The organism is Wansuia hejianensis, from assembly GCF_014337215.1.
In the GTDB taxonomy this organism is placed as follows: domain Bacteria; phylum Bacillota; class Clostridia; order Lachnospirales; family Lachnospiraceae; genus Scatomonas; species Scatomonas hejianensis.
In genome coordinates this window covers 2,497,433-2,612,775 of the sequence record NZ_CP060635.1, presented here as the reverse complement: position 1 = coordinate 2,612,775, position 115,343 = coordinate 2,497,433, and the positions used below count along the sequence as shown (strand labels likewise).

The 115,343-nt window shown below is 49.4% G+C and carries 114 protein-coding genes, 1 tRNA gene, 3 pseudogenes and 1 other annotated feature (2 of these 119 running past the window's edge); of the genes and pseudogenes, 96 read left to right on the top strand and 22 right to left on the bottom strand.

Features of this window, described 5'->3' with window-relative positions; all coding sequences use genetic code 11:
- The 5 genes from H9Q79_RS12185 to H9Q79_RS12165 form a co-directional block, all read left to right on the top strand.
- Positions 1-670: the 3' portion of an ABC transporter permease gene (locus H9Q79_RS12185; RefSeq protein WP_249328381.1), read on the top strand. Its footprint begins 281 nt before the window's first position; 670 of the gene's 951 nt are visible here — the last part of the coding sequence; its start codon lies beyond the left edge, outside the window; its stop codon occupies positions 668-670.
- Positions 671-760: 90 nt separating this feature from the next.
- The gene (locus H9Q79_RS12180) at positions 761-1,999 is read left to right on the top strand and encodes a sugar ABC transporter substrate-binding protein (RefSeq protein WP_249328380.1); all 1,239 of its coding nucleotides are present in this window, start codon (positions 761-763) and stop codon (positions 1,997-1,999) included.
- 30 nt (positions 2,000-2,029) lie between these two features.
- Complete coding sequence (locus tag H9Q79_RS12175; protein WP_118645040.1) at positions 2,030-3,010, top strand: ABC transporter permease; 981 nt, start codon at positions 2,030-2,032, stop codon at positions 3,008-3,010.
- A gap of 48 nt (positions 3,011-3,058) precedes the next feature.
- Positions 3,059-4,018, top strand: coding sequence for a nucleoside hydrolase (locus tag H9Q79_RS12170; RefSeq protein WP_118645043.1), 960 nt, complete (start codon positions 3,059-3,061; stop codon positions 4,016-4,018).
- A 133-nt stretch (positions 4,019-4,151) separates the two neighbouring features.
- The gene (locus tag H9Q79_RS12165; RefSeq protein WP_118645046.1) at positions 4,152-4,643 is read left to right on the top strand and encodes a nucleotidyltransferase domain-containing protein; all 492 of its coding nucleotides are present in this window, start codon (positions 4,152-4,154) and stop codon (positions 4,641-4,643) included.
- A 142-nt stretch (positions 4,644-4,785) separates the two neighbouring features.
- Here the strand turns inward: H9Q79_RS12165 and H9Q79_RS12160 are convergent, their stop codons facing one another.
- Complete coding sequence (locus tag H9Q79_RS12160) at positions 4,786-5,796, bottom strand: LacI family DNA-binding transcriptional regulator (protein WP_147371444.1); 1,011 nt, start codon at positions 5,794-5,796, stop codon at positions 4,786-4,788.
- 454 nt (positions 5,797-6,250) lie between these two features.
- Between H9Q79_RS12160 and H9Q79_RS12155 the strand changes: the two genes are divergently transcribed.
- From H9Q79_RS12155 to H9Q79_RS12050, 21 genes are all read left to right on the top strand, one after another.
- Positions 6,251-7,282 carry a zinc-binding dehydrogenase gene (locus H9Q79_RS12155; RefSeq protein ID WP_118645287.1) on the top strand — a complete coding sequence of 344 codons (1,032 nt, stop codon included), beginning with the start codon at positions 6,251-6,253 and terminating at the stop codon, positions 7,280-7,282.
- 53 nt (positions 7,283-7,335) lie between these two features.
- Positions 7,336-8,565 (top strand): substrate-binding domain-containing protein, encoded by a 1,230-nt coding sequence (locus H9Q79_RS12150; protein ID WP_118645052.1) that lies wholly within the window; start codon positions 7,336-7,338, stop codon positions 8,563-8,565.
- A gap of 13 nt (positions 8,566-8,578) precedes the next feature.
- Positions 8,579-10,075 carry a sugar ABC transporter ATP-binding protein gene (locus tag H9Q79_RS12145; protein WP_118645055.1) on the top strand — a complete coding sequence of 499 codons (1,497 nt, stop codon included), beginning with the start codon at positions 8,579-8,581 and terminating at the stop codon, positions 10,073-10,075.
- A complete protein-coding gene (locus tag H9Q79_RS12140; RefSeq protein ID WP_118645058.1) occupies positions 10,059-11,021 on the top strand; it encodes an ABC transporter permease in 963 nt (320 codons plus the stop codon). Before H9Q79_RS12145 ends, H9Q79_RS12140 begins: the two co-directional genes overlap by 17 nt.
- A 6-nt stretch (positions 11,022-11,027) precedes the next feature.
- Positions 11,028-11,471: a VOC family protein gene (locus H9Q79_RS12135; RefSeq protein WP_118645061.1), complete on the top strand. Its 444-nt coding sequence runs from the start codon at positions 11,028-11,030 to the stop codon at positions 11,469-11,471.
- Positions 11,472-11,489: 18 nt separating this feature from the next.
- The gene (locus H9Q79_RS12130; RefSeq protein WP_118645064.1) at positions 11,490-12,329 is read left to right on the top strand and encodes a sugar phosphate isomerase/epimerase family protein; all 840 of its coding nucleotides are present in this window, start codon (positions 11,490-11,492) and stop codon (positions 12,327-12,329) included.
- Between the two features lie 17 nt (positions 12,330-12,346).
- On the top strand, positions 12,347-13,378 hold the full coding sequence (locus tag H9Q79_RS12125) for a Gfo/Idh/MocA family protein (RefSeq protein ID WP_118645067.1): 1,032 nt from the start codon (positions 12,347-12,349) through the stop codon (positions 13,376-13,378).
- A 12-nt stretch (positions 13,379-13,390) separates the two neighbouring features.
- Positions 13,391-14,305 (top strand): sugar phosphate isomerase/epimerase family protein, encoded by a 915-nt coding sequence (locus H9Q79_RS12120; RefSeq protein ID WP_249328379.1) that lies wholly within the window; start codon positions 13,391-13,393, stop codon positions 14,303-14,305.
- A 131-nt stretch (positions 14,306-14,436) separates the two neighbouring features.
- Positions 14,437-16,401 carry an oxidoreductase gene (locus H9Q79_RS12115; RefSeq protein ID WP_249328378.1) on the top strand — a complete coding sequence of 655 codons (1,965 nt, stop codon included), beginning with the start codon at positions 14,437-14,439 and terminating at the stop codon, positions 16,399-16,401.
- 13 nt (positions 16,402-16,414) lie between these two features.
- Entirely contained in the window at positions 16,415-17,254 is an 840-nt protein-coding gene (locus H9Q79_RS12110; RefSeq protein ID WP_118645076.1) for an electron transfer flavoprotein subunit beta/FixA family protein, read from the top strand.
- The gene (locus tag H9Q79_RS12105; protein WP_249328377.1) at positions 17,241-18,413 is read left to right on the top strand and encodes an electron transfer flavoprotein subunit alpha/FixB family protein; all 1,173 of its coding nucleotides are present in this window, start codon (positions 17,241-17,243) and stop codon (positions 18,411-18,413) included. Before H9Q79_RS12110 ends, H9Q79_RS12105 begins: the two co-directional genes overlap by 14 nt.
- A 294-nt stretch (positions 18,414-18,707) precedes the next feature.
- Positions 18,708-18,779 (top strand) — tRNA-Glu (locus H9Q79_RS12100).
- A 490-nt stretch (positions 18,780-19,269) separates the two neighbouring features.
- A complete protein-coding gene (locus tag H9Q79_RS12095) occupies positions 19,270-20,202 on the top strand; it encodes a transketolase family protein (RefSeq protein WP_118645272.1) in 933 nt (310 codons plus the stop codon).
- Between the two features lie 5 nt (positions 20,203-20,207).
- Positions 20,208-21,260, top strand: a complete 1,053-nt coding sequence (gene buk, locus H9Q79_RS12090; protein WP_118645293.1) for a butyrate kinase — start codon at positions 20,208-20,210, stop codon at positions 21,258-21,260.
- Between the two features lie 13 nt (positions 21,261-21,273).
- The gene (locus tag H9Q79_RS12085) at positions 21,274-22,206 is read left to right on the top strand and encodes a phosphate acyltransferase (RefSeq protein WP_118645275.1); all 933 of its coding nucleotides are present in this window, start codon (positions 21,274-21,276) and stop codon (positions 22,204-22,206) included.
- Positions 22,187-22,990 (top strand): fumarylacetoacetate hydrolase family protein, encoded by an 804-nt coding sequence (locus H9Q79_RS12080; protein ID WP_249328376.1) that lies wholly within the window; start codon positions 22,187-22,189, stop codon positions 22,988-22,990. Before H9Q79_RS12085 ends, H9Q79_RS12080 begins: the two co-directional genes overlap by 20 nt.
- A gap of 90 nt (positions 22,991-23,080) precedes the next feature.
- Complete coding sequence (locus tag H9Q79_RS12075) at positions 23,081-24,385, top strand: transaldolase family protein (RefSeq protein WP_249328375.1); 1,305 nt, start codon at positions 23,081-23,083, stop codon at positions 24,383-24,385.
- 36 nt (positions 24,386-24,421) lie between these two features.
- On the top strand, positions 24,422-24,862 hold the full coding sequence (locus tag H9Q79_RS12070; RefSeq protein WP_118648557.1) for an RpiB/LacA/LacB family sugar-phosphate isomerase: 441 nt from the start codon (positions 24,422-24,424) through the stop codon (positions 24,860-24,862).
- Positions 24,863-25,251: 389 nt separating this feature from the next.
- Positions 25,252-26,004 carry a GntR family transcriptional regulator gene (locus tag H9Q79_RS18290; RefSeq protein WP_118648555.1) on the top strand — a complete coding sequence of 251 codons (753 nt, stop codon included), beginning with the start codon at positions 25,252-25,254 and terminating at the stop codon, positions 26,002-26,004.
- Positions 26,005-26,038: 34 nt separating this feature from the next.
- Positions 26,039-26,404: a nucleotidyltransferase domain-containing protein gene (locus H9Q79_RS12055; protein WP_249328374.1), complete on the top strand. Its 366-nt coding sequence runs from the start codon at positions 26,039-26,041 to the stop codon at positions 26,402-26,404.
- Positions 26,401-26,787, top strand: coding sequence for a HEPN domain-containing protein (locus tag H9Q79_RS12050; protein WP_118648553.1), 387 nt, complete (start codon positions 26,401-26,403; stop codon positions 26,785-26,787). The genes H9Q79_RS12055 and H9Q79_RS12050 overlap by 4 nt, the downstream gene beginning before the upstream one ends.
- Positions 26,788-26,869: 82 nt before the next feature.
- On the opposite strand, the gene H9Q79_RS12045 is transcribed toward H9Q79_RS12050, so the two are convergent.
- Entirely contained in the window at positions 26,870-27,664 is a 795-nt protein-coding gene (locus H9Q79_RS12045) for a DeoR/GlpR family DNA-binding transcription regulator (RefSeq protein ID WP_118648551.1), read from the bottom strand.
- 323 nt (positions 27,665-27,987) lie between these two features.
- Here H9Q79_RS12045 and H9Q79_RS12040 point away from each other — a divergent pair, with 323 nt between their 5' ends.
- The 11 genes from H9Q79_RS12040 (at position 27,988) to H9Q79_RS11990 (ending at position 41,939) form a co-directional block, all read left to right on the top strand.
- Positions 27,988-29,016 (top strand): zinc-dependent alcohol dehydrogenase, encoded by a 1,029-nt coding sequence (locus tag H9Q79_RS12040; protein WP_249328373.1) that lies wholly within the window; start codon positions 27,988-27,990, stop codon positions 29,014-29,016.
- A gap of 13 nt (positions 29,017-29,029) precedes the next feature.
- On the top strand, positions 29,030-29,731 hold the full coding sequence (locus H9Q79_RS12035) for a cyclase family protein (RefSeq protein WP_118648547.1): 702 nt from the start codon (positions 29,030-29,032) through the stop codon (positions 29,729-29,731).
- 34 nt (positions 29,732-29,765) lie between these two features.
- Positions 29,766-30,944: a uroporphyrinogen decarboxylase family protein gene (locus tag H9Q79_RS12030; RefSeq protein WP_249328372.1), complete on the top strand. Its 1,179-nt coding sequence runs from the start codon at positions 29,766-29,768 to the stop codon at positions 30,942-30,944.
- 41 nt (positions 30,945-30,985) lie between these two features.
- A complete protein-coding gene (locus tag H9Q79_RS12025; protein ID WP_118648541.1) occupies positions 30,986-32,155 on the top strand; it encodes a substrate-binding domain-containing protein in 1,170 nt (389 codons plus the stop codon).
- 24 nt (positions 32,156-32,179) lie between these two features.
- Positions 32,180-34,666 carry an ATP-binding cassette domain-containing protein gene (locus H9Q79_RS12020; RefSeq protein WP_249328371.1) on the top strand — a complete coding sequence of 829 codons (2,487 nt, stop codon included), beginning with the start codon at positions 32,180-32,182 and terminating at the stop codon, positions 34,664-34,666.
- A gap of 19 nt (positions 34,667-34,685) precedes the next feature.
- Entirely contained in the window at positions 34,686-35,648 is a 963-nt protein-coding gene (locus H9Q79_RS12015) for an ABC transporter permease (protein ID WP_249328370.1), read from the top strand.
- 38 nt (positions 35,649-35,686) lie between these two features.
- Positions 35,687-36,553 carry a ketose-bisphosphate aldolase gene (locus H9Q79_RS12010; RefSeq protein WP_249328369.1) on the top strand — a complete coding sequence of 289 codons (867 nt, stop codon included), beginning with the start codon at positions 35,687-35,689 and terminating at the stop codon, positions 36,551-36,553.
- 108 nt (positions 36,554-36,661) lie between these two features.
- On the top strand, positions 36,662-38,179 hold the full coding sequence (locus tag H9Q79_RS12005) for a CoA-acylating methylmalonate-semialdehyde dehydrogenase (protein ID WP_249328368.1): 1,518 nt from the start codon (positions 36,662-36,664) through the stop codon (positions 38,177-38,179).
- On the top strand, positions 38,179-39,213 hold the full coding sequence (gene iolC / locus H9Q79_RS12000) for a 5-dehydro-2-deoxygluconokinase (RefSeq protein WP_249328367.1): 1,035 nt from the start codon (positions 38,179-38,181) through the stop codon (positions 39,211-39,213). Before H9Q79_RS12005 ends, iolC begins: the two co-directional genes overlap by 1 nt.
- 5 nt (positions 39,214-39,218) lie before the next feature.
- Positions 39,219-40,298, top strand: a complete 1,080-nt coding sequence (uxuA, locus tag H9Q79_RS11995) for a mannonate dehydratase (RefSeq protein ID WP_118648527.1) — start codon at positions 39,219-39,221, stop codon at positions 40,296-40,298.
- Between the two features lie 18 nt (positions 40,299-40,316).
- Positions 40,317-41,939 (top strand): mannitol dehydrogenase family protein, encoded by a 1,623-nt coding sequence (locus H9Q79_RS11990; protein ID WP_249328366.1) that lies wholly within the window; start codon positions 40,317-40,319, stop codon positions 41,937-41,939.
- Between the two features lie 107 nt (positions 41,940-42,046).
- Here the strand turns inward: H9Q79_RS11990 and H9Q79_RS11985 are convergent, their stop codons facing one another.
- Positions 42,047-42,232 carry a hypothetical protein gene (locus tag H9Q79_RS11985; RefSeq protein WP_249328365.1) on the bottom strand — a complete coding sequence of 62 codons (186 nt, stop codon included), beginning with the start codon at positions 42,230-42,232 and terminating at the stop codon, positions 42,047-42,049.
- A gap of 42 nt (positions 42,233-42,274) precedes the next feature.
- Positions 42,275-42,939: pseudogene (locus tag H9Q79_RS18725) on the bottom strand (transposase); the annotation flags it as partial.
- 105 nt (positions 42,940-43,044) lie between these two features.
- Between H9Q79_RS18725 and H9Q79_RS11975 the strand changes: the two are divergent.
- The 23 genes and pseudogenes from H9Q79_RS11975 to H9Q79_RS11865 form a co-directional block, all read left to right on the top strand.
- A complete protein-coding gene (locus tag H9Q79_RS11975) occupies positions 43,045-43,566 on the top strand; it encodes a GntP family permease (RefSeq protein WP_147371516.1) in 522 nt (173 codons plus the stop codon).
- Positions 43,567-43,647: 81 nt separating this feature from the next.
- Entirely contained in the window at positions 43,648-44,034 is a 387-nt protein-coding gene (locus H9Q79_RS11970; protein ID WP_118648369.1) for a desulfoferrodoxin family protein, read from the top strand.
- A gap of 185 nt (positions 44,035-44,219) precedes the next feature.
- Complete coding sequence (locus H9Q79_RS11965) at positions 44,220-44,672, top strand: hypothetical protein (protein WP_249328363.1); 453 nt, start codon at positions 44,220-44,222, stop codon at positions 44,670-44,672.
- Between the two features lie 2 nt (positions 44,673-44,674).
- Positions 44,675-45,772, top strand: a complete 1,098-nt coding sequence (locus H9Q79_RS11960) for a hybrid sensor histidine kinase/response regulator (RefSeq protein ID WP_249328362.1) — start codon at positions 44,675-44,677, stop codon at positions 45,770-45,772.
- 219 nt (positions 45,773-45,991) lie between these two features.
- The gene (gene pfkB, locus H9Q79_RS11955; protein ID WP_118648367.1) at positions 45,992-46,906 is read left to right on the top strand and encodes a 1-phosphofructokinase; all 915 of its coding nucleotides are present in this window, start codon (positions 45,992-45,994) and stop codon (positions 46,904-46,906) included.
- Positions 46,907-47,398: 492 nt separating this feature from the next.
- A complete protein-coding gene (locus H9Q79_RS11950; RefSeq protein WP_118648363.1) occupies positions 47,399-47,839 on the top strand; it encodes an acetate and sugar kinases/Hsc70/actin family protein in 441 nt (146 codons plus the stop codon).
- Positions 47,840-47,849: 10 nt separating this feature from the next.
- A complete protein-coding gene (locus H9Q79_RS11945) occupies positions 47,850-48,620 on the top strand; it encodes a DeoR/GlpR family DNA-binding transcription regulator (RefSeq protein WP_249328361.1) in 771 nt (256 codons plus the stop codon).
- A 250-nt stretch (positions 48,621-48,870) separates the two neighbouring features.
- Positions 48,871-52,440, top strand: coding sequence for an ABC transporter ATP-binding protein/permease (locus H9Q79_RS11940; RefSeq protein WP_249328360.1), 3,570 nt, complete (start codon positions 48,871-48,873; stop codon positions 52,438-52,440).
- Positions 52,441-52,518: 78 nt separating this feature from the next.
- Positions 52,519-54,810: an extracellular solute-binding protein gene (locus H9Q79_RS11935; protein WP_118648359.1), complete on the top strand. Its 2,292-nt coding sequence runs from the start codon at positions 52,519-52,521 to the stop codon at positions 54,808-54,810.
- Positions 54,811-55,002: 192 nt separating this feature from the next.
- The gene (locus H9Q79_RS11930) at positions 55,003-55,845 is read left to right on the top strand and encodes an alpha/beta hydrolase family protein (RefSeq protein ID WP_249328359.1); all 843 of its coding nucleotides are present in this window, start codon (positions 55,003-55,005) and stop codon (positions 55,843-55,845) included.
- Positions 55,846-55,896: 51 nt separating this feature from the next.
- A complete protein-coding gene (locus tag H9Q79_RS11925; RefSeq protein WP_001129922.1) occupies positions 55,897-56,271 on the top strand; it encodes a TnpV protein in 375 nt (124 codons plus the stop codon).
- Positions 56,272-56,637: 366 nt separating this feature from the next.
- Positions 56,638-58,557: a tetracycline resistance ribosomal protection protein Tet(O) gene (tet(O), locus tag H9Q79_RS11920; protein ID WP_002596250.1), complete on the top strand. Its 1,920-nt coding sequence runs from the start codon at positions 56,638-56,640 to the stop codon at positions 58,555-58,557.
- 51 nt (positions 58,558-58,608) lie between these two features.
- Entirely contained in the window at positions 58,609-58,782 is a 174-nt protein-coding gene (locus tag H9Q79_RS11915; protein WP_008724758.1) for a cysteine-rich KTR domain-containing protein, read from the top strand.
- Positions 58,783-59,272: 490 nt separating this feature from the next.
- Entirely contained in the window at positions 59,273-59,782 is a 510-nt protein-coding gene (locus tag H9Q79_RS11910; RefSeq protein WP_002596252.1) for a sigma-70 family RNA polymerase sigma factor, read from the top strand.
- A 95-nt stretch (positions 59,783-59,877) separates the two neighbouring features.
- Complete coding sequence (locus H9Q79_RS11905) at positions 59,878-60,309, top strand: RNA polymerase sigma factor (RefSeq protein ID WP_002596253.1); 432 nt, start codon at positions 59,878-59,880, stop codon at positions 60,307-60,309.
- 76 nt (positions 60,310-60,385) lie between these two features.
- Positions 60,386-60,859 (top strand): RNA polymerase sigma factor, encoded by a 474-nt coding sequence (locus tag H9Q79_RS11900; RefSeq protein WP_002596254.1) that lies wholly within the window; start codon positions 60,386-60,388, stop codon positions 60,857-60,859.
- A 155-nt stretch (positions 60,860-61,014) separates the two neighbouring features.
- Complete coding sequence (locus H9Q79_RS11895) at positions 61,015-62,046, top strand: AAA family ATPase (RefSeq protein WP_002596255.1); 1,032 nt, start codon at positions 61,015-61,017, stop codon at positions 62,044-62,046.
- 330 nt (positions 62,047-62,376) lie between these two features.
- Positions 62,377-62,556 (top strand): hypothetical protein, encoded by a 180-nt coding sequence (locus tag H9Q79_RS11890; RefSeq protein WP_004613323.1) that lies wholly within the window; start codon positions 62,377-62,379, stop codon positions 62,554-62,556.
- Between the two features lie 6 nt (positions 62,557-62,562).
- Positions 62,563-63,528: a MobV family relaxase gene (gene mobV, locus H9Q79_RS11885; protein WP_002596256.1), complete on the top strand. Its 966-nt coding sequence runs from the start codon at positions 62,563-62,565 to the stop codon at positions 63,526-63,528.
- A gap of 8 nt (positions 63,529-63,536) precedes the next feature.
- On the top strand, positions 63,537-64,391 hold the full coding sequence (locus H9Q79_RS11880; protein WP_002596257.1) for a ParB/RepB/Spo0J family partition protein: 855 nt from the start codon (positions 63,537-63,539) through the stop codon (positions 64,389-64,391).
- 45 nt (positions 64,392-64,436) lie between these two features.
- Positions 64,437-64,667 carry a YdbC family protein gene (locus H9Q79_RS11875; RefSeq protein WP_002596258.1) on the top strand — a complete coding sequence of 77 codons (231 nt, stop codon included), beginning with the start codon at positions 64,437-64,439 and terminating at the stop codon, positions 64,665-64,667.
- Positions 64,668-64,737: 70 nt separating this feature from the next.
- Positions 64,738-64,929, top strand: a complete 192-nt coding sequence (locus H9Q79_RS11870) for a hypothetical protein (RefSeq protein WP_002596259.1) — start codon at positions 64,738-64,740, stop codon at positions 64,927-64,929.
- A 54-nt stretch (positions 64,930-64,983) separates the two neighbouring features.
- A pseudogene (locus tag H9Q79_RS11865) lies at positions 64,984-65,175 on the top strand (recombinase family protein); the annotation flags it as partial.
- A 63-nt stretch (positions 65,176-65,238) separates the two neighbouring features.
- Here H9Q79_RS11865 and H9Q79_RS11860 read toward each other — a convergent pair.
- From H9Q79_RS11860 to H9Q79_RS11830, 7 genes are all read right to left on the bottom strand, one after another.
- Positions 65,239-66,915 carry a recombinase family protein gene (locus H9Q79_RS11860; protein WP_002569190.1) on the bottom strand — a complete coding sequence of 559 codons (1,677 nt, stop codon included), beginning with the start codon at positions 66,913-66,915 and terminating at the stop codon, positions 65,239-65,241.
- Between the two features lie 100 nt (positions 66,916-67,015).
- A complete protein-coding gene (locus H9Q79_RS11855) occupies positions 67,016-67,243 on the bottom strand; it encodes a TnpW family protein (protein WP_004613661.1) in 228 nt (75 codons plus the stop codon).
- A gap of 417 nt (positions 67,244-67,660) precedes the next feature.
- Complete coding sequence (locus H9Q79_RS11850; RefSeq protein WP_002569189.1) at positions 67,661-67,921, bottom strand: helix-turn-helix domain-containing protein; 261 nt, start codon at positions 67,919-67,921, stop codon at positions 67,661-67,663.
- A complete protein-coding gene (locus H9Q79_RS11845) occupies positions 67,902-68,342 on the bottom strand; it encodes an RNA polymerase sigma factor (protein WP_002569188.1) in 441 nt (146 codons plus the stop codon). Before H9Q79_RS11845 ends, H9Q79_RS11850 begins: the two co-directional genes overlap by 20 nt.
- A gap of 101 nt (positions 68,343-68,443) precedes the next feature.
- Positions 68,444-68,629, bottom strand: coding sequence for a hypothetical protein (locus H9Q79_RS11840; protein WP_009243795.1), 186 nt, complete (start codon positions 68,627-68,629; stop codon positions 68,444-68,446).
- A 250-nt stretch (positions 68,630-68,879) separates the two neighbouring features.
- On the bottom strand, positions 68,880-69,869 hold the full coding sequence (gene rlmN, locus H9Q79_RS11835; RefSeq protein ID WP_002569187.1) for a 23S rRNA (adenine(2503)-C(2))-methyltransferase RlmN: 990 nt from the start codon (positions 69,867-69,869) through the stop codon (positions 68,880-68,882).
- Positions 69,870-69,892: 23 nt separating this feature from the next.
- Complete coding sequence (locus H9Q79_RS11830) at positions 69,893-70,072, bottom strand: cysteine-rich KTR domain-containing protein (RefSeq protein WP_002588768.1); 180 nt, start codon at positions 70,070-70,072, stop codon at positions 69,893-69,895.
- A 384-nt stretch (positions 70,073-70,456) separates the two neighbouring features.
- On the opposite strand from H9Q79_RS11830, the gene H9Q79_RS11825 reads away from it, so the two are divergent.
- The 4 genes from H9Q79_RS11825 to H9Q79_RS11810 all read left to right on the top strand — a co-directional run bounded on the left by H9Q79_RS11825 (position 70,457) and on the right by H9Q79_RS11810 (position 73,029).
- The gene (locus tag H9Q79_RS11825; protein ID WP_002569186.1) at positions 70,457-70,810 is read left to right on the top strand and encodes a helix-turn-helix transcriptional regulator; all 354 of its coding nucleotides are present in this window, start codon (positions 70,457-70,459) and stop codon (positions 70,808-70,810) included.
- A gap of 267 nt (positions 70,811-71,077) precedes the next feature.
- Positions 71,078-71,407, top strand: coding sequence for a plasmid mobilization protein (locus H9Q79_RS11820; RefSeq protein WP_002585086.1), 330 nt, complete (start codon positions 71,078-71,080; stop codon positions 71,405-71,407).
- On the top strand, positions 71,368-72,714 hold the full coding sequence (locus H9Q79_RS11815) for a relaxase/mobilization nuclease domain-containing protein (protein ID WP_002585087.1): 1,347 nt from the start codon (positions 71,368-71,370) through the stop codon (positions 72,712-72,714). The genes H9Q79_RS11820 and H9Q79_RS11815 overlap by 40 nt, the downstream gene beginning before the upstream one ends.
- 63 nt (positions 72,715-72,777) lie before the next feature.
- Positions 72,778-73,029, top strand: coding sequence for a helix-turn-helix domain-containing protein (locus tag H9Q79_RS11810; RefSeq protein WP_002585088.1), 252 nt, complete (start codon positions 72,778-72,780; stop codon positions 73,027-73,029).
- A gap of 177 nt (positions 73,030-73,206) precedes the next feature.
- On the opposite strand, the gene H9Q79_RS11805 is transcribed toward H9Q79_RS11810, so the two are convergent.
- Genes H9Q79_RS11805 through H9Q79_RS11785 form a run of 5 tightly spaced genes read right to left on the bottom strand, consistent with a single transcriptional unit; the run spans position 73,207 to position 75,224 of the window.
- Positions 73,207-73,572, bottom strand: a complete 366-nt coding sequence (locus H9Q79_RS11805) for a cysteine-rich VLP domain-containing protein (protein WP_002585089.1) — start codon at positions 73,570-73,572, stop codon at positions 73,207-73,209.
- Positions 73,569-73,781: a transposon-transfer assisting family protein gene (locus H9Q79_RS11800; protein ID WP_004607965.1), complete on the bottom strand. Its 213-nt coding sequence runs from the start codon at positions 73,779-73,781 to the stop codon at positions 73,569-73,571. The genes H9Q79_RS11805 and H9Q79_RS11800 overlap by 4 nt, the downstream gene beginning before the upstream one ends.
- Positions 73,778-73,954, bottom strand: a complete 177-nt coding sequence (locus tag H9Q79_RS11795) for a hypothetical protein (protein WP_249329748.1) — start codon at positions 73,952-73,954, stop codon at positions 73,778-73,780. Before H9Q79_RS11795 ends, H9Q79_RS11800 begins: the two co-directional genes overlap by 4 nt.
- A gap of 23 nt (positions 73,955-73,977) precedes the next feature.
- A complete protein-coding gene (locus H9Q79_RS11790; protein WP_118648884.1) occupies positions 73,978-74,886 on the bottom strand; it encodes an IS3 family transposase in 909 nt (302 codons plus the stop codon).
- Positions 74,883-75,224: a transposase gene (locus H9Q79_RS11785; RefSeq protein WP_118648886.1), complete on the bottom strand. Its 342-nt coding sequence runs from the start codon at positions 75,222-75,224 to the stop codon at positions 74,883-74,885. The genes H9Q79_RS11790 and H9Q79_RS11785 overlap by 4 nt, the downstream gene beginning before the upstream one ends.
- A gap of 31 nt (positions 75,225-75,255) precedes the next feature.
- Here H9Q79_RS11785 and H9Q79_RS11780 point away from each other — a divergent pair, with 31 nt between their 5' ends.
- From H9Q79_RS11780 to H9Q79_RS11705, 15 genes are all read left to right on the top strand, one after another.
- A complete protein-coding gene (locus tag H9Q79_RS11780) occupies positions 75,256-76,779 on the top strand; it encodes a recombinase family protein (RefSeq protein WP_249328358.1) in 1,524 nt (507 codons plus the stop codon).
- Positions 76,780-77,611: 832 nt separating this feature from the next.
- Positions 77,612-78,232: a flavodoxin family protein gene (locus tag H9Q79_RS11770; RefSeq protein WP_118644069.1), complete on the top strand. Its 621-nt coding sequence runs from the start codon at positions 77,612-77,614 to the stop codon at positions 78,230-78,232.
- 5 nt (positions 78,233-78,237) lie between these two features.
- Positions 78,238-78,927, top strand: coding sequence for an alpha/beta fold hydrolase (locus tag H9Q79_RS11765; RefSeq protein WP_118644071.1), 690 nt, complete (start codon positions 78,238-78,240; stop codon positions 78,925-78,927).
- Positions 78,928-78,967: 40 nt separating this feature from the next.
- Positions 78,968-79,199: a binding site (T-box leader), on the top strand.
- Between the two features lie 137 nt (positions 79,200-79,336).
- A complete protein-coding gene (locus H9Q79_RS11760) occupies positions 79,337-81,988 on the top strand; it encodes a valine--tRNA ligase (RefSeq protein WP_249328357.1) in 2,652 nt (883 codons plus the stop codon).
- A gap of 1 nt (position 81,989) precedes the next feature.
- Positions 81,990-83,990, top strand: a complete 2,001-nt coding sequence (locus H9Q79_RS11755) for an LTA synthase family protein (protein ID WP_118644073.1) — start codon at positions 81,990-81,992, stop codon at positions 83,988-83,990.
- 124 nt (positions 83,991-84,114) lie between these two features.
- Positions 84,115-85,425: a bifunctional folylpolyglutamate synthase/dihydrofolate synthase gene (locus tag H9Q79_RS11750; protein WP_249328356.1), complete on the top strand. Its 1,311-nt coding sequence runs from the start codon at positions 84,115-84,117 to the stop codon at positions 85,423-85,425.
- Entirely contained in the window at positions 85,419-85,568 is a 150-nt protein-coding gene (locus tag H9Q79_RS11745) for a hypothetical protein (RefSeq protein WP_249328355.1), read from the top strand. Before H9Q79_RS11750 ends, H9Q79_RS11745 begins: the two co-directional genes overlap by 7 nt.
- Before the next feature lie 4 nt (positions 85,569-85,572).
- Entirely contained in the window at positions 85,573-87,138 is a 1,566-nt protein-coding gene (locus H9Q79_RS11740; RefSeq protein WP_118644075.1) for a tetratricopeptide repeat protein, read from the top strand.
- A gap of 57 nt (positions 87,139-87,195) precedes the next feature.
- A complete protein-coding gene (locus H9Q79_RS11735) occupies positions 87,196-87,606 on the top strand; it encodes a hypothetical protein (RefSeq protein WP_249328354.1) in 411 nt (136 codons plus the stop codon).
- A 201-nt stretch (positions 87,607-87,807) separates the two neighbouring features.
- Positions 87,808-88,125 (top strand): STAS domain-containing protein, encoded by a 318-nt coding sequence (locus H9Q79_RS11730; protein ID WP_118644077.1) that lies wholly within the window; start codon positions 87,808-87,810, stop codon positions 88,123-88,125.
- Between the two features lie 33 nt (positions 88,126-88,158).
- Positions 88,159-88,602: an anti-sigma F factor gene (gene spoIIAB / locus H9Q79_RS11725; protein WP_118644079.1), complete on the top strand. Its 444-nt coding sequence runs from the start codon at positions 88,159-88,161 to the stop codon at positions 88,600-88,602.
- Positions 88,603-88,612: 10 nt separating this feature from the next.
- On the top strand, positions 88,613-89,329 hold the full coding sequence (locus H9Q79_RS11720) for a SigF/SigG family RNA polymerase sporulation sigma factor (RefSeq protein ID WP_118644081.1): 717 nt from the start codon (positions 88,613-88,615) through the stop codon (positions 89,327-89,329).
- Between the two features lie 75 nt (positions 89,330-89,404).
- The gene (locus H9Q79_RS11715; protein ID WP_249328353.1) at positions 89,405-89,554 is read left to right on the top strand and encodes a hypothetical protein; all 150 of its coding nucleotides are present in this window, start codon (positions 89,405-89,407) and stop codon (positions 89,552-89,554) included.
- 1 nt (position 89,555) lies between these two features.
- Positions 89,556-90,170, top strand: coding sequence for a stage V sporulation protein AA (locus H9Q79_RS11710; protein ID WP_118644083.1), 615 nt, complete (start codon positions 89,556-89,558; stop codon positions 90,168-90,170).
- Positions 90,170-90,586, top strand: a complete 417-nt coding sequence (locus H9Q79_RS11705) for a stage V sporulation protein AB (protein WP_118644085.1) — start codon at positions 90,170-90,172, stop codon at positions 90,584-90,586. Before H9Q79_RS11710 ends, H9Q79_RS11705 begins: the two co-directional genes overlap by 1 nt.
- A 2-nt stretch (positions 90,587-90,588) precedes the next feature.
- Here the strand turns inward: H9Q79_RS11705 and H9Q79_RS11700 are convergent, their stop codons facing one another.
- Together H9Q79_RS11700 and H9Q79_RS11695 are read right to left on the bottom strand one after the other, a co-directional pair.
- A complete protein-coding gene (locus H9Q79_RS11700) occupies positions 90,589-92,091 on the bottom strand; it encodes a PucR family transcriptional regulator (RefSeq protein ID WP_249328352.1) in 1,503 nt (500 codons plus the stop codon).
- A 2-nt stretch (positions 92,092-92,093) separates the two neighbouring features.
- Positions 92,094-93,641 carry a PucR family transcriptional regulator gene (locus tag H9Q79_RS11695; RefSeq protein WP_118644089.1) on the bottom strand — a complete coding sequence of 516 codons (1,548 nt, stop codon included), beginning with the start codon at positions 93,639-93,641 and terminating at the stop codon, positions 92,094-92,096.
- Positions 93,642-94,024: 383 nt separating this feature from the next.
- Between H9Q79_RS11695 and H9Q79_RS11690 the strand changes: the two genes are divergently transcribed.
- From H9Q79_RS11690 to H9Q79_RS11675, 4 genes are all read left to right on the top strand, one after another.
- Complete coding sequence (locus H9Q79_RS11690) at positions 94,025-95,224, top strand: MFS transporter (protein WP_249328351.1); 1,200 nt, start codon at positions 94,025-94,027, stop codon at positions 95,222-95,224.
- 78 nt (positions 95,225-95,302) lie between these two features.
- On the top strand, positions 95,303-96,301 hold the full coding sequence (locus H9Q79_RS11685) for a uroporphyrinogen decarboxylase family protein (RefSeq protein WP_118644095.1): 999 nt from the start codon (positions 95,303-95,305) through the stop codon (positions 96,299-96,301).
- Between the two features lie 341 nt (positions 96,302-96,642).
- Entirely contained in the window at positions 96,643-97,116 is a 474-nt protein-coding gene (gene spoVAC / locus H9Q79_RS11680) for a stage V sporulation protein AC (RefSeq protein WP_118644097.1), read from the top strand.
- A 251-nt stretch (positions 97,117-97,367) separates the two neighbouring features.
- Entirely contained in the window at positions 97,368-97,982 is a 615-nt protein-coding gene (locus H9Q79_RS11675; RefSeq protein WP_118644099.1) for a glycerol-3-phosphate acyltransferase, read from the top strand.
- 1 nt (position 97,983) lies between these two features.
- Here H9Q79_RS11675 and H9Q79_RS11670 read toward each other — a convergent pair whose 3' ends face one another.
- Positions 97,984-99,012, bottom strand: a complete 1,029-nt coding sequence (locus tag H9Q79_RS11670; protein WP_249328350.1) for an XdhC family protein — start codon at positions 99,010-99,012, stop codon at positions 97,984-97,986.
- Between the two features lie 236 nt (positions 99,013-99,248).
- On the opposite strand from H9Q79_RS11670, the gene modA reads away from it, so the two are divergent.
- The 8 genes and pseudogenes from modA to H9Q79_RS18520 all read left to right on the top strand — a co-directional run bounded on the left by modA (position 99,249) and on the right by H9Q79_RS18520 (position 105,414).
- On the top strand, positions 99,249-100,091 hold the full coding sequence (gene modA / locus H9Q79_RS11665) for a molybdate ABC transporter substrate-binding protein (protein ID WP_249328349.1): 843 nt from the start codon (positions 99,249-99,251) through the stop codon (positions 100,089-100,091).
- A gap of 33 nt (positions 100,092-100,124) precedes the next feature.
- A complete protein-coding gene (modB, locus tag H9Q79_RS11660; RefSeq protein ID WP_118644101.1) occupies positions 100,125-100,793 on the top strand; it encodes a molybdate ABC transporter permease subunit in 669 nt (222 codons plus the stop codon).
- A complete protein-coding gene (locus tag H9Q79_RS11655; protein ID WP_249328348.1) occupies positions 100,790-101,836 on the top strand; it encodes a sulfate/molybdate ABC transporter ATP-binding protein in 1,047 nt (348 codons plus the stop codon). The genes modB and H9Q79_RS11655 overlap by 4 nt, the downstream gene beginning before the upstream one ends.
- A gap of 29 nt (positions 101,837-101,865) precedes the next feature.
- Positions 101,866-102,888 (top strand): molybdopterin-binding protein, encoded by a 1,023-nt coding sequence (locus H9Q79_RS11650; protein ID WP_249328347.1) that lies wholly within the window; start codon positions 101,866-101,868, stop codon positions 102,886-102,888.
- A 150-nt stretch (positions 102,889-103,038) separates the two neighbouring features.
- Positions 103,039-103,518 (top strand): cyclic pyranopterin monophosphate synthase MoaC, encoded by a 480-nt coding sequence (gene moaC, locus H9Q79_RS11645; RefSeq protein ID WP_118644107.1) that lies wholly within the window; start codon positions 103,039-103,041, stop codon positions 103,516-103,518.
- Positions 103,511-104,485, top strand: a complete 975-nt coding sequence (gene moaA, locus H9Q79_RS11640; RefSeq protein WP_249328346.1) for a GTP 3',8-cyclase MoaA — start codon at positions 103,511-103,513, stop codon at positions 104,483-104,485. The genes moaC and moaA overlap by 8 nt, the downstream gene beginning before the upstream one ends.
- A pseudogene (locus tag H9Q79_RS18525) lies at positions 104,416-104,919 on the top strand (MogA/MoaB family molybdenum cofactor biosynthesis protein); the annotation flags it as partial. The gene moaA and the pseudogene H9Q79_RS18525, both read left to right, overlap by 70 nt.
- Before the next feature lie 27 nt (positions 104,920-104,946).
- Positions 104,947-105,414, top strand: a complete 468-nt coding sequence (locus tag H9Q79_RS18520) for an MOSC domain-containing protein (protein WP_249329719.1) — start codon at positions 104,947-104,949, stop codon at positions 105,412-105,414.
- A gap of 76 nt (positions 105,415-105,490) precedes the next feature.
- Here the strand turns inward: H9Q79_RS18520 and H9Q79_RS11625 are convergent, their stop codons facing one another.
- From H9Q79_RS11625 to H9Q79_RS11615, 3 genes are all read right to left on the bottom strand, one after another.
- A complete protein-coding gene (locus tag H9Q79_RS11625; protein ID WP_249328345.1) occupies positions 105,491-106,546 on the bottom strand; it encodes a uroporphyrinogen decarboxylase family protein in 1,056 nt (351 codons plus the stop codon).
- Positions 106,547-106,589: 43 nt separating this feature from the next.
- Complete coding sequence (locus H9Q79_RS11620) at positions 106,590-107,825, bottom strand: TIM barrel protein (protein ID WP_118644113.1); 1,236 nt, start codon at positions 107,823-107,825, stop codon at positions 106,590-106,592.
- Between the two features lie 310 nt (positions 107,826-108,135).
- Positions 108,136-109,146, bottom strand: a complete 1,011-nt coding sequence (locus tag H9Q79_RS11615) for a LacI family DNA-binding transcriptional regulator (protein ID WP_249328344.1) — start codon at positions 109,144-109,146, stop codon at positions 108,136-108,138.
- 392 nt (positions 109,147-109,538) lie between these two features.
- On the opposite strand from H9Q79_RS11615, the gene H9Q79_RS11610 reads away from it, so the two are divergent.
- The 5 genes from H9Q79_RS11610 to H9Q79_RS11590 all read left to right on the top strand — a co-directional run.
- The gene (locus tag H9Q79_RS11610; RefSeq protein ID WP_249328343.1) at positions 109,539-111,044 is read left to right on the top strand and encodes a sugar ABC transporter ATP-binding protein; all 1,506 of its coding nucleotides are present in this window, start codon (positions 109,539-109,541) and stop codon (positions 111,042-111,044) included.
- Between the two features lie 4 nt (positions 111,045-111,048).
- Complete coding sequence (locus H9Q79_RS11605; RefSeq protein WP_118644121.1) at positions 111,049-112,044, top strand: ABC transporter permease; 996 nt, start codon at positions 111,049-111,051, stop codon at positions 112,042-112,044.
- Entirely contained in the window at positions 112,044-113,015 is a 972-nt protein-coding gene (locus tag H9Q79_RS11600) for an ABC transporter permease (RefSeq protein WP_118644123.1), read from the top strand. The genes H9Q79_RS11605 and H9Q79_RS11600 overlap by 1 nt, the downstream gene beginning before the upstream one ends.
- Positions 113,016-113,046: 31 nt before the next feature.
- Positions 113,047-114,144 (top strand): substrate-binding domain-containing protein, encoded by a 1,098-nt coding sequence (locus H9Q79_RS11595; RefSeq protein WP_118644125.1) that lies wholly within the window; start codon positions 113,047-113,049, stop codon positions 114,142-114,144.
- Between the two features lie 122 nt (positions 114,145-114,266).
- Positions 114,267-115,343, top strand: partial view of a rhamnulokinase gene (locus tag H9Q79_RS11590; protein WP_249328342.1) — the 5' portion only. Its footprint extends 411 nt past the window's final position; 1,077 of the gene's 1,488 nt are visible here — the first part of the coding sequence; its start codon is at positions 114,267-114,269; its stop codon lies off the right edge, out of view.

Sequence of the window (115,343 nt, the reverse complement as noted above, 5' to 3'; positions counted from 1 at the left end):
TTTGCTTGCCGCCCTGGGAGTCGGCCTTCTGATAGGAGCGGTTAACGGCTTTTTGCACGGCGTGCTGGGAATTAATGCAATGATTGCGACGCTCGCCATGCAATTTATTCTGAGAGGTCTGCTTTTGATTGTCTGTAAGTCAGGTACCCTTGGAATTGCTGCGGGTATGTACGACCTGGATCATATCGGCCTGAAGGCCGGCGTCTGTATTGCCTTTCTTTTCACGGCCTGGCTGTTCTTCCGGTTTCACAGCTATGGAAAAAAGTGTAAGGCGGCGGGAGCCGGGGAAGCGTCAGCCATTCAGTCAGGAGTGAATATTGCGGAAGTAAAGATAATTGGATATGTGTTTATGGGAATAACGGCAGGACTGGCAGGCTTCTTCACTGTTATACGCACCGGAGCGGCCATGTACAATACGGGAAATATGGTGGAATTTGATACGGTTATTGCTTTGATTCTGGGAGGAATGTCCATCAATGGGGGTGCGGATTCCAAATTCAGAAGTTCTGTGATCGGGGTGCTGATTCTGGGGATATTGAATAATGGGATGGTTTTGCTGGGGCTGGGCACTTATCCTCAGCTGATTACCAAAGGAGTTATTTTCATTTTTGTTCTGGCGACGACTTTTACCATAAGAAATAAACTGAATTCCGGAAAGAAGCTGGCGTAGCAAAACTATAAAATAGCCGGGTTCACAGTTACTGGAAGGCCCGAAGCTATAAATAACCACATGTTTCATTCATTAAGGAGGAAAAAAGAAATGAGAAGAAAAGGAGCAAAAGCAGCAGCGGCTATTTTGGTGGCCGCATCAATGGTACTCGGAATGGCTGGCTGCGGCGGATCATCCGCAGGTTCATCTGATTCAGGAAACGCAGGCTCATCGGCCGGCACTTCTTCGGCCGCGGGCGGCACGGAATCCGGAGCATCCGGCGCGGATTCCGGCGGCAGTTCCGCGTCGTCGGAAACAGCCGGAGATATTAAACTGGGACTGAGCATTTATTCTACGACAGATGCGACCGCCGGCCCAATGGTGAATAATATGCAGGCGGCCTGTGACGGCATGGGCGCGGAGCTGGTAGTGGCTACCGATGATCAGGATTTGGAAAAGGAAATCACAAATATTGAGAATCTGATTGCAAACGGATGTCAGGCGGTATTCTGTCTGCCCTATTCGGATGATTCAATTCCCCGGATTGCGAAAATCTGTGAAGAAGCAGAAGTGTATTTTGGATTTTACTGGTATGATCTGACCAACGAGGAGACCCATGACGTGTGCTACAGATCAGATTATTTCCTCGGAAACATCTACGAGGATGATGTATGGAGCGCGTACACCGCAATGAAAACCTTAAGTGAAGCCGGGGCTTCTCATATCGGTATGTTTGGGCTTCCCACCGGACGTACTACCACTACAAAACGTGATAATGGTATTCAGAAGGCCTGTGAAGAGTTTGGAATGGAGATTCTTGTGGAAGACCGTGTAAACACCAATACATCTGATGATGCGGCTTCTTCCGTGGAATCCATGGTCTCTTCCTATTCGGAGCTGGATGGCATTGTTATTGCCGGCATGACACAGACCTGTCTGCCGGGCGTTATTCAGGCGCTGCAGAATCTGGGACTGACTGATAAGGTCAAAGTGTCCTGTATTGATTTCAATGAGAATCAGACGGAGTATTTTGAAAAGGGTTATGTAAATGGGGTGATCGGCGGACATTTCACGGGCTGCGCATGGCTGGCGGTTCTGGCAGTTAATAAGCTTCAGGGAACTCCGCTGACGGATGAGGCGGTTTCTGTTAAAGACGAATTCCTGGTTCTTCAGTCCGCTGATGATGCCAAGAATTATGATGCGTATCTGTATGCTGAGCTTCCTTATACGGCTGATGAGTATGCGCAGATGTCCAGAAAGATCAACGGTGAATTTACCTATGACGATCTGCTGGAGATCATCGCTTCTTACAGCGTTGAGGATGTCATGACGCGCCACAACGCGGGATGATAGAAATCCGGCTGCCGGGGAGAAGATTTTATGAGCAAAAAAATTATTAATTCAATAGTGGTAGTTATGGTGCCGGTGGCCCTGTACCTGTTTTTTCTGATACTGAGGCCCGGATCATTTGGGAAAGTAAATACGGTTTATATCATATTTACTCAGTCGTTTATTACCTGTATGATCGCATGGGGCATGCAGTATCTGGCAAAGATGGGAGAGTTTGATCTGGCGCTCGGAGCGGAAATGATTCTGGACAGCATAGTTGCGGCATTGCTGTGCGCGAAAATCGGGTTTGCCGGAATTATTGCCGGCTGTCTGCTGTCGGCATTTGTATGCGGAATTGTGAAAGGAGTTCTCTACCGCATTATGCGGATTCCGATTATGATTCTCACCATTGCCCTGGTGTATCTGCTGGGCGCCTGCGGCGGACTGATTACCAATTCGGCTGCCCTGACGATCCCCTATGAATATACGTTCCTGGGCCGTGCACCCGGCAATATTATTGTTTTTCTGCTGACTGGAGCGGTCATGTACATTCTGTCTGACAGGAGCGTGTACGGAGCGAATGTCAACGCGGTGGCCGGCTCCGAGAGTATATCCCATAATAATGGCATCAGTGTGGAAAAAACCAAGATCAGATCGCTGTTTCTGAGCAGCATGTTCGCGGGGGTTACGGCTATTGTGCAGCTGAGCCATGGCAGCGGTGTTACGCCGTCTGTGGGGCTGGACAGCATTCAGAACATCATGCAGCCGATCATGAGCGTCTTCATTGGCTTTGTGATGGCCCAGTATATAAATATAGTGTTCAGTATTTTTGTGGGGTCTGTTCTGATGTCCATTATCAGCAATGGCATCACGGCTCTGAACTGGTCCTCCGCTATTTATAATGTGGTGGTAGGCGCAATTCTGCTGCTGATCATGGCTTATATGAATGTGGCAAAAATATATTCCAGAAAGCATGAGGAAAAAATTGGAGCCCTGAAAAACATGAAAGAAATGGGCGCCCGGGAAACCTGAGTGTTATAATGATATTCTGATATCAGTCTGACTTATGGAGGTAATTACATGAAATTTAAGAAAGCACCATACGAAGTGCCGGAGTGCAAGAAAATTAAGGTGATCTGTGATACGGATGCCTACTGTGAAGGAGATGACCAGTACGCAATCGCCCACCTTCTTATGACGGAAAAGCTGGAGGTTCTCGGCTTTACGGCGGAACATTTTGATACTCTTCTGCTGGATTCCAAAACCGGCGGGAATGATTCCATGCAGCAGAGCTATGATGAAATCTGTAATGTGCTGGAGCTGATGGGCCTCAGGGAAGACTATCCGGTCTTTAAAGGCGTGGTGGATCATCTGCGGGATGAAAAAACGCCGGAGAACACCGATGCCGGCAAATTTATAGCTGAACAGGCTTCCGGGATGAAAGAAGGAGAGAAGCTGGCAGTGGTTGCGCAGGGCGCGATTTCCAATGTCGCGGATGCGCTTCTGATCAACCCGGAGATCGCTGATAAGATGTTCGTGATCTGGATTGGCGGCGGCGCATATCCGGAAGGCTCCTGGGAATTCAATCTGAACGGCGACGTCAATGCGGTCAACGTGGTGCTTGATTCCAATGTGGAGCTGTGGCAGGTACCGTGCAACGTATATTCCATGATGAAGGTATCTTTCCAGGAGCTGTATGAAAAAGTCAGCCACTGCGGAAAAATAGGAAAATATCTGTATGAAAATCTGCTGCGGGTTAATACCAAGCTTTGCGAAATTCCGCTGTTCGGCGGAATGTCCACCTACCCGGGGGGCGAAAGCTGGCAGCTGGGCGATTCTCCGGTTGTGGGTCTTCTGATGACCGACCATTGTTACGATTACGAATTAATGCCGGCTCCCCGTGTTGATGAGGAGGGACATTACCTGCTGCGGCCGGCTAATGAAAGAAAGATCCGTGTTTATAATTATGTGGATCACAGAATGATTCTGGAAAACATGTTTGCAAAACTGAAATATTATTACGGCGATGCAGAAAGATAATTGAATGGTTTGGCGGTAAAGGCAATGCTCTGAGCTTTGTGTAAAGTCTTAGAGCATTGCTTTTTGTTTTGGCTGAATGCTATAATTGTTCTGTAAGAAGCGGATAAATTATGAGTTGCAAAGGAGAAACCGGATGGGCAGAAAAGAAATAACAACAGAAGAAGATTTGAAGGCAGTCATCAATCTGCTGGACAATTCAGGAATACTATATTGGGTGGACGGCGGATGGGGAGTTGATATACTGGCTGGCAGGCAAACGAGAATTCACAGAGATATTGACATAGATTTTGACGCTCAGCACACAGAAAAATTATTAGGTATACTTCTGAACTATGGATATGAAACAGATACGGACTGGAGGCCCGTCAGAATAGAGTTATATAGTGATGATTATGGCTATTTAGACATCCACCCGTTTGTTCTGAATGAGGACGGTACTTCAAAACAGGCTGATTTGGAAGGCGGATGGTATGAATTTGAAAGAGATTATTTTGATCAGGTTGTTTTTGATGGAAAGGCAATCCCGTGCATATCTTTAAAAGGGCAGAAAATTTTTCACTCAGGTTATGAGTTAAGAGATAAAGACAGGCATGATATTTCTGTCCTTGAAAGCATATCAGAGTAGGGAATATCGGTACGGATTGATTCCGGAAACGGGTTTCCATACAGGGGCTGTCACAAAGTATATTTTTCATACAGGACATTGACGTTGAAGTCATTCACTGAATGTATGTCTTGTGGGAATTATATACTTTGTGACAGCCTCTTTATTTGCCCCCGTAAACGCCGGAAGATTCCCGCTCAATCAGGCGGTGGGGCAGGATCGTATGAGTTTCAAAGGAGGCGTTGCCGGTCATGCTCTGGTGCAGGTGGAGCATGGCGGTTTTGCCGATCTCATAACAGGGCTGCGAAACCGTGGACAGATGCGGGTGAAACATATGAACGAACTCCAGATCATCAAATCCCCAGACAGAAAGCTGCTCAGGAATGGAGATGCCCAGTTCGCTGGCTGCCGACAGCGCGCCCAAAGCCAGACGGTCGGAAATGCAGAATATGGCCGTTGGGGGATCGGGTAAAGTTAAAAGCTTCTTGGCCGCCTCTGTTCCGCTCTCAAAGGAGTAATCGGTGGAGGCGTAGACAATATAATCCCTGCGGAATAACAGGTTGTTGTCATTTAAAGCCTGACAGAAGCCCTGATAACGCTGCGTTGTTGATATAAAACCATTCTGGTTGGTGATCATGCCGATCTTCTGGTGACCGTCCGCGATCAGGTGCTGGACGGCGTCATAAGCGGCCTGAAAATTATTGATGCCCACATAGGGGGCATCCAGAGACTCTACATATTCAGAACAGAAAATCATGGGAAAGGTTCCAATATATTTTTTCAGCCAGATATCGTCCTGATTGCAGAAAAGGAATATAATGCCGTCCGCCCGCCTGTTCTGAATTGTGTGCAGCAAAATCTCTTCCTGCTGTGGATCGTGCTCCAGATTGCAGATGTACGCGCTGTAATCCAGCTGTCTGGCCGTGCCGCTGATCCCTTCCAGAATGCTGTAATAATAGGGATTGCTCAGACGCGGAATAAAGACCAGAATCGAACGGCTTTCGTTGCGCCGCAGGTTTCTGGCAGTCAGATTGGGGGCATAATTTAATTTATGAATCGCGTTAATAACCTTCGCTGTGGACTTGGGACTGACGGAAGGGGAGCCATTCAGCACTCTGGATACAGTGGCAACAGACACATGTGCCAGTTCTGCAACTTCTTTAATTGTAGCCAACTGCTTCTCTCCTTTATGTTTATTTGAATCGCTGCACAACGGTATACAAAAGACAATGCGTTTGAAGAAGGCAAATGCCTGAAATATGTGTATATCGATGCTGTCGAATCAGAAGATGAAATTTAACTTAACTATAGAAGAAAAAATGGAGAATGTCAATAAAATGCTTAAAAATTAGATACAAAATAGCTAAATTAGCAACGATTACATTTTTAAACTCTGGTAATTAGATACAAAAAAAGAGAAAAATATTGTATAATCCGCTGAAATACTTGTAAAAAGAGGAGATTTTATTGACAAAACGAGAAAACAAATTATAATAAAATGTAATCGATTACATTTTGCAATTGAAATGTGAACCGAAAGGGATTACCTGCGGGGGATCCCGTAACTTATGCCCCTGACGGGGCGGGGGAACAGCTTTCACTGTTCCATAAGGCAGAAAGGAGAGAAAATGTTAGCTGCAAAATTACCAAAATTAGAAACGGTAGAGGTTGTGGAAGAACCGATTCCTGAACCGGGGAAAGGCGAAGTATTGATCCGAATGAAGGCGTCAGCCCTTTGCAGAAGTGATTTGCACCGCTATCACGGAACTCAGATTTTTGACGAAGATGAATCAGCCTGTTATATTACGCCGGGACATGAGCCCTGCGGAATTGTGGAAAAGCTCGGAGAGGGAGTCACCAGGGTAAAAGAAGGGGACCGCGTCGCGATTTATCTCGGACTTGGCTGCGGTACGTGTCCGGACTGTCTGAAGGGCGACGTCATGGTGTGCAGGGACTTTAGATGTATCGGATTTGCCGTTAACGGAGCGCATGCCGATTACATGACGATACCGGAAGAGAATTGTCTGCTGATGCCTGATGAGATGGATTTTATTACGGGCGCTTTGGCTACGGATGTCGGGGGAACATTATATACAGCCTGTAAGAAACTGGAACTGAACGGAACGAAGACCGTCGCGATTTTTGGCTGCGGCCCCATGGGAAGCGGCGGCATATTGATGGCCAAAGGGTTTGGCGCCAGAGTTATCGCTGTCGATACGGATGAAAAGCGGCTGGCCCTGGCTTCGGAAATCGGCGCGGACTATGTGTTAAACCCTGCCAAGGGAGACGCCGTGGCGCAGATCCGTTCCATTACCAATGGATTGGGAGCTGACGCTTCAATCGTGACGGCGGGCAATAACGCAGCGCTGAATTCCGCGCTGGACTGTGTAAAGGCAAAAGGCATTGTCGGCCAGATTGCCGAGTGCAACAGTGCCACGATAGACCCGAGCAATCAATTCCTGCGTAAGATGATAGATCTGAAAGGCTGCTGGTATTTTAACCGCAGCGACTGGGAAGAGCTGGCTGAATTTATCGTGAATAAGCCGATTGAACTGAAGAAAATCTGTTCCAATACATATCCCATTTCAGAAGCGGAGACGGCCTTCCGGCTGTTTGATTCCGGCAAGGTTCAGAAAGTCGTTTTTGTCTGGGACGATTGAGAGTGATTACAGGGTGAACAATAAATTTATATAATATTTTAAGGAGGGATCTTATGAAAAAGAAACTGATCGCATTACTGTTATGTCTGGCCATGCCGGCGGCGCTGGCAGCCTGTGGGGACACAGCTACATCGGGAAGCACGTCCGGAGGAGGTACCTCATCGTCTGCGGCTTCTTCTGCCTCGAAATCAACTGAGTCAAAGAGCGAATCCACAGCCTCTTCCTCCGCTTCGTCAGCGGCCGGGGAGTATGAGAAAATTGACCTGAATAATGATGTTGTTTGGGGTGATGTAGGTCCGGATGGCAGCGTTCCGGCCGGTTTGGATGATGTTATGCTCACAGATGAAGAGGTTGAACAGGTGAAAGCAGGAAATTATAAAGTCGCAATCTGCTATCATCAGCTGGACAACCAGGTGAATCAGAGCAAGCTTCAGGCAACGCTGGACGTATTTAAAGAACTGAATATTGAAGCTGTCTGTACAACCGACGCGCAGTCAGACGCCAATAAAGAGGTGAACGACCTGGAAAATGCTTTATCTCTGAATCCGGACCTTCTGCTCAGCATGCCCTATGATGTAGAAGTGACCAAGGCCGCATATCAGCAGTATATTGACGCGGGAATTCCCATCGTATTCATGGAAAACGCGTCTTCTGATTTCGAAGCCGGTAAAGATTATGTCTGCGTCACCAACTCCGATTCCTATGGAAATGGAAAATACGCGGCGATGCTTCTGGCAGAAGCTTTGAACTATGAGGGAAAAGTCGCGATGGTATATTATGACGCGGATTTCTTTACCACAAATGAGAGAGACAGAGCGTTCCGCGAGACAATTGCAAATTATCCCAATATTGAAATTGTAGCAGAGGCCGGCTTTACCAGCATTGACGAAGTGGGCACGGTAGCGGACGGTCTGTTCGCGGCAAATCCGGATGTGGATGGCGTCTATGCTTCCTGGGATATCCCGGCTTCCGACGTGATTACATCTGCCAGGGCTATTGGACGCAACGATCTGGTTGTTACCGGCGTAGATCTCGGTGACGAATCCGCATATATGATCGCCAGCCGTGACATGTATGTGGGAACCGGCTGCCCGAAAGCGGTAGAAACCGGAAAGATTGAAGCATATGCCTGTGCGCGGGCGCTCCTGGGCCTGGATGTTCCCACCTATCTGGTTTCATCCTCTCAGCCGGTATGTTATGAGAACGTGCTGGACGCCTATAAAATCTGCTTTAATATTGAGGCACCTGACGACATCAAGGCGGCGTGGGAAGAGAACAAATAAGAGGTAAATGTTTATGGATGCTAATTGTGTTGTCTCAATGGAAAATATATGCAAAGCCTTTGGGGGCAGCCCAGTTCTGAAAAATGTAAATTTCCTTTTGAAAAGAGGGGAAGTGCACGCCCTTGTGGGAGGCAATGGCGCCGGCAAATCGACTCTGATGAAGATTATGAACGGAGTCTACAGTAAAGACAGCGGCATTGTGCGCGTAGAGGGACAGGAAGTAGAATACCAGAGTATCCGGGATGCCTGGAAATACGGGATCCGGATGATTTTCCAGGAATTGAGCCTGTGCTCTACGCTTAGTGTGATGGAAAACATATTTTTGACCAACGAGTTGAAAAAAGGAGGTCTTCTGGACAAGAAGACCATGCGGGCAAAAACGGCAGAAATTTTAGAAGAGCTTCAGATAGAAGCCAGGCCTGACGATTTGATAGCAAATCTGCCGGTTGGAACCTGCCAGCTGATCGAAATCGCGAAGGCGTTATCGAGCGACGCCTCGGTTTTGATTTTGGATGAGCCTACAGCATCACTGACAGACCGGGAAACGAAAGTACTGTTTCAGCGTGTGAATGAACTGAAGAAAAAGGGAATTTCATTTATCTACATTTCTCACCGTATGAAAGAAATCTTCCAGATCGCCGACCGGATCTCCGTCCTCAGGGACGGAGAGATGGTCCTGACAACAGAAATTGGGTCTATAACGATGAATGAAGTGATCGCTCAGATTACCTCAGGGGAAAGCGGGGACCTGGTCTATCGTCCCCACAAGACCCCGATTACAGACAACCCGGAATTGTTCCGGGTGGAAAATCTTACTGTTGGAGAACTGGTGAAGGGTGTGAATTTTTCCATCAAACAGGGAGAAGTGCTGGGAATTGCCGGGCTGCTGGGCAGTGGAAGAACGGAAACGGCGGAAGCGATTTTTGGAATACGGAAATACCATTCCGGCCGGTTTTTTATGAATGGAAAGGAGATCCATATTCATTCCATTCACGACGCGGTAAAGAACAAAATTGCATTAATTCCGGAAGACCGAAGAAGAGAAGGGTTGGTGCTGTCTCATTCCCTGGAACAGAATCTGTGCCTGACCAACCTGGAAAAAATAAAAAGAAGGTGGCTTTCCAGCAACAGGAAGGCCAGAAAATTCTCGGAGGAATGTGTGCGGGATTTCAGCGTGAAAACGGCCGGCGTGAATGTGCCGATGGTCAGCCTTTCCGGCGGCAATCAGCAGAAAATTGTCATTGCCAAGTGGCTGAAAACAGTTCCCAGACTGTTGATCATGGACGAGCCTACGGCCGGCGTCGACATAGGGGCTAAGGGCGAAGTGATTGAAATTGTCCGCGAATACGCGTCCAACGGCAATGGAGTCTTGTTCATTTCGTCAGAGATGTCAGAGCTTCTGGCAGTATGTGACCGGATTATTGTGTATTGCGACGGCACGCTGACGGAAGAATATACACGGGAAAGTATTACAGGTGAGGAGATATTGGAATATGCAATCCAGCAGTGAGAAAAAAATAAAATTTGATATCAGCAAATATGTGGTTTATATCATATTTGTTCTCTGTATTGTGATTTTTGGTATTTGGCTTGGAGGGTCATTCTTTTCTGTGACAAACCTGCTGAATGTAGTGCGCCAGTCCGGCGCGATTGCTGTGATGGCCATAGGAATGGTATTTATTATCGGCCTGGGACATATTGATTTGTCTATCAGCTCCGTGGTAGCCGTATCGTCTCTGATGATCGGGCTGGTTTTAAGGAGCACAGGAAATATTCTCCTTGCGCTTGTCGCGGCTCTGGCCTTTGGGGCGGTAGTGGGAATCTGCAACGGGTTCTGCGTTACCCGCCTCCACATGCCGGCATTTCTGACGACGCTGGGCACGCAGAGCGTGCTGACAGGTATTGCCATGTGGATGACAGGAACCAAGGCGATCCCTATCACGAATAAGACGTTCCTGTACTGGTTCGGATCCGGACAGGTGGGCGGTGTGATCCCCATTCTGCTGTTCTGGGCCGTGGCTGCCATGATCCTTGGGCACATAGTGCTGAGCTATACTTCCTTCGGGAGGAAGGTGCTGGCTTCCGGCGGAAATACAACGGCGGCCAGATATGCAGGCGTGAATGTAAAGCGCGTCACCATGACAGCGTTTATATCACAGGGAATGCTGGCCGCTCTGGCCGGAGCGCTGTATGCTGGGAGAACCCAGGCGGCCAGATGGGACTTTGGAAGCGGTGTGGAAATGAACGTCATTGCCGCGGTTGTGCTGGGAGGTACCGCGATGAGCGGAGGAACCGGTTCAGCGATTGGTGCCGTGGTTGGTTCCGTGCTGATCATGATGATCAACAACGGACTCGTAATAGGAGGTCTGGGCGTCGCCCAGCAGACACTGATGCAGGGCGTGATCATTATTATTGCCGTCGCGTTGAGTGAGCTGGGAAGAAAGAGAAGGGAATAGAGAAATATGATAAAGGCAACGAATCATATCGGTATCTGTGTCACGGATATGGAAAAGTGTGCGGCCTTTTATGAAGAGGTCCTTGGACTGCAGAAGGTCTATGATGATGAGATGGAAGGAAAGTTCCTGGATACGGTACAGGGGAGAGACGACATGCATTACCGGATTGTGAAGTATGTCTCCCCGGAAGGCTTTATGATTGAACTGCTGCAGGACTTTAATCACGAAGTAAAGCCGCAGAAAAATAACTGCCTTCAGAACGCGGGCCTGAGACATTTTGCCTATGAGGTAGACGATGTGGACGAAGCATACCGCCGGGTGAAAGCAAAAGGATGTGAAACTGTCAGTGAACCGTGTACCAGCGAGGATGGTTCCATGAGGCTGTTTTTTGTCAGGGATCCGGAAGAGAATCTGATAGAGCTGATGGAGTTTCCGCTGAAAAATAAATAAAGAAAAGGAGAACAAGTTATGAAATATGCGTTTAATACATGGGCATACAGCCATTTTCCCTGCTGGGTTCCCTCATACCCCCTTGAGGAAGTGATCAGGCGCCTGGCCAGAATCGGCTATGACGGACTGGAGCTGGGCTGCGCGCAGCCGCAGGCATGGCCGTATTTTACCGGGAAAGAGGAAAGAAAAAGAGTCAGAGAGCTGTTAAAAGAGTATGGCATCCGGATTTCATCCATTCTGCCGGCGCCGGGAGGCGGCCCGGGAGGAAACATCGCGTCTGCAAACCCGGCAGAACGGGAATGGACCAAACAGTATTGGAAAGACTGTATGGATATGGGGCTGGAAATGGATGACTGCAGGACTTTGCTGTGCGTCTGCGGCTGGTATATTTACGGAACGAGAGAAAGAGATGCCTGGAAATGGGCGATGGAAGGCCTGAGTGAAGTGGCGGACTACGCCGCCAAAAGCGGAGTGACACTGATGCTGGAGCCGACGGCCACGGACAGCAACCTGGTTGAGAGCTGTGAAGATGCGATCAATATGATGGAAGATATCGGAAAAGAAAATGTGAAACTGATGTTTGATACAACACACGCTTTATACCGGAATGAAGTGCCTTCAGACTATGTATACCAGATGGGAAAAAATCTGAAACACATCCACATGGCTGACTACGACAGAAAAGCCCCGGGCACCAACGGCTGCGATTTCCTGGATATCATGCAGGCCCTGAAGGATATCGGCTATGACGGATATGTGACCATGGAGAACGGATTCCCCACCAGGGATTGTCATCCGGATGTTGTGGCGCGTCAGTCTCTGGAAAATCTGAAAGCGATAGAAGCGCAACTGAAATAACCGGCGGGGAGGAAAACATGATTCATGTAGGTGTAATTGGATGCGGAAAAATTGCCCAGGTTCGCCATTTGCCTGAATATGCGGATAATGAGGAAGCTCAGATTGACGGAGTTTATGACCTGAATCCGGAGAGGGCGAAAGAAATTGCAGAGAAATATGGGGCCAGGTCCTATTCTTCGTACGAAGAATTGCTGGAAAATCCCGAAATTGAAGCGGTTAGCGTATGTGTGGCGAATGACGCTCACGCGGAGATTACCATTGCGGCTTTGAAAGCGGGTAAACATGTTCTGTGCGAAAAGCCAATGGCTGTGACTCTGGACCAGTGCAACGCGATGGTGGAAACGGCCAGAGCCTGTGGAAAGTATCTGATGATAGGGCATAATCAACGGCTGGCAAAAGCGCACCGCATGGCAAAAAAACTGCTCGAAAAAGGAGAAATAGGAAATATTCTGACTTTTAAGACCAGCTTTGCCCACAGCGGGCCGGAAAACTGGGCAATCGACCGGAATAATATGTGGTTTTTTGATAAAAACAAATCAGCCTTTGGCGCCATGGCTGATCTGGGCATTCACAAAACAGACCTGATTCAGTTCCTGACCGGGCAAAAGGTGTCGGAGGTATCGGCGGTGATAACCACTCTGGATAAGAGAGACAGCAGCGGACAGCTGATCGGGGTGGATGATAACGCGATCTGTATCTATAAGATGGATCGCGGAACGGTTGGCACAATGACTGCCAGCTGGACCTGTTACGGGCCGGAGGACAATTCTACGATCCTGTATGGTACTGATGGAGTCATGCGTATTTATGATGACCCGAAATACTCCATAGTGGTAGAAAAGCGGGATGGTGACAGAGTGTATTATGAGGTGGATCAGATTCAGACGAACGAAAATCAGACGAAATCAGGAATCATTGATCTGTGGGTCGAGTGTCTGGTCAGAAAACAGGAACCGGAGATTTCGGGGGAAGATGCCCTGAGCGCCATGAAAGCTGTATTCGCGGCGCTGGAATCCTCGAAATCAGGGCAGTGTGTGCGGGTCAGGTAGGGAGGAATAAGAGTGAAACTCGGAGTAATAAGTGCGATTCTGGGAGAGCTGTCATTTGAGGAAATGATTGATTTTATCGCTGAGCTTGGCCTGGAATGTGTTGAGGTCGCATGCTGGCCGACCGGGAAAGCGGAACGCAGGTACGCCGGCGTGAGCCACATAGACGTGGCAAATTTAGATCGGGAAAAAGCAGATTATATACAAACATACTGCGCAGAGCGGGGAATTGAAATATCAGCCCTGGCTTATTATCCCAATACTCTCGAACCGGATCAGGAAAAGAGAAAAATATATATCGATCATCTGCTGAAGGTGATCGACGGGGCCGCCATGCTGGGAGTGCAAACAGTGACCAGTTTCATCGGAAGAATTCCATATAAAAATGTGGAAGAGAATCTGAAAGAAGCGGAAAGTGTGTGGAAACCGATTCTGGAGCACGCGGAGAGCAAAAATGTCCGGATTGCCATTGAAAACTGTCCGATGCTGTTTACCGATGACGAATGGCCGGGCGGGCAGAATGTCATGACGTCGCCGTCCAACTGGCGTAAAATATTTAAATTAATTGACAGCAAAAATCTGGGTCTGAATTACGATCCTTCGCATTTTGTATGGCAGCAGATTGATTATATCAAACCGCTCTATGAGTTCAAAGATAAAATTTTTCATGTGCATTTTAAGGATATTAAGGTATACCCGGAGAAATTAAAAGATGTGGGCATTATGGCGACGCCGCTGGAATATATGAGTCCCAAAATTCCCGGGCTTGGGGATGTGGAATGGGGAAAATATGTATCCGCGCTGACAGATATCGGCTATGACGGCTGCGCCTGTATGGAAATAGAAGATAAAGCCTTTGAGGGGTCGGTGGAAGACGCCAAAAACGCGGTCCGCCTGACCACGAGATATCTCAGGAATTTTGTGATCTGACAGAAAATAAAAGGATTTTAATGAAGAGAATAGAATGAAACAGGGCACCTGGAAGATCAGACTTAGTATAAGCTGTCGCTTTTCAGGTGCCTCATCCATAAAGAACAGAAAAAAACAGGGAGGTCGGAACGATGCAAAGCGAACAATTCACCCATTTGTTTTCACCGATACAATTGGGAGATGTCACATTAAAAAACAGAATCATCTTTTTGGCACATTGGACAAATTACGGCAACAATCACGGATATCAGGAAGACGGCCTCGCTTCGGAGCGGCTGGCCATGCATTACATAGAGCGTGCCAGAGGCGGGGCCGGCCTGGTGTGCGTCACACAGAGCGTTTCGCCGACCGGTCAGATGGGACGGACGATGGTGAATGCCCATGACGCCAGAAATGAAAAGGTCTTTCGCTGGATGTGCGATGAAATCCACAGATATGGAGGTAAAGTTTTCGGTCAGTTTAACCACTGCGGCCATACTTCCTGCATGCAGCGGCCTCCGCTGCTGTACGCCCCGACGCAGATGCCGGGGCCGCACTGCTATGTAAACACGAAGGAACTGGAAATTGAGGAGATGGAGGAAATAAAAAAATATTACGTGCAGGCGGCGGTTTATGAAAAGGAGTGGGGATTTGACGGTATGGAGCTGAAAATTGCCCATGACGGACTGCTGAGGACGTTTATTTCTCCCTATCTGAACCGGCGGACAGACCAGTATGGAGGAAGCTTTGAAAACCGGATGCGTTTTCCGCTGGAGATCATCGACGCCATCCGACGTGAGGCAGGGCCGGGATATCCCATCGGGATCAGGCTGTGCATGGATGAATTTACAGAGTGGGGCTATAGCTGGGATTATGGAATCCAGGTGGCCAGAGCGCTGGAAGAGGCTGGCGTTACTTACATTAACAGCGATGCGGGGTGTTTCAGCAATTACAACTTTGAAATTCCGAACAATTATATTCCCATGGGATTTGGAGTATATATGGCTGCAGAGCTGAAAAAAGCCGTGAAAATTCCGGTGGTGGCCTTCGGAAGGATTAATGACCCTGTGCAGGCAGAAGGGATTCTGGCAGATCGAAATGCGGATATGATCGGGATGTGCAGGCAGCTGATCTGCGATCCTGAAACCCCCAATAAAGCCCTGGAGGGACGACTGGATGATATCCGCCATTGTGTGGCCTGTTCGGAGGGCTGCGGGATGGTTACCACACAGGAAGGCGTGGTGTGCGTACATAATCCTGCGGCGGGAAGAGAGAAAAGGCTGGGGATCGGCACTTTGACAAAAACCGGTCAGAAAAAGAAGATACTGGTGGCAGGCGCCGGCATCGCCGGTCTGAAAACGGCTGAAATTGCGGCCAGAAGAGGCCATCAGGTCAGCGTTTATGAGAAAGGGCCGCAGGCCGGAGGCCAGATGCTGCTGGCGGAAAAGATCCCGATGAGGGCGGAGATGGGGGAAATATACCGCTATCTGCGGGTGCAGCTGCAGAGAATGGGAGTTCCCGTTTATTATAACTGCCCAGTCGGGATGGATCTGATCCGGGAGAAACAGCCGGACGTCGTGGTGACCGCTACCGGATCTGTCCCCACCCTGCCGGATCTAGGTTCCGGCTGCGGGGCAGCGCTGCTGAACCCGAGGGAGGTGATAGAGCATCCGGAAAGAGTCGGTGAAAAGGCTGTGGTAATCGATGATATCGGATACTGGCAGGCCATGGGGGTTGCGGACTATATTTCAGTGATGGGAGCGCAGGTCAGCATCGTAACCTCGCGTTTGTTTGCGGGATCAGATATAGAGGAAACCTGCAGAGAGAACCTGAACCGCCGTCTGGCGAGAAGGGGTGCGAAAACTTATACCAGCAGCCGTCTCGTGCGTGTGGAAGGCAGGACGGCGGTGTTTGAAAATATTTTTAACGGTGAAGAATTCTCGCTGAAGGATCTGGATACTCTGGTCGTGGCTCAGGCCAGCCGATCGGATAATGAGCTGTATAAGGAACTGAAAAAAAGCGGAGAATTTGAAACTTACTGTGTAGGAGATGCGGCGGCTCCGGGTACGGTCCTGCGGATTATTTTTGAGGCAGAGGAATTGGGACGGAAACTTTGAAAGGAGAAGGAAGATGAAAATTGTCGTATGTATCAAACAGGTTCCGGATACCACAGAGGTAAAAATTGATCCTGTAACAAATAATCTTGTTCGGGAGGGGATTCCAAGCATTATGAATCCATTTGACGAGTCTGCCCTGGCCACGGCGCTGCGTCTGAGAGAAAAAGCGGGGGGAACCGTGACACTGGTTTCCATGGGACCGCTTCAGGTCCGGAAGGAGCTGGAGAAAGGGCTCAGGATGGGAGCCGACCGGGCTGTGCTGGTGAGTGACCGGAGGCTGGGAGGGGCGGATACCCTGGCGACCGGTTATGCTCTGGCCCAGACCATTGAAAGACTGGGGTTTGATCTGGTGCTGTGCGGAAATGAGGCGATTGACGGCTGTACCGGACAGGTAGGGCCGATGATCGGGGAATTCCTGCATATTCCGGCGTTTACCTATGTATCATCCATTGAGACGGATGGCAGGGGGATACGGGTATGCCGCAGAACAGAGAAATGGGAGGAAACTTACAGGGCAGAGGTGCCGGCCGTAGCCTGTCTGCTGAAAAGCCGCCCGGATGCTGAGGCGGTAGAAAAGGATTCAGAGAAAGAAATTGAAATCTGGAACGCGGATTATATGGACGAGTCCAGAATCGGTACGGTGGGCTCCCCCACGAAGGTGGCGGCAATATCAGTTTCCGAAAGGGCCAGAAATTACCTGGAGGTCGATTATTCCTGGGATCTGGATAAACGCATGGAATATATTTTTAATGGCGGGCTGGAAGTGAAGCATCAGCCGCTCAGAAGAGGAACGAAAGAAAAATTAGCACATGAATTGCTGCGGGAAGGATGGGCTGAGTATGATTCACTTTGAAATAGAAAAATGTACCGGCTGCGGCTGCTGTGAATCAGCCTGCAATTTCGGAGCGCTGCGGATGGAGGACGGTTATCCTGTGATAGGAGAAGGCTGTGTGGCCTGCGGCCGCTGTGTGGAGGAGTGTCCGGCTGGCGTTCTGACGGAAGAAGCACAGGAATGCCGGATCAGCAAAGAAAATTATGAGGGATTTTGGGTGATCGGGCTGGAAGAGGATCGGCAGCGGCTGAGCAAGGTTTCTCTGGAACTGCTGAGCCAGGCACGCAGGCTTGCAGATAAAAAGGGAGGCAGGGTAACGTTTGGAGTCTTTGCGGACGAGGTGAGCGATGCCTGGAAAACGGCCGCTGAGAGCGTAGGCTGTGATGAGATCCTGGCCTTTCAGGGACAGGCGGGGCAGGATGATGATATGGATTTCCGGACAGGCGCGGTCGTGCAGGCCATACAGTCCGGAAAGCCTGAGGTGGTTTTATTTCCGGCAACCGCTGACGGGCGTGATCTGGCGCCGAAAGCGGCCTGCCGTCTGGAGACCGGGCTGACCGCGGACTGTACTGGCCTTGACATGGATGAAAACGGAAATCTGGTGCAGATACGTCCAACGTATGGAGGCAGTATTATGGCGTCCATCATCACGCCGAATCACAGGCCGCAGATGGCGTCTATCCGTCCCAATGTTCTGGAGGTAGTAAAGGCGGAGCGCCCGGGCAGCGTTCGCACAGAAAAGTTCCGTGTGAGAAATGAGGAAACTTTTGGGCGCATAATAAAGGAAAAGATTCAGGAAATCAATCATGCTTTTGGGGACCTTGGGGAAGCGAAAGTCATTATCGCAGGCGGTTATGGACTGGGAAACAAAGAGAATTTTTCCAAAATGTGTGAGTTATGTAAAAGGCTGCATGCCGCGGCGGCCGTCACCAGAAAAGTGGTGGATGAAGGCTGGGCGCCTTCGGAAATCCAGGTGGGACAGACCGGAAAAACAGTGGCGCCGGAACTGTACATCGCTTTTGGCATTTCCGGCGCGCTGCAGCATACGCTGGGGATGAATCATTCCGGAAAGGTTATCGCGGTGAATAACGATCCGGCCGCCCCGATTTTCGGAATCAGCGATGTGGCCATACTGGGAGACGCCGGAGCAATCATCGGCGAGCTGCTGAAAATAGTATAAAGGGGCAGGGGCCAGGGCGGTTTATAATTTTAAAGCCTCAGACTAGCATTTTCTGTGCCGGTCAGGAGGCCGGTACAGAAGGGAGAGAGATTATTTTCGGGTTTGAGACACCGCAGGCAATCTATAAGTGGCAGCGCGGAACGGCATTGCCGTCCGTGGATAATCTTGTCATATTGTCGATCATTTTCAGGGTTAAGATAGAGGATATACTGGTCCTGTCAGATTATGATGAGATAAAAATGTGCGGATAGGGACTGAAATTTTATCAGGCAGCCCCGGCGGGCTGCCGCACCTGGCTCCGTGGTCAAACGGCTAAGACACTACCCTTTCACGGTAGTAACGCGGGTTCGATTCCCGCCGGAGTCATTGATCAGACAACAGTCTGATGAAGCTGGAATATATTGTAATTGTAAAGGCATCTGTACAGTTGACGACATTATTATGGAGAGATACTAGGATGTTTTGAGTTTTTATATGCGGTGTGCCATTCGTATTGAATGAATTCGCGTTTCGCGGAGAAAAAGTTAATATAAATGTTGAAGTCAGAGATAAACGGTCTTTTTTGTTCGTGGATGTCTGACGGGACTGAAGAAAGTCTGTCTTTCGGACAGCCGCGCCCGCGGGAGTGCGCAGCAGCATGTATGATACGGCCGGAAGCGGGAAGAGTTTTATAACTGAATTGATATAAAAGATATAGTGCGGGTGATGAACAGCGCGTGCAATGGATGTGAGCATTGCAGCGCTGTTTTTTTGCTTTGATGTGGTATAAAAAAAGTTGACAGTTTATTCTCTTGGTTTTATTATGAAATCCTTGAGAATAAACTGTCAACTTTTTTTATACCACATCAGCTGAGATATGACAGGAGCATTGACAGATCCCAGGAAAGAGTTTGGAAAGGCCGTGACGGAGCTGGCGCAGAAGGACGAACGGATTGTGGTTTTTTCTGCCGACAGCGGAAAAAGCTCCGGGTTCGGCGGGTTTATAGAACAGTATCCGGACCGCTATTATGAATGCGGAATCATGGAACAGGGCGTAATCGGGATGGCGGCAGGAATGGCTGCGTCCGGAAAAATACCGGTATTCTGCGCGATCGCGCCTTTTGTCACCTGCAGGCCCTATGAAATGGTTCGGAACGACCTGGGGTATATGAGACAGAATGTGAAGATCGTAGGGCGGAACTGTGGATTTACATATTCGGATCTGGGAGCGACCCATCAGAGCCTGGATGATTTCGCACTCATGCGGATGATACCGGGAATAGCTGTCCTGGCCCCCCAGGATCCGGGAGAAATCCGGCAGGCGGTGAAAGCCATGATTGACTATGAGGGTCCGGTCTACATGCGGATCGGCAATCCGGGCATCCCGGATCTGTTTGAAGAAACGCCGTTTGAAATCGGCAGAGGAAAGGTGCTCAGAGAGGGACGGGATCTGACGGTCGTCACCACCGGTTCCACGACCGCCGCGGCTATGGAGGCGGCAGAACGCCTGGAACAGGAGGGGATTTCCTCCGAACTGATCGGTATGCCCACGGTATGCCCTGTAGATGAAGAGCTGATACGTGAATCTGCTGTGAAGACCGGGAAGGTGCTGACCGTGGAGGAACATTACGCGGACGGGGGGCTCGGAACTCTGATCACTGAGGCGCTGAGTGAAATCCCTGGCGTCAGGGTATGCAGGCACGGGGTTCCGAAGCTCTACGCCACCACGGGAAGTTATGAGCAGCTATTACACTATTACCGGCTGGATGCGGACGGGATCGCTGAGGCTGTGAGGAAGGTATTGGCGTGACGCTTATGAGACTTTTAATTATCAATCCGGGTTCCACTTCCACAAAGATTTCTGTGTTCGAGGAAGATGCGGAGATCTGCCGGAAAACGGTCGTACATCATTCGGAAGAGCTGAAAGCTTTCCCGAAAATCATGGATCAGCTGGACTACCGCAGAGAGCTGATCCTGAGAGAACTGAAGCAGGCGGGATTTACCATGGAGGATTTTGACGCAGTCTGCAGCAGAGGCGGACTGGTGCGCCATATCCCGTCGGGCACCTACAGGATCAATGACCGGGTGATCGAGGATTTGAGGCGCTGCATAAACGGAGAACATGCCAGTAATCTGGGCCCTGTGCTGGCGAAGGAGCTGGGCGACAGGGTGGGAATCCCCTCCTATTTCGCAGACCCCATTGTGGTGGACGAGCTGCAGGAGCTGGCCAGATATTCAGGCTTTGCCGGAATGGAAAGGGAAAGTATCTTTCATGCACTGAATCATAAAAGCGTCGCCAGAAAGGCGGCGGCGGGACTGGGAAAGCGCTATGAAGAATTAAATCTGATCGTTGCCCATCTGGGCGGCGGCGTCTCTGTGGGAGCACATAGAAAGGGAAAAGTGATCGACGTGTTTAACACCAGGGAAGAAGGCGCCATGTGCATGGACCGCGGCGGCAGTGTGCCCACGTCAAAGGTCATCGAATTCTGCTTTTCCGGGGTGAGCAAGGGAGAGGCCAGGCGGGTTCTCTGCCGGGAATCGGGCATTTATTCTTATCTGAAGACCAGAGAATTCCGGGAAGTAGAAGAAAAGGCCTTTGCTGGGGATTCGGAGGCAATGACGGTCTTCCGGGTGTTCGCCTATCAGCTTGCGAAGGATATCGGGGCTATGGGAGCTGTTCTGGAGTTTCAAGTGGACGGCATCATACTCACGGGGGGAATTGCTCATTCTGACCGGCTGTGTGCGGAGATTACCCGGTATGTCAGAGAACTGGCGCAGGTGCTCCGGATGCCCGGCGAGGAAGAAATGAGCGCCCTGGCGGAGAGTGCCCTGCGGGTGCTGCACGGTGAAGAGGCGAGTACCTATTAAGGAGGATTGGAGTATGATTACACATCTCTCAGAGCTGGCCGGGATGGCAAAGAAAAAGGCAAGAAAGACGATCGCGGTTGCGGCGGCCCACGACAGGGAGGTGCTGCAGGCGGTTGTTCAGGCATACCGGCAGGGGATTGCCGATGCCATACTGACCGGAGAAGAAGAAAAGATCAGGGAGCTGCTTCGGGAGGAAGACTGTGATCCCGGGCAGTTCCGGATCATCCCCGCGGACACAGACCAGGAATGCGCCAGAAAGACAGTTGAGGCAGTCCGGCGGGGCAGCGCTCAGTTTTTAATGAAGGGGTTTTTGGGAACCGCGGATCTGATGCGGGAAGTCGTAAACCACGACACAGGCATCAGTGGGGGAGGGTTCCTTTCTCATGTGATGTTTTTCGAGCAGCGGAATTATCCGAAGCTGCTGTGCCTGACCGACGGCGGCATGTGCACGTTTCCGACGCTGGAGCAGAAGGTTCAGATCCTGAAGAATGCCGCCGCAGTTATGAAGCGCCTGGGCTATAACCGGATTCAGGCGGCCTGCGTCTGCGGGGCGGAGAATGTGAACCCGAAGATCACGGCCACGACAGATGCGGACCGGCTTACAAAAATGAAGGATCAGTGGGAGCCGATAAACATGAATGTATACGGCCCGGTGGGGCTGGACATGGCCGTTTCCAGAGAGTCCTGCGCCCATAAGCATTATGAGGCGGAAGGGGCCGGCGAAGCGGATATCCTGCTGGTCCCGACTTATGAGGTGGGAAATGGAATAGGGAAGGCGATGCTTTATTTCGGCGGCGCGAAGAATGCCGGAATGATCGTTGGGGCGCAGGCGCCGGTCATACTGGTATCACGCTCCGACACGGCGGAAAGCAAGCTGGCTTCCATCGCGCTGGCGGCGATAACGGCAGAAGCCCCGGGAGGTGAAAATGAAACTGGTACGGTTTAGAAGCACTGAGGAAGAAAAATATGGGATCTTGAAAGGCTCCAGGGTTTTTGGGCTCAGGAATTCTCCTTTTTCAGAGGGGTGGGACCAGGAAGCCCCGGAACTGGATGAGACGGAATATGCCCTGGAAGACGTGAAGCTGCTGGTTCCCTGTCAGCCGACGAAATACCTGGGGGTGGGCCTTAACTTCGCCGGCGCCGCCAGGGCTATGGGCCGGCCGGCGCCGGAATATCCGGTCACATTTCTGAAGCCGTCGGGCGCATGCATCGCTACGGGCGAGGCGGTTGAGATCCGGACCTTCGAGGGGTGTGATTATCTGTATGAAGGGGAGTTGGCGGTTATCATCGGGAAAAGGGCAAAAAATGTCCCGCGGGATGAGGCCCTTTCCTATGTGCTGGGCTATACCTGTTCCGATGATATTACAGACCGGCGGCAGTTTCAAAAGGATGATCTGCGTCTGAAGGGGGCCGATACCTTCGGGCCGGTGGGTCCCTGTATAGAGACGGAGCTGGACCCTTCTGATGTGAGAATCCGCAGCTGGGTAAACGGCCAGCTGCGGCAGGATGGGAATACGGGGGAGATGATCTTTGGCGTTCCCTACATGATAGAATTTTTTTCCAGCTATATGACACTGTACCCGGGGGATGTGATCTCCATGGGCACGCCCGCCGGGGCAGGGCAGATTCATCCGGGAGATGTGCTGAGAGTGGAAATAGACGGGATCGGCGTACTGGAAAACCCTGTGAGAGAGATTTATTATGAAAGTCCCGGGCGGCAGCCGGGCTGAGGTCATTGCTGGCGTGCGCCGGAGTACGGATATCGGACGGCAGATTCAAAAATATGCAGAAGAATGTTATATGGGAGGAAAAAAGAGAAAATGGTTATTAAATCATCAATCCGCAATCTCGGTTTAAAGGCAGTCAGAGGAGAAGAAGATTATGCGGCGCGCATATTGGACCTGCCGCTGGCCGCTGGCGAGTTTAAAGCGCTGGAGGGAACGGCGGAATATATCGGGGTTACGGAAGAGTTTAAAAAGGTTATAGATTGTTTCAAAACTCCGGCCGGTGAGACTCCGGCCGGCTTTCAAATTGAACTGGAACTGAGCAGCGACCGGGTTCTGCGCGCTAACCTGAAGAGAAATATCTCTTATGACAGGAATGGGATCAAAAGGCCCACTAACCTGCTGTTTTCAGCCGACAGCGCGAATCCCTATGAAGTAGCGCCCATATCGGGCCTGCTGGCAAATCTGACCTGCAATCCGGGAATCATTTACGACCTGTTTATTAATAATCCTGAGGCAAATGTGGGTAATAAGTTTCAGACGCGCGATGAAGTCATGGTAGAGCTGGGCCGCATCCTTGGGCCGGGATGTGATATCAGTGTGGAGCTGAATGACCCCTTCAAAAAAAGCGATGCCGAAATCCTGGAAGAAGCAGCCAGGTTTAAAGAGCTGCTTTCTGAGTACCGGGTGGTGATCAAGGTGCCCCATACCGGTCCGGTTAACCGGAAGAATGTGGACGAGCTGCTCACAGGGGATAAAAGGTTATCCCGCAGGTATAACGAAGTCACGACAGAAGACGCCTTTCGTGGGCACAATCTGGCTCTAATGCTCCATGAGCACGGATACCGGGTGAACTTCACCCTGATGTTTGAACCGGCTCAGACTGCTCTGGCTCTCCAGGCCCGCCCGTATTTCATCAACAGCTTTATCCGCCACCGCCTCATGCAGTCTCAGGAGATTAAAAACTATCTGGACATCTACAGTCTGACCGGACAGAAAAAGTATCTGGAAGACCTGCGCAGCTATATGGTTGCCAAAGATTATTTCGCGGCCGGAGAAGAAGGGGTGGATTTGCTCACTGTTAAGGAAAAAGCGGAAATTCTCATTGACCAGCGAAATATTAACAATCCGGAGGGGTCAGACGGCCTTGACGGAATCCGCCAGAACCTGCGGCTTCTCCGGCAGACCAATCTGGAGGATACGCGTCTGATCATCTGCAGCATGGAAGGGGATTATAATTATTACGATATCGACAGGCTGCTTTCCTCCGAAGAGTACGGCGACATGGCAGGCAGGGTAGTCCTGACTGCGGAACCAAATTATCTGGCCAGATTTTCCAGCGCAAACCAGGTCGTATCCTATCAGAGAAGATTTATGAACGCAGCGAACGGCGCGAAATGATGCAAGCTTCAGAGTATAGATACAGGAGGCATATAAATGAAAATAGCAATTGGCTGTGACCCGAATGCCCAGTCTGCTAAAGAAGAATTGATCCGCTTTATAGAAAGCAGGAAACTGGGTGAAGTAACTGACTTTGGCAGTGATGATCCTATCTACGCGAACGTGGCGATCCGCGTCGCAGAGGCGGTAGCCGCCGGAAAACACGATAGGGGAATTCTGATCTGCGGCACTGGAATAGGAGTTTCTTTGGCGGCAAACAAAGTAAAAGGAGCCTACGCGGCACTGCTGTCGGATATCTATTCCGCAAAAAGGGCACGTCTCAGCAACGATGCGAATATTGCCTGTATGGGAGCGTTCACAATAGGCAATAAATTGCGAGAGGAATTGACAGAAGCGTTTCTTACCAGTGAATTCGTGCCGGGGTGTGCGTCACAGGCGAAGGTTGATGCATTTGTAGAATACGATAACGAGAGGTAGTGGGTTGGGGGAAAGGGACACTCAGTGCCCTTCAAAATCCGGCCTGGAAAGCCGGATTTTGAAGGGCAGCCTTTGTTTAAGAACTTCTAACAGGCCTGCAGGTGTCCGCCGCTCTGAGGAACACGCTGCCCCGCTTCCCCAGGCTTTCTGGTTATAGCAGCATATACACACGCGTTTGCCCTGATGAGTATTTGGATCATACAGAATGAATATCGGGAAGTATAATCGGTTCTTGAAAAAAGCAGTATATTTGCGTATAATTATCTTGAGTTTAAAGAGAGGAATTTACCGCGGATGCCCTGAAAGGGACGCGGGGTGCTCCCGGTTTGTAACTGAAAGGAAGGTCTGCTTCTGCTCCTTTGAGGCAGAGTTGGGGATAGAGTGAATATATGTTAGATAAAACTAGTGCAATACCTCTGCACGAACAATTGGACAAGATCCTGCGGTCGGATTTGAAGAATCATAAGTGGGGACCGGATCAGAAGATTCCGTCTGAGAATGAGCTTGCCCAGTTATATGGGCTCAGCCGTATGACGGTGAGGGCGGTCGTCAATCACCTTGTCAATGACGGCCTGCTTTACCGTGTGCAGGGGAAGGGGACGTTTGTGTCCCCGATTAAGCTGGATGTGAGTACCAACAGAATACAGAGCTTCCGGGAGCAGATCGAAGAAAAAGGGTATCAGTATCACATGGATATCATATCCTGCGAAAATATAAAGACGACTGCGTATCTGCGGGAGATGCTCTGTCTTCCGGAGAATGTGGCGGAATTATTGTATGTGTACCGGCTGACCTATGTAGAAGGAGAGCCTACGTGTATCCATAAGGCATTTATCCTGCCGGAGGCGGCAAAATTTGTGACGAAGGAAAATCTGGAAAGCTCTTCTCTGTTTGAATTGCTGAAATATTGTGGCTATAGTACCGATTCTATTGTTGAGAATATTAAGACGGACTTCCCCACAGACTCGGACTGCAAGCTGCTGAAGGTGGGGAAATGGCATCCGCTTTTGATTGTGTCTGACGTGCATAAGACCAGCAATGGGGTTCCGTTTATTTTGAATGAATTTGCGTTTCGCGGGGAAAAGGTTAATATTAACGTGGAAGTCAGGGATAAGCGGGCATTTCTGTTTGTAGACGCCTGACGGGCCTGGGCTATGTGCCGGGAGGAGTTTTTCAGTGAAAAAAGTGGTGAAGTACAGAGAAAATTATCAACATCTTCCCAAACGGTTCGTGGAGAAGATAGAATCTGATCTGCAGTATTTACTGGACTCCGGTCTTCCGGACCTGAAAAAAGTCTATCTTTTTGGCAGCTGTGCCCGAGGAGAGGTGCGCAGCAGCAGCGATGTGGATCTTTTAGTCTGCACAGAGCACAGGCTGAAGGACCGTGAGCTTGCGGCTGATATCCGCTGGACGCTGGACGAACCGGTTCAGGGCGTGAGGACAGATGTGGTATATAAGAATGAGGAAACGGTCACAGGAGCATCAGTCTTTGATACGGTCCTGGAACGGGATAAAATATTGATATTGGAGGTCCAGGGATGATTCGTAATACGTATCTGGATATTGCTGAAAATGATTTGGAATATTTGGAATCTGTTCTGAAAACGGGAAGCAGCTTCTATAACCAGCTGGCCGTGCAGGCCCAGCAGGTCACTGAAAAATACCTGAAAGGATATCTGGATCGCCTAGCTGTGGAAGAGGATGTCTCGGATTTGATGAGAAAACGTAATATGAAGAAGATAGCCTCCAAACTGAACGATCTGAATCCGGAGCTGGAATTGGATACAGTTGGGCTGGCATATCCGACTGATTTTTATTATGTTGCGAAATATCCGGGTGATGATTTCTATACTGTCACAGAGGCAGAATTTCAGAAATGCTTGTCCATTATGTATGATACGGTCAACCGGCTGAAGAAAATGTAACTTTACCAAAACAGCGTGTGTAATGAAAAAAATTCATTGCCACGCTGTTTTTCTTTATTCACAGTACGGCTCAGAGAACAGCTCACGCTGTTCCACAAAGAATATACTGTATCTCGTTTCTTTCAAAATATTCCTGATATTTCAAAGGCGGCTTCTCGTCAGTTATGATGCAGTCAAATTCATTGGGCTGCGCGAATACCATAAGGGAAGAGCAGTCAAACTTTGTGTGATCCACCAGCAGATAATGCTTGGACGAACGGGATAAGATCTTCTGCTTGATGGTGTATTCCTCAACCGAAGAATTGCTGGCTCCTAACTGCAGTGAAAAAGCGGAGCATGCCATGAAAGCCTTGTCAATATGGTACAGGTCGATCGCCTTCAGGCACTGGTCTCCGATGACAGAGGCGGTGGCGTGCTTCATCACACCCGGCAGGCAGATCGTGTTGAACTGGGGCAGGCCCAGACACTGGTTCATGACTTTTACACTGTTTGTAATGATATTCAGGTGTTTCAGCGAAGTAATATAATTCAACAGAGGAGTCGTTGAGGTGCCGGTATCTATATAGATTGTGTCCCCTTCGCTGATCAGCCTGGCGGCGGCTTTGGCGATCGCCTCCTTGGCGGCCGGATTTTTTACCGTCCGTTCCAGGAAGGGACGAAGCATATTTTTTGGCGGTGCGGTTGTATTTTCATCCTTTTCCTCGGCCAATCTGGCCCCGCCGTATATTTTCTCTATCTTCCCCTCTTCTTCCAGAATTGTTAAATCACGTCTCACGGTATTGATGGAAACCTGAAATTTTTCACACAGCTCAGGTATGGTGACAAATTGCTGTTTGCTGATATAGTCAGCAATATTATGTACACGTTCGAGTTTCATGCTTATACCTCGCAGATCCAATACTCATGGTTGAATTTCTTTTACTGATATGGTCATAGTATCATAAATGTCAGATGTTGGCAAGAAGAAATTAACCAAAATAGAACAATAATTTAACCATCTCAAAATTAGATCCCAAATGGGTTATTGTGAATAATTAACAATAAATACATGGTAAAATCAGAAAAAACAGAGAAATACACAAAAGTATTGACAATTCAGCGGGGCGGGCGTAAGATGGGTGTATCAAAAAAACATCAAAAATGAATCAGAATAAAACCATAAAATAACAATTTAATCAAGAAAGGACAATGGTTAAAGGTATGAAATCTTTGTTAATGCCCGAAATTGGGAAGCTGGAACTGATTGAGGATGAGCTGCCGGTGTGCGGAGAAGAAGAGGCGGTGGTGAGAATTAAGTACGCAGGCATCTGCGGTTCGGATCTTCATATTATCGCGGGGGATAATGCCAGGGCAAAGGTTCCGCTGATCCTGGGCCATGAATGCTGCGGGACCGTCTGCCAGATTCATTCAAAGAGAAGGGCGGACCTGAAACCAGGCGACAAGGTAACCGTACATGCAGTGAATGGCTGCGGGGTCTGTGACAACTGCCGTAATGGGAGAGAGAATCTCTGCGAACACGTGAAGATTATGGGAACAGAAATCCACGGGATGTTCAGAGAATACATAAAAGTCCGCGCCGACAGGCTGCTGCGTTTTGAGGATGACGTAGATATGAGAGCGGCAGCACTGGTAGAGCCTTTGACGATCGGCGTGCATGATGTCAGAAGAGCAAAAGTCCAGGCCGGAGAAGAGGTGTTCATATCAGGCTGCGGAACCATTGGCCTGCTGATCGGCATGGTGGCACGGCTGTCCGGAGCCAGAGTGGTTCTGTCGGAAATCAATGATGGAAGGATTGAAACTGGCAAGCGGTTTGGATTTACAGTGCTCGACCGGAAGTCAGAAGACTTCAGCAGGCAGTGCGCACAGCTCACACGTGGAAAGCTGTTTGACAAGGTATTCGAGGTCTCTGGCGTCGAGGGCGGATTTCAGGACTGCCTGGACATGGTTAAGCCTGGGGCCACGCTGGTACAGGTGGGAATGCCGGGCGTGAATTTTCACGATTTCAACGTGAGCAGGATTATATTTAACGAAATTAATTTCCTGGGAGTCCGGAATTCCTGTTCCAGAAGCATGAGTGAAGCGGTGAAGCTGGTAAACAGGGGCGTGCTGAATGAGCAGCTCATGCAGATGATTTCCGAGATATATCCGAAAGAAAAAGCGGTAGAGGCATTTCACCACGCCAGAACAGATAAGAATGCGCTGAAGATATTAATTGATTTTGAAGGGTGAAAGGAGGATATCTATGAAAATCGAAGATTTCTGCAAAGTCATGGAAGAATTTGAGATTGTGGATCTGTCCCACATGTACCAGGAGGGTATGCCGATCTGGCCGACCCATGCGCCGTTTGAGCATGTCCTGTGGGAGGATTATGAGAAAGGCTCTCTGAATTACCAGCTGAAAATACATGAACACTGCGGGACCCATATAGATTCTCCGGCACACTTTATTCAGGAGGGACCGGGACATGTGTTTATGCCCGAGATTCCGCTCCGGCATTTCATGGGCCGGTGCGTTACTCTGGACTTTTCTGATCATCCAAGAAACTATGAGGTGACCGATGTAGATATACGGAGCTGGGAGAAACAGCACATAGAAATCAGAAAGGGAGATGTGGTGTTCTTTAACTTCGGGCTGATGAACGCCTGGAGGAACGGAGATCTGGAGTCCATCAACGCCGGTTATTCAGGTCTTGGAAAAAGCGCGGCGGAATATTTGCTTTCCAGAAAGGTGAAGATCGTGGGAAATGACGCCATTGCCCTGGATTATGACGGCACAGACCGTTACTGGTGCCACTATATATTGCTGGATAACGATATTTTAATCATGGAAAATGTCGCAAACCTGGATCTGCTCCCGGCACTGTCTTATTTTATCTGCCTGCCGCTGAATGTGGAGCAAAGCAGTGGGAGCCCGGTCAGAGCCGTCGCCCTGGTAGAAAAATAAACTGAAAATAAAATTAGAATAGAGGAGGTAGAAGATGACTTCAAAAGAAAGAGTAAAACTCGCCTATGCGCATAAAGAGGCGGACAGGGTGCCGGTGGGGGAGATGCATATCATGTCTCCGGTTTCCAGCGAAATACTGGGTAGGCAGGCTGTCACTGGAGAAGGCGGCTGGCTTAAGCATTATATGGCTGAGTGCATGGCGGAAGAGAACCGCGCCGAATTTATCGAACGGCTTTCTGCAGATACGGTGGAAGTGTTTAGAAAAAGCGGCCTGGATCTTCTGTGCACCGAACTGGATCCTGCGGATGACGGCAGCGTCATCTATAAAGATGTGACGGAAAACAGCTGGACGACGGTTGATCAGGATACAGGGCATTGGGCAAAGTTTGTCTATAAGCCGGAGAATGATACGGCCCACGAAGTGGATTCCTCGGAAAAATCGGATACAGATGAGGATTATGGAGCGATTCGGGAGCATCTGGATGCCCTTGAAAAAAGTAATTTTGCAGTACATGAGAGCAGGTTTGATTCCACAAAGTACGCAGTAAAACATGCCGGAAAAGACATGTTTATCATGGCCAAGCTTCCGGATCTGATTCCTTCCTACAGGAGCTTTTATGCAAATTTCATGGAAGTCTTCTACGCCGATGAAGAGCTGGCGCACAGATTATGTGACGATTATCTGGCATTTTCACTGAACGCGGCGAAACGGTATATAGAAATCGGAGTGGACTGCATTATGATCGCCACGGACTGGGCGGCCTCCAACGGCCCGATCTTTTCACCGCGCCTGCTGCGGGAATTTATGATCCCTCAGATCAGGGCGGTCGTTGATCTGTGCCATCAGCACGATGTTCTGGTGCTGAAGCATACCGACGGCAATATCATGCAGTTCGCGGATGAATTTTTTGCCATGGGAATCGACGGCTACCAGAGTGTGGACCCGGGTGCGGGAATGGATATTGAACTGATCAAAAAACTGTATGGAGAAAAGGTTCTTTTAATGGGAAATGTAGACTGTGCCCATACGCTTCCTTTTGGTACGCCGGAGGATGTGATTGAAGAGACGAAACAGGTGATGCGGAAAGCCTCGGGCGGCGGCGGCCATATTGTGTCCAGTTCCAATACGATCGGTTATCCCACAACGGCCAAGAACTTTTTAACGATGGTAGAAACAGTTCACAAATTTGGAAGCTATCCATTGGAACTGTGATTTACATAATAATTCTATTTTACTATGAAAGGAGCATTAGAATGAAGAAGAAAATTGCAATGTTGTTAGGAATCGTCTTGACACTGTCCCTTACGGCCTGTGGATCGGGCGGGAATTCTGCCGGAAGCAGCGCTTCGGCAGGCACGTCCGGAGGAGCCGCTTCCAGCGCATCCAACAGTAACAGTACGTCCGGCAGCTCCGCAAGCAGTGCTTCACAGGCTTCTGCCGCTGGCACGGAAAAAAAAGCACATAAAGTTGCGTTTGCGGACAGTTTTAACGGCAGCACATTCCGCCAGCTGGAGGAGGCTGCTGTAGAAGATGCCTGTAAAATCATGCAGGAGCAGGGAAGGATTTCAGAGTACGCGATGGTCTGCGCCAACAGTGACGTAGCTACACAGATCTCACAGATTAACAGTTTTATTTTGGACGGCTATGACATCATCATTATCGATCCCGCTTCTTCCTCAGGTCTGAACGATGTGATTCAGCAGGCGGTGGATGCCGGAATCATTGTGTTCGCCGTAAGTGACGGCCCCCTTGACACGCCGGGCCTGTGCTATGAAATCAATACGAAGCCCACGGACCTGTGGTATGAGGCTACGAAAGAGCTGTGTGAGATCATCGGAGAAGAGGGTAATGTGCTGGTCAGCCGGGGAATTATCGGCTATGCTTTTGATGAGAAAGCGAATATGGGTGTGGATAAAGCCCTTTCTGAATTCCCAAATGTGACAAAAGCCGGTGAGATTGAAGGAGAATGGACAGATTCAGTGGCTAAAGAAGCGTTTGCCCAGGTCCTTCCCTCCATGAATTATGATGTGGATCTGATTATCGGGCAGGGCGGAGACGACAAAGTGGCGGTTGATGTATTTGAAGCGGCAGGTAAGGAAGTTCCGGTGATCATGGGACAGGGCCGCGGAAATTTCCTAAGCTGGTGGGCCAGGGAATATGAGGAAAATGGCTACCAGACAATTTCCGTTATGGCAGATCCCTACGCGGCGGCTATGGGCGTGTATACGGCACTGGATGTGGCGGACGGCCTGGTATCTTTCTCGGGTGATAACATGAGCATGGACTGCGGCGGAATCATTCTGACCACAGAGGACCTGGAAGCGGATCTGGACTTCTTTAAGAACATGGCGGATGATGAAGTATATGCGTTTGAGAGAGATTATGACTATGCGGTAGAAATGTATTCCAAATACGCGGATTAATACAGAAAAGGCAGCGAGGCGAATATGGATCAAAATGCGGGCAAGAGGATGGATGTATATCTCGAGTTGTCGGATATATGCAAAAATTTTGGAATTACTAAGGCGATTAACCACAGTGATTTTGTAGTCAGGCTGGGTATGATTACCGGGCTGATCGGCCCCAACGGAGCCGGGAAATCCACCATGATGAAGATTATCACCGGAGTTTACAGCCAGGACGGCGGCACGGTAAAATTCCCAACACTGAAGGACGGCGGGGGGAAGTATGACACGAATTCCGCGCGCGACAAGGGAATCTATTGTGCATACCAGGAATTATCCCTGTGCACAAACCTGCGGGTATATGAAAATTTTCTGCTGTGCACCATGTCACATACACCGTTTGGGAAAAGAGGGTTCCGTACGAGGGCCAGGGCAGAAGCTAAGGAATTGCTGGATCAGGTGTTTCCCGGCAATGGGATTCACGTCAATTCGCTGACTTCAGAATTAACGATGGTGCAGAGGCAGATGGTCGAAATCTGTAAGGCAGCCGCCCATGAAAATCTAAAGGTGCTGCTGCTGGACGAACCGACTTCTTTTCTTCCAACGGAAAGAATCGGGCAGCTTCACAGCTATCTGAAGAAGCTCTGCGCGGATAAAAATATCGCTATCATATACATTTCGCATAAGCTGGATGAGGTGGAACAGATCTGTGAGACTGTGAACGTCATGAAAAACGGGGTTAATACAGAAATCAGCGATATGCAGAATGTTACAAAAGAGAAGATGATCCAGCTCATGGGCGGGGAAGAATCATTATCTCACAGGCCGGAAAAAGCTGTTTCACGGGCAAAAGAGGAAATACTGCTGGAAATCAAAGATTATTCCGGAAAAAATCTGCATCATATCAATCTGCAGATCCGAAAGGGCGAAATTATTGGAATATCCGGGCTGGATGGAGGGGGGCAGGCCGATCTGCTCCGGGCCATCTACCGGCTTGTGAACGGGCGGAAACTGCCGGATACCAAGGATATGAAAATATCCTATGTCAGCGGAGACCGGGGAAAAGAAGGCATACTGCCTTATTGGACCATAGGGGAGAATATGTCAGTGGCCAGCTATGATATCATAGCGCCGAAAGGGCTGGTATTTCCGCAGAAAATGAAAGCATTCGCCCAGCACTGGTTTGACAGGTTTTCGATCCGCGCCCAGAGCGTGGACGGCGAGATCACCAGTCTGTCCGGCGGTAATGCGCAGAAGGTTCTGATCGCAAGAGGGCTGGCTACAGACGCGGATATCATATTGCTCAATGATCCGACGCGGGGCGTGGATATCGGAACCAAGCAGGAAATATACCGGTTCATGCGCGAAGCGAAGGAAGAAAAGAAAACGATATTGCTGTTCAGCACAGAAGACACAGAGATGTGCCAGTGTGACAGGGTCTGTATCATGCATGAAGGGTCAATTGTCCGCGAGCTTTCCGGGGCTTCCATTAATGAGCAGAACATCGTACAGACTGCATTTGAATGGAAGTCAAAAGGAGACGGGGGAGCGCAGGGAGAGGAATCCGGCGGCCCTGAGAAGAGCCCGGCGCCTGTCCGCAGGATTTTGAGTAACCGGGCGTTCATCGCTATTGTGACGTTCGCCGTTCTGTATGGAATTATCTGTTGCATGCAGCCGGCGGCTCTGACGCCTCTGGGAATTACTCTGCTGTATAGTTCGGTGGTGCCGCTGATCTTCGCCGCACTGGGCCAGATGTTTATCTCGATCGGCGGCGGGATCGATATGGGCAATTCCATGTCGGTGGGCCTGGTGAACGTGATTGTGGCTACGGTGGTGAGCGCGAACGCCGGCCTGGGAGCTGTCTATCTGGCGGCCGTTATTGTGTCCTACGGGCTGATGGGACTGCTGATCCTGAAGACAAGGATACCGGCGGTGATAGTGACGCTGGGCTTTTCCTTCATATGGGAAGGGCTTGCGGTTCTCGTATCTCCGACTCCCGGCGGTATTTGTCCGCCCTGGCTGAAAAAATTCTGCACGTTTTCGGTCTTGAATATCCCAGGTCCCATCCTGGTTGGGGCGGTGGCAGCTTTGATCGCCTGGTGGGTGATCCGGAGATCCAAGTACGGGATCGTACTCAATGCCCTGGGGAACAACAAGACGGTGACGGAACGGTCAGGCTGGTCGGCGGCGGCGGCCACCTTTACAGCCTATGTACTGTCGGGGGGATTCGTAGTCCTGTCTGGTATCTATATGACGTCCGTTCAGGGGAGCGGAGATTACAGCAGCACTGGGGCTTTCTGCATGATGAGCATTGCGGTCTTTATTCTGGGCGGCTGTGAATTCATCGGGGCGGTGTCCTCTCCCGTGGGCGTTGTGATTGCGGCTTTTGCGATGACCAGCATTTCAACGTTATTAACATTTTTAAAGATGAATACAAATCTGCAGCAGATGGTTACAGGGCTGGTGTTGATTGTGGCAATGTTCGTAAAAAACATTGTATACAGGAATAATGCCTGCAGCACAGAGTGAGGGAAAGGTGGTTATCTGTATGAATATAAAAAAGAAAATCAGCGGCAGTCCCTGGGTGTGGCCATTGCTTGGAATTCTCCTGCTGTGGATCGGTATTTCCATATTAAACGGCAATTTTGAGATTTCTACTCTTGGCGTGAATATTAATTTGAGCTGCTTTCTGCTGATTATGACCATAGGGCAGGCAGTGGTAATCACAACGGGTGAAGGAGCCATTGACCTTTCGCTGACCTACGTAGTGAGCTTTGTACCCTACTTGATCTCCGGGGTTTCGCTGGCCGTGGGAAATTATGCCGCCGGAGTTCTGGCAGGGCTGGCAGCCTGCATTGTGATAGGAGTGGCCAATGGGGTTGTCAATTATTATCTGAAGGTTCCGGCGATGATCACGACGCTGGCTGTGGGGTATATTGTCTATTCCCTAACCATGGTGATCTCTTCCCGGCAGATATCAGGGGCGCCCAATGAGTCATTCAAAAGGCTCATACAGACGGGGACGTTCTTGGGGATTCCGGTGCGCATTTTCATCACGGCTGCCGTCGTGTTGGCCGCCTGGTTCGTGATTAACCGGACCGTATTTGGGTGGCAGCTCCGTGCGGCCGGCATGAACCGAACGGCAGCCGGATTTGCAGGCGTCAACTTGCCTAAGGTTGTAATTACAGCTTTTATCATGACGGCTGTGCTCACATTTTTTGCCAGCATTATGCTGAATGCCTACCTGGGTATGGGCGGTCAGAATGCGGGAAGCGCATATCTCCTGCCCTGCGTGGCGGCGGCGGTGATCGGAGGCACCAGTCTGAACGGAGGCAAGACGAGCATGGTTGGAATTGTATTCGCGAGTATTATGTGGACGATGCTCAATGCCTTTTTGAATATCGCGCTGACCCAGTGGCATCTGAACAGCGCTATTAAAAATTTGATCCAGGGTGCGGTTTTGATCTTAGTCCTGATTGCTGCGGTTCCCAAAAAACAGATCAATGAGTAACAGAAAGAAATTTACTGGTAAAGGCGGTGTATGTTAGCGTGTTAGTTACTTTGACTGAATTGCTGGAAGAGGCAGAGCGGGAAAACAAGGCTATAGGCTCCTTCAGCACGTTCAATATGGAAATGACCATGGGAATTATAAAGGCGGCTGAGGAATTGCAATCCAGTATTATTTTGCAGATTGCAGAAAAACGGCTGGATAATTCTCCACTGGACTATGTGGGGGCGATGATGGTGCAGGCCGCGAAGCAGGCCGGCGTCAAAGTGGCGGTTCACCTGGATCACGGAATTTCGGCGGATACGATCCGGAAAGCTATTGGGCTGGGATTTACATCCGTCATGTATGACGGATCGAGACAGTCTTTTGAAAAAAATATAGAGGAAACCAATGAGATCTGCCGTCTGGCACATCCGGCCCATGTATCTGTTGAGGCGGAATTGGGAGCGGTGGGGGGACAGGAAGCGACCGGGCAGGTGGAAGAAATCGTGTGCACGGATCTGGAAGAAGCTGTGGAGTTCGCGGCAAGGACAGAAATTGATGCGCTGGCCATCGCCATCGGAAACGCGCACGGGCACTACCATGGCAGGCCGCAGCTGGATTTCCGCCGGCTGCAGGAGATCCATGAGGCAGTTCCTGTTCCGCTTGTGCTGCATGGGGGCAGCGGAATTTCTCCGGAAGAATTCAGAAACTGCATCCGCCTGGGCATCCGGAAGATTAATATTGCCACCGCGAATATGGATGCGCTGGTAGACAGTGCTAAGGAGTACTTTTCCGCCGGGAGTCCCTATTCCTATTTCGATTTAAACGAATGTATGGTTAAGGGCACCTACCATACGGTGAAAAACTGTATCGAAATATTTAATAACAAATCAAACCCGCAGGGCACTTGGCAATGCATGCCCTGACGGGCGGGGGACAAAGTATACTCCCGAGTATCCCGCAACACATGCCCCTGGCGGGGCGGGGGAACAGCTTTGCTGTTCTACAATGTATGAGAGGAGCGTTTTGGAAAAATGAGTGTAGTCAGAAGAATGAATTATTGTATTAATGGGGAATGGCTGGAATCCAACAGCAGCCGGTATATGCCGGTGACTGATTCCAGCACCGGAGAAGTCATCGCGGAGGTGCCCTGCTGTACGGAGGAGGAAGTGGAGAGCGCTATAGAGGCCGCGCAGGCAGCTTTCCCTGCCTGGTCACAGATGGCGGTGAGCAAAAGAGCCCAGTATATGTTCCGCTGGAGGAACATTCTCGTAGAGCATCTGGAGGAGCTGGCAGTATTGTGTGCGAAGGAGCTGGGCAAAAACCTGAATGAGGCCAGAGGGGATGTGTTAAAGGCCATTGAGCCGACAGAATTTGCCACTTCCGTCCCGTATACGATGCAGGGGAGCGGCGGGCTGCAGGTGACAACCGGGTTTGACTGTGCAACCTACCGGGTTCCCCTGGGCGTTGTAGCAGGCATTGTGCCGATGAATTTTCCGGCGATGATTCCATGGGGCTGGATGGTGCCGCTGGCCATCGCCTGCGGGAATACTGTTGTATTAAAAGCAAACAGTCAGACGCCGCTGACATCCATGCGGATATTGGAGCTGTTTTATGAAGAAGGAGGATTTCCAAAGGGCGTTGTTAATCTGGTAACCTGCGGCCGAAAAGAGGCAGAAATTATGATGACGGATGAACGCGTCAAAGCGGTAACCTTTGTCGGCACAACTGACGTGGGAAAACATATCTATTCTGTCGCGGCGGCCCATGGGAAGCGCGTACAGGCACAGTGTGAGGCCAAGAATCATGCGCTGCTGCTGGAAGATGCGGATCTGGAAAGCGCGGCTAACGCCATTGTGAATTCCACTTATGGCTGTGCAGGCATGCGCTGTATGGCGCTGCCGGTGGTAGTGGTGCAGGAGAGCATTGCGGACCGCTTTGTAGCATTGCTGAAGGATAAGGCCCAAAAGCTGAAGGTGGGCTGCGCATATGAGGAGGCAACACAGCTGGGTCCTGTCGTTTCCGCAAAGCATAAGGAAAGCGTCTGCCGGTGGATACAGACAGGAGTGGACGAAGGGGCTGAGCTGGTCCTGGATGGGCGGAACTGCGTGGTTTCCGGATATGAAAACGGATATTTTGTCGGCCCCACCATTTTCGACCGCGTGACGCCGGAGATGTCCGTCGGCAATTGTGAGATTTTCGGGCCGGTCACGCTGATTAAACGTGTAAAGGATTTTCAGGAGGGACTGGAGATCATGAATGCCAATCCGTTTGCAAATGGGTCTGTAATATTTACGCAGAGCGGATACTATGCCCGTGAGTTTGAACTGAGGACGGACGGCGGGATGGTTGGTATTAACGTGGGAATTCCGGTGCCAACCGCTTACTATCCCTTCTCCGGCAATAAGGATTCATTCTTCGGAGACCAGCATGTCCTGGGGCTGGACGGAGTGCGCTTCTTCACTAGGGCGAAAACAGTGACCAAGCACTGGTACAGTGAGGAATCCAAGTACAAGAAGGTTGACACATGGGAAGGAACGGTTGACAGATAATGAAATATATAGAATTTGACGAAAGCAGGGAGTTTGACCTTGTGCTGCTGGGCAGAATCGCAATCGATTTTAACCCTGCGTATTCAGAGGAGGTAAAAGAAGAATTCAAACCTCTGAAAGACGTTCACTATTTTGAGAAATATGTCGGGGGCTCCCCCGCCAATATTGCGTGCGGGCTTGCAAGGCACGGGATGAAAGCTGGTTTTTTTGCCAAAGTCTCTGACGACCAGTTCGGAGATTTCGTCATTGATCATTTTAAGGGATGTGGGATCGATGTTTCCCATATCAGCCGCTGCGCAAACGGAGAAAAGCTGGGGCTTACCTTTACGGAGATGCTTTCTTCTGAAGAGAGCCATATCCTGATGTACCGGAATCAGGCGGCGGACCTGCAGCTGGGACCGGGGGATATTGACGAAGACTATATCAGAAAAGCAAAAGCGATTCTGATCTCCGGCACTGCCCTGGCGGAAAGCCCCTCCAGGGAAGCGGCCTTAAAGGCAGTCATGCTGGCTAAAAAAAACAATACAAAAATCATTTTTGATATCGACTTTCGTTCCTATAACTGGAAGAATGAGGACGAGATCTCCATTTATTACTCCATTGCCGCCAAGGAGGCGGATATCATCATGGGTTCCAGAGAAGAGTTCAACCGGACAGAGAGGCTGATACAGCCGGGTATGGACGATTGGAATAGCGCTGAACACTGGATAAACTGCGGCGCCAGGCTTGTGGTGATTAAGCATGGGATGCAGGGTTCCACCGCCTACACCTGCGACCATCAGAGCTTCAGCGTAAAACCCTTTCCTGTGCAGGCCCGAAAGGGCTTCGGAGGAGGCGATGGCTATGCGTCAGGTTTTCTGTATGGCGTTTTTCATGGCTGGGAGATCCAGAAATGCCTGGAATACGGCTCTGCCGAAGCTTCCATGCTGGTCCGGAACAACAGCTGTACGGAGCGGCTGCCGGATATCCGGGAGGTTGCTGCTTTTATTCAGGAAGAAAAGAATCTTTATGGTGAAATGGTAGCAAAGGGGTGAATCGTATGGAAATGACCCTGAGATGGTTTGGTAAGGGTTATGATTCTGTGACTCTGGAGGAGATACGGCAGGTGCCGGGGGTAAAAGGCGTTGTCACCACGCTGTATGGTAAAAACCCCGGAGAGACCTGGGAGCCGGATGAAATACGGGCGCTGAAGGACACAGTTGACGGCGCCGGGCTGAAGATAGCCGCAATTGAGTCAGTCAATCTGTCGGATGATATCAAAACAGGTTCCGGCAAGAGAGACGAGCATATTCAGCATTATATCCAGACACTGGAAAACCTGGGGAAAGAAAAGATACAGATAGTGTGTTATAATTTCATGCCGGTCTTTGACTGGACCCGCACAGAGCTGGCGCGGGTCCGGCCGGACGGCTCCACGGTGATGGCGTATAATCAGGAGGTGATCGGACGGCTGGATCCTGAGCACATGAAAGAATCCGTCAGCCAGATGTCCGGAGGTTTTCAGATGCCCGGCTGGGAACCGGACCGGTTAGACCACCTGAAAGAGCTGTTTGAGAAATACAGGGATATCGATCAAGAAAAGCTGTTCCAAAACCTCCTCTATTTCCTGAGAGCTATTGGACCAGTCTGTAAAAAATATGGCATTCGGATGGCCATTCACCCGGACGATCCGGCATGGCCTATTTTCGGGCTGCCGAGAATTATAACCAATAAAAAGCAGATCGAGCGGCTGCTGCGCGCTGTGGATGAGGAGTATAACGGACTGACACTGTGTACGGGCTCCCTGGGTTCTGACCAGAAGAACGAAATACCGGACATCATAGAGGCAGCCAGGGGAAGGGTTCCCTTTGCCCACGTCCGCAATCTGAAGTATAACAGCCCGGGAGATTTTGAAGAAGCAGCTCATCTCTCATCGGACGGATCGATGGATATGTATGAAATTCTGCGCAAATTATATGACACGGGCTTTAACGGGATCATGCGGCCGGATCACGGGCGGATGATCTGGCAGGAACAGGCGATGCCAGGCTATGGCCTGTATGACAGGGCGCTGGGCGCGTGCTATCTTCAGGGGATTTGGGAGGCCATTGAAAAGGGAGCACGCAAATGCGCTTCATGAGGGAAAGGATGAACATCCATGAATTTAACATTGGACGGTTTAAGGAGGCGGGAATTCTGGAAAAAAGCCGGCGTGGCGATTCCTACCTATGAGATCGGACGGATTCGGTCGGCTGCACAAAAGGAACCGGTATGGGTACACTTTGGAATCGGAAATATATTCAGGATCTTTATGGGCGGCATTGCAGACCATTTAATTGAACAGAAGGCGCTGGACCGGGGGATCACCTGTGCGGAAGCCTTTGATTTCGATGTCATTGATAAAATCTATGCACCCTTTGATAATCTGGTATTGGGCGTTACCCTTTTACCGGATGGAAACAGCCGGAAAAGGGTGATCGGCTCGCTGGCGGAGGCATTAAAAGCCAATACGGAGGAACCTGAGTGCTGGCAGAGGCTGAAGCAGATATTTGCGAGCCCGTCCCTGCAGATTTGTTCTTTCACAATCACAGAAAAAGGGTATGCGGTGTGCGATACACACGGGGAATATCTGCCGGCGGTATGCGCCGATCTGGAAAGAGGACCTTCCGGGCCCCAATCGGCCATGGCAGTGGTCACGGCTCTGCTGTATGAGAGATTCAAAGGCGGAGGCGGACCGGTGGCAGCCGTTTCCATGGATAATTGTTCACGAAATGGTGAGAAGCTGAAAACGGCCGTCCTGACCTTCGCGAGAGGCTGGGAGGAGCGGGGCTATGTTTCGGAAGGGTTTGTCAGATATCTCTCCGATGAAGCGCAGGTATCCTTTCCCTGGAGCATGATTGATAAAATCACTCCCAGGCCGGCGGCTTCTATCAGAGATGAACTGGCGTCCCTCGGCATAGAAGGAATGGAGCCTGTGGTCACGCGGAAAAATACATATATTGCTCCCTATGTCAATGCGGAGGGCCCCCAGTATCTGGTGATTGAGGACAGGTTCCCCAATGGCCGCCCGCCGTTTGAGAAGGCGGGGATATATATGACTGACCGCGAGACTGTAAACAAGGCGGAAAGAATGAAAGTTACCACTTGTCTGAACCCGCTGCATACAGCCCTGGCCGTGTACGGCTGCCTGCTGGGCTACACGCGTATCTCAGACGAAATGCAGGACAGGGAATTACATGAATTAGTCTGCCGCATTGGGCTGAAGGAAGGGCTTCCGGTAGTCACGAACCCGGGGATACTGTCTCCTGAAAAGTTCGCGGCTGAAGTCATCCGCGAAAGAATTCCCAACCCGTATATGCCGGATACGCCCCAGCGGATTGCAACGGATACTTCCCAGAAGATAGGAATCCGCTATGGAGAAACCATAAAAGCTTATGTGGACCGGTATGGAGACGCAGGCAGGCTGCAGGCCATCCCGCTGGCCATCGCCGGATGGCTCAGATATCTTTTGGGGGTGGACGATAACGGAAAAGTTTTTCACAGGTCCGCAGACCCGATGTTAGGTGAGCTGAGCGGATATCTGGAGGGAATTAGTCCGGGCCGGCCGGACACGGTGGGAAACCGGCTGGTTCCCATATTATCAAATAGTCGTATCTTTGGCTGTGATTTGTATCAGGCTAAAATAGGAAAAAAAATAGAAAAGATGTTCAGGGAAGAAATTACCGGGATCGGCGCGGTGAGGAAGACGCTGATAAAATATCTGAATGGGCTGGAAGCTTGAAATTAAGCTTCCGGCCTTTTTGGCTTTATAGGAAATTGCTTAGTTATGGATTTGGGAATGAAAATAGCCCGCTAGAAAAGCGGGCATTGGAAATAGACGTTTCTGATTTAGAAAATATAGAATCCTTCTACATCAAAATCGTCCTCATCGATATCATCGAATTCATGTAAAAAATCGTCCATATCCAGAAGGTCATCGTCATCCATGTCACGGACTTCATCAGAAGTCATGCCTTCCGGAGGATTTTGAATATATTGCGCCCGTAGTTCTTTTGCAAGCTCCGCTTCAGTCATACGTTTGATTGTAACCGCCTCCATTCAGATTTAAGATAGTTTCATTGTATCACGAGAATGAAGGATGGAGATGGAGTCCCGCCAGCGGTTGAAAGAGAGATAGATTTTATGTTTTTCTTTAGAAATAGCTCTGCGTAAAAGCAGGTCAGATTGACGATGTCTGGCATAAATACCATAGTAGCGGATCATTTTAAAGGGTTTTTCGGGGATATACTGTGTTAAACGGGAAATGAAAGCAAGGGCAGAAATCATTTCAGTAATCAATTGATTATCTTCATGGCGGTTGTAATGGAAGGTTACACAAACACCGTCATAAGAGTCAATGCGAGAAGTGGCGATGACAGGTCTGCCAAGGTAGCGGCCGATATACTTAATGACTTGACTGGGATTGCATTGATTGGGCATAGCTCTGATTTGTTATCTTTATGAAACATGCGGGAAACAACGCTATTAACGGAGGAAAAGAGAGAGTTTAAAAGGGAACGGTCCTGCAGAAAAAAGGGACGAAGTTCTCTGGCGATAGTAAAGACGCAGTGCCGGTGCTGGACATCAATGAGCTTAAAAGACATAGAAGTAGTCCTGTTGATGGAATACATGTTGCCGCAGTGAATCATTTTTTCTACATTTTCGATGACAGAGTCACTAAGATGTTGAAGATAAATCATTTCTTCAAAATGGTCGGAAAAAATCTTTTGTAGTATATTCATAAGACTATTATGAAGGAAAGTAACAGAAAAAGAAACCCCTAACCCCTCAAGACTGAGGGGCAGGGGATTATTGAAAATACGCTGACTGTCTATCAGTCGGTAGATTTGGCGCTGGTGCTGGCAATCATTTCGATACTGCTATTTAACCTTAAGAAAAGAAAACAAATAGCAGTTGCTGTGAAAGAGGGCTGCAACGACTGGATTCGCCCGATGGCCAGTCTCTGTATTATTATAGGCTTCGGCTCAGTTGTGAAAAATACGAGGGGTTTTGAGGCCTGTGTTGCACTGCTTCTCAACCCCTCACGGAATGTATATGCGTCCGCGGCACTCTCAACAGCAGTAGTTTCTGGTATTACAGCATCTGCAAGCGGCGGTATACAAATCGCATGCAGCACATTTGCTAATACCTGGCTTCAGTCGGCAAATCCGGCCATCCTGAACAGAATCTGTTCGATCGCAAGCTGTTCGCTGGACTCGCTGCCGCATAGCGGAAGAATCCACAGCACTTTTGAAATTTGTAAAGTTGATTTGAAACAGGGATATAAGTATGTCTTTGTTGTAAGCGTGATAATTCGGGCAGTTGTTACAGTTATAGCAGTGATCTTGGGGAACATGGGAATTTGTTAGCTAGAATCGGTATAACGAATTGCATAAAAAACGTTTTTCAGGAAAACCTATGGAAAAGTAAATAAAAAGAGGGTGGCATTTATGAAACAATTGAGAATATTTGCATGTGAAGGATGCGAGGATGTGATCGAGGTGCTCCGCTCCAGTGACGGCGTAAGGTTTACCTGCTGTGGCAAGGAGATGAAGGAGCTCACGGCTAATACTTCTGAAGGAGCTGCGGAAAAACATATTCCTGTTGTAGAGCAGAATGGCTCAGAGGTTACCGTCACTGTGGGCAGCATCGCCCATCCAATGACGGCTGAACACAGTATCAATTTTGTATATCTGGAAACAGAAAAGGGTCTGCAGAGAGTAGAGCTGAAATCAGATCAAGCTCCCAGAGCCTGCTTTGCCCTCGCAGAGGGCGACAAGCCGGTGGCGGCATATGCTTATTGCAACCTCCACGGTTTTTGGAAAACAGATATTTAACAGATAAATAAACTCCGGCAGAAGAGCGTCAGACTCTCTGGCCGGAGTTTTTTTAAGCCCTCAGGGAGTTTCAGGTATGGAAATTAAGATAATTTGAGGCTATGCTGGGAAATTGCCAAATAAAATTGATCCATATTCTTTTGGCGTGTTATATTGATTAAAGTTTTACGGTTTGTAGACGGAGAGTGGTAAAAAGCTATACTCCAGAGTGTACGGAAGAGGCTCATAAACTTCTGTTTTTTAATCAGCGTTGCCGCGAGACAAGCCGCGGGAAGGCGGCAGTCGGGGTAAAATGCCATGAAGTCTGGCCTGAGGTGTGCTCTAATTGCCCGTTGGACGCGATGGGGGAGAAGTCGTCAGGGCATATCGTCTGCCATGATCCTGTTTTGAAAACGACGGTGGATGTCACAGCCAACCGAGTGATCTGGGATGATCATATCCGCGCGGTGGCGGTGACTGTTTCGCCTCACCGGATGAATTTTGAAGAAAGGCAGGGGGCCGGGAAAATCCAGCGAAGCGCTGCTCCGTTTGTTTGGGAAGGGGAGAAAACAGATATCCAAACGGTTCCGGCGTCTAACGGGCAGGGACACATACCATATGGTAGAATTTACAGCGGCACGGATCGAACGGGCCAATGAGGATGAATGCCATCATTGGGATGACAGAGCTGGCACAGCTTCACATCCTGGACAGTGAAAGGATGGCAGATTACCTGGAGAAAATATCCAGCGCCGGCGCTCACCTGCTGGGGCTGATTAACGAGGTCCTGGATGTCAGCAAGATTGAGAGCGGTGTGGCAAAGCTGAATGAAAAGGAATTTGATCTCCAGGATATGATGCAGGATGTTGTGGAGATGGTGAACGTATCAGCTGAAACGAGGAAGCAGATACTGAAGGCAGATATAGAGTCCGGCATCCATTGCCGGGTATCCGGAGACGAAGAGCGGCTGAAGCAGATTCTTGTGAATCTGTTGGAAAATGCTTCAAAATACACCCAGGATGGAGGAAAGATATCTGTTCGTCTGAGGGAACTAAAGAAAAATGACTTGCAGGTAGGCACTTATCAATTTACAGTGGAGGATAACGGTGTCGGAATGAAAAAGGAATATCTGGAGCATATCTATGAGCCCTTCAGCCGTGCCGATGACAGCCGTACAAGCAAGACCAAGGGAACAGGCCTGGGGATGACGATTGTAAAGAATCTCGTCACAATGATGGGCGGCAGCATACAGGTTGAAAGTCAATATGGAAAAGGGACACGGTTTGAAGTCATTATCTGCCTGAATAAATGTGATGAAACAAAAGGCCGGGAAAGAGAATCACAACAGGAGATATTGACGTCGCTGGCAGGCATCCGGGTACTTTTGGTGGAGGACAATGAAATCAACCGCCAGATTGCTGCAGAGATGATCGAGCTTTTGGGCGCGGAGACTGAGTGGGCAGAAAATGGAAAAGCAGCGGTAGAGGCGGTTTGCTCACACCCGCCGCATTATTATGATATTGTTTTCATGGACATCCAGATGCCTGTAATGAATGGTTATGATGCAGCCCGCGCGATACGTGATTCGGGAATGAAGGATATTGAAGAACTGCCGATCATCGCAATGACCGCTGATGCTTTTAACGAGGATGTGAAAAGGGCCAGAAGGGCTGGAATGAATGGCCATATAGCCAAACCCATATCCATAGACCAGATCAAAAATATCCTGATTAGCCTAAAGCCGGTGCGCCCGCGTTGAGCCGTGAAATGTGAAAAGACTGCCGGGAACAGCCCGTGCTGTTCTGCGGGATATACTCCTGAGTCTAGAAATTCCAAATTACAGAAAGATAAAAAGGTTACTGTTGACAGATGGGTCGTTAAAACGTATGATAGTAATCAATAAATGAGGTTGTGATTATATTAAAAACACAATATAAAATATTGCGATACATTAATGAACACAAGACGGAGGAAGAATATGATTTACACTGTGACCTTTAACCCCGCGCTGGATTATATTGTTTCTGTGCCTGAATTCCGGATGGGGAAGACAAACCGGACAGCTGCCGAACAGATATATCCGGGCGGAAAGGGAATTAATGTTTCTATCGTACTGAAAAACCTCGGCTTTGAGAGTACAGCCCTGGGCTTTACCGCAGGCTTCGTGGGGCAGGAGATCAGCAGAAAGCTGGACGGTCAGGGAATAAATGCCCGCTTCATCCAGCTGGAGCAGGGCTGTTCCCGGATTAATATCAAGCTGAAGGAGTCCGACGGTACAGAAATCAATGGGAAAGGGCCGGAGATCAGCCCCGGGCGGCTGCAGCAGCTCATGGAATTACTGGACGGGTTGACTGACAGAGACCTGCTGGTTCTGGCAGGCAGCATCCCTGACAGCATTCCGGATACAGTCTACCGGGACATCATGAGCCGTTTGGAGAAGAAACAGATTCCCATAGTGGTAGACGCGACGGGAGATTTGCTGCAGCAGGTGATTCCCTATCATCCATTTCTGATAAAGCCAAACCACCATGAGCTGGGAGAGCTTTTTGGAGTGGAGCTGTCCACCAGGGAAGAGGTGATCCCCTACGCGAAAAAACTGATAGAAAAGGGAGCCTGCAACGTGCTGGTATCCATGTCGAAGGAGGGGGCGGTGCTGGCAGATGCAGAAGGAGGCGTCCACACTTCGCCCGCTCTGAGAGGCAGGCTGGTGAACGCGGTAGGGGCCGGCGATTCCATGGTGGCCGGATTTCTGGCGGGATGGCTGGAGCAGCATTCCTATGAGCATGCCTTTCGCATGGGAGTGGCGGCAGGGAGCGCCAGCGCCTTTTCAGAAGGGCTGGCAGTGAGAGAGGATGTAGAGAAGCTGTACAGGCAGATGAGTGAGGCGGAATGATATTGATATCCGGACAAATTTAAGTTGCTGACGGACAGCCATGGCTGCGGCGTGAGGTATTTTGCCTCTGTGGATATACTCACGGGGCGCCCCGTAACGCATGCCCTGGCGAAGCTGAGGAATTGCGTGAGCTGTCTCCCCGCCCCGTCAGGGGCATGCGATATAGAATACTCTGGAGTATAAAATATATGGTCAAATGGAAAGAGGCTTTTCCCGCTATTTTGCAGTATTCGGGAGGCTTCTTTTTTGATGCCTGAAAATAACTCCAATGCCTGCATTCTGGATAACTGCTGTCCGGATTCAGACAGGTGCTGTCTGTCTGCCAGCGTGTTGATACTTCGTATCTCTCTTTTTTAGATATTGTGAAAAATAAATACAAGTTTAACATTGTTTAAAATATATAATAACAATATAATTAATTGTGAAATATTGAAAATCGCAATTAATGGTGTTATAGTTCATGCATGATCAAAGCTATACAGAGAGGAATGTGTGGATGAGGATAAACAGATCATCCGCAATGAATGGGGAATCATGCGGCAGTACAACGGCGAAGTGGTGTCACATCCGCTGCACGGACCGATCGGGAGCCGGGAGATCTGCCAGGCTGCAGGTATCTGTGAGGAAAAGCTTCCTGAAATTGTGAAAGCGGGAGACAGAACCGGAGAGGTTTCTCCGGAGCTGGTAAAAAGGTTTGGCATGACAAAGGCTCCGGCAATCCTGGTCGGGGGCCATGACCAGCCCTGTGTGGCCCTGGGGATGGGGGCTATCCACGGGGGTGACGTGGCCTATGGAATGGGCACAGTGGAATGCTTAACGCTGGTGATGGATGGGTTCCGTCAGTCACCGGCCATGCAGAAGGCTCATCTGGTCTGTGCACCTCATGTGGTGGAGGGCAAATACCTGAAGTATAAGAGCAATGGCAGATTGTAAGGAGGAGGCTATGACTGTATCAGACAGAAGACGGGAAATTTCTGATTTATTGCTTCAGAAGGGCAAGATAAAGGTCGGGGATCTGGCGCGTAGATTCCAGGTGAGCACCGAGACCATCAGGAAAGATCTGCTGGAGCTGGAGGCCCAGGGTTTTATCAAGAAAAATAAAGGTTCTGCAGAAGTCCTGGTAGAGACCAGCGCCAGCGCTTATTCCCAGAAATCAGAGAAGTTCATAGAGGTCAAAAAGAAGATCGCCAGAGAGGCGGCCAGGCTGGTTCCGTCCCGCAGTGTGATTTTCATGGATGCGGGCAGTACCAACTACCAGCTGGCCCGACAGCTGATTATGCGTAAAGATATCATCGTGGTTACGAATTTTACTCCGATTGCGGAACTGATGAACGCCAACGAGATCAAGGTGATCCTCATCGGAGGAGAGATCAGTCAGGTGAGCGGGGCGGCTACGGGAATGCTGGCGACTTACTGCATCGACCATGTACATGCAGACCTGGCTTTTCTGGGAACCAGCGGTTTTCTGGATTCCAGCGGTCCCTGCGTGGAGAATTTCCCGGAGGCCGAGGTCAAAAGAAGGATGATGCAGAACGCCGGAGAAGCCTACGTGCTGGCAGACAGCAGCAAGGCAAAGACCAGGGCGATCGTGAAATATGCCGAATGGAAAGAACTCACAGGCCTTCTGACAGACGACCAGCTGGACAGGCAGGTACTGAGCAGCCTGAAAAAGGAACTGAATGTGATCGTGGTAGATACAAAAGAAGAGGAATAGATAAAGATAATAGATGAGGATACACCATTCCGGAGGGGGAACGCAAAATCATTATTTCAGATGATTTTACAGCCCCCCTCTGTTTTTTCGTTATAAATGGGACTGAGCAGTTTGGGTATGTAAAGTAAATAAACAGGAATGAGTTGGCTGTTGTGCATTTCGGGGCGGCATGATAAAATGAAGGCTAATCATTAGATTGAGGCGGGAGAGGTGTATCATAAGCAGCCAGGCTGTGCAGGAAAGAGGAGATATGCTTCAGATTCAACACATTTGCAAAAGATATCAGACAGGAAAACTTATACAAAAAGCACTGGACGATGTGAGCCTGAATCTCAGGGACAACGAGTTTGTTGCAATCCTGGGTCCCAGTGGTTCCGGAAAGACGACGCTTTTGAATATTATCGGAGGTCTCGACCGCTATGACAGCGGTGACCTGATGATTAACGGCGTCTCTACGAAAAAATATAAGGACAGAGACTGGGATGCTTACCGGAATCATACGATTGGTTTTGTGTTCCAGAGTTATAATCTGATCCCCCATCAGTCGGTTCTGGCTAATGTGGAGCTGGCGCTCACCATATCGGGCATCGGACGGCCGGAGCGCCGGCAGCGTGCCAGGAAGGCCCTGGAGAAGGTGGGGCTGGGAGATCAGATAGATAAGCGGCCGAACCAGCTTTCGGGCGGGCAGATGCAGAGAGTGGCGATTGCCAGGGCACTGGTTAATGACCCGGACATTCTGCTGGCGGATGAGCCTACCGGGGCGCTGGACAGCGATACGAGCATTCAGGTTATGGAGCTTTTAAGAGAGGTGGCCAAGGACCGGCTGGTGGTGATGGTTACCCACAATCCGGAGCTGGCGGACGCCTATGCCACCCGTGTTGTCAGGCTGCGCGACGGTAAGATCCAATCGGATTCTGATGTGTATGCGCCGGATGAAGGGCTGCCGGAGGAGCCTATCCACAGGCGCCTGGGCAAGGCTTCCATGTCTTTCCTTACGGCGCTTTCCCTGAGCTTCAACAATCTCAGGACTAAAAAAACCAGGACCCTGCTGACTTCATTTGCAGGTTCTATCGGAATCATCGGTATCGCGCTGATCCTGTCGTTATCTACCGGTGTGAACGGCTATATTAAAACAGTGGAAGAGAAAATGCTCTCCGAATATCCGCTGCAGATTCAGAGCGCCAGCTTCAACCTGATGTCCATGATGTCCGCCGGCAGGGGCGGGGACAGGGATGAGGGGTCAGGTGAAGTCAATGTGATTCAGATGATAACGGATCTGTTTTCCGCCCAGGATTCTAATGATCTGGCAGCGTTGAAGCAGTACCTGGACGGAGAGGGGAGCGGGATCAGGCAGTATGTGAATTCCATTGAATATATTTATGATGTGGTTCCCCAGCTTTACAGGCAGAACGGGGAAGAAATCCGCCAGGTTAACCCGGATGTATCCTTTGACGCGCTGGGTCTGGGCGCATCATCCAGCTCCAACAGCCTGATGTCCTCCATGATGAGTACAAATGTATTTTATCAGATGCCGGAAGAGGCGGGCCTGTACGAAGGCAGGTATGACGTCAAAGCGGGGCGCTGGCCGGAGAATTACGACGAATGTGTGCTGGTACTTACCTCCAGAGGGGGAATCAGTGACTTCCTGCTGTATACGCTGGGGCTGAGAGATACGCTGGAGCTTGACCGGATGGTGCAGCAATTCATTGATGGGGAAAATGTGGAAACGCCTGCGGATTCTGGCTCATACGCCTATGGGGATTTCCTGGGAATCACCTTTAAGCTGGTGAACAGCGCCGATTATTATGAGTATGACAGCCAGTATGAGATCTGGAAGGATAAGACCAATGACGCCGCTTATATGAGTGAGCTGGTAGCCGGCGGCGAGGATATTAAAATCGTGGGCGTGGTACAGCCGAAGGATGCAGACATAAGCGGCGGCGTGTTGAACACGGGGATCTGTTATCCGGCGGCGCTGGCGAAGCATGTGGCGGAGCAGGCAGGAGAGAGCGAAATCGTCCGCCGGCAGCTGGAAAATGAGTCGGTCAATGTGTTCACGAACGAACCCTTTGGCGAAGAAAGCACAGAGAGTGGTTTTGACCTGAGTTCCCTGTTCACGATAGACGCGGGGGCGCTTGAGAATGCCTTTGGGTTCAATGGGGACGGGCTGGAGAGCAGTCTGGCGGACTCTTTCGATCTGTCAGGTTCACTCAGCCTGGATGGGAATTCCCTGGATCTGTCGGGGATGGCTGATCTGAGTGCGGTTCAGCTGGAGCTCCCGGAAATGCCCCCGATCAGCCTGGAAGACCTTATGGGGCAGCTGGATATCACCGCTTCGCCTGATGCAGTCAGACAGCTGGCAGGGGAATTGCTTTCCGGCTATCAGGAGTTTGCGGCAGGGAATCCCGGTGCGGATTATACTGGCCTGGGAGAATATTTTCTGGCTTATCTGCAGACACCGGAGGCCCGGGAGACGCTGGCCGGCCATATGAAGGAGATCATCCAGTCCGGGGGGAGCATGGAGGTTTCACCGGAACAGCTGCAGGAGCTGGTCCGCCGGGTCATGGCGGGATACCAGGAATATGCGGCGGCCAACGGATATACGGATCCTGACCGTTTTGACGAATATCTCATAGAGTATCTTCAGACGCCCCAGGCGCAGTCTGTGTTAGAGAAATGGGCGTCAGAAAACCTTCAGTTCAGCGGTGATCTGGAAATCACGCAGGAACAGCTGGAGGCGCTGGCGGCGGATTTGGCGGCCGGTTATCAGAGTTATGCGGCGGCCAACGGACTGCCTGATCCGGCCAAAATGGGAGATTACTTCCTGGAGTATCTGGGCACGGATGACGCTAAGCAGAAGCTGGCGGCAGGAATCGGCGGCATGGTGGATGCCGGCGGGTTGGAAGGGCAGATTGCCTCCTCCGTACAGAGTTACATGCAGGAAACTTTTGCCACATTGACAGAATCCATCTCTCAGGCCATAGGGAGTCAGATTACCCAGGCTGTGCAGCAGATATCTGGCCAGTTGGGCGAGGCAATCAAGAGCCAGATCTCACAGAACGTCAGCCAGCTGGGCGAAGAGCTGGGGAATGCCATGAATATTGAACCTGGCGCGCTGGCAAATGCGGTAAAAGTGAATATGGACGGCGGGGAGCTGACCGAACTGCTAATGTCTCTGGGAGCGGCTGAAAGCGCTTCCTGCGAAGGCAATCTGAAAAAGCTGGGGTACGCGGATTTTGATAATCCCAGCGGCGTTAATATCTATCCGAAGGATTTCGAGAGCAAAGAGCAGGCCGTGGCTGCGCTGGACGGCTATAACAGCCGGATGGAGAGCGAGGGCAGGGAAGAGAAGATGATCGCGTACACAGATACAGTGGGCACGATGATGTCTTCCGTGACGGACATTGTCAATATTGTCAGCTATGTGCTGATTGCTTTTGTCGCCATATCCCTTGTGGTGTCTTCCATCATGATCGGAGTGATCACGTATATCAGCGTGCTGGAAAGAAAAAAAGAAATCGGAATACTCAGGGCCATCGGGGCTTCCAAAAAGAATATTTCCCAGGTGTTTAACGCGGAAACCTGTATCATAGGACTGTGTGCAGGCCTGATCGGCATAGTTATTACGCTGCTGCTTCTGATACCTGCGAACCTGCTGATCCATCATCTGTCGGGAATACCAGACCTGAATGCCGTGCTTCCGGCGGCTTACGCCCTGGTACTGATCCTGCTCAGTGTGGCGCTGACCCTTCTGGGCGGACTGATTCCTTCGGGTAAAGCGGCAAAAAGTGATCCGGTGGCGGCGCTGCGGACCGATTAGGGATTGTCCTGGCAGTGAAAGAAATGTATAATAAGTTTTGATCCAGATACTGGAAATTCTGAAAGCAGGGAGCAGCCCATGGCGACCATAAGAGATGTTGCGGCTGAAGCGGGCGTTTCAGTTGGAACTGTTTCAAACTATCTGAATAAAAAAATAAATGTCAGCGAAGAGACCGCCGGCAGGATACGGAAGGCGATTCACAGTCTGAATTATGTGGTCCACAATTCGGGAAGAGAACTCCGCCGCAAGAAAAGCTATGTCCTGGGGGTTGTTTTCCCCAATATCTCAGAACCGTATTTTGAAAAGGTAGTCAGCAGCATCAAGGGCTATATGAACGTCCACGGGCCGAAATATTCGATTGAGATCGCGCTGACGGACGGTAACCCGCAGAAGGAAAAAGATGTGCTTCTGAATTATATCGGCAGGAATGTCTCAGGAATCATCCTGTGTACCTGCGATCCGGATAATGCAGAGCTGTTTGATCTCCTGGAACGGAGCGGCATTCCCCATGTATTTGTAGAACGCTGCCCGAAGAATGCGGACTGTAACCTGGTATTTCTGGATAACTATAACAGCATTCACAATGTGACGAAGCATTACCTGGATCACGGATACCCAGACATCGCCCTGGTGACAGGTCCGGAAAGCTTTGATGAGAATAAATTCGCGGTTGCCGGGTACAGAGATGCGTTTCAGGAATCCGGACTTCCGGTTAACGGCAGCTATATATTCATAGGAGAGCCGATCCGGGAGTCAGGATTCCGGATTGGAATACAGATGTGCCAGCTGGGAGACACAGTGCCGCAGATTATTATCACAACCTCCTACCGCATGGCTGAGGGGATACGCTATGCCTACCACATCAATAATCTGGATCTGACGGATGATATTAAGATCATAGCCACAGGAGACGAACAGCATGATGTATTCTATTTTGACCGGGAGATCCTGAAGACATCCAGAAGCTCCTATGAAGTGGGAGAGAAGGCATGTCAGCTTTTGCTGGATAACATTCACAGTCCGGCCCTTTTTGAAACACGCCGGCTGCGCATACAAGACTCCATAGATGTGAACCGGCTGATACTGCCGGCGCATAAGGGGATACGGAAGGCACATTTTAAATTTGTGGATACCATTCGGGTGTTGATTCTGGATGATAAATATGCGGTCAGCGGCATATCGAACCTGCTGGTGGATTTTTATTATAAAACCGGTATCCGTGTGGAGTTCGTTAAGGTGCTTCCGGAGCACGCATTTTCTTTTATTCAGGACTCCATGAGGGTTGAGGACAGCGGGATTGACGTTCTGCTGTTCGATGTCCCCTGGCTCTCATATTTTGCTGAACAGGGTTATCTGCTGTGTCTGGATGAGCTGGCCCGGCAGAAGAAGCTGGATACAGAATATTTTCTTCCCGATTCGCTGACCCACTACGGGATGCACAGAGGGAAGCTGTATGCGCTGCCGTATATGGTCTGCACACAGCTGCTGTTCTTCAGATATGACCTGTTCAATAATGATTTCGTGAAAAACAGTTTTGAGAATCAGTGCGGATTCATGCTGGAGCACCCGATGAATTGGAGGCAGCTGAATATTATAGCGCAGTTTTTTACCAGGCAGTACAACCCAGGCTCGCCGGTGAAGTATGGCTATTCCATGTCCCTGTCCTATCCGGAAGAGCTGATATGCGCGATTATGCCCAGGCTATGGGAGTATAAAGCTGATCTGTATGATGAGAACGGAGCCGTAGCCTGCAACAGTAAAGCGATGCGGAAAGCTGTGCACGGCCTGTTGGAAAGTGTTACCTTTTCAGACCCCAACACACTTTTTAATAAGCCTATTGATTCCCTCCACAATTTCATGGAGGGGGATGTGGCGATGATCAGCAGCTATTATAATTATGCGACAGAGATCACCGACCGGACGAAATCAAAGGTCGTGGATAAGTTCAGCTATGCGAACATACCGGGCAAGCCTGTGCTGGCCGGCTGGAGCCTGGGGATTAACCGGAGATCCCGGAAGCCGGAGGCCGCCTTTGAATTTTTAAAATGGATAACGGGCACAGAGCTGTCCGTACCTCATACGATCCTGGGAGGGCAGTCCCCGAATATGGCGACCTACCAGAATTACGATCTTGTAACCCTGTATCCGTGGCTGACCATGTCTCTGTATGAGCTGAACCGCGCCCGGATCAGGAAACCTCCGCTGAACGCCAGGGGAGAAGTGCTGAATGAAAAAGAGGTGGAAAACGTCATCTATTCCTACCTGAGGCCCCTGATGGAACAGGCAGTCGGAGGTGAGGCCGCGGGATATCAGGAGATAGGGGAAGTACTGGAAAATCTGCAGGCAGAGTTATTGAAAATTTCCAAATAATTGATGCGGCCGGTAAGGAGCACGAATCAGTTATTTGGAAATTTTGTGATTCTGCATAATTGAATCGATTCAATAAAACGATATTCAAAAATGTTGACGGGAGAAAACAAGGACTCTATAATTTACTATGAAAGCACCGGACAGTATGTCTGATTATGAAGGAATAGTGAGAAGAGAGGTGGATCTGGAATCATGGAATATCATAAAGTATTTTACTCGCATGGCGTTTCATGCAGCTTGATTATTGAATGTCCGGGCCAGGAGCTGACAGGCGGCAAGAAGTACCCGGCCGTAATACTGTGCCACGGCCACAGCCGCCACAAGAACGACGGTTTGGACGGCCTGTCTCACATGTTGGCCCAGGAAGGCTTTCTGACTATAAGGTTTGACTTCCGGGGCTGCGGGAAAGAGGCTGCGAGAAAATATTATCTGTACTGTGCAAGTGAATGGCCCTATGATCTGATACATGTAATTAATTATGCCATATCGCTGGGCTGTGTGGATGAACAGAGAATAGGGGTTGCGGGCATCAGCATGGGGGCCTGCACGGCAGTATATACTGCCGGGATGGATAAGAGAATTAAGGCGGTCGTCTCCATGTCCGGAATCGGTGACTGCTATGAGTGGATGAAGCACGTCTGGGACTGGCAGGGCGGAGATTTCAGCCAGTTCGTCAGAAGTGTCAATGAAGAGGCGTCTGCGGCGGCTGCCACAGGCACAAGCCAGATGAAAAATGTCCTGGAAATGTATCATTTCCCGGCAAAGGACAAGGCCGATAAGATACTGGAAGGGATAACAGATCCGGACGCCTGCGAATACATAGCCTGGGACAGCCTGCAGGAGCTGCTGTTTTACAAGCCGCTGGAACAGTGCCATAACATCGATCAGCCGATTTTCTTTTTGACGGGTGGCGCGGATGAGCTGGTGCCCCATGAACAGTCCGAGAGAATGTACCATGCGGTTTCATCCAAAGTAAAAAAGATCAAGGACTATCCGGGCGTAGAGCATAATATACCGGTCGATCCACAGATGTAGGACGGATTTTGCGGACATTCAAAATAAAAAAGAATGTGGAGGTAACAGACAATGGCAAAATCATTATTTGAGGAACTGGGCGGCAAATACGAAAGGCAAGGGGATTATTTGATACCGTGCTTAACTGTACCCGCCGAAGAAGAACAGGCAATAGGCATCTGGGGGCAACGGCATTTAGATTATCTAAAACAGTACCGTAAAGTTACATACACCAATCTTCTTACAAGCGGCAGGCTAAACGCCTACCTTGCCGACATCAACAGACAGGCACAGGAACGCTTTGAAAGGCTCATAGAGGGTATGAAACAGGCACAGGGCATAACGGAACAGCTAAAGGCAGAAAACGCCTTAGAATGGACAGGATGCCTCAATAACATAAGGGCTTGTGCGAGGGAGATTGTGGAAAAGGAAATTATTTTTGCATAAACAGATGATTAGTGGCAGGGGGAAATCCTGCCGCTTTTTCTGCTTTAGTTTGTCAGCTTGACAAATAAAGGGTTAAGGAATATAATTAGATTCAGTATTATACAAGGAGTTAATAAATATGCGGCAAGGTATTCTTAAATAAACTGTCAATTTGATAGTGGGAACAAAAAGTAGCAGTCTCGTTTCACTTTTAATATGGGGCTTAGTTTTTTGTACCCAGTTTAAGAATACTTTTATCATGTAATTTTATATGCCCGAAAACATATAAGTGTTTTGGGGCTATTGGAGTTATTTACCCAGTGATAGGAGTATTTATCACTGGGTATTTTTATGCCCTTTTTTGGGTGTTGATAGGAGGAAAATCACATGAAAATAATTAACTTAGGCATTCTGGCTCACGTTGACGCAGGAAAGACAACATTAACGGAAAGTTTATTGTATACCAGTGGTGCAATTGCAGAACTAGGGAGCGTAGATGAAGGCACAACAAGGACAGATACAATGAATTTGGAGCGTCAAAGGGGAATCACTATCCAGACAGCAGTGACATCTTTTCAGTGGGAGGATGTAAAAGTCAACATTATAGATACGCCAGGCCATATGGATTTTTTGGCGGAAGTATACCGTTCTTTATCCGTATTAGACGGAGCAGTATTATTAGTTTCTGCAAAGGATGGCATACAGGCACAGACCCGTATACTGTTTCATGCACTACAGACAATGAAGATTCCGACAATTTTTTTCATCAATAAAATTGACCAAGAGGGGATTGATTTGCCAATGGTATATCGAGAAATGAAAGCAAAGCTTTCTTCGGAAATTATAGTGAAGCAAAAGGTTGGGCAGCATCCCCATATAAATGTAACGGACAATGACGATATGGAACAGTGGGATGCGGTAATTATGGGAAACGATGAACTATTAGAGAAATATATGTCAGGGAAACCGTTTAAAATGTCAGAACTGGAACAGGAAGAAAACAGGAGATTCCAAAACGGAACGTTATTTCCCGTTTATCACGGAAGCGCTAAAAACAATCTGGGGATTCGGCAGCTTATAGAAGTGATTGCCAGTAAATTTTATTCATCAACGCCTGAAGGTCAATCTGAACTATGCGGGCAGGTTTTTAAGATTGAATATTCAGAGAAAAGGCGGCGTTTTGTTTATGTGCGTATATATAGCGGAACATTGCATTTGAGGGATGTTATTAGAATATCTGAAAAAGAGAAAATAAAAATCACAGAGATGTGTGTTCCGACAAACGGTGAATTATATTCATCCGATACAGCCTGCTCTGGTGATATTGTAATTTTACCAAATGATGTTTTGCAGCTAAACAGTATTTTGGGGAACGGAATACTGTTGCCGCAGAGAAAATTTATTGAAAATCCTCTCCCTATGCTCCAAACAACGATTGCAGTAAAGAAATCTGAACAGCGGGAAATATTGCTTGGGGCACTTACAGAAATTTCAGATGGCGACCCTCTTTTAAAATATTATGTGGATACTACAACGCATGAGATTATACTTTCTTTTTTGGGGAAAGTGCAGATGGAAGTCATTTGTGCCATCCTTGAGGAAAAATATCATGTGGAGGCAGAAATAAAAGAGCCTACTGTTATATATATGGAAAGACCGCTTAGAAAAGCAGAATATACCATCCACATAGAAGTCCCGCCAAATCCTTTCTGGGCTTCTGTCGGGTTGTCCATAGAGCCGCTCCCTATTGGAAGCGGAGTGCAGTATGAAAGCAGAGTTTCACTTGGATATTTAAATCAATCGTTCCAAAATGCGGTTATGGAGGGGGTTCTTTATGGCTGCGAGCAGGGGCTGTATGGATGGAAAGTGACAGACTGTAAAATCTGTTTTGAATATGGATTGTATTATAGTCCTGTAAGTACCCCCGCAGACTTTCGGCTGCTTTCCCCTATCGTATTGGAGCAGGCTTTAAAAAAAGCAGGGACAGAACTATTAGAGCCATATCTCCACTTTGAAATTTATGCACCGCAGGAATATCTCTCACGGGCGTATCATGATGCTCCAAGGTATTGTGCAGATATTGTAAGTACTCAGATAAAGAATGACGAGGTCATTCTGAAAGGAGAAATCCCTGCTAGATGTATTCAAGAATACAGGAACGATTTAACTTATTTCACAAATGGGCAGGGAGTCTGCTTGACAGAGTTAAAAGGATACCAGCCAGCTATTGGTAAATTTATTTGCCAACCCCGCCGCCCGAATAGCCGTATAGATAAGGTTCGGCATATGTTCCACAAGTTAGCTTAACAGCTTGCAAAAGTCATATAAAATGAGATTTGAAAGGATTAGAGACTAATTATGATGAAATGCGAATGGATATTGTGTCCTGTTTGTGGGAACAAAACCCGTAATAAAATTAGGAAGGACACTGTTTTGGAGAATTATCCCCTTTATTGTCCAAAATGCAGACAAGAAAGATTGATTAAAGTTGACAACTTGAAGATAACTGTCATCAAAGAGCCAGACGCTTAAGACGCAGAGCCGATGAAATTGTGGAACAATTCACGAATCATCGGCTCTTTTTGTTTCGTATTTGAAAGAACAAACTCACCAAATAAAAAAAACGATATTCGGGTGGGTTATTTTGTTATACCCTAAATTACCCTCTGAATTTGTTTTTAAATTTGGAGGGATTTTTTTATGTCCTTTTTTCGGGCAGTTATCTATCTGCTCATACGAAGCAAAATTTATCAATACATAGCATATCAGAGAACGGCAGGAAACCAGTTAAAAAAATTTCTGCCTATGCAACGGCACTTCCTGCCTTGAATGTAGAAGTACAATCTCCATACAACAGAATTAATATTTCCCATAACCGTAAAGGTCATAGAGCCTTTGCGGTTTTTCTTTTGTCGATTTTTGTTGGAAAGTGCCATAGGGCTATTAGTGGTGTTAGGTGTCGTTCGCCACCTCTCCATCTGGATTTTGAACATTTCAAAAATTCAGATGGGAGGTACTTACAGTGAAATACGCACCGAGAAAGGTATATATCAAGGAAAGCGGCAGATATGTGGAACTGTCCTATACGGATTTCTGCCGCCGCAGGGAATCCGACCAGACCTATATGGACAAGCTGTTTATCCCCATTCAAGGCTGTCTGCTTGAAGTCGTGAGGGAGCAATACACGGACTTCTACCGAGATAAGGAACGGTGGCGTTATCTGAAAAAATTAGATACGAAGAACAGCCTGCTTTCTCTGGATGGATTTACGGACAGCGAGGGGAAGCCTTTAGACTTTATCGCTGATGAAGCGGCAGACATTGCGGAAACCGTTGTCAATGCGGTTATGGTGGACAGGCTGAAAGCCGCCCTGCCTTTGCTGTCGGATAGTGAACAGGAATTGATACAGGCAATCTTTTTTGACGGACTTTCTGAGCGTGAAGTCGGGGCGAGGTTCGGCATAACCCAGAGCGTTGTGAACAAACGCAAAGCCAGAATCCTAAGAAAACTAAGAAAGATAATAGAAAATTAAAATTTAAGGCGTTCAGCCCCCTTGTTTTTTCCTTTGGGAAAATGAGGGGGTTTTTCTCTGCCCTCTCAATCAATTCTGATTGGAGGAAAAGAAGCATGGCATATAACCACGGACGGGAGGACAGGAAATGGCGTATCTGGAAAGAAGCGGAGGAAAAGCTGCTGCGTGAGTGCGGCGTTGATGAAGCGACCATTGAGCAGATACGCATTGCGGACAGGGCAGACTTCAATTCCAACAGGCGGTTTTACCGATGGACGAATGACATTGCGGAATACCTTGAGGACATGGCAGACAGGGAGCGGCAGACGGAAGTGGGTACGGTTGCGGAGTTACTGGACGAGATTGAGAGCGAAAATCTCTATCAAGTATTAGTCGCGGTGGACGGGCGTACCTTGAAAATCGTCCTGCTGAAAATGCAGGGGTATTCCACAAAGGAGATTGCCCCGCTCGTGCATTTGACGACTGGTGCCATCTATGCGAGGTTAGACCATCTGCGGAAGAAGCTACGAAAATTTTATAGCGTCTAAAACAGCCTGCCGTCCTGCGGGCTACTGGGTGAGGGATGGAAATCCCCTCACTTATTTTTTGCAGGAGGCAAGCGGGATGGCATACAGAGTTAAGGCGTACACGCTTCGGGAGGAATCCACGGAAAGCGGCACAAGGTATTTTATCAGCTTTAAGGACGGGCAGGGCAAATCCCACGAGTTGGAAGTGTCGGAACAGTTCTTTATGGAGTTTCGGCAGATGGAACGCAGGAACAGGAATCTCCTCCAATGGGACGAGCGGCACAGGGAGTTTTCGGAAGTATGGGACGAAACGCTGAACAGGCGGGCGTTGAAGCTGCCTAAGAGCATAGAGGAACAAATGATTGAGGCAGAACGGGCAGAACTGCTCTGTAAGGCGGTTGACGGACTGCCAGAGATACAAAGGCGGCGTTTCCTGCTCTACTACGAGTATGAGTTCAATTTTTACCAAATCGCCGCTATGGAGCATTGCACCGCTTCGGCAATACAGAAATCTGTTGCGATTGCAAAGGAGAAAGTAAAGGCGGAAATGAGGAAGTATCTCCAACCGTGACCGACACCGCCCGAAAAAGAAATCTGTTTTTTATTTGTGTGGGATTGGCGGCATTACATACTCTCACTTTTTCTTCGTGGGAGTAAATCTATTTTTAAGGAGGTCAACGCCTATGTGCAACGAAAACAAAAACACCGCCCGAAAGGAGGAAAGCCATGCAGAAGTTACAGACAGTCAACGCCGAAACGCTCCTTTATGAACCGCTTGAGAAGCCGTCCTTTGTGGTGGACAGCCTTATCCCCACAGGCTTGTCGCTGTTCTGCGGCTCACAGAAGATAGGAAAGAGCTGGCTCATGCTGAAGCTATGTTTATGCGTGTCGCAGGGACTTCCCTTGTGGGATATGCCGACAATGGAGGGCGACGTGCTTTACCTCTGCCTTGAGGACACGTTCTGCCGTATACAGGACAGGCTGTTCCGATTGACGAACGAAGCGAGCAGGCGGCTTCACTTTGCCGTGGCAAGCTGCAAGCTGTCAGACGGTCTTATCGTGCAGCTTGAAGATTATCTGAAAGATTACCCAAACAGCAGGCTTATTGTCATTGACACTTTGCAGAAAGTCCGTACAGCTTCAAAAGACAATGCCTACGCAAGCGACTATGGGGACATCTCACTAATCAAAGACTTTGCCGACAGGCATTCATTGGCGGTCATTGTCGTACACCACATCCGAAAGCAGAATGACAGCGATGTGTTCAACAAGGTGTCTGGGACGACAGGCTTAACGGGGAGTGCGGACGCTACCTTTGTTCTGGAAAAGGAGAAACGGGCATCCGACACCGCCAAGCTGTATGTGACGGGCAGGGACACGCCCTATCAGGAATACACGCTGCGTTTCCGTGATTGCAGTTGGGAACTTGTGGAGAGAAAAACGCAGGAGCAGCTTGCGAAAGAAACGATACCAGACGTCCTTTTTCGGTTGGTGGATTTTATGAGGGATAAGGAAGAATGGGCAGGCACGGCAACGGAGCTGTTAGCCGCTATGAGGGAAACGGAAACCATACCCACGGTGATTACGAAATGGCTCAATGAATACCGCACCACATTTTTAAATGAGAACCATATCGTTTATCAGTACAGCCGCAAAAAACACGGCAGGCAGATTTCGCTTGCAAAGCGGGCGGGTGACAGCGGTGACGGTGGTGACAGCGATATTGGGATACCCCCTGTTACTGTCATTGACGCTTAAAGCCGTGTAAAGCTGGCGACTCTGCCCTGCGGGTGACAGCGGTGACGGCGGTGACAGTGATTTTAGGATACCCTGCCGCTGTCATCCCTGCGGGAGAACACCCCGTAAACGCAAAGTGCAGGCGTAGGATTTACCCGCCCTTTTCGGCGTGTAAAACCACCCCTGCGGTCAGAAAAATCCTTCCGATTTTTCCGACTGCGTTTACAGGGTGTAACACACTACACTTTGCCCTGCAAAGTCGTGTGCCAGACGTTCCCTCTGGACTCCCTTATGGCAGGTCTTACGCCCTGCTTATCCTACGCTCCACGCTTCGGATAAAAGAATGGCAGCATGACGGTGACGGCTCTTGCGAGGGGGTATTCCAAAAACACCGTCATCATCGACATGACCGTCATGCAGGGAATAAGGGTGACAGTTGAGGCAGTCGGTAGGGGGTATCCCAAAACTGCTGTCACCGCCGTCACCGCTGTCACCCAAAGGGCAGTTTACCCGCCGAAGAAAGGAAGATGATGAATTATGCCCTATGCAATCCTGCGTTTCCAGAAACGCAAAGCGGGCGGCGTTGCGGCTTGCGAACGCCACAACGAGCGTAAAAAAGAAGCCTATAAAAGCAATCCAGATATAGATATGGAACGCTCGAAAGATAACTACCATCTTGTGAATCCGCCGAGGTACACCTACAAGAAAGAGATTAACCGCATGGTAGCCGAAGCAGGGTGCAGGACGAGGAAAGATAGCGTGATGATGGTGGAAACGCTTATCACGGCTTCGCCAGAATTTATGAACAGCCTGCCGCCCAAAGAACAGAAAGCGTATTTTACGATGGCTCTGGATTTCATTTCAGAGCGTGTCGGGGAGAAAAATATCCTCTCCGCAGTCGTCCACATGGACGAGAGAACGCCGCATATGCACCTCTGTTTTGTGCCGATTACACCAGACAATAAGCTGTCTGCCAAAACAATTTTAGGCAATCAAAAGAGCCTGTCCGAATGGCAGACCGCCTACCATGAGCGGATGTCCTCACGGTGGAATCAGCTTGAAAGAGGTCAGTCCTCAATGGAAACGAAGCGGAAACATGTCCCCACATGGCTCTATAAGTTGGGCGGCAGGCTTGATAAACAGTATGAGGAAATTGTGTCTGCACTGTCCGACATCAACGCCTTTAATGCAGGGAAGAAGCGTGACAAGGCTCTGGAACTGATTGCGGCATGGCTCCCAGACGTGGAGAAATTCTCAAAGGAAATCAGTAAGCAGAGTGCCTATATCAATAGCCTAAAGGAGCAAATCGGGCAGGAATCAGACTATGCGGGGCGTATGCGTGATGAAAAGTATGAGCAGGAACTAAAGGTGCAGAAAGCGAACCAGAAGATATTTGAGTTGCAGAGAACCAACGAGCAGATGGGGCGGCTGCTCTCAAAGATACCGCCCGAAGTGTTGGAAGAATTGCAGAAAAACCATAAAAGCAGAGCGAAAGAAAGGTAGATATGTGAATGAAGAAACAGGATTTTAAGGTGTTAAAGACCAAAGACTTGTACCCGTTTCCCGACAATCCGTTTCATGTGGCAGAGGATGAAACGCTGTCAGAATTAGCGGAAAGCATCAAGGAATTTGGCATTGTCACGCCGATAATCACACGCCCGAAAGAGGACGGGAACGGCTATGAAGTGATTGCAGGGCAGCGGCGTGTCCGTGCGTCTGAACTTGCAGGGATAAATACCGTGCCTGCGTTTGTCCTGCCCTTAGACCGTGACCGAGCCATCATCACCCTTGTAGACAGTAATTTACAGCGTGAGAATATCCTGCCATCAGAGCGGGCGTTTGCCTACAAGATGAAATCCGAAGCCATGAAGCGGCAGGGTTTCCGCACAGACTTAACCTCGTCACAAGTTGTGACGAAGTTGCGGACGGACGACAAGGTGGCACAGGGCTTCGGCGTAGGCAGGATGACCGTACAAAGATTTATCCGTTTGACGGAACTGATACCGCCGATTTTGCGGATGGTGGACGAGGGGAAAATCGCCCTCACGCCTGCGGTGGAACTGTCCTTTTTGAAGAAAGACGAGCAGGAAAACCTCTTTGCCACGATGGAGAGCGAAGAAGCAACGCCCTCACTCTCACAGGCACAGCGGATGAAAAGCCTAAGCCAGAGCGGGCGGCTTGACATGGATACGATATTTGCAATTATGACGGAGGAAAAGGGAAACCAGAAAGAAACCTTGAAAATCAACACAAGCAAGCTGAAAAAGTATTTTCCGAAGAACACAACGCCGAAGCAGATGGAGGAAACCATCATTAAACTTTTGGAGCGTGAATTGCAGAGGAAACGGGGCAGGGACAGCCGCTAATCTTCTCTTTTCGGGAGGTAAATGCAGAAAATTGAGGTATGAAGAATGAAAGAAATCCAGTATGAGATTGTAAAGGAAATCGCCGTATTGTCTAAGGGCGACAGCGGCTACACAAAAGAAATCAATCTTATCTCATGGAACGGAAGAGAGCCGAAATATGACATCCGCAGCTTTTCCCCGAACCGTGAGAAGTGCGGAAAGGGTATCACGTTGAACGCTGATGAAGCAGCAGCACTCCTTGAAGCATTACAGAAAGAAGTAAACAGCGGGGATTGATGGTATCTGATTGACAGGGCGGGGCGTTTCCAGACGTTCTCCTGCCCTGTCTGGAAAGGAAGATTTAAGTATGGGCGAGGATAAGAAAGCAGATAAAAAGAGAAAGCGTATCGTGCCGAAAGCACCAGTTCAGATGATAATCAGCCGTGAATATGTCGGCACGCAGACAGTCACAGAAGCGTTTATCCCGATTATTTCCGAGGATATTCGGAAGAAGATTGCCGAGGGCGACACCTTCGACAATGAGGGGCTGTCCGCTTAGAATGTACGCAATGGAACATGAAAACAGATAGGACAGATATGGAGGTTTTACAGTATGGCAGGAATAAGAATGGAGAACAAGATTTATGAAGTCGGCATGTACTGCCGCTTGTCAAAAGACGATGGCACGGATAACGAGAGTGCGAGCATTGCGACACAGAAATCCATCCTCACGGATTATGTGAAAAAGCAGGGATGGCACTTAGCAAAAACGTATGTGGACGACGGTTACTCTGGTACAAATTTTGTTGAGGTAAGATAACGATACCTTTTTTGCAGAGGGTGTTATCTTACCTCTTTTTGATGTATGTTAGATAGCATAACTCTTTACGTCGGCTCCTATCTGTCTGAAATAGGAGATACTTTCGGTAGGCTTGTCACCTGTATCAACTCTGCCGACAAAGCTATAAAAGATTTCGATTTTGCGGGTGTTCGTTTCCTTATCCAGTTCGTGAATAAGAATACGGTCAATAAATTCATGGACGTTTTCGTAGGTCAGTTCTTCAATCGCTGTGTATCTGCGTACCAGTGCGACAAACCTTTTTACGTCCGCGCTGCGCTCGGTGGCGTTGTCGATTTCCTGTGACAGCTCCGCAATCCTCCGGGTCAGCGTCTTTTTTTCTTCATCATAGCCGGAAGTCAGAAAAGCAAATTGTTCATCTGAAAGTTTCCCTAAAGCGTTGTCCTCGTAGAGCTTGCGGAATAAGATGTTCAGCTCGTTAATACGGTTCTGCGCCTTGTCAAGCTCTTTCCGCTGCTGTGTCAGCGTCTTTTGTACTGCCTTTGCGCTGCACTCGTTGGCTGTTTCGATAAACTCCTGTTCATGCTCTTTCACATAAGACGTTACTCGCTGCAAGTCTGCAAGGACAAGTTCTTTCAATACGCTTTTGCGGATATAATGCGTAGTGCAGAGCATATCATTTCTTGCCCGGTTGCGGTAGTTGCCGCAAGTGTAGGCGTGTTTCCGTTCAAGCGTCCCGGCTCCGCGTACTGCATACATTTTGTAGCCGCAGTCCCCGCAAAAGAGCAGCCCGGAAAACAGGTCAATTTCATCAACCTTTGTCGGGCGTTGCCGGGTGGCAATCCGCTTCTGTGCAAGTTCAAAGGTTTCTTCATCAATCAAAGGTTCGTGAGTGTTGGGGAAGAAATACCTTTTTTCCTCCGGGTTCTTTTTCGTCTTTTTCGACTTATAAGATACCTTGTAGGTTTTCCCGGTTATGGTATGCCCTAAATATTCTTTCCTTGTCAGAATGTCGTACAGCGTCTTATCCGGCCAGTTGTACCATGCGTTGAGCTGTGGGCGGGGGTGGCGTTTGCTCCCTGTCCTGCGGTAGCGCAGTTCCCCGACGGTCAGTATTTCATTGTCCCGCAGCCAGTTCTGGATTTCACACATACGGTCGCCCCGTACATACATTGCAAAAATCTGTTTTACGACGTGCGCCGTTTCCGGGTCGGGTATCAGATGATTGCGGTTATCCGGGTCGATAAGGTAGCCGTAAGGAGCTTCGCCGTTGACGCGCTCGCCTTTCTGCGCCTTTGCCTGTTTGACAGCCCGGATTTTCTTTGAGGTGTCGCGGGCGTAAAACTCGTTGAACCAGTTCCGCAGAGGGGTAAACTCGTTATCTTCCCTTGCTGTGTCTACACCGTCGTTAATGGCAATGTAGCGCACTTCATATTCGGGAAAGACAATCTCTATCAGCTCCCCGGTTTTCAGATAATTACGTCCCAGACGGGAAAGGTCTTTTGTTATGACGGTCGCCACGTTCCCGGCTTCAACCTCATGCAGCATGGCTTGAAGCCCCTCACGCTCAAAGCTCACGCCGGAAAATCCGTCGTCTACGAAAAAGCGCGTGTTGAAAAAGTGGTGTTCGTCAGCATACTTTTGTAAAATCAGTTTTTGGTTCTGTATGCTCTCGCTTTCCCCGGCTTGCATATCTTCCTGGCTCAATCTGCAATATAAAGCGGTAATCTTGTCTGTCTGTAACATTTTGTCCTCCTTTCCGACGACAGACAAGCATGGTATTTGTACTGTCTATATTATACCACATACCGCTGCCTGTGTCATGTATAAAATGTGAAGAAACGCCCTATTTCCGGGCGTTTGCGGGGTTCAGTTCCATGTCTTTGCGAATGAGTTTTTTTATCTTTTTATCCAGTGTGTCCGTTGCGCGTTCACTTGCGGACGAACATACAAGGTAAGTAACTTTTCCTATTTTATGCTCCGTTGTGGTAACGGGCGTTTGGTTTTGCGTCAAAGAAAATCCCCCTTTCTTTCGCAAACATATAATATAGTCTATGAATAGCAGCAAGTCCACTATTCAATAAAACAAAGGCTTTAATCGGACGGTTATTAGCATAACCTCATGGGAATTTCACCCCGGCATGGTTCTCATGCCGCCCTACCCATTGCCTGCGACGCTCTTAACGCTCGGACTGTGGCTGTAAGGAAGTATCATTGTATATTCTGCGCTGTCGTCGCCCGCAAGCCGCTACACTTGCTTTCCGGCGCGGTGTTGGTCGCTCGGCTGTCCGGGCGGGGTAATCCCTCCCGGATAGTGTCATGGCGCACCCGCCGTATGGCTCGGCGCAAAAGGAACGTATCCGATTTGCCCTATGCTGCGCCGCCGTTATCTTGCGCCGCTTTCTTTGTCAAGGTTCAGAATGGCTTTGCTGCCGCGTCAGCAGCGGAACGGAAAAGGGGGAGAGAGAAAGCGTCCCGCCGCCGCTGCGGTTTATTCCTCTGCCTTAAAGGTGAGGACAGCCATCATCAGTTTTGCTTGCAGCCGTTCCCGAATGTCGTGGTCTACGCCAAAATAGACGTTCCCGCGCTCGTCGTACAGCTTCCGCATGGAGAGGCGGGCTATGTAGCCGCTGAAATGCTGCAAGACAATCTTCATGGCGTCCGGGTCGCCCTTTGTCGCTGCCACAATGACAGGATAAGGAACAAGGGCATTTTCCGGGTAGCCGGGTTCGTTACCATTCGTCCCATTCATCAGCATTTTCCTCCAGATATTTTCTTAATTTCTCAAAAGAGCTTGTCCGCCTGTACTGTATCGTGCTTCTCGACGTGTTGAACAGCTCCGCAATCTCGGTATCGTTCATTCCCTCGAAGTAATACAGCAATATGGCTTTGCGCTTTTCTTCCGGCAAAGTACGGATTGCTTCAAGAAGCAGCTTTGGCGTGATTTTCTTCCCGGCTTTCTCAAAGACGGTTTCGGCGGCTTCACGTTTGAAATATTCATCAAACGTATGAAGCTGCCGCGCTTCGTCTAAGGTCATGTCGGAAAAGGTCACTTCCTTTGCCTTGTGTCTGCGAAGTTCTCTATGGGTGTCGCAAGCTTCATTGTGCAATACCGTATTACAAAACTTCTGAAAAGCACACTGTTTGTAAAACTCCCTGCTATTAGGTTCCACATTCTCACCTCCTTTCTCGTTGGAAAGTTGGTGGTGCTTCCCCCCTTTTCGCGGGGCAATACGGCGTTTTTCAAAAACGCCGAAGATTTTTTGAAATTTCTTCAAAAATTTTTTGAACGTACAAAATGCGCCCGTCCGAAAAGCCCGGACGGGCGCATAGGCATTGTAAGCAGTATCCAGATGATTAGACAGTTCATATATATAAGCGTAGTTTCCCCCGGTGGTGGGCGGGCTTTTTTTGATAAGTCAATAACTGTCGGATTTTGTCGATATGCTTTTTGCTTCATGGCGGCTACCTCCTTTAGCCGCCGATTTCAACAGTGATACCGCGTCATTTCATTAGAAGATAAAAAGAAACGGCGGCTTTGATTTTTCAAAGCTGCTGCGGAAATCAAAGAACGACAAGCAACAGTTCTGATTTTGCTCCAATATGGTTATTAGGGGCACAAATTAAAATCAAAAAAGAGCCGATAACAGCAGTATTTCAAACTGCATATTATCGGCTCTGCGTCTGTGCGTCTGGCTCTTTTAATTAAATTATTTCTGTTGTTTTTTGGCTTTATTATATGTATTAGCTAACTGTCCACAAGCTGCTTTAATCTCTCTACCATGAGAAACTCTCATGGTAACTTCAAGTCCTGTTTGCTCTAATTGATGTTTGAACGCAACCATTTCTTGTTTTTGTGGTGCTCTAATTTTTGAATTACTCGTCGGGTTGTATTGCAGCACGTTAATCATAACATTTTTGCCCTTAAACCATTTTGCAAGTTGCCTTATATCTGAGGAACGGTCATTTATACCTGGTAAAAGCAAATACGCAAATACCACTTTTCGATTATGCCTTTGAGAATAGGACAATGCTTGCTTAACAACATCTTCAATAGCGTACATGTGCATATGAGGAATGATACAGTTTCTCGCAGCCTGTGTTGCTGCATGTAAAGATATTGTCAACTGAATTTTTAGATGTTCTTCGCGCAATTTTTTTAATTGATTAACTGGACCAACTGTTGATACGGTAATGCCGTCGGTTGGAAAGTTAAGTCCATTTCTATCTCGAAGAATATGGATTGCTGCAATCAAGTTGTCGTAATTGAATAAAGGTTCTCCCATTCCCATAAAAACGATACGATTTACTTTTTGACGTATCAATACAACCTGCTGCACAATTTCAGACGGTGTTAGATTACGAACAAAACCATTGCGTCCGGACTCACAAAAAATACAGCCAACAGAACAACCAACTTGCGTACTTACGCAAACAGTCCCACCATCTCGCCGTTTAATAAAAACCGTTTCAATATACCTGTTATCTTTCAATTCATAAACATACTTTTCAGTATCGCTACTTTTATAGACTTTTTTTGTTGATATTGATAGATTTTCTTTGTGAAATGGCTGTTTATACAATTCCGTATATAAGGCTCTTGCTTTATCCTCTCCAATTACTTCCGACATTTCTTTGTAAGTAAATCCGTATGGGTCATTCAATATTTCCGTAGGTGTACTTTTAGGTAAGTGTTTCATTTAAATATCCTTCCTTTTCAAAATTAAAAAGTTTGTTTTTCAGAGTTTTTGATTATGATTTCTAGTTTTTCAACATCAACGATATGCGTTAATTTACATTTAGGGCAGAAAAGAGGAAAATTTCTTAATACCGTATTATAAAATACTTGAACCCTCGTCTTTCCGTTACAAATTGGACATTTTATCCAATATTTTTCAAGCATAATATTTCTCCTTTTGCGCAAAAAAATGCAGGTCAATTCTCAACATGAGCATTGACCTGCATTTATACATATAATACTACAACAAAATTAAGGCATAGTTTTTATACTATGTCTATACGTCGTTAGTTTTGTTGTATAGCATACGCAAAATAAGCATGACAAAAAAGCCCATATTGAAAATGGGAAAAATCTTTTTTGATTTCAATGCTTATCGAATACGCATGCTATGTAACATAAACATTCCCCCCCTTTTATATAATATTATATACAAAAGCAGCTTGTTGTCAACATATATATATATGAATTATTTTGGCTAACTGATAGAACTACATAGACATATCCAAGAAGAAAGGGGAACAGTAAAATGTAATAGGGTGAATAACTATGGCAAAAAGACCAGTACCACGATACGACTTTAAGGCTTTTGGGGCAGCGATAAAGGCAGCGCGTGAGGGATGCAAGGAGAGCCGCAAGAAAGTAGGCGACGAAATGTTTATCTCGCCGCGCTACCTTGCGAACATTGAGAACAAGGGGCAGCACCCAAGTTTACAGATATTCTTTGAGCTGATACAGCGTTACCATATATCCGTAGACCAATTCCTTTTAGAAACGCCGCCGGAGAAGAACACGCAGCGGCGGCAGCTTGACGCGCTTCTTGACGGTATGAGCGATACAGGCATACGGATTGTAACCGCAACGGCAAAGGAGATTTCCGAAGTCGAAAAAGAGGGCGAATAGGAATGTCCGACTTAAAACTGAACAGGATTTAGAAAGCGTTGTAATCTTTTTTGAGGTTGCAGCGTTTTTCTTTTGCGTAAGTTTGGCAAAATCGCTTTTTCTCCGTAGTAGGTGATAAGAGCCTAAAGGATAAAAACATTCGTAGCAAGCATAGGAAGCGGGTACCCACTTCCGTATTTTCCCCTCCCGCGCTGCGGCGCGTCGGTTGAAAATTGCTTGTTGGGAAGTGTCCCAAACCCTCGGAACGGAAAGGAAAGGAGCGAATACATGAACGGACGCAAAAGAACGGTGCAAATCAAATTCAGAGTGACGGAAGCGGAACGGGATTTAATACTGGAAAAAATGAAGCTCGTACCCACCCGGAACATGGCGGCATATCTGCGGAAGATTGCCATTGACGGGTATATCATTCAGATAGACCATGCCGATATAAAGGCAATGACCGCAGAGATACAGAAAATCGGTGTCAACGTCAACCAGATAGCACGCCGCGTAAACGCGACGGGGAACGCATACCAAGAGGACATAGAGGAAATAAAGGGGGTGCTTGCGGAGATATGGCGGTTACAAAGATTAAGCCTATTAAAAGCACTCTAAGCAAAGCCCTTGACTATATCGAAAACCCGGACAAGACGGACGGAAAAATGCTTGTGTCCTCTTTCGGCTGCTCCTATGAAACGGCAGATATTGAATTTGAATATACCTTGTCCCAAGCACTCCAAAAGGGGAACAATTTAGCCTTTCATCTGATACAGTCCTTTGAGCCGGGGGAAGTCGATTATCAGAAAGCCCATGAAATCGGAAAGCAGCTTGCCGACGCGGTAACAAAGGGGCAGCATGAATATGTACTCACGACGCACATTGACAAAGGACACGTCCACAATCACATTATTTTCTGCGCCGTAAATTTCGTAGACCACCGCAAATATAATTCCAACAAAAGGAGCTATTACGGCATACGGAACATGAGCGACAAGCTGTGTCGGGAAAATGGCTTGTCCGTCGTCGTTCCCGGCAAGGGCAGCAAGGGAAAGAGCTATGCGGAGTACCAGGCAGAAAAGACGGGTACAAGTTGGAAAGGCAAGCTAAAGATTGCCGTTGACGCGCTTATCCCCCAAGTTTCCAGTTTTGAGGAATTGTTGCAGCGGTTACAGGCGGCGGGCTATGAGATAAAGCCGGGGAAATATGTGTCATGCCGCGCCCCCGGACAGGAACGCTTCACCCGTCTTAAAACCCTCGGCGCGGATTATACAGAGGAAGCCATAAGGGAACGGATAGCGGGCAGACGGGCAAAGGCGGCGAAAGCCCCCAGAGAGCAGCGCGGCGTTTCGCTGCTTATCGACATTGAGAACAGTATCAAGGCGGCGCAGAGTAAGGGCTATGAACAGTGGGCGAAAATCCACAATCTGAAACAGGCAGCAAAGACCATGAATTTCTTGACGGAACATAAGATTGAACAGTACGCGGATTTAGTCAGCCGGATTGAAGAAATGGCAGCGGAAAGCGGACAGGCGGCAGACGCATTGAAGGACGCGGAAAAGCGGCTTGCGGACATGGCGGTGCTTATCAAGAATGTTTCCACCTACCAAAAGACAAAGCCCGTCTATGACGCATACCGCAAGGCAAGGAACAGGGAGAAGTACCGCGCCGGACAGGAACAGGCGATTATCCTACATGAAGCCGCCGCAAGGTCGCTGAAAGCGGCGGGCATTGCAAAGCTCCCGAACCTTGCCGCGCTGCAATCGGAATATGAAGCCCTCCAAGCGCAGAAAGAAGCCCTTTATGCCGACTATGGGAAGCTGAAAAAGAAAGTCCGGGAATACGATATTATCAAGCAGAACATTGACAGCATTTTACAGGCAGACAGGCAGCCGGAACGGGAAAAGGGAACAGAGCGCGGATAAGGATAGCAAAATCCCCGCCGCTGTGCTATGATAGGGCTATCAAAAAGCAGAGGAGCGTTGAGCATGGAAAACCAGAAAATGCCGGAATATGAAACCATACGCGCCGCCGTTGCCGGGGAAAAATGGGCGGTGGAGAAAGTCGTGGAGTGCTACAAGGACGAAATCGACAGGCTATCGACGGTAGCGGTCAGACAGCCGGACGGAAGCACGAAACAGGAAATCAACGAAGATATGCGCCAGTCCATCACAAAGAAGCTGATAGAAGCCCTCCCGCAGTTCCCGCTTGAAGAAATGGAAAAGGGAAATGTCAGATAGGCAAAAAAAGAACAGGGCGCGGAAGCCAGTATATGACTTCCGCGCCCTGTCTTTTTATGGGTGCTGTTTTCGTGAATGTTACGCAGTAGAACGCCATTTTTGGGGGTAAAGGTATAAAGTATCGCCTATCCGATTTTCACGCCCGGAAAGCCCTGTAAATCAAGGGATTTTCCGCGCCTACTGCGTAACAGGGGCGCGTCTTTTCCTCATGCGCTCGGCGGCTTGTCTGCGGGTGATACGTTTCCGGCAGACGGGGCAGTATTTGACACTGTTAGAGGTTGACGCAAAGAACGCGCCGCACTCGGTACATTTCTTCTTATCCCCTGTCTGGTAAAGCTCCGCATAAAGCAGCCTGTCGGCGGGAAGCACCGCAACCCGGAACCACTTGCAGAGAAGCGAATAGGAAATGAGCTGCGGACATACGCACTCGTCCCCGTCGTCCAGTAAGATACAGTTCCCGTTATCATAATTGCAGCACGTCCGGCGCACAAGGGCGTTGACTTTCCGGCTCTGGGGCGGCGTCAGCCGCTTAACCCCGTTCATACTTCATCAGCGGCGTAAATGGGAAGCTCTGCAAATTCCGCTTCGGTCAAAGCGTCCACTTTGGAAAGGGTGCGCTTTGCAAGCTCCCGCATATCCGCGTCCATGTAGGGCAGCGCGGCGTTGACATTCTCAATCAAAGCCCGCTTGCCGCCCTCGTTGTAAATGCTCAAAAGGTTTGTTTCTTCAACAGTCAGTCTAATCATGCTCATACCTCCATATCGTGATTTTTTGTTTTTGCCGCCGCCTTTTTCGGGGCGGTCTTTGCCTTGTCTGCTTTAAGCTGCGCCCGGATAGAGGGGCGGGGCTTCCTTATCTCCCTGTCCCGGTTCTCCCCCTTGTCAATCAGCGCATACGTCCTGATATTGTCAATATTGGTTGACACATTTATCTCAAAGATATCACTGCCTATGCAGCCTGTTCCAGAGATTGGTAGTATCTCTGTCGCTTAATTATCGGAGGAAGCCCACCGTTGGCAGAGCAGATCCTCCTGTTATTCCAGTAACTGATGAAGTATCTCCAAATGAGAACCTTCAGTTCCTCTATGGTCATAGTCTCCGTATTGTAGCGGTCATAGAGAAGCTCACTTTTCATTCTGGCCCACATGCTTTCGCATCGGGCATTATCGTGGCACCTGCCACCAGCACTGTTCATGCTTTGAATAATACCGTATTTAGCAAGAGCCTTACGATAAGTTTCACTGGTATATTGTGTTCCTCTGTCAGAGTGTACAATAGCCCCTCGCAGATCAGGATATGCCAGATAGGCATTATCCAGGGTATGCTCACACAACGTTGCTTTCATGTTGGTTTCCATTGCCAGACCAAGGACACCGGAATCAAAGCAGTCAAAGATAGCTGAAACATACAGTTTCCCATCTTTAGCCTTGATTTCTGTAATGTCAGTTACACATTTTTCAAGTGGCTTGTCGGATTTGAAATCTCGCTTCAGAAGATCATCTGACTTACGAGCTTCCCGATCAGCCTTGGTAATACCATTCGGCTTACGCTTTGGTTGATGACTAAGGCCTATTTCATCCATGACCCTGTAGACGGTTCGCTCACTGGGAATCTTGAGTCCTTCCGGTTTCTTAAGGAGAAGTGCCTGATACATGCGAATGCGCCCATATGTATCATTGTATTCATCTTCAGTATGGATTGCTATCATAGCATCAGCGAGATCCTGATATTTCCAGGGCCGGTCTTTATTAGCAAGATATTTGTAGAACCCCTGGCGGCTGACACCAAGCATCCGGCAATAGAATGAGAGTTTTCCCTTAATCGCGCCGTCTTCCGTTTTTATGGCAATGAACATCATTCTTTGGTTCTTGCTGACTTCCGACGGCTGGCTGCGAAAAAAGCACTTGCTTCCTCGAGAAATTCATTTTCCTCTTTTAGACGCCGGATTTCTTTATCCTGATCCTTAACACGTTTGCGGAGCATAGCAAGTTCCTCAGCGAGACTCATGGCACTTTCTGGAGTATGTGCACCGTCGCCAATATCCAATGTACCGGCTCTAACTGCTTTCAGCCATGTATGGATGGTTCCTTCTGGAATACCTAATTCTTTGGCTGCCTTAGCACCGCCGATTTCTCTGGCAAGTTTGACAGCCTGGATCTTATATTCGTGGTCGTATTTACGTTGAGTACGTGACATTGAGAGTTCCTCCTTATTCTCTTTATTATACATGAATTCTTTGAGAATAAGGTGCCAACTTTATTTATACGACATCAGATTGACCGGAACCAACACAGCCCGGCCAAACTTCAAACGGCTTGAAAGCTGCATTGTTCGCAAGGAAGTAAACTGTATGATTATCAAATCTCTTGCACGCGGTTTCCGCAACCTTGCCGACCAGCAGAAATTTTTGGAGGAGTTCATCCCCATTAACGGTGCAAGGTTTATTTGTACCGGCACACCATTCATTGACACCTATGCGAATCCTCATTCAGCAAGCGGCCTTGAAGTGCCTATCAGGGGAATGTTTAATGAGCAGTTTGCCGCAACCACTTCCGAAGAAATACGAAAAACATTCAAGATGAAACGAGAGCGCGGCGAGTTCATAGGAGCGTTTGCTCCTTATGGCTACAAGAAAGACCCAAACGATAAAAACAGACTGCTCATAGATGAAGAAGCAGCGGAGGTTGTCAAAAGCATTTATCACTGGTTTATCAACGAAGGGTACAGCAAAATGGGGATTGCTCAAAGGCTCAATCAAATGGGGGAGCCGAACCCTGAAGCCTACAAAAAGAAAAAGGGTATGAAATATACTAACCCTAATTCCAGCAAAAACGATGGCCTATGGTCTGCCAGCACGGTGACTAGGATATTGCAGAACCAAGTTTATATTGGGGTTATGGTGCAAGGCCGGCACCGCGTAATCAGCTACAAGGTACACAAGCAGATGAATGTCCCGGAAGAAGAATGGTTTGTCGTCCCGAATACACACGAAGCGATTATAGACAGAGAGATATTCGAGAAAGCGCAGGCCCTGCATCGGCGCGACACAAGGACAGCACCCGGCAAGCGGGAGGTCTACCTAATGTCCGGTTTTGTCCGCTGTGCTGATTGCCAAAAAGCCATGCGGCGAAAAACCGCCCGCGGTATTACCTACTATGCCTGCCGCAGCTACACTGACAAAAGAATTTGCAGCAAGCGTTCTATACGACAGGATAAACTGGAAAGCGCGGTTTTAGCGGCATTGCAAATGCAGATAGCCCTTGTAGACCAGCTTGCGGAAGAAATTGAGCGCATCAACAATGCGCCCGCCATTAATCGGGAAAACAAAAGGTTATCTCATTCGTTGCAACAGGCTGAAAAGCAGCTAAAGCAGTATAACGATGCCTCTGACAGCCTATACATTGATTGGAAAAGCGGCGAAATTACCAAAGACGAATACCGCCGCTTGAAAAGCAAGATTGTAGAACAGACCCGGCAGCTTGAAACCAACCTCTCCTATCTGAAGGAGGAAATACGGGTGACGGCTGAAGGTATCGGAGCAGACGATCCATATCTCACCGCTTTTCTAAAGAATAAAAATATTCAGAGCTTAAACCGTGGAATTATGGTTGAACTCATCAAAACAGTCTGGGTGCATGAGAATGGGGAAATAACGGTTGACTTCAATTTTTCCGACGAGTATCAGCGAATACTTGACTACATTGAGAACAATCACAGCATTATCCGGGTGATTGAGAACAAGGCCATTTAGTGGCTTACATATTCAACACCAGGTAAATTTCTAATGTTGTGCGTAAATAAACGGTGCAGTAGGCCCGGTAGCGCCGGTAGGCCCAATGGGACCGGTAGGTCCGGTAGGGCCAGTAGGCCCAGTGGGTCCGGTAGCACCGACAGCGCCGTCAGCGCCGGTAGGCCCGGTAGCACCGACAGCGCCAGTAGGTCCGGTAGGTCCTATCAGCCCATCAGCACCAGTAGCGCCGGTGGGGCCAACAGGTCCGATCGGGCCCATAGATCCGGTAGGTCCGGTAGGTCCAGTAGGACCTGTAAAGCCGGTAAGGCCTGTAATTCCGGTAGGTCCGGTGGGACCCATGGGTCCAGGACAGCCTCTTGGCCCAGGGCAGCCACGCGGTCCGGTGGGTCCGGTAGGTCCGGGCCTGCAACAACAATTAGAATGGCAGCAGTTGTCATTCCCGCAGAAGGGATTGGCACATTCTGAAACTTCTGATGGCTGTTCCGGCTCTGGGTCTTGGCAATTGCAATGATTTTTTTTGTCGCGATGATCAAAAAGCATATTGTTTCTCCTTTTATTATTTTAGGGTTTAAAATCACCCTAATACACTATATGTAGAAATTTAAGATCTGGTGTGTTAGATCGCGAGCGTGAATTGTTGGATGTTTGGGTGTGTCAGGCAGAGTCGGTGAAGAAATTGGGCACCATACAGCGGTAAAATATGTTAAGATATTATTGGGGGGATTCATCCGTATCCTACGGGTTCCCTGCAGGTGTACTCTGGAGTATGAGTCATATGACTATACAGATGCTTCGCGCGGCATAAGGAGAAAGATTCTGAAGGAGGATGCATATGAAAGTTTTGCTAATTAACGGAAGTCCAAACGAACATGGCTGCACGTATACAGCCCTGAGTGAGGTAAGTGATACGCTTTGCCAATACGGAGTGGATACAGAAATTCTGTATCTGGGCAAAAAGCCTGTTGCAGGCTGTATTGCCTGTGGAAAATGCAGGGAAACGGGGCGCTGCGTCTTTGAGGATCAGGTTAATAAGACATTGGAGCAGTTGGACGGATATGATGGAATGATCGCCGGGTCTCCGGTATATTATGCCGGTCCGTCAGGGCAGATCTGTGCGTTTTTAGACCGGCTGTTTTACAGCAGCGGGGGAAGAATGGCCGGCAAACTGGCGGCGGCGGTGGTTTCCTGCAGAAGAGGAGGGGCCAGCGCGGCCTTTGAACGTCTGAATAAATATTTTACTATCAGCAATATGATAGTAGTCGGTTCCCAGTATTGGAATCAGGTTCATGGTTTTACGCCCGGGGATGTGCGTAAAGATGAAGAGGGACTTCAGACAATGCGGACATTGGGCGAGAACATGGCCTGGCTTTTAAAATCCATCCAAGCCGGACGGAAGCAGGGGCTTCAGCCGCCGAAATATGAGCCTCGCATATCCACCAATTTCATCAGGTGACGCCCATGGATATTAAACTTCATTTTACCGAAAAAGGAGCAGGTGAGCCGTTGATTCTTCTCCATGGAAACGGGGAAAGCAGTGAATATTTTATTCATCAGATCGGCTATTTCTCCAGTAAATACCGGGTAATCGCAGTCGATACGCGCGGGCACGGACGGTCTCCCAGAGGCAGCGCGGCCTTCACAATCCGCCAGTTTGCGGAGGATTTACTATGTTTTATGGATGAACAGGAAATGAAAGAGGCAAATCTGCTGGGATTTTCTGACGGCGGCAATATCGCCCTGATGTTTGCTCTGAAGTATCCGGAGAGAGTAAAGCGTCTGATCCTAAACGGTGCGAATTTGAACGCTAAGGGGGTCAGGCCCTCGGTTCAAATTCCCATTGAGATCGGCTACCGGATTGCTTCCCTGTTCGCCAAGAGAAGCCGGGAAGCCAGGATAAATGCGGAGATACTTGGCCTCATGGTCAAGGAACCCCGCATCGACCCCGGAGAGCTGGGAAGGCTGCGCGTGAGGACACTGGTGATAGCCGGACAAAAGGATATGATAAAGCAAAGCCATACAGAGTTGATATACAAAAGCCTTCCCGACGCCAGGCTGGCGATCATACCGGGAGATCATTTTATCGCGGGCAAGAATCCTGAAGCGTTCAACAGAACCGTGGAGAAATTTCTGAATGAAAACCCTGCTTGACAAATTGTTGATTTATTACTATGATTAAACCATTAAAAAGGAAAAGGCTTAGAAAAAGAGGAGTATGCAGGTCAGCGCCGGCAGAGAGGACCGCCCACAGGCTGGAAGGCGGTTTCGGGGAGCGGATGCAGAAAGTAGCTTTGGAGCCTGAACGCTGAAGCAGTCCGGGACTGTGGGTAGGCGTTCACGGGCAGTCTCCGTTACAGGACATATGAGATGTATGGTTTTAGTACATGAAGAAAAGGTGGTACCGCGAGACATTCGCCCTTTGCAGGATATGCAAAGGGCGTTTTTATCGCGTATGAAAGTTCAGTGCATGAAGTATTTAATCTCCTCATGACCGAGGGGATGGAAGCTGAAGCGGGCTTGCCCGTTTTGTTTAGAAACAAGGAAAATCAGGAGGAAAATTATGAGTAAGGAACTGGCAAAGACCTATGATCCGAAAGGGCTGGAAGACAGGCTATATCAGAAATGGCTGGACAAAGGATATTTTCATGCGAAGGTAAATCCCGATAAGAAACCCTTCACAATTGTGATGCCGCCGCCCAATGTTACCGGGCAGCTGCACATGGGGCATGCCCTGGATAATACCATGCAGGACATTCTAATCCGGTTCAGGAGAATGCAGGGCTACGAGGCGCTGTGGCAGCCTGGCACCGACCACGCGGCTATTGCGACAGAGGTAAAGGTTACCAACATGCTGAAGGATCAGGACATTGACAAGCAGGAGATTGGGCGTGAAGAATTTCTGAAGCATGCCTGGAAATGGAAAGAGGAATATGGAAGCCGCATTATCAACCAGCTGTACAAGCTGGGCGCCTCTGCGGACTGGGAGCGGGAACGTTTTACGATGGATGAAGGCTGCTCCAGGGCTGTTGAAGAGGTATTCGTCAGGCTTTATGAAAAAGGCTGGATCTATAAGGGCAGCCGGATCATTAACTGGTGTCCCAAATGCCAGACCTCGCTGTCCGACGCGGAAGTGGAGCATGAGGATCAGGATGGATTTTTCTGGCACATTAATTATCCCATCGTAGGAGAAGAAGGTAAATACGTGGAGATCGCCACGACGCGTCCGGAGACGCTTCTGGGAGACACTGCAGTCGCGGTGAATCCGGAAGATGAAAGATATCAGGGGCTGATCGGTAAGATGCTGAAGCTGCCGCTGACAGACCGGGAGATTCCTGTGATTGCTGATGAATATGTGGATAAGGAATTCGGAACCGGTTGTGTCAAAATCACGCCGGCCCACGATCCCAATGACTTCGAGGTGGGCAGGCGCCATAACCTGGAAGAGATCAATATTCTGAATGATGATGCCACCATCAACGAAAAGGGCGGCAAATATTCGGGAATGGACCGCTATGTGGCGAGAAAAGCCATGGTTGCGGATCTGGAGGAGCAGGGGCTTCTGGTCAAGGTTGTGCCCCATACTCATGCGGTGGGAACACATGACCGCTGCCATACCACGGTAGAGCCGATGATTAAGCCCCAATGGTTTGTCCGGATGAAAGAAATGGCCCAGGCATCTATCGAGATACTGAAAACAGAAGATCTGAATTTTGTGCCGGAGAGGTTTGACAAGATCTATCTTCACTGGCTAGAAAACATAAAAGACTGGTGTATCTCCCGACAGCTCTGGTGGGGCCACCGGATTCCGGCCTGGTACTGCCAGGAATGCGGGGAAATCCTGGTTAAAAAGGGAGGAGCTCCGGAAAAATGCCCGAAGTGCGGCTGCACCAGCCTGAGACAGGATGAGGATACTCTGGATACCTGGTTCTCGTCAGCTCTGTGGCCCTTCTCAACTCTGGGGTGGCCGGATCAGACGCCGGAGCTGGATTACTTCTATCCCACCAGTGTTTTGGTAACCGGATATGATATTATTTTCTTTTGGGTAATCCGCATGGTGTTTTCAGGCCTGGAGCAGACAGGCAGATCGCCTTTTAAGCATGTGCTGATCCACGGCCTGGTGCGGGACTCTCAGGGCCGGAAAATGAGTAAATCCCTGGGAAATGGAATAGATCCTCTGGAGGTGATCGACCAGTACGGCGCGGACGCCCTCAGGCTGACGCTGATGACCGGCAACGCGCCCGGTAACGATATGCGTTTTTACTGGGAGCGGGTAGAAGCCAGCCGGAATTTTGCCAATAAGGTGTGGAATGCTTCCCGCTTTATCATGATGAATCTGGATGCGGCCGAAGTGCCGGAAGATGTGAATCCGGAAAGCCTGACGCTGGCTGATAAGTGGATCCTGCACAAGGTAAATACGCTGGCGGCCGAAGTGACTGAGAATATGGAAAAATTTGAGCTGGGCATCGCGGTTCAGAAGGTATACGATTTCATCTGGGAGGAATTCTGCGACTGGTATATCGAGATGGTAAAACCCCGCTTGTACAGCGAAACAGAAGACACTAAGGCGGCCGCGCTCTGGACGCTGAAAACAGTTTTGAATCATGCCCTGAAAATGCTGCATCCGTTTATGCCGTTTATCACTGAAGAGATTTTCTGTACCCTGAATCCGGATGAGGAGTCCATTATGATCGCTCCATGGCCTCAGTATTGTTCAGACTGGGAATTCTCCCAGGCCGCGGCGGACGTGGAGCTGATGAAGGAAGCAGTTCGGGGGATCCGCACGGTGCGCTCGGAATTGAATGTTCCACCCAGCAAAAAAGCCAGTGTATACGTGGTGTCCGGGAACTGTGAAATCTGCCGGACCTTTGAACATGGAAGAGTATTTTTTGCGACGCTCGCCAAGGCCAGCGAAGTATTCATCCAGGCGGATAAGAGCGGGATTGGGGACGACGCAGTGTCTGCAATGATCCCTGGCGCGAATATTTATATTCCCTTTGCCGAGCTGGTGGATCTGGACAAGGAGCTGGAACGTTTAACAAAGGAAAAGGAGCGTCTAGCGAAAGAGATCGCCCGTTCCAATGGAATGCTGGGTAACGAGCGTTTTATCAGCAAAGCCCCTGCGGAAAAGGTTCAGGAGGAGAAGAATAAGCTGGATAAATATACTCAGATGATGAAACAGGTGGAACTGAGACTGGAGCAGCTGAGAAAATAAAATGAAAAAGATAAAGTTGAACAGGGAGAACCTAATAAAGATATGTAATAAGATTTCAGTGCCTCTTCAGGTGTTCGGATGCTGCGTGCTGTACTTCTTCATTGAAGCAATCTCACGCCATTCGCTTATGAAGGCATGGACTTTTATGACAGACCGCCCTCTGGTGTTCCTGTACAATGTTTTTCTGATTTTTGTCACCAGTACGGTAGTCTATTTATTTCGCCGACGGTGCCTGGCCAGACTGATCGTATTTTCTTTCTGGCTTCTGCTGGGGATTGTTAACGGAGTGATCCTGATGAACCGGGTAACTCCGTTTACAGGACCAGATCTGAAACTGATGTCTGATGCCGGGAAGGTGATGAACAAATACCTGTCGGCGGGCACTCTGGTTCTGATTATAGCGGCGCTGGCCCTGGTAGTGGGCTTCCAGGTGTGGTTCTGGTTTAAGGGGCCGAAATACAGGGGTAAACGGAACTGGATCATTGATCTGTCCATCATTGGCGGAAGTATCGTCCTCTTTGTGGTATCCACGAATCTGGCGGTGAGTAAGCGGGTGCTTTCCAGCTATTTCGGAAACATTGCGTTTGCCTATGAGGATTATGGATATCCATACTGCCTGGCGGTTACGTTGTTTGATACTGGTATCAGCCAGCCGAATGGGTATTCTGAGAGTCTGATTGCGGAGATCGTAGACAGTGAGGGCCAGCCGGAGAGCAGTGAAGAATCTGAACGGCCTAATATCATATTTTTGCAGCTGGAGTCGTTTTTTGATCCGGAGCTGGTAAACTTTTTAAACATTTCAGAGGACCCCATTCCCTGCTTCCGGCAGCTTATGCGGGAATATTCTTCCGGTTATTACCGGGTTCCTGCGGTCGGCGCAGGTACGGCTAATACAGAATTTGAATCCATAACAGGCATGAGCCTCCGGTATTTCGGCCCTGGAGAATACCCTTATAAAACTGTCCTCTCTGAAAAGACCTGTGAGAGCATTCCTTATGTGCTCAGGGATATTGGGTATGACACACATGTCATACATAATAATGAGGCCGATTTTTATTCCCGGCGGACTGTATTTCCGATGCTGGGATTTGATAGTTTCACTTCGGCGGAATATATGCCTGACGTTACAGATACTACAGAGACGGGCTGGATCAAGGATCACATTCTCACAGATGAAATCCTGAAATGCCTGGAGTCTTCAGAGAACAGAGATTATATTTATACAATCTCTGTCCAGGGGCACGGCGATTATCCTGCGGAGCCAATTCTGGATCATCCGGAGATAAGGGTGACAGGCGCGGAGGACCGGGAAAAGAATGATTATTCCTGGGAATACTATTGCAATGAAATACAGGAGATGGACGAATTCATCCGGGAGCTGACAGACACTCTGTCTGAATATCCTGAGCCGGTGGTTCTGGTCATGTACGGAGACCACCTTCCAACCATGGGCCTGAAGACAAAAGAACTGTCCAACCGGTATCTGTTCCAGACCCAATATGTGATATGGGATAATATGGGCCTGGAAAAAGAGGACGAAAACCTGGCCGCGTACCAGATCGGCGCAGAGGTCTTAGACCGTGTGGGAATTCATGAAGGCAATATCGTAAGATATCATCAGAACCGCAGGAATACCAAAAATTATCAGAAGGATCTGGAAGTGCTTCAATATGATATGCTGTATGGAAAACAATACATATACGGGGGAGAAAGCCCATATGCGGTGACAGATATGCGAATGGGAACAGTGCCGGTTGAGATAAAAGCGGTAGTAGAGGTATCTGATGGGATTTATCATGTGACAGGTGAGAACTTCACCGCTGCCAGCAGGCTGGAGATCAACGGAGAGGTGGTAAAGGACGCCGTATTCCTGGGAACCACATCATTGATGGTGCGGGAGGTGGAGCTGAAAAGGGGAGATGAGCTGGCTGTCGTACAGATGGGGGATTATTCGGCGGAGACGGTACTGTCAAGGACCGGAACCATCCGTTACAGGGAGTAGAGCCAGGTCACACCGGCCCTGATGTTTTTTGAAAAAGGTATGGACATATTCTGGTACTATATTATAATGAAAAAGAACCGGTTTTTCCGGTAACTTTAATTTTACAACGGAGTGGTGATTGGGTTTGAATTACGCAGAGGCAGTCAATTATATAGAGGAAGTACCAAAGTTTACGAAAAAAACAACGCTGGACCACACGAGGTATCTGCTGAAAAAGCTGGGGAATCCAGAGAAGGACATGAGGATTATCCATGTGGCGGGTACGAATGGAAAGGGGAGTGTCTGTGCCTATCTGAATTCCATGCTGTCGGAAGGCGGTTATACATGCGGCATGTTTACATCCCCGCATCTGATCAGGATCAATGAGCGGTATATGATCGGCGGCCGGCCGGTGGATGATGAGATTTTTCTGCAGGCATTTCTGAGGGTGCAGGAGGCATGGAAGGAGGCCATGGCGGAAGGCGAAAGCCATCCGACGTATTTTGAAATCCTGTTTTTAATGGGTATGGTGATTTTCCGGGAGAAGAAGGTGGATTATCTGATCCTGGAAACTGGACTGGGCGGCCGGCTGGATGCGACTAATGTTGTGAGCAGCCCGCTGGCATGCATTATTACGTCCATCAGCCGGGATCATACAGAATATCTGGGAGAGACAATCCGGGAGATCGCCTGGGAAAAGGCCGGTATCATCAAGCCGGGCGTTCCTGTGATCTATGACGGGCGGAATCAGGAAGCGGCCGCGGTCATTGAAGAACGCGCCGGGGAGCTGGGAAGCCCGGCTTTTGTGCTGAGAGAGGACATGTATAAGCTTCTGAGCAATACCCGGGAAGGCATCCGTTTTGAATTCCGGTACGGGAATGAGAAGGGCGCCGAACTGGAGATTCCGTATATTGCGGAATATCAGATGATGAATGGCTCTCTGGCCTTTTTCACCATGAAGAAGCTTCAGCCGGTTCATAACATTCCGGAGAGGCAGTTGATTGAGGGGATCCGGAAAACGAAATGGCCCTGCCGGATGGAGACTGTTATGGATGGCGTGATTATTGACGGAGCGCACAATGAGGACGGGGTGGCGCAGTTTGTTAAGACGGCGGCCCATTTCAGCAAAGAAAATCAGATTACCATTTTATTTTCGGCGGTTGCGGATAAGCGGTATCAGGATATGATCCGGGAGATCTCTGAGGGCATCCATCCGGACCGGGTGGTCACTACGGAGATTTCCGGAAGCCGGGAGGTTTCAGCCGAGGAGCTGGCGGAGCTGTTCCGCCGGGAGGGCTGCCGGGAAGTCTGGGCAGAGCCGCAGGTTGGGAAGGCTTTTGAAAAAGCGTATGAGGAGAAGGCAGAGGGACTGATGTTCTGTGTTGGTTCCCTGTATTTGGCGGGAGAAGTGAAGGACTGGATTGCCAGACGTGAAAAGGAGGCGGCAAAATGCTGAACTACGAAGAAGAGCTGAAGAAATTCAAACCATGCCTGGATGTGGATGAGGTGGAAGACGCCATTTACAGCCGTGACCTGACGGATGTGATCGATATCCTGAAGGAGATGCAGAAGTCTCAGACTGATCAGTCAAAGGAGTAGCCGAATGAATTGTATGAATTGCGGAGCCGGGGTGAAGAATTCCAGCATCTGTCCGAAATGTGGCTGTGATTTAAGCGTCCAGAAGAAGGCGCTGCAGCTGTCGGTCCTCTATTACAACCAGGGCCTGGACAAAGCGCAGATCCGTGATCTGTCCGGAGCCATTGATATGCTGCAGAGGAGCCTGAAATATAATAAGCTCAATATTCCGGCCAGGAATCTGCTGGGACTGGTCTATTTTGAGACAGGTGAGGCAGTATCAGCTCTGAGTGAATGGATCATCAGCAAGAATATTAAACCGGATAACAACATTGCCACGGAATACATCCAGAAGCTCCAGGCAGAACCGGCCAAGCTGGATGTCATCAACCAGACCATTAAGAAGTATAATATTGCCTTAAAATGCTGCCGTGAGGGTAATGAAGACGTGGCAGCCATACAGCTTAAGAAGATCCTGACGCAGAATCCAAAGCTGATCAAGGCGTACCATTTGCTGGCTTTGATCTATATCAAACGGGAAGAGTATGAAAAGGGCAGAAAAATCCTGAAAAAAGCGGCCAGGATCGATAAGACGAATTCGACGACACTGCGCTTCCTCAAAGAAATCGACGAGCAAACGGGTACCGTAACAAGCCTGGAAGGCCGCCGCGGTTCCATCTGGGCGAAAGGAGGCAGAGAGGAAAAGGACAAAGAGGCATATGTCCCTGAGAGTGACGTGGTGATTCAGCCTGCCGCCTTTCGGGAAACCTCTGTATTTTCAAATATTATTAATATCATTATGGGCATTTTGATCGGCGCCCTGGTCGTGTGGTTCCTGGTGGTCCCTTCTGTCAAACAGAGTGTGAACCGGAACGCCAGTGAAAAGATCGTGGAGTACAGCAATACCATGGCTACACAGAGGGCACAGATTGATGAACTCCAGCGGCAAATTGATACCTCCAACGCAACAGTGGAGTCCGCGCAGCAGCAGATTACAGACGCCGGGAAAAAAGCGGACGCATATGAGAACCTGATCAAAGCCTATAACGCCTATCAGTCCCAGAATTATGAGCAGGCGGCCAATTCCCTGCAGGGGATGGACGTGACTCTTTTGTCGGTAGACGCGAAGGCCGTATATGACAGTATGCATGAGGAGGTTCAGAAGCAGATGTTCGATAAGCTGTCGGCGGATGGGGTTGCCGCCTTTGAGAGGGGCGACTATGCGGCTGCGATTGATAACCTGACAAAGGCGAAGGCTATCAATGGAGATGACTTTACTGTGCTGACCTACCTGGCCCATTCCTACCGTCTCAGCAGCGATATACCGAATGCGATCACCACATTCCAGGAGATTGTAGACAAGTTTCCGGATTCCAGGCGTGCGACGACGGCGCAGCATTACGTTGACCTGCTGAACAAAGGGGATACCAGTGACGGCAATGAAGGTACGCCGCCGGGAGGCTATGGAGATGAGGGGGACAATGGCGGCGATACAGGCGGCGAGAATTCCGGCAATGAGAATACAGGCGGGAACACAGGTGGGGGAACAGAAGGCGGAGGCCAGTCCCCCATAGACAGTGAAGGAATAGAATAAAGGAAAATGTCAGCGGATTCGCTGGGATTAATTATGAATTTTAAGGAGCGTACATTCTTGAATAATTACAGAGAAATACAGGAGGCTGTTGCGGCGGGCGAGCGGGCGCTTGACAGCCTGAGAGCGGCAGAAAAATCCTTGAACAGCGCCGGCGGCTGGGGGTTGTTTGATATGTTTGGGGGCGGGATGTTCTCAACAATGATTAAACAGTCCAAGATAAATGATGCCAGGGGAGAGCTGGAAGCCGCCCGGTATGCGCTTCGGAGTTTTGAGAAGGAGCTGCAGGACGTGAGCAGGGCGGTTGATCTTAGAATCGATATCGGAAGCTTTCTGTCCTTTGCCGACTTTTTCTTCGACAATTTTTTTGTGGACTGGATGGTGCAGTCTAAGATTGATCAGGCAAAGAGCCAGGTCTCTCAGGCCATCCGGCAGGTGGAGGGGATTCTGACAGAGCTGCGAAGGATGTAGACGGGAAAATCAACGAATCTGCAAATTAATATTGAAAAAACCGGGGCTACCCCCTATAATGTTAAAGGAGAAGCTGAAGAGAAAAGAACCCTTGTAAGAGGCTGTTCTAAAGTACAAATATTCTGATTTTACAGGATAACTATGTACTTTAGGGCAGCCTTTTTAAAATGCGCATGCGAAAAAAGAAGAAAGGAGTCGAATATGGACGAATTATTGGAGGTAAAAGGGAACATACTGATTATATATGTTCCGGAAGAGCTGGACCATCACTGTGCGGAGAAAATCAGGATCGAATCTGACCGGATTCTAACGAAGCAGAATATCCGTCAGATTGTGTTTGATTTCCGGAGGACTGTATTTATGGACAGTTCAGGGATAGGAGTGATTATGGGCCGGTACAGGAATATTAATCTGTTGGGCGGGCGTGTTAAGGCGATCCATGTGGGGGAGCAGGTGGAGAAAATCCTGCGTATATCGGGGATTTATAAGGTAATTGCCATAGAAACGGAACATAAATAGAGTAAATGGGGAAATGAGAAAGGAGTCAGCAAGATGGAAAACACCAATGAAATGATGATTGAATTTGACAGCCGGTCCTGCAATGAGGGGTTTGCCAGGGTGGCTGTTGCGGCCTTCTGCACGCAGATGAACCCGACGCTGGAAGAGGTGGCCGACCTGAAGACGGCCATATCGGAGGCGATCACCAACGCGATCATTCACGGATATGAAAATGAGATACATAAGATCCGTATTGAGTGTAAGATTGTGGGACATGACCTGTATGTGACAGTGATCGACCATGGGAAAGGGATACCGGACGTGAAAAAGGCTATGGAACCGCTGTTTACCACGAAACCTGAGATGGAGCGCTCCGGTATGGGATTTGCTTTTATGGAAGCCTTTATGGACGAGATCGCTGTAGTTTCCCAACCAGGGGTGGGGACGGAAGTCCATATGAAAAAGCGGGTCGGCTGCGGCAGCAGCCCTTTTGCGTGAAGGAGGCAGTATGGATGAGACACTTATCCTGATAGGAAAAGCACACCAGGGGGATAAAGTGGCGAGAGATCTGCTGGTAGAGCAGAATACAGGTCTGGTGTGGAGCATCGTCCGCAGGTTTCTGAACCGTGGCGTTGAGGCGGAGGATCTCTTTCAGATCGGCAGCATTGGGCTGATGAAAGCCATTGATAAATTTGACACCAGCTATGAGGTGCGTTTTTCAACCTATGCGGTGCCTATGATAACGGGGGAAATCAAACGTTTTCTCAGGGATGACGGCATGCTGAAGGTCAGCCGTTCCATGAAGGAGACCGCAGGGAAGGGGTATGCTGCCAGAGAACAGCTGGAACGGAAACTGGGGCGGGAGCCTTCGCTGATGGAAATTGCGGATGAGATTGGCGTCACGCCTGAAGAGCTGGCCATGGCTATGGAATCAGGCGCGGAAATCGAGTCTCTGCAGAAGACGATCTATCAGGGAGACGGCAATGATATTTCGCTGATGGACAAGCTGGAGGAAAAAACAAATCAGAATGAAAAGCTGCTGGACCGGATTCTTCTGGAAAACCTGCTGAAAATTCTGGAACCGGATGAGAGAAAGCTCATATACCTCCGTTATTTTCAGGAGGAAACCCAGGTTTCCATCGCCAAAAAAATGGGGATTTCCCAGGTGCAGGTATCCAGGATGGAGAAGAAGATCCTGGAGAGGCTGAGGAAAAATTTAATGTAAAAGGGAGTATCCAGGTATATTTTAACAACGAAGTCATCATACTAACACCAATCATAAAATCAGGAAGTGAGAAGGATGACTAAGAAAAGAGCATGCCTGTTAGTTTTGCTGCTTGTGCTGGCGGCAGCACTCTGTCTGGGAGGGTTTTACCTGTACAAGAGCAGCCAGGGCCATGAACGCCCTGTTCATGGAATCCTTGTACTTCGGGAAATCTGGGGGGAATAATATGAATCAGACTCTCTATATTCAGACAGACCGGAATGTAAAAGTGACAAAAGAAAAAGTGCTTTTAGGAGAAATCGCTACGCTCAGCTGTTCAGACTCCAAGGTGCTGAACCGGAATATGGCCCGGCCGGTGACAACTCTTCCGAAGGGAAAATATGGGCGGTATACCATGTCTGCCATTGATCTGGTAAAGGCGGTGGCAGAGGAGGAAGAAAACGTAGACGTTACGCATATCGGCGAGCCGGATTTTGTAATCACATTTGAAGACCCCAAAGGGAAAAATGCGGCAGTCAGCATCCTGAAGACAATTTTCGTCAGTCTGGTCGCATTTTTCGGCATGGGGTTTTCCATCATGACGTTTAATACGGACGTGGATGTGGAAGGACTGTTTGACAACATCCATACGATGTTCACGGGCCGTCCCTCCAGCGGGTTTTCCGTGCTGGAAATCACGTATTCCATCGGCATAGGAATCGGTGTCGTATTTTTCTTTAATCATTTCGGCAGGAGGAAAATCACGCAGGATCCCACGCCCATGGAAGTGCAGATGCGCCTCTATGAGGATGATGTGGATTCGACGATACTCGAGCAGGAACGCCGGAAGGAGAAAAAATAATGTGGCAGCAGATCATAATGGGGATTATCGGGCTGTGCGCAGGCTTTGCAATCGCCAGCGGCGCGGTGGCACTGGTGATTGGCCTTGGCATCATCCCGCGCTATGCCGGCGTCACCAAGACGCCGGAGCATATTCTGTGGTATGAGGATTGCTGTATGCTGGGAACGATACTCGGGACGCTGGCGTATCTGTGGAAGGGAAGCATTCCTCTGGGAGTTCCGGGACTGGTATTATATGGAGTTTTTGCGGGCATCTTCCTGGGGAGCTGGATTATCGCCCTCGGTGAAGTAGTGGATATTTTCGCAATCCTGACCAGGAGAATCGGTCTGACGCGGGGGCTGCCCTGGGTCATACTGGCGATGGCAGCCGGAAAAGTTCTGGCTTCTCTTCTGTACTTCGCAAAGGGTTGGTGGTGAGCTCAGGAAGGGCTTTCCAGCAAAAAGAAGATAATTCCGAGATATAGCTTGTTGTCCGGTTCATAGATATCCATTTTCAGCATGGTTTTAATTTTCTGCAGCCGGTATTTCAGGGTGCTGGTGTGGATCTTCAGATCTCCTGCCGTATCCTTCAGCTTCATGTCGTGCCTGGAATAGGATACCAGAGTGGGATAATATTCTGTATGATGGCTTCTGTCATATTCCAGAATATCCTTAATCCCCTCCGGCAGCACGGAGGAGAGCGGCAGCGAATAGGCGCCGTGGCGGATCAGATAATCGCACACGTAATCCTGATAGTGGTAGACACGTTTGATGTAGTCCAGCCGGTAACCCATCTCAAGAGCGGCTTTTGCCTGGAGAACATAGGCGGGGAAGTTTGAAAAAACAGTAAATTCAGAGCTGATTCCGGCGATGTAGAGCGTCTTTTCAAGCGCTGCTGTCAGAGTATTTGTAAGGTCTTTCTGGCCGATTCCCGCCTGCGTGAGATTGCAGAGATAAATATTCCTGCCTGAATCCAGGATGAAGGTGTGATCCGCCAGAAGCTGTATGGTGGGAACGATGTAATCGGAGCTGGCCTGAAATATATTGGAATGAATGATAATGCAGATCAGCTGGTCCTTTTCTGACCAGCCGATTTTTTTTCGGATTTTCAGGATGCTTTCCGGACATTCTGCCTGATCGTCATAGTTATTCAGATACCTGGTGATTTCCGAATGAAACTTCTGGAAATTCTGGTAGCGGTTTACATAAAAAAACTCCCGGTATTTTAAAATATAGGGCCCCAGGTGGTGAAGCAGGATACGTTCCCGGAGAGAAAGGCGCTGGCAGAGGTCCAGAAGGATGATCTGTGTGTTCAGGTTCGGCCGCTCTATGGAGTAGGAGAGGAACGGTATCTGTTCGGCGGTTATTCCCTGGCAGAAACCTTCTTTATCCGGGCGAAGGGAGCACAGTGCCTGTTCCAGCTGTTCCGGCAGAAAGTCTGTATCCGCGCTCCTGAACAGCTGGGAACGGTAGAAACGGCTGCCTTCCTGGCTCAGCATCAGGACTTCATGGAATTCTCCCAGCACGAGTATCGGCATCTGAAACACGTCAAACAGCCTTTGCTCCAGGTCCCTGTAAGATTTTCCGTTCAGACAGAACTGCTTCAGGTATATCTCATAGTCGCTGTATCTGCGGAAAAGTTCAGAAATATGGGCGAGGATTATCTCTCTGGACAAATACGAGGGCACATATAGGATATCCGCTTCATCATGCCGCCCGTCGGGTTCCGGCTTTCCGATGCAGATCAGTGAGATCTGGCCCTCCGGCAGCTTCAGGCCGGAGAGCTCTGAAGCGTACAGGATATAGATGCACTCCATATGCAGGGCAATATCTGGCGTCCATATCATGCAGTATTCCAGCGGACGGTAGAATATATTGCTCCGGCTGTGGTTTTCCACAGGGAAGGACAGACTCTGCGCTAAAATATAAGTATTCAGCTTCAAGGTTATCTCTTGCTCCTTTCTGCGTCGCTTTCAAGCAGGTGTATGATGATTTTGAGGTAAAATACCACGTCGGGATCGTTGAGATTCAGGACCAGCATTTCGGAGATTTTTTTCATGCGGGATTTAAAGGTGCTGCGGTGGACGTACAGGTCTTCAATGGCATCTGCCGTTTTCTTGTCATATAATACGAAATTCCTCAGGGTGCGGTAGTATTCGGTTCCGTGAAGCTGGTCATATTTTATAATGCTGTTGAGGGTGGCGGGCATCAGTACATGGAAGGGTAGGGAATCCGTCCCGTTTATCAGGACATGCTTCAGAGCCACGTTCTCAAATTTGAACAGCCATTGTGTGGGGTAGAGCCGCGTGCCGGTCAGGCGGGCAGCTTTTGCCTGCTTATAGTAGGCGGGAAACTCAAAGAAATCGGAAAATTCAGTGCTGATGCCGGCGCTCAGCAGATTTTCCCGGACAATATAGGCAATCTGGGCACATTCCTCTTCTCTGGTTTTACTGCTCCTGGTCAGGTTGAAGATCAATACCAGCTCGTCCTGGTAGTTCAGGGTCAGGCAATCCGGTATATAGTGGTCGAAGAGCAGGCTTTCATAAGGCGTTACGTGCAGCTTGACGCTTTGGGTAGGTGCCTGGATGTTGATGCAGAAATAGGCGTCGAAAGGCTTCCATCCATAGAGCAGCAGCTCCGTTTTCAGCTCTTCCCGGCGCAGAGAGTAAACCCCGCTGAGGTGTTCCAGGCAGGAGTTCTTGAATATTTGCAATGTATCCAGTTTTTTTATTGTGTTATTCCGCAGTGTTGCTTCCAGGAATTTTACAAAAAATACCAGTAGGGCCGCCGTGCCGAAGCCGAATTTCTGGTTCTCATCGATGATGATCCTGCCGATATATTTTCTGGAATAGTCAAACAGATTCATGTAGATGCTCAGAGTTTCGTCATCGTCATCCAGCCAATATTCCGGAGAGGTGTAATTAAAGGTGTCCAGATAATCTTTTCGGAAAATCAGGTCTTTTACCAGCGCCTCCTGCAGATGGTTCGTGTGTGGTTCGCGGACCGTATAGGTGAAGTGAATGGTATCTGATTCCACGGCAGCCAGTATTTCATATTCCGGATTGTGCACCAGTATGGGGTTCTGGAAAACTTTTTGACCCAGCCGGCACAGATAGGATATAGATTTCTTTTTCATGAGGGCGTCTGTGAGTTCCTGCTCCCAGAGGTCATATTTCAGGAATGCATTCTCAAGATCACGAATAACCTCGGGCAGACCGTAATTTTCAGTCTGTATCAGTTCCAGGTAATTGCCCCTGCAGGCATAATCCCGCTGGCAGTTATCAGGAGTCAGGTATAGGAAAAAATATTCCCCGCCATCCGGAAACGCAGGCTCTATGGGTTCGGGCACCAGATACAGGATGTCCTGGCGAAGCTGGAGGTCCGGCGTATAGGAAGAAAAAGTTGTGATTTTCCGCTTGGTAGAGCTGGCTGGAAAATGGTAGGACCGGACATTGGTAAATTCATCATAAAGTATCTGCAGATTCAGATTCAAGGATTACACCCCCTTCTCTCATCTTATTTTAATCTATTTTAGGAAAAGAGGCCACCGAATTTAATTGGCCGAATGCGCAAAATTTGCATGTATAAAACGTCAAAGAGGACAATTAGCAATGGCTAATCAGCCCTTTGTTCCCGGAAAATCCCAATATTTTCTGGAATTTCGTCCTGATTTGAAGATGTTTAGCCAGCCTCAATGTCATATAATTCTCTATGAAAGCTGCAGACAGCCGCCGCGAGGCGGATCGGTCAGCGTTCATGATCTGTCATGTTCGCACCAGCGAACGAAGTTATTTACTTATAACAGGAACCGGAGCGGTTCCAATCCATTCCATGCGCGTGGGAAAGGGCAACTATATTAGGAGGAGGGTAAACACAATGAAGAAAATGAGAAAAGGGCATATGATTCTGTGCCTGATAGCATTATTTCTCTCAAATGTTGCCATTATGGCGGATATGGTCATTATTCCAATAGCGGATAATTTATTCAAGACTTATGGGAATCCAACCGTCATCAATTTTATTCTGTCAGGAGCGGCATTTCTCTCGGTATTCACGGCTATGGCCTGTGCGAAGCTGCTCTACAAATTCAGCAAAAAGACAATATTAATCGTGAGTATGATCCTGTTTGCTGTCGGTTCTATCTTCGGGGCGGCCGTCGATAATATTTATTACATGCTCATCATGAGAATCCTGGTCGGAGTTGCCATGGGCTTTGTTAATGCGACGGCTATGGCCCTGATCGCAGAACTTTTCGATGACGAGGGCGCCCGTGGGAAAGCGATGGGATTCTTCAACGCTTCCATGGCGGGTATCGGCGCAGTGATCAGCGTGGTTGCAGGTATCTTCGCCGTTAATGGATGGAGAGAGGTATTCAAGGTTTACTGGATTTCAGTACCGATCCTGATCCTGATGATTCTGTTTATTCCGATGACGCCTCCTGACAAAGAGGAGGTTCAGGAGAACGGCGGGACTGTTACTCCTAAAAAGCCGTATCTGTCACATCAGATAGGACTCCTGCTGTCCTGCTTTGCTTATAACCTGATATATGGGGTGATTTTCTACCAGGTAGCCGTGCTGGTGTTTGAGCGGGGCCTGGGAAATGAGAGCTCAGCGGCAATTCTCTCTTCACTGGGAACCGTCGGAAGCTGTGTGCTTTGTATCCTGTTCGGATTTATTTACGCCAAGTTAAAACGTGCGACCATCGTGCTGGGCTATGTGGGAATTTGCTTGTCTTACCTGATGCTGTATCTGGCGCCCAACGCAGCGGTGGCCGGAGTGGCGTGTACGCTCTGTGGAGCCGCCTATGGATACGGATTTTCTTATTTCTTCATGCGGTGTACAGTGATTGTTCCCGGTGTGAAGATATCAGGGTCAGTTTCGCTTACCACTGCAATCGGGCAGCTGGGGATGTTCCTGTCTACATATGTCTGTACCATACTGCAGGGAGTGCTGAATACCACTGGAATCGCAGCTTTGCTGCCGTATGCCATCGGCGCTGCGGGAGTGGGAGCCGTTTTGTCAATCATCCTGACGATCAGGGACAGAAAATTTCCCAGCGAATATGTGGAACAGTAATTACAGAGCTGTTTCTGCCTGCCGGAACATGCAGCGGAGAACAAGCATGAAATAATCAATGAATAAGGAGGAAGGAATATGTTAACAGTTAAACAGAATCTTCTGGAGACAATACACGGAGGCAACCCAGACCGCTTTGTGAATCAGTATGAATTCTTGAAAATTATCTATGGAAGCCCGTTCTTTGATCTGCATAACGGACCAGTCCTGGAGCCGGGGGTTATCAACGCGAAGAATGCGTGGGGAATCACTTTTTCCTGGCCGGAAGGCCTGCCCGGAGAATTCCCGGTGCATGATGAAGAGCATCTGGTTCTGAAGGACGTCACACAGTGGAGGGATCACGTGCATGCTCCGGCTCTGGATTATACCGATGAGGAGTGGGCGCCTTATATCAAACAGGTACAGGAAGTTGACAGGGACCAGTATTTTGTGGCCAGCCTGATGTGGCCGGGAATCTTTGAACAGCTGCATCATTTCATGGATATTCCTCAGACAATGATGAATTTCTACGAAGAGCCGGAGGCTATGAAGGAACTGATTAACTATCTGGCGGACTGGGAAGTTGAGTATGCCGATGTAGTCTGCGCCAAACTGCATCCGGATGCCGTATTCCATCATGATGACTGGGGGACACAGCGATCCACATTCATCTCTCCCCAGATGTTTGAAGAATTTCTTCTGCCTGCTTATAAGAGAATCTATAAGAGATACCGTGATAATGGCGTGGAGCTGATCGTGCATCACTCTGATTCCTATGCGGCAACTCTGGTTCCCTACATGATTGAAATGGGAATCGATATCTGGCAGGGTGTAATGACATCCAACAATATTCCGGAGCTGATTCAGAAGTACGGAAAACAGATTACTTTTATGGGTGGTATTGACAGCGCGCAGGTTGATTTCCCAGGCTGGACCCGTGAGAAAGTCCGCCAGGAAGTCAGGAGGGCCTGCGATGAGAATGGAAAGCTTTATTTCATACCGAGTGCATCCCAGGGTCTCGACTGCAGTACCTTCCCGGGTGTATATGAGGCCATATCCGAGGAAATCGACGCTTACAGTAAAGAGGTTTTTAAATAATCCTAAATACAAAGGGAGCCCTGTACGGGCGGCGGTAAAGCTGCCCGCACAGGGCTTCTTCATTGTATTGATACCTAAAAGGTATTCTTGTATATGACATATGAGTATTAGACATCTGACGGGAAGCTTTCGAGCAGATTTTTGCCTCCAGAGGAAACCAGTGTGTAATACTTGAAGAATAGTCTGGCTGTGTGAGAAATAATTGAATAAAATTACAAAATTGCCGAAGCCGGCGCAGTCCTAGTGGGATATTCTGGGGACGTTTGCAGGGAACGGATCAGAAGGCAGTATAATTCCGGAGAAAACTAACCATACTAACGAAAAAAGGATGGTTATGACCAATGGAAAGTCTGCACAGTGAAGATAAGAAAAAAGAATATGAGCAGTTTGTCAACCAGGTAACCCCTAAACAGAATCTCCCGCTGAATATGCTCAAGGCATTCATAGTGGGCGGGCTGATTTGCGTACTGGGTCAGTTTATCCTCAATACAGCCATGAACAACGGCGTGACAAAGGATGATGCCGGAGCATGGTGTTCGCTGATACTGGTCTTTCTAAGCGCTCTGTTTACCGGACTGAATCTGTACCAGAGACTGGTGACCTTCGGCGGAGCGGGCGCATTGGTGCCGATCACCGGTTTTGCAAATTCGGTTGCTGCGCCTGCCATCGAATACAAGAAAGAAGGACAGGTATTCGGCGTAGGGGCTAAGATCTTTACCATTGCGGGACCAGTGATCTTGTATGGAGTGTTTGTCAGCTGGCTGCTGGGAATCGCCTATTATGTGCTGAAGCTGGCAGGGCTTTACTGGGGCTGAGGCTGGTTATTAAAATGAATCGATTTTTTCAAAGCCGGGCCTGCAGCACCCGGCTTTTCCTCATATTCGGGGGGCGGAGCTCATTTCCCGGTTCCATCTGTCAATAAGCAAGATTCTTTGCCCTGAATTCCGGATTTATTGCTTGGGTTATGATATACTTATACCCACAGGGTATCCCGTAATACATGCCCTGCCGGGCGGGGGAACAGCTTACGCTGTTCCACAAAGTTTACAAAAAAGGAGCGATTGGTATGGAAAGAATGATTAGCTTTCTGGCAGGTTACCTGTGTGGGAATTTTCTGACCGCAGAGCTGCTGTCCAGGAAAAAGGCGGGAAAGAGCGCTTTTGGAGTAGGAACGGGGAATCCCGGGATGGCGAATATGATGAGACAATATGGCTTCAGGGACGGGCTTCTGGTGCTGGCGGGGGATGTGGGCAAGACGTTGCTGGCCTGTCTTGCCTGCCGTTTTCTCTTGTTCCCGTCCATGCAGCTGCCGGCGGCTCTGTACAGCGGCCTGGGCTGTGTTACAGGGCATAATTTTCCTGCCTGGCACAAGTTCCGGGGCGGTAAAGGAGTTGCCTGTACCTGCGCGGCTCTGGTCTGTATTTCGCCTCTCTGGGGACTTTTGGCCTGCATTGCAGGCCTGGTTGGAGTGATATTAACAAAGTATCTTCCTGTCGGCGCCGTGATGATTCCAGCGGTATTTCTGTTTCCCGCGTTTGGGATCTATGGTGCTGAGGCCGGGATAATTGCAGCGGTGCTGGCGCTCCTGATGTTGATCCGGCATTATCCTGGGCTTAAGAATATACCTACAGGAACCGAACCGCAGATCGACCTTTTAAAACGGCTGCGGCGTGGGAAATAGATCACAGGGCCTCCAGCAATACGTCAATGACGCCGCCGCAGACCATTCCCTCGGTTTCGGCGTCTTTGCCTGTCAGATCAGCGTGATAGAGGCATGATTTTGAATTCGCCCTGGAGAGAAGGCGGAGAGCTGCCTGGCGTACATCAGCCTCCAGACAGCCTCCGCCAATTGTTCCGACAGTTGTTCCGTCCCTGTAGATCAGCATTTTTGTACCCACCTCTCTGGGTGCGGACCCTTTCCTGGATACTATAGTAGCCAGGATTTTTTCGGTTAAAGCCCGGGACGGCTCCAGGACAGCCTGAAGGATCTCTCTTGGATAACCGCCTTTCCGGCCGGTTTTGTTTTTCACCTGAACGATTTCGGCCATGATAGCGACTGCGATTTCTTCCGGAGTCTCCGCGCCGATATCCAGGCCGATGGGTGTATATACCCGTTCCAGGGTCCCGGGGTCTACGCCCTTTTCAATGAGCGCCTCCTTTACCCTGGCGGTACGGGAACGGCTGCCGATCATACCTATATAGGCATGCTCTTTCGCCGCGATGATCTCCAGGCAAGTCTGGTCGTAACGATGCCCCCGTGTCAGGATGATAAAAAAAGTATCCTTTCCTCCGGATATCTCCCTAAGCCCCTGTTCAAAAGGTTTGCAAATCACCCGGTCCGCGCCTGTCCTCCTGGCGTTATCCGCGAATACGGGACGGTCTTCCAAAACGGTTACACAGTAGCCCAGTATTTTGCCCATTTGAATCACAGGAATGGAGACGTGTCCTGCGCCGCAGACCACCAGCATTTTTTCGCCGCTCAGAAAGTCACAGAAAACCTGCTTTCCGTCCACCAGGCGAAGACCGCATCCGGTGAGCGCAGAGATTTCCTTCTGGTGAACGGAAAAAAAACCATCTTTATGGGACTCCCAGATCAGCCGGCCGTTAGAAAACAAAGCTTTCTCACCGGACAGCTCCGGGTCCAGAGCTGTCAATACCTTATTCTGATGATTGGGATTGCATTCTGCAACCCGCTGCCAAAATTCCAGCATCCTTATACCTCCCGGAAATCTTAATTGCGATATGTCTAAAATACATTGTAACAGGCAGATCTGTTTTTGACCAGATAAGAAACAGCTATAAAGCCATACTCAGGAGTATACCTTGTAAAACCTTTAAAATCTTGCTATACTCCTGAGTGTACTCCGAAGTTTCACAAAATAACCTCGGGAGTGGCGGAGTATGTAAATCCATATTCTGCCAGCATTTTTTTGAAAGGAGAATACCAATGAAAAAGAAGATAACGGCGGTATTTCTGGCCGTTCTGATGTCCCTGGGGCTTGTCTCATGCGGTACGGATGGGGAGAATCCGAGTCCGGATTCTCCTGCGAAGGTGGAACTCACTGTTTTTGCGGCGGCATCTATGACAGAGACGCTCACAGAGATCAGTTCCCTGTATGCGGAGAAGCGTCCGGAAGTTCATCTGGTGTTTAATTTTGATTCCTCCGGAACACTGAAGACACAGATTCAGGAGGGGGCGGGCTGTGATCTGTTTCTATCAGCGGGACAGAAGCAAATGAACCAGCTGGACAGCGCTGCTTCCCCTGAGGTGAATACAGAAGGGCTGGATTTTGTGCGGGAGGGGACCAGAGTGGATATTCTGGAAAATAAGGTCACTCTCTGCGTGAATGAGGTCAATACCGCGGAGCTGGCAGGTTTTGACGATCTGGCGGCGGCGCTTAGGGACGGAAGCGTGCTGATGGCCATGGGCAACAGCGATGTTCCGGTGGGGCAGTACACGCAGAAAATACTGCAATATTACGGATTGAACGAAGAAGAGCTGGCAGCCGGCGGTGTGATTTCCTATGGAAGCAATGTAAAAGAAGTAACCACTCAGATTTCTGAGGGCAGTGTGGATTGTGGAATCATTTATTGTACGGACGCATATTCTGCGGATCTGAAGGTGGTGGACTCCGCTACGGCACAGATGTGCGGGCAGGTGATTTACCCGGCGGCTGTCATGAAGAACAGCCGGTATCCGGAGGAAGCTGAAGCTTTTCTGGATTTTCTTCAGACTGATGAATGCATGGATATATTTAAGACGGTGGGATTTTCCAGAATCGAAGGCTGAGAGCCGGATACAGGAACACGGAGGTGAGAAGTTATGGATTGGTATCCTCTTTGGAATTCCCTCAGGATAGCGTCGGCAGCCTGTGTGATTGTGTTTTTTACCGGCATATTTGCGGCCTACTATGCGGCGAAGCTGCCCAGGGCGCTGAAGGGGCTTCTGGATGTGGCGCTTACGCTTCCCCTGGTACTTCCGCCAACGGTCTGCGGATATTTTCTCCTGTTGCTGTTAGGGCCGAAGAGACCGCTGGGAATCCTGCTGTCAAAGGCCGGGATCCAGTTTGCGATGACCTGGTACGGAGGAATTGCAGCGGCCGCGGTGGTGGCTTTTCCGCTTATGTACCGGACAGCCAGAGGAGCCTTTGAGAGCTTTGACGTGAACCTGGCCTATTCCGGCCAGACGCTGGGGCTATCCAATTCTTATATTTTCTGGCGGATACGGATGCCTGCCTGCAGGCAGGGCATTCTGGCGGGAACTGTCCTGGCTTTTGCCAGGGCGCTGGGAGAATACGGGGCTACCAGCATGCTGATCGGGTATGTGCCTGGCAGGACGGCGACTATTTCAACCACGGTCTATCAGCTGTGGAGGACAGATAACGAAGCGGGAGCGTTCCGGTGGGTAATGGTTAACCTGGCAATTTCGGCCGTGATCCTGCTTTTCGTAAATATGCTGGAACAAAAAAACAGAAAGGTGGGACGGATATGAGTCTTTCTGCTCATATCAGAAAAACGCTGGGGGATTTTTCTATGACCGTGGATCTGGAGCATGCGGAGGGAATCACGGGGCTGCTGGGCGCCTCTGGCTGCGGGAAAAGCATGACGCTGAAGTGTATCGCAGGAATTGAGAAGCCCGATGAGGGCAGGATCGTCCTGAATGGAAGAGTACTTTTCGACAGCGTTAAGCACATAGACAGGAGGCCCCAGGAACGGCGCGTGGGGTATCTGTTCCAAAATTACGCCCTGTTTCCCAATATGACGGTGGAGCAAAATATCCGCTGCGGCCTGTGCCGGGAAAAGGACCGGCGGGCCAGAAACAGGAAGCTGGATGAAGCGGTGGAGGCGATGGGGCTGGTAAAACAGCGCGGGCTGTATCCCCATCAGCTGAGCGGGGGGCAGCAGCAGCGGGCGGCTCTGGCGAGGATGCTGGTCAGCGGTCCGGAGCTTTTGCTTCTGGACGAACCGTTCAGCGCGCTGGACACCTATCTCCGGGAGCAGCTTCAGACCCAGGTGAGGGATATTCTGACGGATTTCGGAAAAGATGTGCTGCTGGTCAGCCACAGCCGGGATGAGGTTTATTATCTCTGCGGCCGTGTGGCCGTTATGGGCCAGGGGAAGCTGCTGAGCATGGGGAAAACAAAGGAGATATTCGCAGATCCGGGCAGCAGGACCGGAGCTGCGCTGACAGGCTGCAAGAACATAGCCGCGGCCCGTAAAACGGGCGAGTATGAAGTTGAAGTTCCGGATTGGGGCGTCCGGCTCAGGACGAAGCAGCAGGTGGGTGATTCCCTGTGCGCGGTGGGAATCCGGGCGCATTATTTTAATCCGGGGGCGGAGGAAAATGTATTTCCGGTGGTATACTCCGCCGAGCGGGAGGAACCTTTTGAAATGAGAATTTTGTTTCGGTACACGGGACAGAGAAAAGGAACGCCGGATCTCTGGTGGCGGATTTCGAAGGACAGGAAGCCGCAGCAGATGCCGGAGCGGCTGGGGATCGCTCCGCAGAATGTTCTGTTACTCTATCCGGAATAGCCGGATGATGAAAAGAAGGTGGAGAGCTTATGAAACTGATAAGGACAGAGGATGCGGTTGGACAGGTGCTGTGCCATGATGTGACGCAGATCATACGGGGAGTTACGAAGGGGGCCAGGTTCCGCAAGGGGCATATCGTGACAGAGGAAGATATCCCTGTGTTGAAAAGCCTGGGAAAGGACAATCTGTATGTCTGGGAAAAGGATGATACCGTATACCACGAAAATGAGGCCGCCGGGATTTTATGCCAGGTGTGCATGAACGAGCACATGGCTCCCTCTGAAGTGAGAGAGGGGAAAATAGAACTGACGGCGGAATGCGACGGGCTTTTCCGCATAGATGTGGAACGTCTGGATGAGATTAACGACATTGATCAGGTAATGATTGCGTCGCGCCATACCAACACACCTGTAAAAAAAGGAGATAAGCTGTTGGGTACCAGAGTAATTCCGCTGGTAATCGCGAAGGAGAAGATGGAGCTTGTGAGAGAACGGGCAGGCGGAGCTCCCCTGTGCGAGCTGCTCCCATACCGCCTGAAGACGGCCGGCATCGTCACCACCGGAAATGAAGTGTTCTACGGCAGAATCCAGGATACCTTTACACCGGTAGTCAGGAGGAAGCTTGAGGGATACGGAATACAGACGGCAGAACACCTGACGGTGAATGATGAGAAAGGCAGGATTACAGCGGCGATTCTGGAGCTGAAGAACAGAGGCTGTGAACTCATCATAGCCACAGGGGGTATGAGCGTGGACCCGGACGATCAGACGCCTGGCGCGATTAAAGCCAGCGGCGCCAGGGTGATATCCTACGGCGCTCCGGTCCTGCCCGGCGCCATGTTCTGCCTGGCATATTTTGAGGACGGGACTCCCGTTATGGGTCTGCCCGGCTGCGTCATGTATGCGGATACAACAATATTTGACCTGATGCTGCCGCGCGTGGCCGCGAAGATCCCCGTCACCCGGCGCGATATTACCAGGCTTGGAAACGGCGGCCTGTGCCTGGGCTGCCCGGAATGCCATTTTCCGGCCTGTGGGTTTGGTAAAATCTGAGATATAAACCACAGCAATTATTAAAGTAAGTGGATCACAGGATTACACATTTGTTTGAAAGAGGAAATGAAGTTTAGAATTCCTGATATATTTGTAAGAGAAAATGAAGCGTAGGAATGCGGATTTTGATTGCAGAGAGGTTTGAATATTATGGATGAGAAATGGAACCATTTTGATGAAGCGGGCAATGCTGTCATGGTGGATGTGTCAGAGAAGGCCGTTACGGTCCGCACGGCGTCGGCTGCGGGAGCAATCCGCGTAAACGCGGAGGTTATGGACGCCGTGGTTCACGGGAACGTGAAAAAGGGAGATGTGCTGGGCGTGGCCCGTGTGGCTGGAATCATGGCCGCCAAGCAGGCATGGTCGCTGATTCCCATGTGCCACCCCCTCTGTATCCGGAAATGTGCCGTTGATTTCGAGACGGATGAAGAAAAGCTGGAAATACGGGCCATCTCTACGGTGAAAGTGGAGGAAAAGACCGGCGTGGAGATGGAAGCACTGACGGCGGTTACGGTGGCTCTGCTGACTATTTACGACATGTGTAAGGCCATTGACAGGGGGATGGAGATTACGGACGTCCGCCTATTGGCCAAAACAGGAGGCAGGAGCGGGGACATTACGTATGGTTGACGGATATGGAAGGGTCATAGACTATCTGCGGGTGTCGGTGACAGACCGCTGCAATCTGAGGTGCATCTACTGTATGCCGGAGGAGGGGGTCCGTCCTGCCGGTAGGCATGAGATACTGAGCTATGAAGAGATCACGGAGCTGGCCGGAGTATTGGCACGGCTGGGAATCCGGTCCATCAGGCTGACCGGAGGAGAGCCGCTTGTGCGGAGTAAGCTATTCCTGCTGGTAAAAATGCTGAAACAAGTGCCGGGGATTGAGAGGGTGACACTGACGACCAATGGAGTTCTGTTGGAAAAGGCCATGGGAGAACTGGCAGAGGCAGGTATAGACGGTATTAATATCAGCCTGGATACCCTGAACGCGGAGGTATATGAGCAGATCACCAGAAGAACCGGCCTTCGGTCAGTGCTGCGGGGGATTCGGAGTGCGATGGGATACCCAGATATCCCATTAAAAATCAATTGCGTTCCCATGGGAATCCCCGGACAGGACGCGGCGGCGGTGGCAGGCCTAGCCAAGGATCAGGCCATTCATGTGCGTTTTATAGAAATGATGCCCATCGGCCAGGGAAAGCAGTTTACCCCCAAAAAGGAAAAGGGGCTGTTGGAGGAGCTGCAGCTCCGGTATGGGAAATGCGAAGCCTGTGAAGAAGAGCTGGGCAATGGCCCCGGACATTATTACAGCTTTCCCGGGTTCGCAGGAAAGATTGGTTTTATCAGCCCGGTCAGCCATCAGTTCTGTGGAAGCTGCAACCGGATCCGGCTCACAGCCCAGGGGTTTTTAAAGACTTGCCTTCAGTATGAGGAAGGGGCCGACCTGAGGCGGCTGCTTCGTGCAGGAGCAGGAGCGGAGGAGCTTTTCAGGGCGGCAGAAGATGCCATACGCCGGAAGCCGGAATGCCACCGGTTTGGCCGGGAACCGGGGCATGGCGGGGAAACACATATGATGTCACAGATCGGAGGTTAAATATGGAACGAAGAGTAGCAGTTATTGTGTCCAGTGACAGCGGATATGAGGGAAAAAGAGAAGATCAAAGCGGCCCAGAGATCTGCAGGATTGCTGAAGAACACGGCTACCGTGTGGTGTCTTTCGTCATCCTTCCTGACGATCAGGAAAAGCTGACGGCGGAGATGGAACGGATCGCCGATGAACGTTTGGCGGATCTGATCCTGACCACCGGGGGGACAGGCTTTTCGCCCAGGGATTGCATGCCGGAGGCGACGCTGGCCGCAGTGGAGCGGGAGGTGCCGGGCATACCGGAAGCCATGCGGGCCCACAGCCTGCAGTTCACCAAACGCGCCATGCTCAGCAGAAGTGCGGCGGGAATACGGAAGCAGACATTGATTGTCAATCTGCCGGGCAGTCCCAAAGCAGTCCGGGAATGTCTGGAGTATGTAATCACAGAACTGGCTCACGGGCTGGACGTACTGACCGGAAATGCGTCAAACTGTGGAGCCCCGGCCGTTTCCGGGAAGGTCTTGGCAGTCTGCATCAGTGAAAAAAGAGGAACTCCCAAAAAAAATATCCATGAGGCCAGGCTGATTGAGAATTTCGGGATTGAAAATGATGCCCATGCGGGAGAGTGGCACAGGCAGGTAAGTCTGCTGTCATATGAAAAAATAGAAGCGTTTAGGGCCAGAGGTGCGGCTGTGGAAGAAGGGGCTTTTGGGGAAAACCTCATCGTCAGCGGAATTGATTTCCGAAGGCTGCCGGAGGGGACCCGGTTCCGGTGCGGAGAGGTGGTGCTGGAACTGACCCAGATCGGAAAAGAATGTCACAGCGGCTGCGAGATATTCAAACAGATGGGCGAATGCATCATGCCGAAGGAAGGGGTATTTGCCAGGGTTCTTCATGGCGGGACGATCCGGGAGGGGGACGAACTGACAGTCATTTAATGTAAAGGTTTTATCCATGCTGGAAAAATGCTGCGTGATGCCTTTGCCAGGCTGGCACGCAGCATTTTTAGATCACTTATTCAGAAGCTATTTTCTCAAGCATTTCAACATTCAGCGGATACTGCCCCAGCTCCTTGCGCACCTCCAGGAAGTATTTCCAGTTTTCGGCGTTAATGCCTGTATGGATGGAGTTGGAGGAAGAAATAATCAGTCCGCCGCCAATCCCGCCTTCCAGAAGCGTCTGGGCCGTCTCTTTCCGAACTGCTTCCAGCGGTTGATCCACCAGGGTTTCCACACAGTCGACATTTCCTTTAAAGGCGATCTGATGGCCGTATTTCTTCTTCAGCTCGCCCATGCGCATGTTCCCACGTTTGTCTATGGGGTCCAGACAGTCGATGCCGGCACCGATCAGGTCTTCCACGATCGCATTCAGGTCGCCGTCTGAATGCTTGATTACTTTCATGCCCAGCTTTTTGGCGTGCTGTACCAGCTTGGCGAAGTGCGGCAGCACCATTTCTCGATACATGGATGGGCTCATCAGAAGCGCATTGTTGTTGGCAATGTCGTCTCCCAGTACGATGATTTCAATTCCGATGTCGTGCAGGTTTTCACACACCCGGCAGGAATAATCGCAGCTCATTTTCATGAGCCCGGTTGCCAGATCAGGGTCGGTGTAGAGGCTTTCCAGGAAGGACTCAAAGCCCATCAGGTCACGGGGCATGGAAATGACGTCCTTAACCCGGCCGACAATCGCCTTTTCATCGCCGACTTCTTTAAGCGCCAGCTTGATCCGGTCGTAGTGGTAGGAAGCGTCGGGGTCGGGAATTTCCATGGCTTTAAAATCATCCATATTCTTAATGGGATTTACTACGGGCAGGGGATATTCCTCATAAATCTGCCGGGTAATGCCCCATTCGTCTACAACGCGTTTCCCACCGTCCAGGACGGCTCTGTTTTTGCTGCCCAGGGAAACTGCCAGGGCGTCCAGGTCCGCCAGCCGGGAGAATTCGATATCATCTTCAGTTCCATAGGCGGTTTTCATTACCTTTTTACTTAGAATCCATTCCATGGTGGGCGCATGATCGGGCACCTGACGGTTCAGGGCCGCCATGATTCGTTCTTTTCCAGTCATTTGTGACCTCCTTTACGATCTGTTCGTCTGTCTGTTGTACCGGTCAGCAGCCCCCGCCCAGAGTGAGCGCAACTGCAGTCCGGGTTGCTTCGATTTTCTTCTGATATCCGCTGTTCCTGTAATTTGCCAGAGGGTTCGTGTTTTCCAGCCCCAGCTCCAGGCGGACGGTTTCAATCAGAGGCTGTACGTCGGTCTCGAAGGCTTCCATCACCAGCTTATTGGACAACACAGTATCATTATTACTCTGGGAATCACTCAGGGCCTTACGGTCAATAATCAGAGATTTGGCGAAGGCTGTCTGAATGTTCATCACAGAATAGATAATTCCCTCAATACTGTTTTCAATGTTATGGGATTGATCCAGCATATATGTAATATCTGTGGGCAGGCCGTCCAGTCCGGCGTCTGTGATTTCTTTATAGATCATAAAGATTTCCAGGGGGTTTACAGTGCCCAGAATCAAATCATCATCTGCATAACGCCGGTTATTGAAGTGGAAGCCGCCCAGCTTCTGTTCATCGAGAAGAGTAGCGATAATCTGTTCCACATTGACGCCGGACACGTGGTGGCCCAGGTCAACCAGGACCTTTGCCTGATCTCCCAGCTTTTCACACATCAGAAGGCTCATCCCCCAGTCATTGACGTCGGTGGTGTAGAAAAAGGGCTCAAAGGGCTTATATTCCAGAAGAAGGGTCATATCGGAATCCATGGCGCTGCAGAGGCAGTTTAATCCCTCAAACAGCCGGTGCTTCCTTTCACGTAGCACGTCCTGGCCGGGATAATTTGTGCCGTCTGCGACCCACATACCAATTGTTTTGCAGTTCAGCTCACGGGCGATGCGGACGCATTCAGCAAAATGCTCCTTTGTCTGTTCGCGGACCTCGCGGACCGGAGAACACATGGAGCCATAGCGGAATTGTTGTCCGCTGAAGGTATTCGGATGAAGAGTTCCCAGGCGCATACCCTTTTCGGCGGCATATTCCTTAACGGGAATAAAATTACCGTCCTCTGTTTTGTCCCAGCATACGTGGGTAGCCATTAGGGGAGTGATACCAAGACAGCGCTGGATTTCTGCGCAGTCATCGATCCGGTCCCAAACAGTCACGGCGGCGCCTTTGTCACTAAAAGTACCATAACGGGTGCCGGAGTTACCGACAGCCCAGGAGGGAAGTTCAATCCTTTGCTCCTTTAATTTGTTCTTCACCCACTCAATGTCGACATTTCTGGAGGCGAGCTTTTCGCACAGGGCATCATAATTGTCTTTTAGCGTATATGCCATATCACATACCTCTTTCTGAAAGATTATCCTGTATGGAACACACCTCATTTTGAGTAACGTTCCCATAAAGACATATAAATAATAGCATGAGTATAATTTAAAGTCAATAGACCAAATTAACGAAAATTGTTGTGACAGTTTTGGGTTCCGGCGTGCCGCTGGGCGACGCATTGCATTTGCGATGAAATCTCAGGATATACTGCGCCAAGCTGCAGGCATGTGCAACCTGCGCGTATGCTTTTACGGCAGTGAAGCCTGAAAGTTGAACAGTTACAGAATGTTAGAGTGTTTAGCTTTTATATTTGAGTTTTCAGGTGGAATCCCGGCTGATAAATTCGGACTGGAGCAAAAGGCTTTTGTTATAACTGTTGTTCTCAATCTTCTTAAAGAGGATGTCCGCTGCCGCAGTGCCCATTTCATGAATGGGCTGAGCCATTGTGGACAGAGAAGGGAACACCATGGAGCTGATGGATATGTTGTCATAGCCGGTGACTGCCACGTCCTGGGGAATGTGGTAGCCGTTCTCCAGAAGATAACGGATGACGGCAATTGCCAGCATGTCGGTGCCGCAGACGATGGCGTCCGGCTTTTCATCCCGGTTCATCAATGCCTGGGCGGCGCGGTAGCCAATATGGAAATGTTCTCCTGAATAATTGCTCAGGTATTCCTGGTAGACCAGGCCTTTGTCAAATGGATAGCCGCAGGCGGTCAGGCTTGCGCTGTAACCCAGATAACGGTAGTTGATCGTCACAATATCCCCCAGGCCGACGAATGCGATACGCTTTCGCCCCTGGTCGTAGAACATCTTTACGATCTGCGCTGTATCGTGCAGGCCGTCAGAGGCTATGCAGGAGATATCATCCCTCTGAGGATTGGGATAATCCACGAAAACCATAGGGATCTGGTGTGAAATCTGAATCAGCTCATCCATAAGAAGGGAGCTCTGATAGACGCAGTAAATAATTCCGTCGATATTCCGCTGGCGGAGTTTTTGGATGAAAGAAAGGATGCGTTCCCGTGTCTGTCCCACATTGCACAGGAGAACCAGGTAGCCGTGCTGCATGGCTACCTCTGCTATTATATTGAATAATTCATTATAAAACAGGTTGGAAACCTCGGGAACCAACAGGGCAAGCGTTTTGGCCTTGCGTGTACGAATACTCTGCGCAAAATAACTGGGAGTATAATTTAACTCCTTCATTGCGGCCTCGACTTTGGCTTTTGTAGAGGGTTTTATATTTTCACAGTTATTAATCACTCTGGATACCGTGGATTTGCTGACTCCTGCTAAATGCGCCACATCGAAGATGTTGTTGGACATGATAATGCCTCCTTCTTCTCTGGATTACTGTTATCTTAAGTCAAATTATTCCATATGTCAAATATGAAATGCAATTATAGAGGTGACATATATGGGAACGATACTAAAATGATACATGAAAATCATAAAAATGACAAGTAAAAATAGAAGAAAAGAGCTTAAAAAATTAAAATAACAGAATAAAATTGCGGAATGGGAATGATATATATAAGCATAAAAGCAATAAAAACTCATAAAAATGTGCAATATGTACAAAAATTAAACAGTAAATAGATGAGAAGTAGACAAAAATAATATTTAACTTGCATTCGATAATGGGAACGTTTATAATTCTGAGTATAAACAGAGAGCAATACCTGAGGAGTTTCGACTAAATTGCGGAGGAAATGGATGTGTTGAATGAAAATGACGGAAAATCAACCATAAAAGTTGAAAATTTATGCAAGGAGTTCGGCAAGACAAAGGTCCTGAAAGACGTCAATTTTGATATCGTTCCCGGAGAGGTACATGCCCTGATGGGAGAGAACGGAGCGGGAAAATCCACGCTGATGAATGTGATATTCGGGGTGCACAGAATTACTTCCGGCAAGATCTTTGTCGATGGAGACGAGGTGAGGATTTCCAGCCCTACCGACGCGAGAAAGTATGGAATGGCGATGATTCACCAGGAGCCTCTGACCTTCCAGAACCTGTCCATACTGGAGAATATCTTTGCGGGGAACATGGAGCATGCGGCTGTAAATTACAGGACCCTGGAAAAGAAGGGGCAGGAAATCATGGATTCACTGGGCATTCCCTTTGATATTCACCGGAAGGTGATGGGTCTGTCGGTGGCTGATATGCAGAAGATAGAAATCGCGAACGTGCTTGCCAGCAATGCGCGTGTGATCTTCATGGATGAACCGACAGCTTCCCTGACGCCTCACGAGGTGAATAAGCTGCTGGATCTGATACGCTCTCTGACAAAACAGGGAAAGTCAGTCGTTTATGTGAGCCACCGCCTGAATGAAGTGATGGAGATTGCCGATCGTGTTACTGTTCTGAGGAATGGAAGCTGCATCGGGACATATCAGCGCAGTGATCTGACGGAGAATGAGCTGGTGCGTCTGATGATCGGCAAAAGCCTGGGCGAATTCATAACGAAAGAAACGGTGCCCATCGAGGAAAAGCCGTACTTCGAGGTACAGGATATCAGCGTTAAGGGGTGCTTTTCCAATGTTTCCTTTAAGGTTCACAGGGGAGAAATCTTCGGACTGGCCGGCCTGGTAGGCGCCGGGCGCTCAGAGATCGCCAGGGGGATCTTCGGGATTACGCCGGTGGAATCCGGGAAAATCCTGATTGACGGGAAGGAAGTGAAGATAAAAAATCCGAAACAGGCGATTGCCAACAAAATCGCCCTGCTGCCTGAGGATCGCCAGGGACTGGGGCTGCTGCTGGAGAAATCAATCGCTTTTAACTCCACCTTTGCTGTGCCTCACAAGATCACCAATAAATGGGGAGTGGTCAGCAGGAAGGCGGAACAGGAGCTGACCTCAGCATACGCCAAGCTGCTGCAGACAAAATGTGACAGCTATGAGCAGCGGGTGAATGAGCTTTCCGGCGGGAACCAGCAAAAGGTCAGCATCGCAAAATGGCTGTCTGTGGAACCGGATATCCTGATCCTGGACGAGCCTACCCGCGGAATTGACATCGGGGCAAAGGCAGAAGTCTACAAGCTGATCAGCCAGCTGGCCAGGGAAGGGAAGTGCATTATCCTTATCTCGTCTGAACAGGCAGAGATTATCGGTCTGTGCGATAACGTGGTTGTTATGTATGAGGGAAGGATGTCAGGAACCCTCAGAAGAGAGGAACTGCAAGAGGAAAAAGTGCTGATGGCGGCACATAACCGGAAAGGATAAGGTCATGGCTGTGAAAGAGAGAATGAGAAAACTGCTGGGAATGCAGGAATTCAGCGTATTCCTGGTGCTGATTGTAATTTACATATTGGTAGGAGTGATCCAGCCCCGTTGGTTCAATTGGAATGTGTTCAATACGATATTGCTGTTTATGCCTTATGTGCTTTTGCTGGCGCTGGGTGAGATGGCGATTATCATTAACCGCAATGTAGACATGTCCATTGGAGCTATCATGGGATTCTGCGCGGTGACTGCGGGCATGATCCTGCGGGCCAATCCCGGATTTAACCTGTTGCTCCTGTGCCTGGTATCCGCTGCAGTCGGAGGGGCGCTGGGCTTGATTAACGGCTTTGCCGTCAACAAACTGAATCTTCCTTCGGTGATCGTGACCATGGGAACAGGCTATATATTCAGAGGCGTTTTCTATATCATGTGCAACGGCGAACAGATAGACAATACGTCGATACCCAGGTACATAACGAAGCTGTCGGCTTTTAACGCCTCAGTGGTAGGGGTACCATACCTGATCCTGTTTGTATTTGCAGTAGCGGTGGCGGTAGCCGTCATTCTGATGAAAACGAAGCTGGGACGCAATATTTATTTCTGTGGGGACAATCCGACAGCGGCCGGGCTGAGGGGGATTAATACCAAGAGAATCTCTATTATTTGTTTTGTATTTGCGGGGATCTGCAGCGGCCTGGCGGCCCTGGCTTATATTTCACGTATTGGATATGTGAATCCAACAGCAGTGGGCACAGGCATAGAATTTACAGTTATTGCCGCCGTAGTGATCGGCGGGACCAGTATGTCAGGCGGCACCGGCAGCGTGCTGGGTACTATCTTCGGGGTATTCCTGCTGGGAGAGCTGGACACGGCAATCACGATTGTCGGCTTGTCCGGGCACTGGCAAAAGGCAATCTACGGATTAATCATTGTCGTGGCTGTAATTGCGGATAAGCAGTTCAGGACGAGAATGCACAAAACTTTGGAGGAGAAGCGGTAATGGCGAAAGGGAATAAGTTTTTAAAGACAATCCTCAGAGATGAATTGATTCTGGCAGTTGCTTTTGTCCTGGTAGTGATATTCGGGTCCCGGATTTCTTCCAATTTCCTGGACATCCAGTACCTGCTCCGGTCAACGACTCTGTACGTGGAACTGGGCATCATTGGGATACCCTTTACGCTGCTGATGATCGCAGGTGAAATCGATCTGTCGGTTGCTTCCACTCTGACGCTGTCGGCCTGTATCACCACAGTCCTCTATACAAAAGGGGTGCCGATGCAGGTGCTGTGCGTGGCCTGTGTGGTGTTTGGCGCATTGCTGGGAATTGTCAACGGGCTGTTGGTGATCAAAACGGGACTAAGCTCTCTGATTATCACCATTGGGACAATGTCCCTGTTTAGGGGCCTGTCACAGGTTCTGATCGGGGATGGTTCCGTGGGAGGATTTCCTGAGTGGTTTAACGGTGTGGATGACTGGATGGCGTTCGGGGTGATCCCGGCGACCACTATGGTATTTTTGGTGCTGGCGGTGATATTCAGTTTTATACTGTCCAGAACCTATTTTGGAAGAACGGTCTACGCGATCGGCAGCAACAGTAAGGTAGCCCACTATTCAGGCGTGGCGGTGGAAAAGACAAAGATGCTGCTGTTCGCCATGGTGGGTGCCGCCTGCGGGCTGGCGGGGCTGTTCTCGATGTCCCGGTTTGAGATGGCCCGCTACAATATCCATTCGGATGGTCAGATGGATGTGGTGGTGATGGTTCTGATGGGAGGGACAGCCTTCACAGGCGGAAAAGGTACGATTTGGGGCAGCGTAATTGCGTTTTTCATAGTGGTAATGTTCAGGGCTTCCATGATGCTGGCTAACTTTAATGACTATTATCAGAAGGCTTGCATTGGCCTGACGATGATCCTGGTCATGGTGTTTTCCAATATCATTGAGAACTACCGCAGGAAAAACCATCTGTCTTAAATAATTTTTTCAAGAAAAAGGAGGAAAAGAAATGAAAAAAGCTGTAGCAATGACTCTGACACTGGCGATGCTGGCCTGTTCATTCTCTGCCTGTACAAAGGCGCAGGACAGCCAGACGTCTAATTCAGCCGCTTCATCTTCAAAATCTGAGACGGCAAAATCAGGAAGTACCACAGAGGCGCCAGAGAAGACAGAAACCGCCGGAGATGAGAAGCTGAAGGTATGCTGGATTCCCATCTGTACCGGTATTGATTATTTCACTCCCATCGCCCAGGGCATTGAAGACCTGTGCGGAGAGCTGGGAATGGAGTATTCGACGGTTGCCCCGGATGTGGCGGACGCGACCTCGCAGATACCGTATATTGAGGCTCAGATCCAGAATGGAGTGGACATTCTGCTGATCGCCCCCAACTCCCCGGATACCCTGAACGCAACGCTTCAGGACGCGAAGGATGCCGGAGTGACGGTATTGATGGTCAATGACGATATCACCGGCAATGAGCAGTACCGGGCTGCCTGCAGCATCGGCTGCAACTATGACGAGCTGGCGGAGGTAATGTTCGAGAAGCTGGCGGCTGATATGAATTATGAGGGACAGTACGTGATTATTTCCTCAACGACAGACGCTCCGTTCCAGAATAATCAGATCGAAATTTACAAATCCATGAATGAGCAGGAAAAATATAAAAATATGGAGCTGGTTGAAATTATGTACGGAAATGACGAGCAGAATGCTTCCCTGTCCTGCGCTGAAAATGCCATGGACAAATATCCGGAGCTGAAGGGCATGCTCTGCCCGACTACCGTCGCCGTTGTTGCGGCAGCCATGGCAGTGTCACAGCGCGGCTGTGCCGATACTGTTCATGTACAGGGCTGCGGAACGCCGAACCAGATGAGAGATTATGTGAAAGACGGAACCGTATCCAGCACCACCCTGTGGAATACCTACATGGAAGGCTATGCCGGAGCACTGTGCGGATATCTGATCCGTAAAGGCGAAGTCGATCCTGCGACAGACGAATCCTTTGAGTATGACGGACAGACCTATGAATTCGGACCTAACGGAACCCTCTATGCGGGACCGCCGCTGGAGCTGACGAAGGACACTATTGATGATTATGACTTCTGATCTTCTGAGGTAAAAAAATCTTGCAGGAAAGGGCAGAGAGCAGTCAGAGATGCCTGCCGTCTGCCCTTTCCTTTTTGCAGGAGTGAGTTTTACATTAACTATCTGGGAGGAAGGTGACACACGTGACGGCAAAAAGGATACTGGCATTTGACTTCGGGGCTGAGAGCGGACGCGCGATCATGGGTGAATTGGAGAGCGGAAAGCTGAGACTGCATGAGCTGCACAGATTCCCCACCGGTTTTGTGGAAGTGAACGGAAAATGCCTTCTGAATGTACTGAGCTTTTATGAGGAGATACTGGCCGGACTGAAAAAATATGTGAGGGAGTTCGGGCCGGTGCTGGATTCCATCGGCATTGATACCTGGGGGTGTGATTTCGGGCTCCTGGACGGACAGGGTAATCTTCTGGCGGTTCCCTATTCTTACAGGGACAGCAAAACGAATGAAACGGATAAAATCATACAAAAAAAGATGGGAAAGGACCGTCTGTATTCAGAGACCGGCATACAGATGCTTCAGATCAATACACTGAACCAGCTCATAGCGCTGAAGGAGAGGGAAAGAACCGTGGTGGATCATGCTTCCCACCTGATTTATCTGGGGGATCTCCTGCACTATTTTCTGACGGGACAGATCACGATGTCCTATACGGTAAATTCCATTTCCCAACTCTATAACCCGGTGAAACAGGCATGGGCGGATGAGGTGTTTGAAGCCTTTGGCCTGCCCCGGAGGATTCAGGGAGATATGATATATCCGGGGCAGCGGGTGGGAATGCTGGATGGCCAGATAGCGGCTGAATGCGGACTGGACCCGGTGCCGGTAACCGCTCCCTGTATACATGATACGGCCAGCGCGGCGGTGGCTGCCCCTGGCGGCGGAGAGGGCGCTGCAATCCTGTCGTCAGGCACCTGGTCGATAGCCTGCCTGGATCTGGACCGGGTGGTAGTCAACGAAAAAGCAAGAGAGCTGAGCATATCCAACTCAGGTTTTGCCTTCGGACGGAATCTGTTCGCCAAAAATGTCATGGGCCTCTGGGTGCTGCAGTGCTGCAAAAGGGAATGGCAGAAGAAGAACCCTGGTATTTCTTATCCGGAGATCGCGGAGGCGGCAGAAAAAGCACAGCCCTTTACCCGGTGGTTGGATATTGACGATGAGCTTTTCTTTAATCCCGACACCATGTGCGGTGCGATCCGCAGT

Coding starts and splice junctions, on each gene's coding strand:
- H9Q79_RS12180 (WP_249328380.1), top strand. CDS start 761: ATGAGAAGAAAAGGAGCAAAAGCAGCAGCGGCTATTTTGGTGGCCGCA.
- H9Q79_RS12175 (WP_118645040.1), top strand. CDS start 2,030: ATGAGCAAAAAAATTATTAATTCAATAGTGGTAGTTATGGTGCCGGTG.
- H9Q79_RS12170 (WP_118645043.1), top strand. CDS start 3,059: ATGAAATTTAAGAAAGCACCATACGAAGTGCCGGAGTGCAAGAAAATT.
- H9Q79_RS12165 (WP_118645046.1), top strand. CDS start 4,152: ATGGGCAGAAAAGAAATAACAACAGAAGAAGATTTGAAGGCAGTCATC.
- H9Q79_RS12155 (WP_118645287.1), top strand. CDS start 6,251: ATGTTAGCTGCAAAATTACCAAAATTAGAAACGGTAGAGGTTGTGGAA.
- H9Q79_RS12150 (WP_118645052.1), top strand. CDS start 7,336: ATGAAAAAGAAACTGATCGCATTACTGTTATGTCTGGCCATGCCGGCG.
- H9Q79_RS12145 (WP_118645055.1), top strand. CDS start 8,579: ATGGATGCTAATTGTGTTGTCTCAATGGAAAATATATGCAAAGCCTTT.
- H9Q79_RS12140 (WP_118645058.1), top strand. CDS start 10,059: ATGCAATCCAGCAGTGAGAAAAAAATAAAATTTGATATCAGCAAATAT.
- H9Q79_RS12135 (WP_118645061.1), top strand. CDS start 11,028: ATGATAAAGGCAACGAATCATATCGGTATCTGTGTCACGGATATGGAA.
- H9Q79_RS12130 (WP_118645064.1), top strand. CDS start 11,490: ATGAAATATGCGTTTAATACATGGGCATACAGCCATTTTCCCTGCTGG.
- H9Q79_RS12125 (WP_118645067.1), top strand. CDS start 12,347: ATGATTCATGTAGGTGTAATTGGATGCGGAAAAATTGCCCAGGTTCGC.
- H9Q79_RS12115 (WP_249328378.1), top strand. CDS start 14,437: ATGCAAAGCGAACAATTCACCCATTTGTTTTCACCGATACAATTGGGA.
- H9Q79_RS12110 (WP_118645076.1), top strand. CDS start 16,415: ATGAAAATTGTCGTATGTATCAAACAGGTTCCGGATACCACAGAGGTA.
- H9Q79_RS12105 (WP_249328377.1), top strand. CDS start 17,241: ATGATTCACTTTGAAATAGAAAAATGTACCGGCTGCGGCTGCTGTGAA.
- H9Q79_RS12095 (WP_118645272.1), top strand. CDS start 19,270: ATGACAGGAGCATTGACAGATCCCAGGAAAGAGTTTGGAAAGGCCGTG.
- buk (WP_118645293.1), top strand. CDS start 20,208: ATGAGACTTTTAATTATCAATCCGGGTTCCACTTCCACAAAGATTTCT.
- H9Q79_RS12085 (WP_118645275.1), top strand. CDS start 21,274: ATGATTACACATCTCTCAGAGCTGGCCGGGATGGCAAAGAAAAAGGCA.
- H9Q79_RS12080 (WP_249328376.1), top strand. CDS start 22,187: ATGAAACTGGTACGGTTTAGAAGCACTGAGGAAGAAAAATATGGGATC.
- H9Q79_RS12075 (WP_249328375.1), top strand. CDS start 23,081: ATGGTTATTAAATCATCAATCCGCAATCTCGGTTTAAAGGCAGTCAGA.
- H9Q79_RS12070 (WP_118648557.1), top strand. CDS start 24,422: ATGAAAATAGCAATTGGCTGTGACCCGAATGCCCAGTCTGCTAAAGAA.
- H9Q79_RS18290 (WP_118648555.1), top strand. CDS start 25,252: ATGTTAGATAAAACTAGTGCAATACCTCTGCACGAACAATTGGACAAG.
- H9Q79_RS12050 (WP_118648553.1), top strand. CDS start 26,401: ATGATTCGTAATACGTATCTGGATATTGCTGAAAATGATTTGGAATAT.
- H9Q79_RS12045 (WP_118648551.1), bottom strand. CDS start 27,664: ATGAAACTCGAACGTGTACATAATATTGCTGACTATATCAGCAAACAG.
- H9Q79_RS12040 (WP_249328373.1), top strand. CDS start 27,988: ATGAAATCTTTGTTAATGCCCGAAATTGGGAAGCTGGAACTGATTGAG.
- H9Q79_RS12035 (WP_118648547.1), top strand. CDS start 29,030: ATGAAAATCGAAGATTTCTGCAAAGTCATGGAAGAATTTGAGATTGTG.
- H9Q79_RS12030 (WP_249328372.1), top strand. CDS start 29,766: ATGACTTCAAAAGAAAGAGTAAAACTCGCCTATGCGCATAAAGAGGCG.
- H9Q79_RS12025 (WP_118648541.1), top strand. CDS start 30,986: ATGAAGAAGAAAATTGCAATGTTGTTAGGAATCGTCTTGACACTGTCC.
- H9Q79_RS12020 (WP_249328371.1), top strand. CDS start 32,180: ATGGATCAAAATGCGGGCAAGAGGATGGATGTATATCTCGAGTTGTCG.
- H9Q79_RS12015 (WP_249328370.1), top strand. CDS start 34,686: ATGAATATAAAAAAGAAAATCAGCGGCAGTCCCTGGGTGTGGCCATTG.
- H9Q79_RS12005 (WP_249328368.1), top strand. CDS start 36,662: ATGAGTGTAGTCAGAAGAATGAATTATTGTATTAATGGGGAATGGCTG.
- iolC (WP_249328367.1), top strand. CDS start 38,179: ATGAAATATATAGAATTTGACGAAAGCAGGGAGTTTGACCTTGTGCTG.
- uxuA (WP_118648527.1), top strand. CDS start 39,219: ATGGAAATGACCCTGAGATGGTTTGGTAAGGGTTATGATTCTGTGACT.
- H9Q79_RS11990 (WP_249328366.1), top strand. CDS start 40,317: ATGAATTTAACATTGGACGGTTTAAGGAGGCGGGAATTCTGGAAAAAA.
- H9Q79_RS11985 (WP_249328365.1), bottom strand. CDS start 42,232: ATGACTGAAGCGGAGCTTGCAAAAGAACTACGGGCGCAATATATTCAA.
- H9Q79_RS11970 (WP_118648369.1), top strand. CDS start 43,648: ATGAAACAATTGAGAATATTTGCATGTGAAGGATGCGAGGATGTGATC.
- H9Q79_RS11960 (WP_249328362.1), top strand. CDS start 44,675: ATGAATGCCATCATTGGGATGACAGAGCTGGCACAGCTTCACATCCTG.
- pfkB (WP_118648367.1), top strand. CDS start 45,992: ATGATTTACACTGTGACCTTTAACCCCGCGCTGGATTATATTGTTTCT.
- H9Q79_RS11945 (WP_249328361.1), top strand. CDS start 47,850: ATGACTGTATCAGACAGAAGACGGGAAATTTCTGATTTATTGCTTCAG.
- H9Q79_RS11940 (WP_249328360.1), top strand. CDS start 48,871: ATGCTTCAGATTCAACACATTTGCAAAAGATATCAGACAGGAAAACTT.
- H9Q79_RS11935 (WP_118648359.1), top strand. CDS start 52,519: ATGGCGACCATAAGAGATGTTGCGGCTGAAGCGGGCGTTTCAGTTGGA.
- H9Q79_RS11930 (WP_249328359.1), top strand. CDS start 55,003: ATGGAATATCATAAAGTATTTTACTCGCATGGCGTTTCATGCAGCTTG.
- H9Q79_RS11925 (WP_001129922.1), top strand. CDS start 55,897: ATGGCAAAATCATTATTTGAGGAACTGGGCGGCAAATACGAAAGGCAA.
- H9Q79_RS11915 (WP_008724758.1), top strand. CDS start 58,609: ATGATGAAATGCGAATGGATATTGTGTCCTGTTTGTGGGAACAAAACC.
- H9Q79_RS11905 (WP_002596253.1), top strand. CDS start 59,878: ATGGCATATAACCACGGACGGGAGGACAGGAAATGGCGTATCTGGAAA.
- H9Q79_RS11900 (WP_002596254.1), top strand. CDS start 60,386: ATGGCATACAGAGTTAAGGCGTACACGCTTCGGGAGGAATCCACGGAA.
- H9Q79_RS11895 (WP_002596255.1), top strand. CDS start 61,015: ATGCAGAAGTTACAGACAGTCAACGCCGAAACGCTCCTTTATGAACCG.
- H9Q79_RS11890 (WP_004613323.1), top strand. CDS start 62,377: ATGACGGTGACGGCTCTTGCGAGGGGGTATTCCAAAAACACCGTCATC.
- mobV (WP_002596256.1), top strand. CDS start 62,563: ATGCCCTATGCAATCCTGCGTTTCCAGAAACGCAAAGCGGGCGGCGTT.
- H9Q79_RS11880 (WP_002596257.1), top strand. CDS start 63,537: ATGAAGAAACAGGATTTTAAGGTGTTAAAGACCAAAGACTTGTACCCG.
- H9Q79_RS11875 (WP_002596258.1), top strand. CDS start 64,437: ATGAAAGAAATCCAGTATGAGATTGTAAAGGAAATCGCCGTATTGTCT.
- H9Q79_RS11870 (WP_002596259.1), top strand. CDS start 64,738: ATGGGCGAGGATAAGAAAGCAGATAAAAAGAGAAAGCGTATCGTGCCG.
- H9Q79_RS11860 (WP_002569190.1), bottom strand. CDS start 66,915: ATGTTACAGACAGACAAGATTACCGCTTTATATTGCAGATTGAGCCAG.
- H9Q79_RS11850 (WP_002569189.1), bottom strand. CDS start 67,921: ATGAATGGGACGAATGGTAACGAACCCGGCTACCCGGAAAATGCCCTT.
- H9Q79_RS11840 (WP_009243795.1), bottom strand. CDS start 68,629: ATGAAGCAAAAAGCATATCGACAAAATCCGACAGTTATTGACTTATCA.
- rlmN (WP_002569187.1), bottom strand. CDS start 69,869: ATGAAACACTTACCTAAAAGTACACCTACGGAAATATTGAATGACCCA.
- H9Q79_RS11830 (WP_002588768.1), bottom strand. CDS start 70,072: ATGCTTGAAAAATATTGGATAAAATGTCCAATTTGTAACGGAAAGACG.
- H9Q79_RS11825 (WP_002569186.1), top strand. CDS start 70,457: ATGGCAAAAAGACCAGTACCACGATACGACTTTAAGGCTTTTGGGGCA.
- H9Q79_RS11820 (WP_002585086.1), top strand. CDS start 71,078: ATGAACGGACGCAAAAGAACGGTGCAAATCAAATTCAGAGTGACGGAA.
- H9Q79_RS11815 (WP_002585087.1), top strand. CDS start 71,368: ATGGCGGTTACAAAGATTAAGCCTATTAAAAGCACTCTAAGCAAAGCC.
- H9Q79_RS11810 (WP_002585088.1), top strand. CDS start 72,778: ATGGAAAACCAGAAAATGCCGGAATATGAAACCATACGCGCCGCCGTT.
- H9Q79_RS11805 (WP_002585089.1), bottom strand. CDS start 73,572: ATGAACGGGGTTAAGCGGCTGACGCCGCCCCAGAGCCGGAAAGTCAAC.
- H9Q79_RS11800 (WP_004607965.1), bottom strand. CDS start 73,781: ATGAGCATGATTAGACTGACTGTTGAAGAAACAAACCTTTTGAGCATT.
- H9Q79_RS11790 (WP_118648884.1), bottom strand. CDS start 74,886: ATGATGTTCATTGCCATAAAAACGGAAGACGGCGCGATTAAGGGAAAA.
- H9Q79_RS11785 (WP_118648886.1), bottom strand. CDS start 75,224: ATGTCACGTACTCAACGTAAATACGACCACGAATATAAGATCCAGGCT.
- H9Q79_RS11780 (WP_249328358.1), top strand. CDS start 75,256: ATGAATTCTTTGAGAATAAGGTGCCAACTTTATTTATACGACATCAGA.
- H9Q79_RS11770 (WP_118644069.1), top strand. CDS start 77,612: ATGAAAGTTTTGCTAATTAACGGAAGTCCAAACGAACATGGCTGCACG.
- H9Q79_RS11765 (WP_118644071.1), top strand. CDS start 78,238: ATGGATATTAAACTTCATTTTACCGAAAAAGGAGCAGGTGAGCCGTTG.
- H9Q79_RS11760 (WP_249328357.1), top strand. CDS start 79,337: ATGAGTAAGGAACTGGCAAAGACCTATGATCCGAAAGGGCTGGAAGAC.
- H9Q79_RS11755 (WP_118644073.1), top strand. CDS start 81,990: ATGAAAAAGATAAAGTTGAACAGGGAGAACCTAATAAAGATATGTAAT.
- H9Q79_RS11745 (WP_249328355.1), top strand. CDS start 85,419: ATGCTGAACTACGAAGAAGAGCTGAAGAAATTCAAACCATGCCTGGAT.
- H9Q79_RS11740 (WP_118644075.1), top strand. CDS start 85,573: ATGAATTGTATGAATTGCGGAGCCGGGGTGAAGAATTCCAGCATCTGT.
- H9Q79_RS11730 (WP_118644077.1), top strand. CDS start 87,808: ATGGACGAATTATTGGAGGTAAAAGGGAACATACTGATTATATATGTT.
- spoIIAB (WP_118644079.1), top strand. CDS start 88,159: ATGGAAAACACCAATGAAATGATGATTGAATTTGACAGCCGGTCCTGC.
- H9Q79_RS11720 (WP_118644081.1), top strand. CDS start 88,613: ATGGATGAGACACTTATCCTGATAGGAAAAGCACACCAGGGGGATAAA.
- H9Q79_RS11715 (WP_249328353.1), top strand. CDS start 89,405: ATGACTAAGAAAAGAGCATGCCTGTTAGTTTTGCTGCTTGTGCTGGCG.
- H9Q79_RS11710 (WP_118644083.1), top strand. CDS start 89,556: ATGAATCAGACTCTCTATATTCAGACAGACCGGAATGTAAAAGTGACA.
- H9Q79_RS11705 (WP_118644085.1), top strand. CDS start 90,170: ATGTGGCAGCAGATCATAATGGGGATTATCGGGCTGTGCGCAGGCTTT.
- H9Q79_RS11690 (WP_249328351.1), top strand. CDS start 94,025: ATGAAGAAAATGAGAAAAGGGCATATGATTCTGTGCCTGATAGCATTA.
- H9Q79_RS11685 (WP_118644095.1), top strand. CDS start 95,303: ATGTTAACAGTTAAACAGAATCTTCTGGAGACAATACACGGAGGCAAC.
- spoVAC (WP_118644097.1), top strand. CDS start 96,643: ATGGAAAGTCTGCACAGTGAAGATAAGAAAAAAGAATATGAGCAGTTT.
- H9Q79_RS11675 (WP_118644099.1), top strand. CDS start 97,368: ATGGAAAGAATGATTAGCTTTCTGGCAGGTTACCTGTGTGGGAATTTT.
- H9Q79_RS11670 (WP_249328350.1), bottom strand. CDS start 99,012: ATGCTGGAATTTTGGCAGCGGGTTGCAGAATGCAATCCCAATCATCAG.
- modA (WP_249328349.1), top strand. CDS start 99,249: ATGAAAAAGAAGATAACGGCGGTATTTCTGGCCGTTCTGATGTCCCTG.
- modB (WP_118644101.1), top strand. CDS start 100,125: ATGGATTGGTATCCTCTTTGGAATTCCCTCAGGATAGCGTCGGCAGCC.
- H9Q79_RS11655 (WP_249328348.1), top strand. CDS start 100,790: ATGAGTCTTTCTGCTCATATCAGAAAAACGCTGGGGGATTTTTCTATG.
- H9Q79_RS11650 (WP_249328347.1), top strand. CDS start 101,866: ATGAAACTGATAAGGACAGAGGATGCGGTTGGACAGGTGCTGTGCCAT.
- moaC (WP_118644107.1), top strand. CDS start 103,039: ATGGATGAGAAATGGAACCATTTTGATGAAGCGGGCAATGCTGTCATG.
- moaA (WP_249328346.1), top strand. CDS start 103,511: ATGGTTGACGGATATGGAAGGGTCATAGACTATCTGCGGGTGTCGGTG.
- H9Q79_RS11625 (WP_249328345.1), bottom strand. CDS start 106,546: ATGACTGGAAAAGAACGAATCATGGCGGCCCTGAACCGTCAGGTGCCC.
- H9Q79_RS11620 (WP_118644113.1), bottom strand. CDS start 107,825: ATGGCATATACGCTAAAAGACAATTATGATGCCCTGTGCGAAAAGCTC.
- H9Q79_RS11615 (WP_249328344.1), bottom strand. CDS start 109,146: ATGTCCAACAACATCTTCGATGTGGCGCATTTAGCAGGAGTCAGCAAA.
- H9Q79_RS11605 (WP_118644121.1), top strand. CDS start 111,049: ATGGCTGTGAAAGAGAGAATGAGAAAACTGCTGGGAATGCAGGAATTC.
- H9Q79_RS11600 (WP_118644123.1), top strand. CDS start 112,044: ATGGCGAAAGGGAATAAGTTTTTAAAGACAATCCTCAGAGATGAATTG.
- H9Q79_RS11595 (WP_118644125.1), top strand. CDS start 113,047: ATGAAAAAAGCTGTAGCAATGACTCTGACACTGGCGATGCTGGCCTGT.